The 115,343-nt window shown below is 36.1% G+C and carries 114 protein-coding genes, 3 tRNA genes and 3 pseudogenes (2 of these 120 only partly in view); 73 read left to right on the top strand and 47 right to left on the bottom strand.

Annotation, left to right across the window (positions count from 1 at the left end):
* From cofH to L1994_RS05740, 5 genes are all read right to left on the bottom strand, one after another.
* Nucleotides 1-150: the beginning of a 5-amino-6-(D-ribitylamino)uracil--L-tyrosine 4-hydroxyphenyl transferase CofH gene (gene cofH / locus L1994_RS05760; RefSeq protein ID WP_278100724.1), read on the bottom strand. 972 nt of this gene lie to the left of the window's left edge; 150 of the gene's 1,122 nt are visible here — the first part of the coding sequence; its start codon is at nt 148-150; the stop codon falls past the left edge of the window.
* Nucleotides 151-538: 388 nt separating this feature from the next.
* A complete protein-coding gene (locus L1994_RS05755; protein ID WP_278100723.1) occupies nt 539-2,026 on the bottom strand; it encodes an RNB domain-containing ribonuclease in 1,488 nt (495 codons plus the stop codon).
* A gap of 73 nt (nt 2,027-2,099) precedes the next feature.
* Nucleotides 2,100-2,171 (bottom strand) — tRNA-Gly (locus L1994_RS05750).
* 115 nt (nt 2,172-2,286) lie between these two features.
* Nucleotides 2,287-2,757, bottom strand: a complete 471-nt coding sequence (locus L1994_RS05745) for a tetratricopeptide repeat protein (protein WP_278100722.1) — start codon at nt 2,755-2,757, stop codon at nt 2,287-2,289.
* A gap of 135 nt (nt 2,758-2,892) precedes the next feature.
* The gene (locus tag L1994_RS05740; protein WP_278100721.1) at nt 2,893-3,513 is read right to left on the bottom strand and encodes a hypothetical protein; all 621 of its coding nucleotides are present in this window, start codon (nt 3,511-3,513) and stop codon (nt 2,893-2,895) included.
* 247 nt (nt 3,514-3,760) lie between these two features.
* Between L1994_RS05740 and L1994_RS05735 the strand changes: the two genes are divergently transcribed.
* Together L1994_RS05735 and L1994_RS05730 are read left to right on the top strand one after the other, a co-directional pair.
* The gene (locus L1994_RS05735; protein ID WP_278100720.1) at nt 3,761-4,222 is read left to right on the top strand and encodes a hypothetical protein; all 462 of its coding nucleotides are present in this window, start codon (nt 3,761-3,763) and stop codon (nt 4,220-4,222) included.
* A gap of 43 nt (nt 4,223-4,265) precedes the next feature.
* Nucleotides 4,266-4,991 (top strand): winged helix-turn-helix transcriptional regulator, encoded by a 726-nt coding sequence (locus L1994_RS05730; protein WP_278100719.1) that lies wholly within the window; start codon nt 4,266-4,268, stop codon nt 4,989-4,991.
* An 80-nt stretch (nt 4,992-5,071) separates the two neighbouring features.
* Here the strand turns inward: L1994_RS05730 and L1994_RS05725 are convergent, their stop codons facing one another.
* The gene (locus L1994_RS05725; protein ID WP_278100718.1) at nt 5,072-6,097 is read right to left on the bottom strand and encodes a CPBP family intramembrane glutamic endopeptidase; all 1,026 of its coding nucleotides are present in this window, start codon (nt 6,095-6,097) and stop codon (nt 5,072-5,074) included.
* 237 nt (nt 6,098-6,334) lie between these two features.
* On the opposite strand from L1994_RS05725, the gene L1994_RS05720 reads away from it, so the two are divergent.
* The 3 genes from L1994_RS05720 to L1994_RS05710 all read left to right on the top strand — a co-directional run bounded on the left by L1994_RS05720 (nt 6,335) and on the right by L1994_RS05710 (nt 9,351).
* Nucleotides 6,335-6,934 (top strand): HD domain-containing protein, encoded by a 600-nt coding sequence (locus L1994_RS05720; protein ID WP_278100717.1) that lies wholly within the window; start codon nt 6,335-6,337, stop codon nt 6,932-6,934.
* A gap of 542 nt (nt 6,935-7,476) precedes the next feature.
* Nucleotides 7,477-8,508: a hypothetical protein gene (locus L1994_RS05715; protein ID WP_278100716.1), complete on the top strand. Its 1,032-nt coding sequence runs from the start codon at nt 7,477-7,479 to the stop codon at nt 8,506-8,508.
* A complete protein-coding gene (locus L1994_RS05710) occupies nt 8,509-9,351 on the top strand; it encodes a mechanosensitive ion channel family protein (protein WP_278100715.1) in 843 nt (280 codons plus the stop codon).
* Between the two features lie 21 nt (nt 9,352-9,372).
* On the opposite strand, the gene L1994_RS05705 is transcribed toward L1994_RS05710, so the two are convergent.
* Nucleotides 9,373-10,059 carry a TetR/AcrR family transcriptional regulator gene (locus L1994_RS05705; protein WP_278100714.1) on the bottom strand — a complete coding sequence of 229 codons (687 nt, stop codon included), beginning with the start codon at nt 10,057-10,059 and terminating at the stop codon, nt 9,373-9,375.
* A 129-nt stretch (nt 10,060-10,188) separates the two neighbouring features.
* Nucleotides 10,189-10,989, bottom strand: a complete 801-nt coding sequence (locus L1994_RS05700; RefSeq protein WP_278100713.1) for an EFR1 family ferrodoxin — start codon at nt 10,987-10,989, stop codon at nt 10,189-10,191.
* 212 nt (nt 10,990-11,201) lie between these two features.
* On the opposite strand from L1994_RS05700, the gene L1994_RS05695 reads away from it, so the two are divergent.
* Complete coding sequence (locus L1994_RS05695) at nt 11,202-12,206, top strand: tetratricopeptide repeat protein (protein WP_278100712.1); 1,005 nt, start codon at nt 11,202-11,204, stop codon at nt 12,204-12,206.
* 152 nt (nt 12,207-12,358) lie between these two features.
* On the opposite strand, the gene L1994_RS05690 is transcribed toward L1994_RS05695, so the two are convergent.
* A tRNA-Leu gene (locus L1994_RS05690) sits at nt 12,359-12,443 on the bottom strand.
* Nucleotides 12,444-13,058: 615 nt separating this feature from the next.
* Here L1994_RS05690 and ehaB point away from each other — a divergent pair.
* The 16 genes from ehaB to L1994_RS05610 all read left to right on the top strand — a co-directional run bounded on the left by ehaB (nt 13,059) and on the right by L1994_RS05610 (nt 21,984).
* Nucleotides 13,059-13,547, top strand: coding sequence for a [NiFe]-hydrogenase-3-type subunit EhaB (gene ehaB, locus L1994_RS05685; protein ID WP_278100711.1), 489 nt, complete (start codon nt 13,059-13,061; stop codon nt 13,545-13,547).
* Nucleotides 13,544-13,792: a DUF2109 domain-containing protein gene (locus L1994_RS05680; RefSeq protein WP_278100710.1), complete on the top strand. Its 249-nt coding sequence runs from the start codon at nt 13,544-13,546 to the stop codon at nt 13,790-13,792. The genes ehaB and L1994_RS05680 overlap by 4 nt, the downstream gene beginning before the upstream one ends.
* Nucleotides 13,785-14,015, top strand: a complete 231-nt coding sequence (locus L1994_RS05675; RefSeq protein ID WP_278100709.1) for an EhaD family protein — start codon at nt 13,785-13,787, stop codon at nt 14,013-14,015. Before L1994_RS05680 ends, L1994_RS05675 begins: the two co-directional genes overlap by 8 nt.
* Nucleotides 14,012-14,248: an EhaE family protein gene (locus L1994_RS05670; RefSeq protein ID WP_278100708.1), complete on the top strand. Its 237-nt coding sequence runs from the start codon at nt 14,012-14,014 to the stop codon at nt 14,246-14,248. The genes L1994_RS05675 and L1994_RS05670 overlap by 4 nt, the downstream gene beginning before the upstream one ends.
* Nucleotides 14,245-14,703 carry an EhaF family protein gene (locus L1994_RS05665; protein ID WP_278100707.1) on the top strand — a complete coding sequence of 153 codons (459 nt, stop codon included), beginning with the start codon at nt 14,245-14,247 and terminating at the stop codon, nt 14,701-14,703. The genes L1994_RS05670 and L1994_RS05665 overlap by 4 nt, the downstream gene beginning before the upstream one ends.
* The gene (locus L1994_RS05660) at nt 14,700-15,311 is read left to right on the top strand and encodes an EhaG family protein (protein WP_278100706.1); all 612 of its coding nucleotides are present in this window, start codon (nt 14,700-14,702) and stop codon (nt 15,309-15,311) included. The genes L1994_RS05665 and L1994_RS05660 overlap by 4 nt, the downstream gene beginning before the upstream one ends.
* Nucleotides 15,304-15,972, top strand: a complete 669-nt coding sequence (locus tag L1994_RS05655) for a hypothetical protein (protein WP_278100705.1) — start codon at nt 15,304-15,306, stop codon at nt 15,970-15,972. The genes L1994_RS05660 and L1994_RS05655 overlap by 8 nt, the downstream gene beginning before the upstream one ends.
* 5 nt (nt 15,973-15,977) lie before the next feature.
* Entirely contained in the window at nt 15,978-16,181 is a 204-nt protein-coding gene (locus tag L1994_RS05650) for a hypothetical protein (RefSeq protein WP_278100704.1), read from the top strand.
* Nucleotide 16,182: 1 nt separating this feature from the next.
* Nucleotides 16,183-17,028, top strand: a complete 846-nt coding sequence (locus tag L1994_RS05645; protein ID WP_422656654.1) for a respiratory chain complex I subunit 1 family protein — start codon at nt 16,183-16,185, stop codon at nt 17,026-17,028.
* Nucleotides 17,025-17,273, top strand: a complete 249-nt coding sequence (locus L1994_RS05640) for a hypothetical protein (protein WP_278100703.1) — start codon at nt 17,025-17,027, stop codon at nt 17,271-17,273. The genes L1994_RS05645 and L1994_RS05640 overlap by 4 nt, the downstream gene beginning before the upstream one ends.
* A complete protein-coding gene (locus tag L1994_RS05635; protein WP_278100702.1) occupies nt 17,270-17,668 on the top strand; it encodes an EhaM family protein in 399 nt (132 codons plus the stop codon). Before L1994_RS05640 ends, L1994_RS05635 begins: the two co-directional genes overlap by 4 nt.
* Complete coding sequence (locus tag L1994_RS05630; RefSeq protein WP_278100701.1) at nt 17,659-18,120, top strand: NADH-quinone oxidoreductase subunit B family protein; 462 nt, start codon at nt 17,659-17,661, stop codon at nt 18,118-18,120. The genes L1994_RS05635 and L1994_RS05630 overlap by 10 nt, the downstream gene beginning before the upstream one ends.
* Nucleotides 18,117-19,202: a hydrogenase large subunit gene (locus tag L1994_RS05625; protein WP_278100700.1), complete on the top strand. Its 1,086-nt coding sequence runs from the start codon at nt 18,117-18,119 to the stop codon at nt 19,200-19,202. Before L1994_RS05630 ends, L1994_RS05625 begins: the two co-directional genes overlap by 4 nt.
* Before the next feature lie 10 nt (nt 19,203-19,212).
* Nucleotides 19,213-19,815 (top strand): 4Fe-4S dicluster domain-containing protein, encoded by a 603-nt coding sequence (locus tag L1994_RS05620; RefSeq protein ID WP_278100699.1) that lies wholly within the window; start codon nt 19,213-19,215, stop codon nt 19,813-19,815.
* Between the two features lie 333 nt (nt 19,816-20,148).
* Nucleotides 20,149-21,765, top strand: coding sequence for an IS1634 family transposase (locus L1994_RS05615; protein ID WP_278099807.1), 1,617 nt, complete (start codon nt 20,149-20,151; stop codon nt 21,763-21,765).
* A gap of 69 nt (nt 21,766-21,834) precedes the next feature.
* Nucleotides 21,835-21,984 carry a DNA helicase PriA gene (locus tag L1994_RS05610; RefSeq protein WP_278100698.1) on the top strand — a complete coding sequence of 50 codons (150 nt, stop codon included), beginning with the start codon at nt 21,835-21,837 and terminating at the stop codon, nt 21,982-21,984.
* 224 nt (nt 21,985-22,208) lie between these two features.
* Here the strand turns inward: L1994_RS05610 and L1994_RS05605 are convergent, their stop codons facing one another.
* Nucleotides 22,209-22,955 (bottom strand): DUF128 domain-containing protein, encoded by a 747-nt coding sequence (locus L1994_RS05605; protein ID WP_278100697.1) that lies wholly within the window; start codon nt 22,953-22,955, stop codon nt 22,209-22,211.
* 135 nt (nt 22,956-23,090) lie between these two features.
* Between L1994_RS05605 and L1994_RS05600 the strand changes: the two genes are divergently transcribed.
* Genes L1994_RS05600 through L1994_RS05590 form a run of 3 tightly spaced genes read left to right on the top strand, consistent with a single transcriptional unit; the run spans nt 23,091 to nt 24,952 of the window.
* On the top strand, nt 23,091-23,609 hold the full coding sequence (locus tag L1994_RS05600; RefSeq protein WP_278100696.1) for a YeeE/YedE thiosulfate transporter family protein: 519 nt from the start codon (nt 23,091-23,093) through the stop codon (nt 23,607-23,609).
* Nucleotides 23,610-24,167 (top strand): YeeE/YedE thiosulfate transporter family protein, encoded by a 558-nt coding sequence (locus tag L1994_RS05595; RefSeq protein WP_278100695.1) that lies wholly within the window; start codon nt 23,610-23,612, stop codon nt 24,165-24,167. It begins immediately after the preceding gene.
* A gap of 47 nt (nt 24,168-24,214) precedes the next feature.
* Nucleotides 24,215-24,952, top strand: a complete 738-nt coding sequence (locus L1994_RS05590; RefSeq protein WP_278100694.1) for a DUF169 domain-containing protein — start codon at nt 24,215-24,217, stop codon at nt 24,950-24,952.
* 592 nt (nt 24,953-25,544) lie between these two features.
* On the opposite strand, the gene L1994_RS05585 is transcribed toward L1994_RS05590, so the two are convergent.
* The 5 genes from L1994_RS05585 to L1994_RS05565 form a co-directional block, all read right to left on the bottom strand.
* Complete coding sequence (locus tag L1994_RS05585; protein ID WP_278100693.1) at nt 25,545-26,042, bottom strand: hypothetical protein; 498 nt, start codon at nt 26,040-26,042, stop codon at nt 25,545-25,547.
* 235 nt (nt 26,043-26,277) lie between these two features.
* Complete coding sequence (locus L1994_RS05580; RefSeq protein WP_278100692.1) at nt 26,278-27,306, bottom strand: Coenzyme F420 hydrogenase/dehydrogenase, beta subunit C-terminal domain; 1,029 nt, start codon at nt 27,304-27,306, stop codon at nt 26,278-26,280.
* Between the two features lie 17 nt (nt 27,307-27,323).
* Nucleotides 27,324-28,070 (bottom strand): GltB/FmdC/FwdC-like GXGXG domain-containing protein, encoded by a 747-nt coding sequence (locus L1994_RS05575; protein ID WP_278100691.1) that lies wholly within the window; start codon nt 28,068-28,070, stop codon nt 27,324-27,326.
* A 2-nt stretch (nt 28,071-28,072) separates the two neighbouring features.
* Entirely contained in the window at nt 28,073-29,584 is a 1,512-nt protein-coding gene (locus L1994_RS05570) for a glutamate synthase-related protein (protein ID WP_278100690.1), read from the bottom strand.
* Nucleotides 29,581-30,633, bottom strand: a complete 1,053-nt coding sequence (locus L1994_RS05565) for a class II glutamine amidotransferase (protein WP_278100689.1) — start codon at nt 30,631-30,633, stop codon at nt 29,581-29,583. The genes L1994_RS05570 and L1994_RS05565 overlap by 4 nt, the downstream gene beginning before the upstream one ends.
* A 517-nt stretch (nt 30,634-31,150) precedes the next feature.
* On the opposite strand from L1994_RS05565, the gene L1994_RS05560 reads away from it, so the two are divergent.
* The 6 genes from L1994_RS05560 to L1994_RS05535 all read left to right on the top strand — a co-directional run bounded on the left by L1994_RS05560 (nt 31,151) and on the right by L1994_RS05535 (nt 37,668).
* Complete coding sequence (locus tag L1994_RS05560; RefSeq protein WP_278100809.1) at nt 31,151-32,344, top strand: ammonium transporter; 1,194 nt, start codon at nt 31,151-31,153, stop codon at nt 32,342-32,344.
* A gap of 12 nt (nt 32,345-32,356) precedes the next feature.
* Complete coding sequence (locus L1994_RS05555; protein ID WP_278100688.1) at nt 32,357-32,674, top strand: P-II family nitrogen regulator; 318 nt, start codon at nt 32,357-32,359, stop codon at nt 32,672-32,674.
* A gap of 236 nt (nt 32,675-32,910) precedes the next feature.
* Entirely contained in the window at nt 32,911-33,393 is a 483-nt protein-coding gene (locus L1994_RS05550) for a HEAT repeat domain-containing protein (RefSeq protein ID WP_278100687.1), read from the top strand.
* A 50-nt stretch (nt 33,394-33,443) separates the two neighbouring features.
* Nucleotides 33,444-34,424, top strand: coding sequence for an HAD-IIA family hydrolase (locus L1994_RS05545; protein WP_278100686.1), 981 nt, complete (start codon nt 33,444-33,446; stop codon nt 34,422-34,424).
* Between the two features lie 363 nt (nt 34,425-34,787).
* The gene (locus tag L1994_RS05540) at nt 34,788-35,561 is read left to right on the top strand and encodes an FHA domain-containing protein (RefSeq protein ID WP_278100685.1); all 774 of its coding nucleotides are present in this window, start codon (nt 34,788-34,790) and stop codon (nt 35,559-35,561) included.
* A gap of 415 nt (nt 35,562-35,976) precedes the next feature.
* A complete protein-coding gene (locus L1994_RS05535) occupies nt 35,977-37,668 on the top strand; it encodes a serine/threonine-protein kinase (RefSeq protein WP_278100684.1) in 1,692 nt (563 codons plus the stop codon).
* Here the strand turns inward: L1994_RS05535 and L1994_RS05530 are convergent.
* The 3 genes from L1994_RS05530 to L1994_RS05520 all read right to left on the bottom strand — a co-directional run bounded on the left by L1994_RS05530 (nt 37,633) and on the right by L1994_RS05520 (nt 40,887).
* Entirely contained in the window at nt 37,633-38,256 is a 624-nt protein-coding gene (locus L1994_RS05530) for a glutamine amidotransferase-related protein (RefSeq protein WP_278100683.1), read from the bottom strand. The genes L1994_RS05535 and L1994_RS05530 overlap by 36 nt on opposite strands.
* Nucleotides 38,253-38,933, bottom strand: coding sequence for a diphthine--ammonia ligase (locus L1994_RS05525; RefSeq protein ID WP_278100682.1), 681 nt, complete (start codon nt 38,931-38,933; stop codon nt 38,253-38,255). The genes L1994_RS05530 and L1994_RS05525 overlap by 4 nt, the downstream gene beginning before the upstream one ends.
* 262 nt (nt 38,934-39,195) lie before the next feature.
* Nucleotides 39,196-40,887: a YgiQ family radical SAM protein gene (locus tag L1994_RS05520; protein WP_278100681.1), complete on the bottom strand. Its 1,692-nt coding sequence runs from the start codon at nt 40,885-40,887 to the stop codon at nt 39,196-39,198.
* Between the two features lie 240 nt (nt 40,888-41,127).
* On the opposite strand from L1994_RS05520, the gene npdG reads away from it, so the two are divergent.
* Both npdG and L1994_RS05510 read left to right on the top strand, forming a co-directional pair.
* Complete coding sequence (gene npdG, locus L1994_RS05515) at nt 41,128-41,787, top strand: NADPH-dependent F420 reductase (RefSeq protein ID WP_278100680.1); 660 nt, start codon at nt 41,128-41,130, stop codon at nt 41,785-41,787.
* Between the two features lie 301 nt (nt 41,788-42,088).
* Entirely contained in the window at nt 42,089-43,339 is a 1,251-nt protein-coding gene (locus tag L1994_RS05510) for a Glu/Leu/Phe/Val family dehydrogenase (protein WP_278100679.1), read from the top strand.
* Between the two features lie 204 nt (nt 43,340-43,543).
* Here the strand turns inward: L1994_RS05510 and L1994_RS05505 are convergent, their stop codons facing one another.
* Nucleotides 43,544-44,440 carry an Mrp/NBP35 family ATP-binding protein gene (locus L1994_RS05505; protein ID WP_278100678.1) on the bottom strand — a complete coding sequence of 299 codons (897 nt, stop codon included), beginning with the start codon at nt 44,438-44,440 and terminating at the stop codon, nt 43,544-43,546.
* Between the two features lie 186 nt (nt 44,441-44,626).
* On the bottom strand, nt 44,627-46,243 hold the full coding sequence (locus tag L1994_RS05500) for an IS1634 family transposase (RefSeq protein ID WP_278100677.1): 1,617 nt from the start codon (nt 46,241-46,243) through the stop codon (nt 44,627-44,629).
* A gap of 184 nt (nt 46,244-46,427) precedes the next feature.
* On the opposite strand from L1994_RS05500, the gene L1994_RS05495 reads away from it, so the two are divergent.
* The gene (locus tag L1994_RS05495; RefSeq protein WP_278100676.1) at nt 46,428-47,567 is read left to right on the top strand and encodes a deoxyguanosinetriphosphate triphosphohydrolase family protein; all 1,140 of its coding nucleotides are present in this window, start codon (nt 46,428-46,430) and stop codon (nt 47,565-47,567) included.
* 246 nt (nt 47,568-47,813) lie between these two features.
* Here L1994_RS05495 and L1994_RS05490 read toward each other — a convergent pair whose 3' ends face one another.
* The 6 genes from L1994_RS05490 to L1994_RS05465 form a co-directional block, all read right to left on the bottom strand.
* On the bottom strand, nt 47,814-48,170 hold the full coding sequence (locus L1994_RS05490) for a transcriptional regulator (RefSeq protein ID WP_278100675.1): 357 nt from the start codon (nt 48,168-48,170) through the stop codon (nt 47,814-47,816).
* Entirely contained in the window at nt 48,167-48,436 is a 270-nt protein-coding gene (locus L1994_RS05485; protein WP_278100674.1) for a MarR family transcriptional regulator, read from the bottom strand. The genes L1994_RS05490 and L1994_RS05485 overlap by 4 nt, the downstream gene beginning before the upstream one ends.
* 263 nt (nt 48,437-48,699) lie before the next feature.
* The gene (locus L1994_RS05480; protein WP_278100673.1) at nt 48,700-49,869 is read right to left on the bottom strand and encodes a M20/M25/M40 family metallo-hydrolase; all 1,170 of its coding nucleotides are present in this window, start codon (nt 49,867-49,869) and stop codon (nt 48,700-48,702) included.
* A gap of 108 nt (nt 49,870-49,977) precedes the next feature.
* Nucleotides 49,978-50,382, bottom strand: a complete 405-nt coding sequence (locus L1994_RS05475) for a hypothetical protein (protein WP_341275810.1) — start codon at nt 50,380-50,382, stop codon at nt 49,978-49,980.
* Between the two features lie 568 nt (nt 50,383-50,950).
* Nucleotides 50,951-51,829 (bottom strand): GTP 3',8-cyclase MoaA, encoded by an 879-nt coding sequence (moaA, locus tag L1994_RS05470; protein ID WP_278100671.1) that lies wholly within the window; start codon nt 51,827-51,829, stop codon nt 50,951-50,953.
* Complete coding sequence (locus L1994_RS05465) at nt 51,807-52,415, bottom strand: RlmE family RNA methyltransferase (RefSeq protein ID WP_278100670.1); 609 nt, start codon at nt 52,413-52,415, stop codon at nt 51,807-51,809. The genes moaA and L1994_RS05465 overlap by 23 nt, the downstream gene beginning before the upstream one ends.
* A gap of 809 nt (nt 52,416-53,224) precedes the next feature.
* On the opposite strand from L1994_RS05465, the gene L1994_RS05460 reads away from it, so the two are divergent.
* Together L1994_RS05460 and L1994_RS05455 are read left to right on the top strand one after the other, a co-directional pair.
* The gene (locus L1994_RS05460) at nt 53,225-53,968 is read left to right on the top strand and encodes a DNA polymerase sliding clamp (protein WP_278100669.1); all 744 of its coding nucleotides are present in this window, start codon (nt 53,225-53,227) and stop codon (nt 53,966-53,968) included.
* 16 nt (nt 53,969-53,984) lie between these two features.
* Nucleotides 53,985-55,070: a DNA primase large subunit PriL gene (locus L1994_RS05455; RefSeq protein ID WP_278100668.1), complete on the top strand. Its 1,086-nt coding sequence runs from the start codon at nt 53,985-53,987 to the stop codon at nt 55,068-55,070.
* A 189-nt stretch (nt 55,071-55,259) separates the two neighbouring features.
* Here L1994_RS05455 and L1994_RS05450 read toward each other — a convergent pair whose 3' ends face one another.
* Nucleotides 55,260-55,439, bottom strand: a complete 180-nt coding sequence (locus L1994_RS05450; protein WP_278100667.1) for a hypothetical protein — start codon at nt 55,437-55,439, stop codon at nt 55,260-55,262.
* Nucleotides 55,440-55,668: 229 nt separating this feature from the next.
* Here L1994_RS05450 and L1994_RS05445 point away from each other — a divergent pair, with 229 nt between their 5' ends.
* The 8 genes from L1994_RS05445 (at nt 55,669) to L1994_RS05410 (ending at nt 60,323) form a co-directional block, all read left to right on the top strand.
* The gene (locus L1994_RS05445; RefSeq protein ID WP_278100666.1) at nt 55,669-56,220 is read left to right on the top strand and encodes a thiamine-phosphate synthase family protein; all 552 of its coding nucleotides are present in this window, start codon (nt 55,669-55,671) and stop codon (nt 56,218-56,220) included.
* An 11-nt stretch (nt 56,221-56,231) separates the two neighbouring features.
* A complete protein-coding gene (locus tag L1994_RS05440; protein WP_278100665.1) occupies nt 56,232-56,423 on the top strand; it encodes a 30S ribosomal protein S17e in 192 nt (63 codons plus the stop codon).
* Nucleotides 56,424-56,430: 7 nt separating this feature from the next.
* Nucleotides 56,431-57,306 (top strand): 4-hydroxy-tetrahydrodipicolinate synthase, encoded by an 876-nt coding sequence (dapA, locus tag L1994_RS05435; protein WP_278100664.1) that lies wholly within the window; start codon nt 56,431-56,433, stop codon nt 57,304-57,306.
* Nucleotides 57,299-58,066: a 4-hydroxy-tetrahydrodipicolinate reductase gene (gene dapB, locus L1994_RS05430; protein WP_278100663.1), complete on the top strand. Its 768-nt coding sequence runs from the start codon at nt 57,299-57,301 to the stop codon at nt 58,064-58,066. The genes dapA and dapB overlap by 8 nt, the downstream gene beginning before the upstream one ends.
* 154 nt (nt 58,067-58,220) lie before the next feature.
* Nucleotides 58,221-58,394 (top strand): indolepyruvate ferredoxin oxidoreductase subunit alpha, encoded by a 174-nt coding sequence (locus tag L1994_RS05425; protein WP_278100662.1) that lies wholly within the window; start codon nt 58,221-58,223, stop codon nt 58,392-58,394.
* Nucleotides 58,395-58,456: 62 nt separating this feature from the next.
* Nucleotides 58,457-59,473, top strand: a complete 1,017-nt coding sequence (asd, locus tag L1994_RS05420) for an aspartate-semialdehyde dehydrogenase (protein ID WP_278100661.1) — start codon at nt 58,457-58,459, stop codon at nt 59,471-59,473.
* 18 nt (nt 59,474-59,491) lie between these two features.
* Nucleotides 59,492-59,761 carry a DNA-binding protein Alba gene (gene albA / locus L1994_RS05415; RefSeq protein ID WP_278100660.1) on the top strand — a complete coding sequence of 90 codons (270 nt, stop codon included), beginning with the start codon at nt 59,492-59,494 and terminating at the stop codon, nt 59,759-59,761.
* Nucleotides 59,762-59,849: 88 nt separating this feature from the next.
* Nucleotides 59,850-60,323 (top strand): hypothetical protein, encoded by a 474-nt coding sequence (locus L1994_RS05410; RefSeq protein ID WP_278100659.1) that lies wholly within the window; start codon nt 59,850-59,852, stop codon nt 60,321-60,323.
* A gap of 270 nt (nt 60,324-60,593) precedes the next feature.
* Here L1994_RS05410 and L1994_RS05405 read toward each other — a convergent pair whose 3' ends face one another.
* The 4 genes from L1994_RS05405 to L1994_RS05390 form a co-directional block, all read right to left on the bottom strand.
* Nucleotides 60,594-61,715: a DUF373 family protein gene (locus tag L1994_RS05405; RefSeq protein WP_278100658.1), complete on the bottom strand. Its 1,122-nt coding sequence runs from the start codon at nt 61,713-61,715 to the stop codon at nt 60,594-60,596.
* A gap of 58 nt (nt 61,716-61,773) precedes the next feature.
* Entirely contained in the window at nt 61,774-62,637 is an 864-nt protein-coding gene (locus tag L1994_RS05400) for a coiled-coil protein (RefSeq protein ID WP_278100657.1), read from the bottom strand.
* A gap of 636 nt (nt 62,638-63,273) precedes the next feature.
* The gene (ftsZ, locus tag L1994_RS05395) at nt 63,274-64,455 is read right to left on the bottom strand and encodes a cell division protein FtsZ (RefSeq protein WP_278100656.1); all 1,182 of its coding nucleotides are present in this window, start codon (nt 64,453-64,455) and stop codon (nt 63,274-63,276) included.
* A gap of 91 nt (nt 64,456-64,546) precedes the next feature.
* Nucleotides 64,547-64,726 (bottom strand): ribbon-helix-helix domain-containing protein, encoded by a 180-nt coding sequence (locus tag L1994_RS05390; protein WP_278100655.1) that lies wholly within the window; start codon nt 64,724-64,726, stop codon nt 64,547-64,549.
* A 198-nt stretch (nt 64,727-64,924) separates the two neighbouring features.
* Between L1994_RS05390 and L1994_RS05385 the strand changes: the two genes are divergently transcribed.
* On the top strand, nt 64,925-65,926 hold the full coding sequence (locus L1994_RS05385; protein WP_278100654.1) for a pyridoxal phosphate-dependent aminotransferase: 1,002 nt from the start codon (nt 64,925-64,927) through the stop codon (nt 65,924-65,926).
* A complete protein-coding gene (locus L1994_RS05380) occupies nt 65,914-66,507 on the top strand; it encodes an NTP transferase domain-containing protein (protein WP_278100653.1) in 594 nt (197 codons plus the stop codon). The genes L1994_RS05385 and L1994_RS05380 overlap by 13 nt, the downstream gene beginning before the upstream one ends.
* 96 nt (nt 66,508-66,603) lie before the next feature.
* Here L1994_RS05380 and L1994_RS05375 read toward each other — a convergent pair whose 3' ends face one another.
* The 4 genes from L1994_RS05375 to L1994_RS05360 form a co-directional block, all read right to left on the bottom strand.
* Complete coding sequence (locus L1994_RS05375) at nt 66,604-67,485, bottom strand: ArsR/SmtB family transcription factor (protein ID WP_278100652.1); 882 nt, start codon at nt 67,483-67,485, stop codon at nt 66,604-66,606.
* Between the two features lie 26 nt (nt 67,486-67,511).
* Nucleotides 67,512-70,247 carry an alanine--tRNA ligase gene (gene alaS / locus L1994_RS05370; protein WP_278100651.1) on the bottom strand — a complete coding sequence of 912 codons (2,736 nt, stop codon included), beginning with the start codon at nt 70,245-70,247 and terminating at the stop codon, nt 67,512-67,514.
* Nucleotides 70,248-70,320: 73 nt separating this feature from the next.
* Entirely contained in the window at nt 70,321-70,638 is a 318-nt protein-coding gene (locus L1994_RS05365) for an SWIM zinc finger family protein (protein ID WP_278100650.1), read from the bottom strand.
* A gap of 90 nt (nt 70,639-70,728) precedes the next feature.
* The gene (locus L1994_RS05360) at nt 70,729-71,436 is read right to left on the bottom strand and encodes a Nif3-like dinuclear metal center hexameric protein (RefSeq protein WP_278100649.1); all 708 of its coding nucleotides are present in this window, start codon (nt 71,434-71,436) and stop codon (nt 70,729-70,731) included.
* Between the two features lie 94 nt (nt 71,437-71,530).
* Between L1994_RS05360 and L1994_RS05355 the strand changes: the two genes are divergently transcribed.
* From L1994_RS05355 to L1994_RS05345, 3 genes are read left to right on the top strand one after another with little or no spacing between them, the layout of a single operon-like run.
* Nucleotides 71,531-73,039 (top strand): homocysteine biosynthesis protein, encoded by a 1,509-nt coding sequence (locus L1994_RS05355; protein ID WP_278100648.1) that lies wholly within the window; start codon nt 71,531-71,533, stop codon nt 73,037-73,039.
* Nucleotides 73,036-73,422: a DUF362 domain-containing protein gene (locus L1994_RS05350; protein WP_278100808.1), complete on the top strand. Its 387-nt coding sequence runs from the start codon at nt 73,036-73,038 to the stop codon at nt 73,420-73,422. Before L1994_RS05355 ends, L1994_RS05350 begins: the two co-directional genes overlap by 4 nt.
* Nucleotides 73,423-74,139, top strand: coding sequence for a UPF0280 family protein (locus tag L1994_RS05345; protein WP_278100647.1), 717 nt, complete (start codon nt 73,423-73,425; stop codon nt 74,137-74,139).
* A 77-nt stretch (nt 74,140-74,216) separates the two neighbouring features.
* On the opposite strand, the gene L1994_RS05340 is transcribed toward L1994_RS05345, so the two are convergent.
* The gene (locus L1994_RS05340) at nt 74,217-74,615 is read right to left on the bottom strand and encodes a hypothetical protein (RefSeq protein WP_278100646.1); all 399 of its coding nucleotides are present in this window, start codon (nt 74,613-74,615) and stop codon (nt 74,217-74,219) included.
* Between the two features lie 79 nt (nt 74,616-74,694).
* On the opposite strand from L1994_RS05340, the gene L1994_RS05335 reads away from it, so the two are divergent.
* From L1994_RS05335 to L1994_RS05315, 5 genes are read left to right on the top strand one after another with little or no spacing between them, the layout of a single operon-like run.
* Nucleotides 74,695-74,985, top strand: coding sequence for a hypothetical protein (locus L1994_RS05335; RefSeq protein ID WP_278100645.1), 291 nt, complete (start codon nt 74,695-74,697; stop codon nt 74,983-74,985).
* A 5-nt stretch (nt 74,986-74,990) separates the two neighbouring features.
* The gene (locus L1994_RS05330; RefSeq protein ID WP_278100644.1) at nt 74,991-75,512 is read left to right on the top strand and encodes a tRNA (cytidine(56)-2'-O)-methyltransferase; all 522 of its coding nucleotides are present in this window, start codon (nt 74,991-74,993) and stop codon (nt 75,510-75,512) included.
* Nucleotides 75,490-76,596: an ATP-grasp domain-containing protein gene (locus L1994_RS05325; RefSeq protein ID WP_278100643.1), complete on the top strand. Its 1,107-nt coding sequence runs from the start codon at nt 75,490-75,492 to the stop codon at nt 76,594-76,596. Before L1994_RS05330 ends, L1994_RS05325 begins: the two co-directional genes overlap by 23 nt.
* Entirely contained in the window at nt 76,590-77,111 is a 522-nt protein-coding gene (locus L1994_RS05320) for a transcription factor (protein WP_278100642.1), read from the top strand. The genes L1994_RS05325 and L1994_RS05320 overlap by 7 nt, the downstream gene beginning before the upstream one ends.
* Nucleotides 77,108-77,638, top strand: coding sequence for an HDIG domain-containing metalloprotein (locus tag L1994_RS05315; RefSeq protein WP_278100641.1), 531 nt, complete (start codon nt 77,108-77,110; stop codon nt 77,636-77,638). Before L1994_RS05320 ends, L1994_RS05315 begins: the two co-directional genes overlap by 4 nt.
* A 131-nt stretch (nt 77,639-77,769) precedes the next feature.
* Here L1994_RS05315 and L1994_RS05310 read toward each other — a convergent pair whose 3' ends face one another.
* Nucleotides 77,770-78,270, bottom strand: coding sequence for a TrpY family transcription regulator (locus L1994_RS05310; protein WP_278100640.1), 501 nt, complete (start codon nt 78,268-78,270; stop codon nt 77,770-77,772).
* 225 nt (nt 78,271-78,495) lie between these two features.
* On the opposite strand from L1994_RS05310, the gene L1994_RS05305 reads away from it, so the two are divergent.
* A tRNA-Leu gene (locus L1994_RS05305) sits at nt 78,496-78,580 on the top strand.
* Nucleotides 78,581-78,645: 65 nt separating this feature from the next.
* On the opposite strand, the gene L1994_RS05300 is transcribed toward L1994_RS05305, so the two are convergent.
* The 3 genes from L1994_RS05300 to L1994_RS05290 all read right to left on the bottom strand — a co-directional run bounded on the left by L1994_RS05300 (nt 78,646) and on the right by L1994_RS05290 (nt 80,988).
* On the bottom strand, nt 78,646-79,482 hold the full coding sequence (locus L1994_RS05300) for an IS5 family transposase (RefSeq protein WP_278100639.1): 837 nt from the start codon (nt 79,480-79,482) through the stop codon (nt 78,646-78,648).
* Between the two features lie 387 nt (nt 79,483-79,869).
* A complete protein-coding gene (gene bcp, locus L1994_RS05295; RefSeq protein WP_278100807.1) occupies nt 79,870-80,328 on the bottom strand; it encodes a thioredoxin-dependent thiol peroxidase in 459 nt (152 codons plus the stop codon).
* 147 nt (nt 80,329-80,475) lie between these two features.
* Nucleotides 80,476-80,988 (bottom strand): DNA-deoxyinosine glycosylase, encoded by a 513-nt coding sequence (locus L1994_RS05290; RefSeq protein ID WP_278100638.1) that lies wholly within the window; start codon nt 80,986-80,988, stop codon nt 80,476-80,478.
* A gap of 311 nt (nt 80,989-81,299) precedes the next feature.
* Here L1994_RS05290 and uvrA point away from each other — a divergent pair, with 311 nt between their 5' ends.
* From uvrA to uvrB, 3 genes are all read left to right on the top strand, one after another.
* Nucleotides 81,300-84,107 carry an excinuclease ABC subunit UvrA gene (gene uvrA, locus L1994_RS05285; protein ID WP_278100637.1) on the top strand — a complete coding sequence of 936 codons (2,808 nt, stop codon included), beginning with the start codon at nt 81,300-81,302 and terminating at the stop codon, nt 84,105-84,107.
* An 84-nt stretch (nt 84,108-84,191) separates the two neighbouring features.
* Nucleotides 84,192-85,757, top strand: coding sequence for an excinuclease ABC subunit UvrC (uvrC, locus tag L1994_RS05280; protein ID WP_278100636.1), 1,566 nt, complete (start codon nt 84,192-84,194; stop codon nt 85,755-85,757).
* A 115-nt stretch (nt 85,758-85,872) separates the two neighbouring features.
* The gene (uvrB, locus tag L1994_RS05275; protein WP_278100635.1) at nt 85,873-87,813 is read left to right on the top strand and encodes an excinuclease ABC subunit UvrB; all 1,941 of its coding nucleotides are present in this window, start codon (nt 85,873-85,875) and stop codon (nt 87,811-87,813) included.
* Nucleotides 87,814-87,936: 123 nt separating this feature from the next.
* On the opposite strand, the gene L1994_RS05270 is transcribed toward uvrB, so the two are convergent.
* From L1994_RS05270 to L1994_RS05250, 5 genes and pseudogenes are all read right to left on the bottom strand, one after another.
* The gene (locus tag L1994_RS05270; RefSeq protein WP_278100634.1) at nt 87,937-88,377 is read right to left on the bottom strand and encodes an FKBP-type peptidyl-prolyl cis-trans isomerase; all 441 of its coding nucleotides are present in this window, start codon (nt 88,375-88,377) and stop codon (nt 87,937-87,939) included.
* Between the two features lie 87 nt (nt 88,378-88,464).
* Entirely contained in the window at nt 88,465-88,875 is a 411-nt protein-coding gene (locus L1994_RS11905; protein WP_341275814.1) for a CBS domain-containing protein, read from the bottom strand.
* A gap of 120 nt (nt 88,876-88,995) precedes the next feature.
* Nucleotides 88,996-90,165 (bottom strand): annotated as a pseudogene (locus L1994_RS05260) (chloride channel protein); the annotation flags it as partial.
* Between the two features lie 256 nt (nt 90,166-90,421).
* Nucleotides 90,422-90,874 (bottom strand): chemotaxis protein CheW, encoded by a 453-nt coding sequence (locus tag L1994_RS05255; protein ID WP_278100633.1) that lies wholly within the window; start codon nt 90,872-90,874, stop codon nt 90,422-90,424.
* A gap of 21 nt (nt 90,875-90,895) precedes the next feature.
* Nucleotides 90,896-93,916, bottom strand: coding sequence for a methyl-accepting chemotaxis protein (locus L1994_RS05250; protein ID WP_278100632.1), 3,021 nt, complete (start codon nt 93,914-93,916; stop codon nt 90,896-90,898).
* A 1,153-nt stretch (nt 93,917-95,069) separates the two neighbouring features.
* Here L1994_RS05250 and L1994_RS05245 point away from each other — a divergent pair.
* The 6 genes and pseudogenes from L1994_RS05245 to L1994_RS05220 all read left to right on the top strand — a co-directional run bounded on the left by L1994_RS05245 (nt 95,070) and on the right by L1994_RS05220 (nt 98,675).
* A complete protein-coding gene (locus tag L1994_RS05245) occupies nt 95,070-95,939 on the top strand; it encodes a formate/nitrite transporter family protein (protein WP_278100631.1) in 870 nt (289 codons plus the stop codon).
* A gap of 25 nt (nt 95,940-95,964) precedes the next feature.
* Nucleotides 95,965-96,480, top strand: coding sequence for a nucleotide-binding protein (locus L1994_RS05240; RefSeq protein ID WP_278100630.1), 516 nt, complete (start codon nt 95,965-95,967; stop codon nt 96,478-96,480).
* A gap of 405 nt (nt 96,481-96,885) precedes the next feature.
* Complete coding sequence (locus L1994_RS05235) at nt 96,886-97,296, top strand: helix-turn-helix domain-containing protein (RefSeq protein WP_278100629.1); 411 nt, start codon at nt 96,886-96,888, stop codon at nt 97,294-97,296.
* A gap of 15 nt (nt 97,297-97,311) precedes the next feature.
* Nucleotides 97,312-97,827 (top strand): annotated as a pseudogene (locus L1994_RS05230) (DDE-type integrase/transposase/recombinase); the annotation flags it as partial.
* Nucleotides 97,808-98,377, top strand: a complete 570-nt coding sequence (locus L1994_RS05225; protein ID WP_278100628.1) for a Mu transposase domain-containing protein — start codon at nt 97,808-97,810, stop codon at nt 98,375-98,377. The pseudogene L1994_RS05230 and the gene L1994_RS05225, both read left to right, overlap by 20 nt.
* Complete coding sequence (locus L1994_RS05220; protein ID WP_278100627.1) at nt 98,370-98,675, top strand: hypothetical protein; 306 nt, start codon at nt 98,370-98,372, stop codon at nt 98,673-98,675. The genes L1994_RS05225 and L1994_RS05220 overlap by 8 nt, the downstream gene beginning before the upstream one ends.
* Before the next feature lie 18 nt (nt 98,676-98,693).
* Here the strand turns inward: L1994_RS05220 and L1994_RS05215 are convergent, their stop codons facing one another.
* Both L1994_RS05215 and L1994_RS05210 read right to left on the bottom strand, forming a co-directional pair.
* Nucleotides 98,694-98,834, bottom strand: a complete 141-nt coding sequence (locus L1994_RS05215; protein WP_278100626.1) for a hypothetical protein — start codon at nt 98,832-98,834, stop codon at nt 98,694-98,696.
* Nucleotides 98,835-99,076: 242 nt separating this feature from the next.
* Nucleotides 99,077-100,000 (bottom strand): annotated as a pseudogene (locus tag L1994_RS05210) (IS1634 family transposase); the annotation flags it as partial.
* A 484-nt stretch (nt 100,001-100,484) separates the two neighbouring features.
* Between L1994_RS05210 and fdhF the strand changes: the two are divergent.
* From fdhF to L1994_RS05165, 9 genes are all read left to right on the top strand, one after another.
* On the top strand, nt 100,485-102,551 hold the full coding sequence (fdhF, locus tag L1994_RS05205) for a formate dehydrogenase subunit alpha (protein WP_278100624.1): 2,067 nt from the start codon (nt 100,485-100,487) through the stop codon (nt 102,549-102,551).
* A gap of 2 nt (nt 102,552-102,553) precedes the next feature.
* Nucleotides 102,554-103,798, top strand: a complete 1,245-nt coding sequence (locus L1994_RS05200) for a Coenzyme F420 hydrogenase/dehydrogenase, beta subunit C-terminal domain (protein WP_278100623.1) — start codon at nt 102,554-102,556, stop codon at nt 103,796-103,798.
* A gap of 388 nt (nt 103,799-104,186) precedes the next feature.
* Nucleotides 104,187-105,431 carry a chemotaxis protein CheW gene (locus L1994_RS05195; protein WP_278100622.1) on the top strand — a complete coding sequence of 415 codons (1,245 nt, stop codon included), beginning with the start codon at nt 104,187-104,189 and terminating at the stop codon, nt 105,429-105,431.
* A gap of 125 nt (nt 105,432-105,556) precedes the next feature.
* Nucleotides 105,557-107,941, top strand: a complete 2,385-nt coding sequence (locus L1994_RS05190) for a methyl-accepting chemotaxis protein (protein WP_278100621.1) — start codon at nt 105,557-105,559, stop codon at nt 107,939-107,941.
* Nucleotides 107,942-107,950: 9 nt separating this feature from the next.
* On the top strand, nt 107,951-110,422 hold the full coding sequence (locus tag L1994_RS05185; protein WP_278100620.1) for a hybrid sensor histidine kinase/response regulator: 2,472 nt from the start codon (nt 107,951-107,953) through the stop codon (nt 110,420-110,422).
* Between the two features lie 224 nt (nt 110,423-110,646).
* Entirely contained in the window at nt 110,647-111,969 is a 1,323-nt protein-coding gene (locus L1994_RS05180) for a hybrid sensor histidine kinase/response regulator (RefSeq protein ID WP_278100619.1), read from the top strand.
* 245 nt (nt 111,970-112,214) lie between these two features.
* Nucleotides 112,215-113,405 (top strand): PAS domain S-box protein, encoded by a 1,191-nt coding sequence (locus L1994_RS05175; RefSeq protein WP_278100618.1) that lies wholly within the window; start codon nt 112,215-112,217, stop codon nt 113,403-113,405.
* Between the two features lie 12 nt (nt 113,406-113,417).
* On the top strand, nt 113,418-113,942 hold the full coding sequence (locus L1994_RS05170; protein WP_278100617.1) for a GNAT family N-acetyltransferase: 525 nt from the start codon (nt 113,418-113,420) through the stop codon (nt 113,940-113,942).
* Between the two features lie 143 nt (nt 113,943-114,085).
* Nucleotides 114,086-115,343 carry the 5' portion of a hydantoinase/oxoprolinase family protein gene (locus L1994_RS05165; protein ID WP_278100616.1) on the top strand. Its footprint extends 203 nt past the window's final position, so the window shows 1,258 of its 1,461 coding nt (coding positions 1-1,258); the start codon lies at nt 114,086-114,088; its stop codon lies beyond the right edge, outside the window.

The following is a 115,343-nucleotide window of genomic DNA, read 5'->3' as shown; positions in this document are numbered from 1 at the left end:
AGATGCAATAGCTAAGACATCCCTTCCTTTAGCATTTAATAAAAAAATTCCCTCTTCTTTTGTAAGCCGGTGACCTGCAAGTACATCTTTTAGAATTTTGCCGGTCTTTGGACTGCACCAACATAATTTATCTTCAGCATCAAAAGTCATCTTTTCTAAATTTATAGTCGTAAGATGATAAAGAGTATTGTTTACAAAAAAATTAATCCTAAATAAACCGGATTTTCTTTTTATGAAAGTTTGGGAAGCATAATTGATTAAAATTACATTTTGGGAAAATGTCTTTTGATATATTGTTGTTTTAAAGTGGAGATCAATTGGTGGTGCAGGTATATGTTTTAATTAGCTATCTTCTGGTGCGCATAAATCTCAATTTATCCTGTTGTGATGCAAAATTATGTGGGCAAATAAAATATGGTTCTCGAAAACAGAATGAAATTATATTATATGTTATTTTTTGTGAGATTATTCTGTGTAGTTTATCCGCAATTTTTGGAAATTTGAACCACTAAAATAAGTTCTTAGAAATTATTAAAAATTAATTTTGTGAATCATTTTCTCTTCCAATACATTCAAAATCAATATATCCATTATAAGGATCTACCAGAATTAATTTCAGCTTCACTTTTTCTCCAACAAAGAGATTTTTTTCACCTTCCATTACCCTGCCTTCAGCTGGAGGATTAATAAGCCTTGCATAAACACCTTTTACAGAAGAGCCTGTTACAAATCCGTCAAAAACATCATTTATTCTGTCCTGAAGAAGAACTGCGGCGGCCGCTTTTCTCATAAATCTCTCAACTTTCTTAGAAGCTCTTTCACGATCCGAAAGCCATTGTGCATGTTCATCCAGTTCTTCAAAGGTATATGGGCATTTTTTGCTTTTCAGTGCGGCTTTTACCAATCGCTGATTTATTAAATCAACATATCTTCTGTTTGGCGCTGTTGCATGAGTATAGTCAGTTACAGCAAGAGCAAAATGTCCTACTGGTGATTTTCCGGCTTTAAGCGGCATATATTCTCCCTGTCCGATTAGTTTTATAATAGTTACAGAAAGATCAGGGAATCTTTCGGGATCGTTTTTGAGTTGCCTGATCAAAAATTTTGTAAGTGCTCTTGAATTGGGCTTTGCCGGCAGTTTTTCACCATATCTTTTTGCCGTTGCAACAATACCTTCCCAGTCTTTTGGTTGTTTTACAACTCTTTGTATCATTGGCATCTTAGCGTTTGATATGAATGAAACAACTGTTTTATTCGCTGCGACCATGAACTCTTCAATTATGTTTCTTGCAGTGTTTTGCTCCTGAATGACAAGATCAATTACTTTTCCATCCTCAATCAGAGGTGAGGCTTCAATTGTCTGAAGAACAAGTGCGCCTTCTTTAATCCTTCTTTTTTTAAGGAGAAGGGCGGCTTCGTTTTGAATAAGAATCTGCTCATTCAGACCCTGAATCTTGTAAACAGATTCCGGAACCTCTGTTTTTCCTTCAAGCCAGTCGCCAATTGTTTCATAAACAAGTTTTGCTTTATTGCTCACAACAGCTCTGAATATATCGCCCCTGTTTATCTCTCCGTTTTCCAAAACAGTGTATGAAATAACGACTGCCATGCATTCATTACCGGGTAGAAGGGATGAAATATCTGCTGAAAGTCTGTCTGGAAGCATTGGGAATGTCTCAATTCCGGTATAGACTGAAGTTCCGTTGTGTGCGGCTCTTTTGTCAGTGTGTGATGCTTTTGGAACAAATACGTCAACATCTGCTATTGCTATATAAATCTCAATTGAACCATCGGGATTCTTACGTGCAAATTCTATCTGATCAAGGTCCATTGAATCAAAGTTATCAATAGATGACCATAGCAGATTTCTAAGATCCATTGTCTTTTTCTGCTTTTTTAAAAGAATTTCAGGATTTAAACTTCCTATTTCATCTATTATATCATCAGAGAAAAAAGGATCAAATCCATATTTTTGCATAGTACTCTTTGCAAGTTTTTTAAGATCAACATTGGAAAATTGAGACATAGTATGTTTTCAGGCATAATGGCTAAAATAAATTGCGCTAAGAAACCAAAAAAAAATTCTGAAAAATGTTTAATGCGCCGACCGAGATTCGAACTCGAGTTTAGGCGTTGGCAACGCCTAGTGATAACCACTACACTATCGGCGCACTTGTTGCTTTCGCGTGGTGCTCTACAATATACGCACTAAATTGTTATAAATATTTCGAAATACGTTCAAAATGTTTGTTTTTTTATTGTTTTCTGAAATAAATAAAGAGGGTTTTAGTCTAAAACCGAATAGAACAGACAGAAAGAATCAGAGCTTTCGGGACTGTAATCTTTTGCATCAGGGACATATTCTTTTAGTTCAGGGTTATAGGATGTCGCATTCTCAAACGATGACTCCGCTCTGCTGATATTGCCTGTGTTTAAAAGGATGTAACCTTTCAAAAGCCATGCGAGACCGTATTCAGGACTGAGTTCAATAGCTTTATCCGCACTTTTCAGCGCTTCTTTGTACCTGTTGAGGTTATTGTTGTAATACATCCCCCTTAGACACCACGCTGTCGCATTATCCGGTTCGGCCTCGACTACCCGGTCATAATAACTCTGTTCTTCAATCGTCTTTGGTGCAGATTCATTTAAATTTTCTTTGCCGTTTTCACCATAGTCTCCGGTGCACCCGCAACAGAACACAAGAAGGGCAAAAAGGACAATGAGAACAAAATATATTTTTATTGAATATTTCTTCACAATACCCTTTTTTTGTTTAGACAACTGAAAAATCTATCCCAACCGGGCGGGTTTTTTTGGTTTTTACAGGACTGCAATTTAAAGTATACAAAAAAACGGGGTCTGATAAAAAAAAGGATTTTAATCTCCTGTGATTCAGGAGTAATACAGAGTGTTAGAAGTGAGAGTGTCCATATAAGGATTTCCTCCGGGCGTATATCCCCAATGCGTGGATACAACTTTATAGTACGCTGTAGATGGTAAAAATTTATATTTTGAAATTTCTACATAGCTTGTCGCACTCCCGCTTTCAGATTCGCTTTCCTCCTCTTCCCATGAATCTTCGTCACTACTTGAAAACAGCTGGGCGGCAACATTTACCTCAGGAAATATTGCTGTCGTTTCAGAACTGGCTTTCCAGTCTATTCCCAAAAGTGCAGGGCTTACACTGTTATGGTTATGGACAAGATATACCGCCCGGCTTTGGGAAGACTCAGTTATCTCAATAACACTTGAGTTGCCCTTAGTGCTTTTGGATAGATCAGGAACAACGATTTTCATTGAATAAAACTGATTTTTTTGTTTTTCCGTGAGGTTTTTAAAGTTACTCGGATCGACAATTTCCAGATATTCTCCGGCATTTACTTCAGTTCCGCCCATCTCACTAAAAAAACTGGAAATGCTCATTTTTTCTGCACTTACCGGCATCATTGCTACACTAACCAGCAAAAATGCGGAAAGAAGAAATATCTGCAATGCTTTGATTTTTATTTTCATTTCTTTACACCTATAATATTTTTTGGCAAATTTTCTCATTTCTTTTCATAAATAGAATTTTATGATATCTTTCTCAAAAATTTCGTTTTTCTTAATTTTCACGAAATTTTCAAGTGAGATATTTACCAAAGTGCTAATTTTACCCCACAGTAAATACTTGCTCTGGCCAGATAATCGTGATAAAAAAAGTTTCTAACGACTATCTGGCCTGAACAGTTATTTATCATAATTTTATAAATACAAAATAATGTCAGAAAAAATATCAGCTTTATTAATTGCAACAATACTTGTGGCATTATTTACTGCACCAGTCATGGCTGGAAATGTCATAGATGAAATTGAAAAAAATGAAATAATTGTTTTACCTTCAATTGACAAATCCGGTTCCGAACTTTTGGGGACAAAGGCTCAAAACAGCATTTCACAGGGAGAGATGGTTTATCATTCCCGCTATATCTGGCCGTTTACCTCGAAGATCGATGTCACGTTAACATGGGATGAGCAGTATGGAGAACTTGAACTATACGTTTACCAACCGGATAATACATTTATCGGGCACTATACTGATCTTTACGACAGTTCCGAAAAAGACGGCATGATTGATATCGATATAAAAACAGCATCAGGTTACCTGCCTATTGGAGACTGGAAACTTAACGTTTATGGAAGAGAGGTTTCAGGGTCATCCGTCAGCTATTCACTTATTTAACAGAGAAATATATAACTTATTTTAATAGATACAGATATCTGTTATGAATCGCAGGGAGACACTAATTGCTATAATTATGATTTTTATTTTAGCATACATACATCAGGTTTCTGTAGAGTCGAATGTTATTGTAATACCCAGTGAAGGAACGTCTGATTTGATAAGAGAAGACAATGTTTCTGTCCTTGACTGGTGGGAAGTCTCTCCTGTGCACTATTTTTTAACAATGATTGGATTATATCTACCTTTTCTGATCCCGATAACGGGAATTATTGTAATACTTTCCTGTTTTTCATTTGGAATAAGGACTATACATCCAAAAAATGTTCTTGAAAATAAAAGAAGACAGGATATTTTTCAGACAATTATGGATAACCCCGGAATAAGTCATAATGAAATCGAAAATGTAACAGGAATAAACAGAAGTTCACTTAAGTATCATCTTAGAATTCTAATGCGGGAAGGCAAAATATCTTCAAGAAAATTTTTTAAAACACGCCACTATTTTGGTAATGGTAGCAGATATAACACGGAAGACCAAATTTTCAGGTTAGTTCTGAACTGTTCTACAACTGAAAATATTTACAGGTACATTAACAGACACCCGGGATGTACTCAGAAAGACCTTATAGAATATACAAAATTATCATACTCTACAGTATTATGGCACATTGAAAAACTTAGTTCTGGCAATCTTGTAAGTATAAACAAAGAAAAAAATTCAAACCATTATTACACTAAAAAGACGATTTTACAAAACTCTGACTAAATACATGATTTAGGGTTAAGAATTGTGTAAATGAAAAAGATAGACATAATAATATCAGTTTACATTTTAAAAAAGATTTTTTAATATTTGTAAACTGCCTCGTGGTCTCCGGGCAGTTTTTTCCACATCTTATCCTTAATTATTGCGACAATCGCGGCAATATTTACCAGAACACAGAATACCAGATAATATGGCCCCGTTATTGCCGCCGGGATTAAAAGCACCGTTGCGGTGGTGTTTACAGATGTATGGAAGAATGTGGTCATTAAAAGACTGCCTCTTGAATGATTGTAGATCCAGGTGAAGAGAAATGTGACTCCGATGTTGAAGTAGAATCTCTCGATAAACCCGTCCATCCCGTTTCCGTATACACCATTTAAGTGAAGCGGCAGGTGCCAGATTGTCCAGATTACTCCAAGGAGGAGAGTACCAACCAGTGGTGAATAAAGATACTGAAGTCTTGGGAGTGAAAAACCCCTCCATCCGATCTCTTCTCTTAAAGGTCCCCTGACAAGAGTTACGTATCCTAATGCAATGATTACCGATGATGCAACGCCTAAGGAAACCTCAGGGATTATCTCGCCTAAGGGATTTTCGGTGATAGCCGAGCAGATAATCATTGTTATGTACATTATGGCAGGAATTAGTGCGAGTGCCGCTACATACCATACCCATCCGACCTTCCATATATAGAGTTTATTTAAGAGATTCCTGATCCCTTCGCGGGAGGACAACCCACTGCTGATGATATAGGCCGCAATGGCGGAGTTGATGATTACAAGCATAAGTAGCGGGATGGAAGCGGCTGACAAACTTATCCCAAGGTATAGGATGATACAGGCGGCGGTTAAAGCAAATGCAGTTAAAAAGATTGCCAAATGCATCCGGGAGTCGGTATCGACTTTTTCCGGTTTTATTATGCGGGAGAGAATAATTGCGGCAAATGCTGGTCCTGTTCCTCCAATGCCCATAGTCAGAATGAAGGTTGATGGGTCGCTTATACTATAGAAGAACGGTGTGCTAAATACTGCCCATGTAATGGCAAATGCCAGTACAAAATATGATATCAGTTGATATTTTTTGATTAACTCACAAACAGAAGACAAAAAGACACCCCCATAAAAACAAGTTTATTGAATGATTAATTTATAATTATCTATTTTATAAAAAAGAGTGCTTTGATATTTATTGAGTGTTTTTTGTGATTGCCTTTTTTAGAGGGCAAAGGCTTTACTAATTTTTCTGCATCAGAGAATAATTTATTATAATTACTGTTCGTATATGTGAACAAATTTTCTCTGTGGCAAACATCTTATTTTTGCTCAGCGACAATCTATTTTAACATGGAAAATACTGAGATTAAGAATATACTGGCGTTTGTTGAAAACTTCCTTGGACAGTCAGGATCACATGGTCTTTCACACACACTTCGTGTCACCCGCCTCTGTGCAGAAATAGGAAAAGCAGAGGGTGCGGATATAAAAATTCTTATCCCCGCCGCTCTTTTTCATGATATTGCCCGTCCGCTGGAGAAGAAAACTAAAATACCGCATGAAGAGGAAGGAGCACGGATTGCAGAGGAGTATCTAAAATCCAGTGGCTGTGATGAAAACAGTATCTGTGCGATTGTTCATGCCATACGTTCTCATCGTTTCAGTACAGGCGAAAAACCTGAAACCTTAGAGGCAAAAGTTCTATCTGACGCTGACAAACTGGATGCAATGGGGGCAATAGGAATTGCAAGGACCTTTATGCAGGCAGGAGAACATGGGGATGGAATAAATGATGCAATTTCTCATCTCCATGAAAAACTGCTGAAACTAAATGAGCTGATGTACACAAACGCCGCGAAAGAGTTAGCAAAAGAAAGGCATGAACTACTAAAGAATTTTGCTGACGAACTCGAAGATGAGGCAATAAGCTGTGGGGATTTTAATTTTTAAGATTTTCTTTTTTGATTTAGAGAATTAATTCAAATATTACAGTAAATCTTAAATATATTCAAAAAAAATCCAAATCGCCATTTTTAACATCCGTACAGAAGCCTCAGAATAGATGGGTCAGGCTTCATCTAACATAAACATCCTCTAAAAAAACCGGGTAAATACGTGCCGTAATATCGATGATTTCCGGCGTTTAATTGGTATAAATATAGTGGATTGATATCTTTTAGATTCACTCTTCAAAAACAGGTGTGAAATCTTAAAAGAAGGCCAAATTGAAGGTTTTTGGATTGGTAATAATAATGGAAATCCTGCAATAAAGTCTCCAGATTAAAGCCTGGTCCTGAAGCTTCCGAATCTGAATCTGAAATTGGCAATAAAAACGTTCATGTAACTAATTTTTCATGTGGTGTTTCATGAACGTTTTTTTAAAATCTCGCCGAAATCAAATTCATCGTCATAATAATTTATCCAGATTAAGACACTGCACACCCAATTCACCCCCAAAAGAAATATCATCAACGACCAACACTTATAATAATATGGATGAGCCTGAGCCGGAGCGAAAGGTAAATGGGATGAAATCCATATTTGAAGAGGAAATAAAAAAAATTCAGGACGAAATTGACATATTTAAAAGCGGAAGTCCAAATCACATAGCAATAATCTCTGAGCCGTATTCACGTGTAGAACATATCTATAACAGGATACTTGGTGACAATTCTCAAAAAATAAATAATATTCAGATTTTTAACCCGGTTAAAGATACAGATTTCTTTTCAAATTTTTACTCAAACCAGGACATAATAATGATGCAAAACTGCCAGTACCTCTTCAGCAGAAAATGCTGTGGTTTTGCAATTTTAGAGGAATTTTTGGATATATTATTTTCATCAAATAAGATGTATATAACGGGCTGGAACAAATTTGCCTGGAATTACTTAAAAGAAATCTCAAATATTGAAAGTATGTTTCAGGAAATAATAACCGTTCCTGAACTTAACAGCAAAACCATTATGAATCTTATTATGTCTGATGTGAGTGACAAAGTAACATTCATTGATGACAGAGTCTCTGAGGATAAGAAATTCATCTGCTTTGAAGAATGCCTGATTCGTATGCCTCTCTCTAATAAGGAAGTCAACATATCAGAGATTAAATTCAATTTTAATGCACTAAAAAGAAAAAAAAATAATAAAACCATGGAAGACATCCAAAAAGAAGCATTTATGGATATAACCACTCTTGCAGGCGGAAAATATGATGTTGCAAGAAAAATATGGAAAAAAAGCTTAAAAGATGGAGAAGTAAGACTTTCCAGAATCCCTCAACCGTCTGAAGTAGAAATATCAGATATCGATGAGTTATTTATCCTGGGAAATATACTTGCAATGGATGGAATAGACTTTGATGAGCTTTCATCAATAGTAAAAAATGATTCTCTTCTGAAGCAAAAATTGTATAATCTTGTAAATAAAGGGCTTATTGAGGATTCAGACAGATTTTACAAAATTTATCCCGAGGCTGTAAATTCCGTCATAGATGAGCTTGAAAAGAACAGGATGGTGTGGTAAATGGCAGAAGATACAAACTCTCTGATGGAAATAATCAATTTTGATGTCGCAACTGCGCTTTACATAATCTATATTATCATACTTTCATATCTTCTGATACGTCTGGTATCATTTCTGATTAAAAAAATTGGAGATAAGGCAGGATACAGGCGTATAACTGCGAATATGATAATTCCGCTTTTTAAGATTATTGTTTATATTGCATCTTCATATCTTATCGTAACGGCTGTAATACAACCATCTCTTACTCAGCTGGTTGCATTTTCCGGTCTTTTTGGAGCGGCACTGGGTTTTGGTCTAAAGGACATTTTTTCTGATATTATTGGTGGAATAGTAATTGCTTTTGAAAGGCCGTATTTAATCGGGGATAAGATTACAATTGGAGATAAATACGGTGAGGTAACTGATATTGGACTTCGATCAACACGGATTGTAACACCGGATGATACGGTTGTATCAATTCCAAATTTTTCCATATTCAACAAGTCAGCGGCAAGTGCCAATGCCGGAAAGACCGAGATGATGGTTGTAACCGATCTTTTCATAGATAATAATTCAGATTTTGAAAAAGCTGTAAGACTTCTGAAAGAGTGCATTGTAACATCAAAATATGTCTACATCTCAAAATCAAATCGATATACTGTATTAGTTGACGAATTTCCGTTTTACAAAAGACTTCGGGCAAAAGCGTATGTTAATGATTTAAGATATGAGTTTGAATTTAAATCAGATATTACAAGAAGAGCATGGGTAGAGTTTAACAAAAACGAAATAATGCCCCCTTCTTTTTCAGGGGCAGTAATAGAGATGCCTAAGGATTTTAAGAATTCAGTGTCTGATTGATAATTTATCTCCTAAATAAATTCATTTGATAAAAAAATCCTCTGATGATAATATTTCCTGAATCTCTAATTTTTTGTTTTCTGTATTTGCTATTGCAGGAAAAATAAACTTAAAAAAATCACCTGCAAACTTTTCAAAGCTTATTCCTTCATTGGATATTACCTTCTTCCATTTATTCTCAAGTGAAAGAATGTTCATGAAAGATATCATTAGATACATTGATGCGGAAAAAGGATTGATATCGGAGCGGATTGTTTTGTCCTCAATACCCTGCCGTATCGCATCTTCTAAAATTTTTCTGCATATGCCATATCCTTTTCCTATATCCTCAGTATATGGATTTTCCTTTGAAAACCGCTCTGACCCGTAAAAGTGAATCAGTCTTAAATAGTCGGGGTGCTCCTGAGAAAATTCATAATAAGCCTGGCCCATTAAGGCAACTTTTACGATTCCGAAGGTTTTTTTCTCCATACAACGCTGGTATTTTTCTTTTAGGATTTCAACGCCCAAAAGAACCACAGCCGCAAAAAGAGCCTCTTTGTTTTTGTAATAAAGGTAAAGTGTTGCTTTGTTAAGTTCTACTGCATCTGCTATCTCATCCATTGAGACGTCATCATAGCTTTTTGAAAAAAACAAACGCTTTGCCGCATCCAGTATCTCTTTTTTTCGCTTTTCTTTTTCCCTTTGTCTTCTCTCAGCTGTTCCCATATCACTTCTCCGTTAAAAGTTGATTTTTTTACTAATATTTGCAATCTTTTTTTTCCAATTCCTGTTATCCTTCTTTTTCAAAAAAACGTTCATGAAAAAAAAAGTTTTCATGGCCGTTTTCATGGTGAATCAGAGGAAATACTCAGGCTCTTTTCTCTGACTATAAAGTGTAAACAGACGATTGGATGCATCACTAACCATTCCGGGCTTAATAGACCTTGCATGCTCCGGGCATTTTTTTATGCAGGCACAGCAGGTGATGCATTTTTCTATGTCAACAGAACTGCTTTTATCAGGGCTTACTGCACCACATGGGCAGACATCTGCACAGACTCCGCACTGAATGCAGGCATCGCTTACCTCAATGAAATCAGTTATCCAGAGCTTTGAATCACCGCGGTAGGGATGAGTTCCCGGAATAATAAGATTTGAATTTTTCTCGGGCGAAGAGATGGCCTTTAACTTTTCCTGTATTTTTTTTCCAAAGAACTCTGCTTTAGAGATGTCGTCTTTATCAGGGCGATCCTTTGCGATTGGTGTACTCTTTGTGGAAAAAGAGTGTTCACCGATAAATGCCGCACCGGCCACAGTTATGAAACCGCGTTCTGTAAGTATGTCAGAAAGCTCTAAAAGAGCATCTTCATACACGCGGTTTCCATATACAACAACACATACAACAGGAGTATTGTTTCCCTTTATTATGCCAAGCCATTCTGAAAGTAATGCCGGCACCCTTCCCATGTAAACCGGAACACCGATGATTAATAGGTGGTCATTTTTTAATTCCAGAGGTTTTTTTCTTTCATCAGGCTTTGTTATATCGGTGATTGTCATTCTTTCGGGATTAATTCCACGTGCAATTGCACTGATAACTGCCTTTGTAGTTCCTGTCGGTGAAAAATACACCAGATTTACTGATTCTGTTTTCATTTTATCTCCGTTTTATTCTTTAGATTTTGAGAACTTTTTTGTTTGAGTTTATTAGTAATAAATTGACTTTAAGTTATATAATAACTATCAGTTATAGTATAACTATAATTTTTTTATTGATTTCTGTTGCCTTTTTTTTCTATTATAATTTTGTGAATTCTGGTATTGCTAGTTATATCTTCTATAAATAGAATTGATACCTACCTAACCTCATGAAGTATAAAGTATTCCTGACTTTTTTTCTGCTGATGACTGCTCTTTTGCTGTTATTCACTCCGGCGGCAGCATCTCCTTCAACAGAAGATTTAATTGATGCAGGATTCATTGCGCTTGAAAGCGGCAACAACAAAATGGCAGAGGATTTATTCGCTAGAGCGGTTGCAACAGTCTCCGGAAAAAATTCACCGTCTGCATGGGCCGGTCTTGGAAGAGCAATCTGGAATGAGTCTTCATCTGAGAATACTGACTCTTATGCGGCCTTTAATAGATCTCTCGCCGTTGAAGATGCAGATGCAGAAGAATGGAAAACTGCTTGTGAAATACTTTTCAGCGAACCTGTTGAGGACTTCAAACTTTCATATTTTGCCGCATTAAAAGCAGTGGAGGCGGATAAAAACGATGATCAGGCCTGGAACTATTTAGGCTGTTCACTTGACAGGCTTGCCGTAAAAAACCTGGATGCAGATTTAAACGAGCCCTTTGATGCGTTTAAAAAAGCTAATTTTTTAAATCCGACATTGCTTTATTCATCCAATGAAGCTTATTATGCAATTGTTGTTGGGAATTACACTGATGCAATTGATGCAGCCAATAAAGCTTTTAAAAAATACAACCCGGATAAATGGTGGAAGGGACAGCTTTTATTCTTAAAAGCCTATGCACTTGCAAAGACGGGTGAATCAGAAGATGCATTAGAAACTCTTGTATTATCAGAAGATACCTATAACTCAGATGAATCCTATGAGATGACTGAATATGATAATGCCGCCGCCTCATTTGTCAGAGCAGTTGCATTAAACGACCTTGGACGTTTTTGTGAATCTGTTGAGATCTTAAAGTGTGTTGATTTTGAAAATTTAGATACTTTATTTTCTGGGCTTTTGATTACTCCTGAGATGTACATGGATTTGTATGGTGCTTCATTATCCGGCGTGGGGAAAATGGATGAGGCAGCAAATGCATTTGAAAAAGCATCTGAATATAACAGCAGCAAATAAACAATAATTTGATTAAAGGAATGATATTCTTTCATCAGAAAAACCGGAATTTTTGAAATTTGATAAATTCAATTTGTCTTTATGGCGGAATAGGATTCAAAGAAAAGTGAAAAAAAATTTAACGAAACTATTTTTTGAAAGTCCCAAAAAAATGCGAGAGGCAGGATTCGAACCTGCGAACTTCTACAAGACTGGACCCTAAATCCAGCGCCTTTGACCAAGCTCGGCAACTCTCGCAAAAACTAATTATGAATAGAAATTATGTTTTGCTTTGCATGAAATATTATCTGAAATCATTATTTGAAAAATATCTGAAATATACATTTCATGAGCTTTCTATGACTGTTTAAGTTTGTAGATTTTATTTAGCCTGTATTTCTTATTAATTGATTGTATTACACTTGACAACCGCTACTGTAAAGTTATAAATAAAGTCATAACATAGTCAGCTAAAAAATCAGAAAAAATGTCAGTAAAACTATCTATTTAAAAGTCTGATGAAGATATAAGTGCATAAAAGAAAAGAATTTACAAAGCATATATTTTTTTGAAAAAGTCTTAAAAATTCCGGCGCGGTTTATTCAGTTATAACAAAAAGAAGCTAAAAAAAGAATAAATGGAAAAAACAAATCATTACATTAAAAGTTAATTTTTAAAAAAATCAACAATATTTAATTAATTCTTATTTTTATTCAGGCAAATTCAGGTCTGCTGATATAAAATAAAATGATGAACCAGAATATAATATTCAAAAACAAAGGCTTAAAAAAACAATAAAAAATGGTGTATTAATCAAAACATTTATTGTTTAGCCAAAATTAAAGAATTTATACTGGAGATTAGGAATTGGATATGCTTACCGAAATAGCACACATAATTGTGGCTTTTGCGGTCGCCTGGATTCTCTTTGTTGCTATAGACATCATATTTCGGTTGCCGCAAACAGGAGGAGTCAGTGGTGCAGAGGCAATCGGCAAAGAGATAGAAAAGGCCGGCGGCGATATAAATGGCGGATATATGATGGGAAACATTGTCTGTTCGCCGGATGCCTCAGGAGGGTTTTTACTTGCGGCATGTGGAGTTTACATTGCAGGAATATGGGGAGGACTTTCTGCCGCAGTCCTGGTCTGGATAGGAAATCGCATATGCCATGATAAAGGTTATGCAGGCACAACAGGAGCTTTTATAGCAACACTTGTAATTTATGGATTTACAGCATATGGCGGTTTTGTTCCTGAGCAGTTTATTGCCGGAATGGTTCTTGCAATACTTACTATTCAGGGAATATCACACAAATATGCCAGCAGAATTTTAGGCAGAATCTGGAGGCTTCGGGTTTGATTGCCGAATTAATCTGTGCTTTTATTGCATTATATGCCGCAGTGAGAATTATTGCAGAGAAAAATACGTTGAGAAAATTAAATTTCTTAAATATTTTAAACTTTGCAATTGCAGGATTGCTGGCTCTTTTAATTCCACATCCTCTTGGAATTTTGCTTGCAGTGGCATACTTTGTCGGAGGAACGCTTGAGTCAAACGCAATTGCAAGTACAATTGCAAAAAGAAAGGAGAAGCCGGATGACTGATATTCTCTTTTTGATATTTTCAGTAATTGCAGTTCTTGGTGCATCAGCGACAGCTATTCAAAAAGATCCTTATGACAAGTTAATATCTCTTGGAGTTTTATTTGCAGGAATAATTCCTTTCGTTGCATTTGCCGGCTATCTGGACGTTTCCATTGCAATATCGCTTATAATTCCAATGACTACAATAATTCTTCTTCAGGCAGTGTGGAGGTGCGGAAAATGAATTCATTATTTCTGCTTGGTCTTGGAATTTTAATAATCGGCTGTGTTTCTGCGGCTTTTCCAAATCCAAAGACCTATCTCAATCGGCTGATAAATTTGGAGATTTCAGGTTTTGGACTCCTGCTTGTGATGCTTTATTATAATGAAACACTTGCTCTTCTAACATTTATCGCAGTTACAGCTATTGCAACATTTGTGCTTGTAAGAGTTCTTGAAAGGAGGGAGATTAATTGAGCATAATAAGAAAAGTTTCAAGGGTTCTTCAGAATCACAATAATCTTGTAAATGTCTATTCTCTCATAGTAATAATTGTTGTATTAATTGGAATTGCATCAATTCCAACAATAAACTATGAAAACAATCAGCTATATCCGAAGGTCATTGACATAAATAATCCTTTAAACCCATATGACAGAGGAGGAGAGCCTTTTGAAAGAGCAGATGTAAAAGCACAATATCCTGAAAATTCACCTTATCTTGGATATGTTACAGCATATTTAACTCCTCTTTCCCTTTTAATTGCGTATAATACCCTCTATGCCGGAACAACTATTGTTGCACATCCGGGCGGAATTATTGATGAGATTTTGTATAATACAAGGGGTCTTGACACAATAGCAGAGACGGCAATTTTGTTTGTTGCATTTTCAATTGCTATGTTTTTGTTCAGGAGGCGTGAGGAGGAATGATTCTCCCAATAATTGATGAATATTCATTAGGGCTTTTAATTGCGTTTTCCTGTGTCTTAATTGTCTTTTTCTCAATGATGAGAGAAACAGATGATTTACATCGTCTGCTTCTAACAGATCTTGTAGAGATTGTTGCACTTGTAATTATAGCACTTGTCGGAACAGATCTCTCTGAAGCACTGATTCTTCCAGGTCTGGTTGTAGGAATTGCAGAAATTCTTGCAATGGCAGAGATATACATAGAAAAAGAAAATCTTGTCAGAGCACCTGAGAGATTTCTGGATATTGAGATAATGCATTCAGCACCGGGGATACTTTCTGTAATTCTTCTTATATACGGAATAATTCTCTCAGGATTCACAGGCGGCGCTGTTGCAGGACTTGGTGTTTTGTTTTATTTCCTCTGTAAGAAAAGTCATGAGAAGACAGAGATTATTGAGACTGTCAGTGGTTATGCATGGGTCTGCTGGGTTGTTGCATTCATCACATTCATGGCAGCACCTCAATATTGGTTCTTTGCTGTGATGCTTGCAGGCACAGGTATATTTGCAAAGGTTGCGGCTAAAATGTCAATTGTTGGCACAATGAGAGGTAACAGAGATGTTTGAGTTTGAAAATACCGCTATTGAGGGTCAGGTATTGGCTTATATCCCCTTTGGCGACATTGTTGATTATATAACGCCATATACTGCAATTCTTTTAACATTTGCACTTGTATTTACAATAATTGCTCTAATCTCCAAACCTGAAAGGCAGGTTGATATTGCTTTTGGCGGCGATGCATATTACACAAAAGACATCTCTAACAAACAGATGAAATTTCAGCGATTCATGGCTGTAGCATGTGGTCTTGCAACAATGGGAGGTATCCTGAGCGGAGATGTATTCAACTTTGCATTGTTTACTGCAATGGTTGGTATTGCAAATATTGGTATAGTTGCGTCAATTAAAAACAAACATATTTTAGACAACGTCTTTGAGTATGGAATACTTGCAATGATTGGGACACTTCCGCTTTTTGGAGGTTCTGCAATTATTCTTGCATCAACCGGAACTTTAAGCATGTGGATACTTTTCACATCTGCTGTTTGTGTTCCTCTGGTTGCAAAATTACTGCTTGTAATTGGAGTGATTGCTGAAGGAATGGCCCCTGTCTACGTTGCTAAAGCAGAAATTACAAGAGCACCCGGTGCACCTTACATTTTAATGGTCCATGTAAGCTCACTTGTGCTGTTCTTAAGAGTAATAGAGATAGTAATTTCGATGTGATCTAAATGAAGAAAAACAGCATAAAAACAATACTGGCAATTTCTACACTCATATGTATTATTTCTGCAGTGCTTGGATTTGAAGGAATAATCGAAGACTGGATTTGTGCGGCTCTTATTGTTGTATTTTTTCCTGTATTTGTTATATCACTTGGATTGTACTGGAAAGCCTCTGATAAAGAGGGAGACTACCCGTTTGTAGGTTATTGAAATGATTTTGTTATACATTTTATTTGCAGTCCTTGCAGGTCTTTTGTTTCATGGCATTCACAGAAAAGTGATTGCACGAATACAGATAAGGCCCGGCCCTCCGATATGGCAGGAGATTTTGCATGTCCTTAAATTTTCCTTTAAACAGACCTGGATTCCAAAAACAGCATCGCATATCTTATATGTTTCAATTGTAATTGCAGTAATTGCTATCTGGTCCGGTGCTTTATATGTGCTTATAACCGGCGGAAGCCTTTTGATAATATTTGGAGTATATCTGCTTCACAAAATTACAGAGCATGGTCTTGGTCTTTCATCAGGTTCACCGTATGGAAAATTTGGTGCAATCCGTTCTGTAATTTCAGCGGCATCGGAGATTCCTTTACTTGCATCAATTGCTGTAATATACTTAATTACAGGTTCTTTGATGATTTCTGACATTCAGAGTTATCAAGCATCGAATGGAGTCCTTCTATTAACCGCATTTCCAATTGCAATTGCGATGTATGTAATTGTCCTATCAAAAGTTCCTTACAGTCCATTTGGAATAATAGAAGCAAAAGAATTAGTTAGTGGAAATAAGACTGAACATTTTGGAGTCTGGAGAGCCGGTCTTGAAGTAGGTTTTGCAATAAAGACATTTGTTCTTCTGGCAACATTTATCACGCTTTTCATAGGTGCAATGCCATTTTGGCTTTTGGTTTTGGCATCACTGATTCTTCTTCTTACAATGTCATTTATATGTGCAATAACGCCAATGCTTTCACCATATGATGCTGTAACAATACAGATTGGAGTCATAATACTGGTTATTATTTATGCAGTTATTTTGGGGGTTATTGGATGAATAAAATCGGAATTGCAGTATTTGCCGGAATAGTTGTATATATAATAATTGCATTGTGGCAGTACCTTCTAAACAACGGGCTTTTTATTCAGACAGTCTGCATAATTTTAGCTCTTTTAGTGCCGGCCGGGCTTATCTGGGCAAAAGAGACTGAAAAGATAAAAAGTATTGAGATGGCAGCAGTCTGGGGCTGTTTGTATCTTTTTGTTCTCTATGGATTACTTGTCGTCACGGGGGTTTTATGATCAATTATATATATGAAAAAGATCTGTTCGGCATGAAATATAAGATAGTTTCATCTCCGTTTCATGAAAAAACAATAGCACAGATTGCAGACTGCCTTGATATGAATGTTCAGGAATTTAGAAAAATCTTGATTGAAAGGCTTGACATGTCTTTTCTTGAAAATATTCCTGCACGCTATAATTCATGGAAAATTATGAGTTTGAAAGAGGAGGATCCTGTTACCTCCGGACTTTGCATTACTCTTTTTTCTGAGTATATTCCTGTTTTAGCACACGAAGATGTTTTGATTATAAAAGAGAAGGTAGATTCATTAATTAAATCAGGAATACCGGAGGATGAAGCAGTCTTAAAAGGAAAAATTTTGATAAGGGAGATTTTCTTAGCATGGGTATAATACAAAAAATCAAAAACACAGTAAGACAGCGTTCAATCCATGTTTGCTATGTCAATGTTGGATCCTGCAACGGTTGTGATATAGAAATTTTAGCCTGTCTTGCACCACGATACGATATTGAACAATATGGAATTTATGTCCACAACAATCCCCGTGATGCTGATATACTCCTGATTACAGGAGCATTTTGTGAACAGTGGGAAGACAAGCTGAAAAATATATGGGATATTATTCCTGAGCCAAAAGCAGCAATAACAATTGGAAACTGTCCTGTATCAGGATGTACTTTCAACAGAAGAGGAAGTTTTGTAGATCCGCCGGTATCAAAGCATATCCCTGTTGCGGCATCTATTCCGGGATGTCCCCCACGTCCGACAGAGATTATTGAAACTATACTAAAGCTTGCACCTGTTGTTTTTAAGGATTACGAAGAGAAGGAGATGAAAAAATGAAGAAGACTGTTGATGTATCACTCCCTGTTGGTCCTGTTCATCCATGCTTTAAAGAACCTGCAAGAATCAAATGCCAGACAACAGGCGAAAAAGTACTCTCTGCAGAGATAGAACTTGGATATGTCAAAAAAGGCATTGAGAGAATCATGGTTGGAAGACCCTGGCAGGAGGTCATGTTTCTTGCCGAACGAATATGTGGTATTTGCTCTGTAATCCATAACATGGTCTTTATAGAAACGGTAGAGAAATTAAGCGATATTAATGTTCCAAAAAGAGCTGCTTATCTTCGTGTAATTGTAAATGAACTTGACAGGATACAGTCGCATATGCTTGCAAATTATTCATACTGTTATACTATTGAGCATGAAACCCTTGCAATGTACCTGATTAATCTTCGTGAAACAGCCATTGATCAGCTTGAACTTATTACCGGTGCAAGAATTACATGTGCATATATGATTCCTGGTGGTGTCAGGTTTGATTTGAAAGAAAATGATGCTGAAAAATTAAGTTTTGCAATGGATAAAATGGAAAAAGATCTTATCAGGTTTACAAATATGTTTGAAAGCGGTCCTTTGATTGGGCTTCGAAGTAAAAATGTAGGAATATTAACACGTGAAGATGCAATTTTATCGCATGCAGTAGGCCCGACTGCGAGGGCAAGTGGTATAAACGCAGATCAAAGAACAAATCATCCGACCTACCAGGAGCTTGGGTTCAGTCCGATTGTAATGGATTCATGTGATAGTTATGCACGTGTAATGGTTCGCTTCAAAGAGGTTTTCCAAAGTATTGAATTAATCAGGAAATGTTTAGATAAACTTCCAAAAGGTCTTATCAGAGGCGGAGGAGTTGTAACAGAGGGTGAATATACCTGGATTGGTGAAGCACCACGTGGTGAACTGACATATCATGTTAAGACAGACAAATATGGAAGGGTTGCTGAAATTGCCATTCAGACTCCGTCAATTATGAATATTGAGGCCTGTGCACATCACATGCTAAAAAATGTTGACTCTGCCGCAGATGTAACATCGACTTTCATAAGTTCAGATCCATGTATTGCATGCAATGAGAGGTGAATTGGATAATATGCTATCAGTATTTTGTTATATAAAAGAATTTTTGCGTCCTGAGTGGTGGAAGAAATTCTTATTCGCTAAAACTCCTCCTCTTACATCTCCCTCATATTTCAGGGATTATCCGCATCTTACCGGAAATGAATGCACACATGAACTCAGGTGCATGATGATATGCCCGTCACCCGGTGCAATAGAGGTTTTAAAAACCGATGATGGGAGATGGGAACCTGTAATCTATAAGGGTCACTGTATACGCTGTGGTTTATGTGTTGAGGTGTGCCCTGATAATGTTCTTGCCTCAGGTCGTATTCTTGAGCAGAATGAAACTGACAGAACTTCATATCTTTCATCATATCGTTTAAATGTTGATGATTCTCTTTGTATGAGGTGCAGTAACTGTTCTGTTGCATGCCCGATTAACAAAGTGATAGATCCGAATCTTGCATATAATGCAACATCCTCAAGCGATGATGTAATAATGCGGGTTAAAAACTCAAAACTAACAATTCTTCACCCTGAAAAATGCACAGGATGTAAAACCTGTGAAAAAACATGTCCCAACGGTGCAATAACAGTAGCAAGAATTGTTGAGGGAGATCAGGACGAAGAGTAAGAAATTTTTCTATTCTCTATTTTCATGATCCTGTTATCCAATTATGCTGTTATTCAATACAAAAAAATAATTTGGTATGAAAGTCAAAATTCCTGATAAACTTATCATCACTTTTTGTGTGATTAAAAAAGCTCATCATGTGCGTTTTACATGAAAGTTACTTCGTAACTTACATGAAACCGTGCATGAAATATAATTTCATGGACGTTTTTAATATAATTTGGTTGAGAAATCCTGTATTAAAATTATATTCCGACCATCCGCACTAAAAATCCACACATTTCACAATATTCGACCGCAAGATCCTTGTACTTTGAGGGAATAACCTATAATATGCCCTTCATTGACGGTTTTGATGACGAATCAATCCTTTCCGTTGGCCATCTTGGCATCGTAGCCGGAGCCTACGACTCTCTTGGTATCGCGAATATAATCGACAATGCAATACCCAAGACCCGAAACCATAATCTCACCCATTCTCAGGCCGTGAAAGCTATGGTGATCAATGGTCTTGGATTCATCGAACGCCGTCTTTATCTTTTTCCGGAATTTTTTGATGATATTGCCGTTGAAAGACTATTTGGGGAGGGAATTTCCCGAGAACAGATAAATGATGATGTATTAGGCAGAACACTGGATGCTATTGCAGAATATGGTCCAACTGAGTTATTCAACGATATCGTAGCAAATTGCCTTATTCCAACAGAATATGGCTCGCATTGCATTCACGTCGATACCACTAACTTTAGTGTGACAGGCGAATACGAATCCGATTTCAACACAGAAGGAATTCAGATTACCTACGGTCATCCGAAGGATGGCCGATGGGATCTCAAGCGTTTTGTCCTTGGCATGGCATCAAATCAGCATGGTGTACCATTATTTCTCCAGACTTTTTCCGGGAATGAATCGGATAAAGAGACACTCCGAATCATTATTGAAAAACTTCAGAACAGTCTCAAATCAGGCGAAAAAGTCTATCATGTAGCTGATGCTGCATTTTATACCGAAAAAAATCTCCAGACTTTAGGTCAGCACACTTTCTGGATTAGTCGTGTACCGGTTATCATTAAAGAGGCTAAGGAACTGGTCAAATCAGATTGTCAGTTCATACCGTGCGATGATAATCGCTATTCATATAGTGAATCTTTCAGTGAATATGCAGGAATCAGACAGAAATGGGTGATGTACCATTCAAAACCAATGCATGAACAACAGAGTAAAACGTTTGATAAGAATCTGGTAAAAGAACTGGAAAAAGCCAAAACATCTCTTCGAAAAGTCTGTGCACAGGAATATGCATGTGAACCTGACGCACGCATTGCAGCAGAGAAATGGTTAGAAAAAAATCATAAGTATCAGTTTAGCGAGCTTGAAATTCTCATGATTCAAAGGAAAGAAGAGAAAAAACGAGGTAGACCAAAAGCCGGTGAACCATTAGTTAATTCATATAAGATTACTGCTGATATCGAATACAATGACAGCGTAGTCGAGCAGGAACGCCAAAATCTTGGACGTTTTGTTCTGGCAACGAATGACACTGAGATGTCTGCCGATGAATTGCTCAGGAATTATAAAGCTCAAGGAACAGTTGAGAGAGGATTTAGGTTCCTGAAAGACAAGTCGTTCCGGGTTGCTGAGGTCTATTTAAAGAAAAATTCGCGGATTCAGGCTTTGGCTATGATCATGGTATTGTGTCTTTTTATTTACTCTATGACTGAGTTTCGGCTGAGAAAGATGCTGGTACAGTCTGGTGAAACAGTCACCAGCCAGACAAAAAAGCAGACACAAAGACCGGCATTGAAATGGACATTTTTCCTGTTCAGGAGGGTGAGGGAGTTCTCATTTGTTGAGGGTGATAAAAGAATAAAACGAATTACAAATCTGAATGATGAATTGAAAAAGATATTGCGGTTATTGGGGGGAGAGTATGAAAAATACTATTGTTGAAGAAATACCTGCGGAAAGTCGGATATTGAGAGAAAATCTTTTTTATCTTAAAAGTATTATATCAAACTCATGCTTAAGCACAAATGCGGTTATGAAGAAGACATAAGATGCAGGAAATGCAAGACGTCACTTATTGAGAATAAATCTGGATTGTACTGCCCGCACTGTGGAAGACAGGTTGTAATGATTTGTCCCGGATGTGGAAAGCCATGGAAATAAAAAAGGATTGAACATCAGGGTTAATTTGCTATAAAATTTATTTCATAACTTACATGATACGTTGAATGAAATATAATTCTATGGACGCTTTTATAAAATTTTTAATTTTTGATTTTAAATTTTGCTGATATTTGATTTATTTTAATTATTTTAGTAATTATATAAAATTATTTTTTTCAGAATCCTGAAAGTTATATTTTTATTAATAGTTTCTATGTTAATTCTCAATAGTTTCCAAGATAGTCAAGTGCAGATATATCCATAAGACCTTTCATTGACTGAACCTCTGCCCATTTTCCGTTCTCCTTAAAAGCGGCGATATAGTTGGTTCCTCCGATCATAGCAATTCCCTGATAATTTGGAGTTACAGGAACTCCTAAAAGAGGAGAATTGGGAGCTCCTACATCCAGTACACCATTAAATCCTGCAGAGCTCAAGTCATCTATAACTTCTAAAACAGCGGATTCTGTCTCCATATGACATTCTCTGATATTAGCAGTTATAGTTCCGTTCCCTTTTTTTATAACATCCATAACTGATGTGTTTCTCTGTGATATCATAACAGTAATTGGGTCAATTGTAGTGTATTCATATTCAATAATTGCAGTAAATCTTCTTGGAGCAAGTTTTTCAACCTCTAACAGGCCACCGCCGATGGGATTTATAGGAATTCCTTTTCTGTATAATATAGAGTCAAAAATAAGACTGCACATTGTACATATTCCGGTGTACCCTCTTGGAACAATGTAATCTCCAAATTTTGTTTTTTCTTCGGCAAACAATACCCTGTCGCTTATGCAAAGTCCTGTTGAATAAGCTTCTTTTAATATTTTTATTGCAACTTCGATATCTTTTGATTTTATCAGGGAAAGATTGTATATGATATTCCCGCTGTTTTCGAGCGGATCATATGTAAGCTTTAGGGCATTCTCCTCTATTTTATGGTTGACGAATTTTAGTGGTTTTTGCATAAACATCCCTTATTTTATTGAAATAGCATTATCAGTATATACTTCATATATCTTGAGTTTATTTTTTTGCTACATATTGAATTGTTGAGATATCTTTAAATAATGTTATTGTCTATGGAAAATTCAGGTAATATTATGATGGAGTTTCTGACTCAGGTGACCTGGTCGCCATATATTGCAGGAGCCGGGATAGGAGTTTTGAGCTGGCTTTCTTTTTATCTTTCAAATAAACCTCTTGGATGTTCGACAACGTATTTCAGAACCTATGGAATGCTTAGAAAAGCAGTCAGTAAAAAAGGAATTGATGAAAACCCTTATTATCAAAAGTACAAACCGGAGATAGAATGGCAGTGGATGCTTGTTTTAGGAATTGTGTTCGGCGCTTTTATATCTTCATACCTTTCCGGTGTATTTGAATTAAAATGGATTCCTGACATGTTTTCAGGACGTTTTGGTGACAATCCGGTAGTAAGAATAATTGTTGCAATTGCAGGCGGAATTCTTATGGGATTTGGAGCCCGTTTTGCAGGAGGATGCACAAGCGGGCATGGCATATCCGGCACAACACAACTTTCCCTCACAAGCATAATTGCAGTCATTTTTATGTTTGTTGGCGGAATTGCTACTGCATTTTTAATATATGGAGTGATTTAAATGGCTGAAAATCTTCATAAGAACAAATCTGTTCAGCTTATAATCGGGTTATTGATAGGGATTGGATTTGGTTTTTTCCTCCAGAAAGGCGGGGTTACAGAATATGATGTAATCATCAGTCAGCTTTTACTCATCGATTTTACTGTTGTAAAAGTAATTGCGGCGGCAGTTCTTGTTGGAATGCCCGGAGTGTATCTTCTTCAGCGTTATGGATATGCAAAAAAGCATATTAACAAAGGCTCTTTTGGAACGGCTATAATAGGTGGTCTGATATTTGGAGTTGGATTTGCAATCTTAGGTCTTTGTCCGGGAACTGTTGCAGGAGCAGTTGGACAGGGATATATGGATGCTTTGTTTGGAGGAGTTGTTGGAATAATTCTTGGAACAGGAATATTTGCAGGACTTTATCCTAAACTGAGCAGTGGAATTTTGAATTACAAACCCATAAAGCACGAAACCCTTTATGAACTGCTTGGAGTGAAACAGGCATATCTGATTGTTTTCTGTTTAATTGCAGGAATAGTTATTTTGTATGCCTTAGAGTACTTTGGATTGTAAAGATGAATAAAGCTAAATGTAGTTAAAAAAAGAAAGAATTGATCGAAATGAATGATGAAATGCAGAATAAACCGGATTATGCAGAAATCTCAAAAAAACTTGTAGACACACTAAATCTTCCACAGTCGCCTGTTGCAGTAAAACTTGCCAAATCACCTGAAGGAATTCCTGAAGGAGTAAATGAGATTGAAAAGGCAGTAAGACACTGTCAGATGGTTGCAATGGCAGGAGTTGAAGGAAAAATATTCTATGCCAAAGGCGATAAGCATGCATGTGCCGGAGGGGGATGGGCTCTTGGTGTAAAAGAAATTACACCTTCACTTCAGACAGGAGAATTTTATTTTAAGCTGGGAAAATATGAATCCTGGGCATCATGTATGAGGACAATTAAGAGTGTTCCTTTTGTTCACAAGACGGCCTCTGTTGAGCCGGCGACTTATGCAACTGTTTATGCACCTCTTGAAAAGACACCTTTTGATCCGCATGTTGTGATTATTGTCGCACAACCGGTTCATATGCTAAAGTTTGCTCAGGCAATTCTTTACAAGATGGGCGGCAGAATTCACTCCGAATTTTCAGGAATTCAGTCAGTATGTGCAGATGCGTGTGCACAGCCATATCTTACAGGAAAACCCAATATCTCCTTAGGATGTGACGGCTCAAGAAAATTTTCAGGAATAAATGATGAACTTATGGTAATGGGCATTCCTGGAGAGATGATAGAAGAGATTGCAGAAGCAGTTTTAATTGTATCTGATGCTCCCGGCTCAAAGACTAAAAAATAATTTTTTTCTTTTTTAATTAAAAAAAGCCGAATTTTGGATATTTAGTTTTTGTTATGGTCACAATTAAAACTCTAAACTTCTTTTTAAATTCTTGCAATTTATTAAGGTTTAAAATTTGTAGTTGTTTACCCAGGTCCTAAAAAATTAATGCACAGTCCAAAAAATTATGGTTCTTCTCCATTTTTCTGAAAGTTAGGACTATCCAAAAAGAGAAACAACTTAGAGAATAACCTCCAAATATGATGATATGTCCAATAAACATTACAAATGGAGGGAATGCATTTCTGCATTCACATCTATGTTCTCATTTGTGGGCTTTTAAGATTATTGATATGGAAGATTTCATCAGTTTCTTAGGTTACTGGCCTTGACTGGAAGAAAATCAAAGATAATCGATTATTAGCAAGGGAGGGGACAGGCCCCTCCCTTAAACCCACCCCGCTTACGATAGGTCACCGGAGGGGGGCAAGCCCATCCGGTTCCCGGGGTTATTGTGTACATCGCGACAAATCAATTCCAAATTAGGGTGATCAGAAATATGGCGAAGAGTCAAAATTATAAGTAATCTCTAAGTTTTTATTTTAACAGGTTTTTATGTAACTTTTTTCTTTGAACGCATGATCTCAGTAAATAATGAGACAAGTGAAAGACTAACAAGATTCAGAGTTGTTGCAAAATACCACATATATGACTCATGGACACTTAATTGAACTATCCATCCTGACCAAAGCATAAAACAAATAATAAGAAAGGAAATCAGTGTATCAATAGCAAGAAAGACAGAAGGGAGATTAAAAATTCTTCCTATCTGCGCTAACGTACAGTAATCAAAAAAATCCGGTCTATCGGTAAGATTTAAAAGAATTCTGCCGGCATTCATAAAGATATCAATGATTGCCCAGATGATTATAATCTGACCAAATAAAAAAAGCCAGAAATCCATTGATATTTCGGCAGTCCGGTATGCGACCAGTCCAAAAAGCAATTTAAAGATACAAAAGGGAATGCCTATTGTAAGACTTAAAAAAAAAGGGCTTTTAAAAAATTTTTCCAGGTTTGAATATAAACTCATTTTTTTAACAACTGACATTTTTAACCCTGTTACAGGTAAAAATATGATGTGATTCTATAATAAAAAATGCTCTTTTAAAATGTGAAAAACAAAAAAATCGAGGTCTTGATTTATTTAATTATTATAAGAGGCTATTTTATCTTATTTTAATTATTTTTTTCAACTTAGTTTTCAGATTATTTCCTTTAATTTCAGACAATTTTCTTTAGATTCCTTCTCATTCATTATATTCTTCATATTGCCTTTTATATAATTACTCTTTATCCTCAGCTGTTTTTTTCTTTTTTTCAGCCAGTTTTATAATTGAAGTTATGTCTATTTCATTTGATACTTCAAGAAATCCTTCATTGACAGCACTTTCAAAAAATTCCAGCCCTTCTGAGTTTCTGATGATAAGGGTTGTATTGCCTTCAGGAGAACCAACAGAACCTGCCGAGATGTCAGAATCAACTGCTGTAAAATCCTTGCAGATTCTGCATCCTGTGCGAATTGTATTTTCAAGCTCTGAGAGAGGAACTGTAATTTTTGATTCATCACCAAGTGTTATTTCAAGCTTTCCTTTGATGTCCATTTTTTTTATTTTCCAGGAATCAATTCCTAAATCTGTTTTTATCTTATCATTCATCAGTTTTTGATAGTCAAATGTTTCAGTACAGAACAGGCCGATAATCAGTCGTATTGTTTTCCCAAACGGCATTACAAGATCATTTTCGCTGTTTTTCATCAGCCGCAGTGCAGATACAGCACAAGGTGTTCCAACAACTGCAATATTCCTGCATTTTTTTAATATAACTGCATCTGAGAGAGCCAGTAGTGTGGGTGTCCACCAATTATATATGCTACCTGCAGTTTTTTCGATTGTATCATCTGAAGTTATAAGAACAGACTTTGGCATATGAGTCCATCTGTCCTCAGAAACAGTTACAACAGCATCAATAATTCCTCTTTTAAGAGCATTTTTTAGAATTGCCGTAACCGCCCCGCCGCTTTGTCTGCCGGGAATATCCATTATAGCTTTTGCTGCTTTGATTTCAATATACTCTCCAAGCATATCCTTTTTATCTTCATTAGAATCTGTTCTTGGACAGACATTATAACAGGCGCCACATTTGACAAAGTCTGTTATATCTTTACAGTATCCTGTATTTACAGGATGAGAATTATCAGACTTTATAAAAACAAGGGCATCTGCCGGACACACTGTACAGCATGCACCACACCCTGAACACTTATTTAAGTCCCAGACCTCTTCCTTTAATTTTTTATAATTAATTTGCTGCATATTTTAAACCTCTTTTTTTATTCCCAGCAGTATTTGTTTGCAAACGGTCTTGAACCGGAAGGCACAATTTTAGAAAACTTTGAATTCATAATCTCCTTTGCATCATAATTAAAAAATTTTGAAAAATTTTCAATAAAGGGGCGGATAACTTCCAGATCTTCATCATTCATCTCTTCTATGTGTGCTCCTATTCCAAGATTTGATTCATCAATTTCTCCCCTGACAAATATTTTTCCTCCGTGAATCCCACTGGCTATTCCTCTGCCTTCAGCAGGTTTATCCTCACCAAGACCAAGCACAATCAAAAGACCTCCTGCCATATATTCTCCAAGAAATGCTCTTGCACTTTTACCTACCACAAGAACCGGACGCTTTGTCTGATACTCTTTCATATGAATTCCACCCCGGTATCCGATGTTGTCCCGAACATATACTTCTCCGCCTCTCATACTGTGAGCAGTTGCATCACCTGAACTTCCGTGAATTATAATTCTGCCCGAATCCATGGTATTTCCAGGTGCATGATCACAGTTTCCATGTACGATGAGTGTCGGGCCACTCATAAACATCGCAAGGTCCCCTCCGGGAACGCCGTTTATTTCGATTTCCACTCCTTCCCCACGAAGACCATCTCCTATGAAACGTTGTCCTCTTATGTTATCAATAACAATTTTTTTCCTGCCTTTTGCAACAGCATCACGAAGCATTTTGTTAAGAGGAGTGTAGTGAAGGCCTTTTGCATCAATTTCTAATATATCACTCATTTTTATGCTCCAACCATTTGTACATCCAAAATATTCATTATTTCTTCATCCAGAAGATATCCTCTTAATCTGTCACGGTTTCCACGCAGACTTTCAATAGAATTTATTCCGGCGGCGCCCATTAATTCTGACAACTCAAGTGTCCAGCCATTTATCAGGTTTGAAACATTTTTGTATGCCTCATCAGGATTTAATCTGTCAACAAGATCCTGCCTTTGTGTGGCAATTCCCCATGGGCAAAGTCCTTTATAACATGATCCGCATACACGACATCCCATGGAGATTAAGGCGGCTGTTCCAATGTATACAGCATCTGCGCCAAGTGCTATTATTTTTGTCAAATCTGCACTGTTTCTGATACCGCCGCTTGCGATAACAGATATTTCATTTCTCACACCCTGATCTCTTAATTTGGAATCGATTGCCGCAACTGCCGCTTCAATAGGAATCCCGACATTATCACGAAAAACTTTTGGTGTTGCACCCGAGCCTCCGCGAAAGCCGTCAACTACTACTGCATCTGCAGACGAACGTGCAATTCCGGCCGCAATTGCTGCGGCATTATGAACAGCGGCTATTTTTACAAAAACCGGTTTTTTCCATTCAGTTGCTTCTTTTAAGCTTCTTACAAGCTGTGCCAGATCCTCGATACTGTAAATGTCATGATGAGGTGCAGGGCTTATTGCATCGCTGTGAAGCGGAATCATCCTTGTTTTTGATACATCTTCTGAAACCTTCTCTCCCGGAAGATGACCCCCAATACCTGGTTTTGCTCCCTGTCCAATTTTAATTTCAATTGCGGCGCCCCTTTCAAGATAATTTATATCAACACCAAAGCGTCCGGATGCAATCTGAACAATCATATTATTCTGATACGGGTGGAGTGCTTCATGAAGACCTCCCTCACCAGTCCCCATGAATGTGCCTGTATCTGCCGCGGCCTTTGCCATTGCAAGTTGTGCATTAAGAGAAATTGCACCGTAACTCATGTGCCCGATCATAATGGGTGTTTCAAGTTTCAGATTTGGAGAAAGTTCTGTTTTTAAATCATAATCTCCGGATTTAGTTTTAGTAAGTTCAATTTGTTTTGGCTTTTTTCCGATATAGGTTCTAAGCTCCATTGGTTCACGCAGGGGATCGATGCTTGGATTTGTAACCTGGCATGCGTCAAGTAAGAGACTGTCAAATATTATCGGATATTCTGCGGCATTTCCCATCCCTGATAGAATGATCTGACCTGTTTTAGCCTGTTTATATATGTCTTCTCTTGCATCACGTGTCCAGACAGGATGATAGCGATAGTCATTTGGTTTTTTCTGAAGAGTTATTGCATCACGGGGACACATAGAAATGCATCTGTGGCAGGCAGTGCATTTCTTTGAATCCGGAACAATTCTCTGTTCTTCGCGTCTAAAAACACCGTATGAACAATTTTCAATACAGCGTTCGCATAGCATACAAAGAGAATTGTCAATACTTATTTTATATTTAGGAGGTATGCTTCCAATTGTCATTTTTTAACTCTCCCTATTACAGGCTCACCGGCACAGGGCATCCAGATATTATCTAAATTATTTTCCATTGTCCTGATTGCGGCCTCTTCACTTGATATATATAAACAATCGCCTGATTCTGCGGCTACCAGCGGTCTTAATTTAATTCTGTCTGTGAATCCTACAATCCCGTCTGGTTTTGCAATAACAATTGCAAACGGGCCGTTCATCATAGCAGAACCATATGCCATTCTAAAGGCTTTTTGTATTTTATGTTTATTCTCAGGCATTTTGTCGATTTCATCCCAGAATGGAGGAGCCAGTGCATTTACTGTAAATTCATCTGTAAGTCCGTGTCTTCTTCCTAAGAGATCAGATAAATATGCAACAACTTCTGTATCTGTCTTCATTGTGCATTTATATCCAAAACTTTCAATGTAACGCCGGTTTGTTCCATAAGAAGTGATTTCTCCGTTATGAATCACACTTATATCCAGAAGATTAAACGGATGAGCACCGCCCCACCATCCTGAAGTGTTTGTAGGATACCTGTTATGACCCATCCAGATGTAACCCTCATAATCTTCAATTTTATAGAAGTTTGCAACGTCTTCCGGCCATCCCGCGGCTTTAAAAACTCCTATGTTTTTTCCGGAAGAGTACAGTGTAGCGCCTTTTATCTCGATATTTACTTTATTTACAAGGTTTATTATGGCGTCATCTTCCGGGGAGAAGCTTCCTGCAAGAAGATTTTTGTCCGGCCTAAAGAAGTATCTCCATGGTATGTGTACACGCCTTAGTCTGTCCTGTTCATATGTCGGAATTTCTTCTGCATATTCTATTTCACCCCATTTGTTGAGAAGTGATTCAACCTCTTTTTTTGGTTCAACCAGGTTATCATAGAATACGTGGAGGGCATAATAATCCTTAAAGTCGGGATATGCTCCGTAAACAGCATATCCGGCACCTTCCCCACTGCCTCTTTCATTCATCAGGGCAAGAGCGTTTTTAATGGATTCACCGGTCATAAAATTTTTTGATTGGTCTATAACACTTATAATTCCACACATAATCATTCACATTTCCAATGTAATGTTGTTCTTTTTCTTTTCATTTTGCATATTATAAATGAATGTATAGCTTATATATATTACTATATGGAAGGTTATTTCTATCTAAAAACTTGAACTTTATTTTTTAATTGTAAAAAGAAGAAAAAATTAAAAATCTATAATATATTATCGGTGAATTTAAGCTTAATTTAATCTTTTTTTGCAATATTGTCTTTTAAATTCTTTAAGATAAAATTTTTTAATACGCGCTGATATAAAAAAATCTAATGTGTAAATTAAAAATTTTTTAAAATTAAATATTATTGAAAAGAATTTTAATTTTAGATTTAATTTCAATTCTATTGACTTTTTGTATTTATTACAGCTTTGTATTATATCATACCAATAAAAAGATTTATTAAAGGTGGAAGCTAACTTCCTTCTAACACATTAGATGCAAGACTCAGCCTCTGCTAATAATAAAGTCTGGCAGTGGTTTTGCACAATGTGGAGATTAAATGGAGCAGAGCTAAAAATGATTGACAGTGGAGATACGGCTTTTATCATAATATGTACAGCAATGGTTATGCTGATGACTCCTGGTGTCGGGCTTTTCTATGGTGGAATGGTCCGAAAAAAGAGTATCATCTCCATGATATCGCTTGCGTTTGTGGCATTTGCTGTGGTCAGCATCCAATGGGTGCTATTTGGGTATTCGTTGGCTTTCGGAACAGATATCGGGGGTTTTATCGGTGGACTTGATTATGTTTTATTAAACGGAGTAAGTCTTGATGGAGATGGAATACCTGATATGTTGTTCATGGTTTTCCAGCTGGTCTTTGCAGGATTAACTCTTGCAATTTTAACATCCGGATTTGCAGAAAGGATTAAACTTGGATCATTTATCCTGTTTGGTCTTTTGTGGACAACTCTTGTATATGATCCTCTTGCCCACTGGGCATGGGGAGGCGGCTGGGCATCACAGCTTGGCGCACTTGATTTTGCAGGAGGAACAGTTGTTCACATAAGTTCCGGGTTTGGAGCACTTGCAGCCGCACTTGTGATAGGAAAACGTCTCGGTTTTGGCCAGGAATCAATGAAGCCTTCAAATATTCCTTTGACCCTCCTTGGAGGAGCTCTGCTTTGGTTTGGCTGGTTTGGATTCAACGCCGGCAGTGAACTTGCAGCTGACGGGATTGCTGCAAATGCATTTGTGGTAACAAACATAGCTGCATCAGCAGGAGCACTGGCATGGATGGGAGCATCATCAATAAACGGAAAACCAAGTTCACTTGGCATGATTTCAGGAGCAGTTGCAGGACTTGTTGCAATTACACCTGCCGCAGGTTTTGTAAATGCAACATCTGCAATAATAATCGGGCTAATTGCCGGATTACTCTGTTATGCCGCACTGTTATTCCGTTCTAAAAAAGGCCTTGATGAATCACTCGACGCATGGGCAATTCATGGTGTGGGAGGATTTTTTGGCGCAATTGCGACAGGAATCTTCTGTACAGCTGCAATTGGAGGAGTTGACGGACTCTTATACGGCAATGCAGGACAGTTTTTCATTCAGGTGATTGATGCAGTTGCAGCAATGGCATACGCATTTGTTGTAACTTATGTCCTGGCATTAATTGTTGATAAGACAATTGGCCTTCGTGTAGATGAGGATGAGGAATATGTCGGACTTGATATCTCACAACATGGTGAGTCTACACAGATCTGAGGTGGATTTAAAATGAAGAAGATTGAGGCAATAATCCGTCCGGAAAAACTTGAGAAGGTTTCAGATGCTCTCATAGAAAAAGGGTATCATGCTATGACCGTCAGTGATGTTCGCGGAAGAGGAGCACAGCGTGGAGTCGCACTTCAGTTTCGTGGAAAGGAGATTATGGTAAATCTTATCCCAAAAGTTAAGATTGAGATTGTTATATCAGAGGAGGCTACTGAAGAAATAATTGAAATAATCAGTCAGAATGCCTATACAGGTAAAAATGGAGACGGGAAAATTTTCCTGTATGAAGTTGAAAAAACCATTAATGTAAGGAGTGAATAAACCGGAAAAATCTCTAAAAATGTTGAGAAAAATTCAGGAAAAATGAAGAATGAATCAGAAAAAAAATTTCTGATTCATTCTTAAATTTTTAAGAGTCAGCCTGTGATTTATAATAAATCAGGGATTTGGTTTTATATGTGAGATTCGCATGAAAAATCTGACTTTAAAGCCTTTTTCCAGGTCTTATTAAAAGAATCTAAAATATGATTTACATATTGTGAAGGGGGATTTTATAAATGACTAATTGTGAAGAAATTATCGGGAAATTAAAGAATGAAAACTGGAAGGAAAGATGCAGGGCAGTTTCTGAAATTGGAATCTCGCTAAAGCCCAACGATGTTGAAGAACTGATGTCACTTTTGGAAAATGAGAAGTGGTATATCCGCGAGTCTGTTGGAGAAGGCCTTTCATCAGTCCATGACGAAAATGTGTTAAAAGCAATTGAAGAGTCTTTAAAGACTCACAAGTGGTTCATACCATATGGATTCCGTGCTTTGATGAGAGCAGGCTACAATCCGGACATTCATACCGCTATTGAAGCATTATATGACGATAATCCATATGTCCGCTGTTGTGCTGCAGAAACTCTCGGTACAATCAAAGATGAAAGAGCACTTCCGGCTTTAAGGGATGTATTACTGGATGAAAGCAATCCGGTTAGAAAAAAGGCCGCGATTGCAATAAATAAAATCTCTGATAATTCGGGACAGCCTTTTTAAACCGATATTAAACATTATATTTTAAAATTTTATGAAAAAAATAACCTTTTATGAAAAAAATTACCGGAATAATATTTGATATAGACGGAGTTTTATACTCCGGCGAAGAAGCAGTTGATGGTGCATGTTATGCACTAAATCTTATAGCTGATGCAAAAATTCAATTCCGGTGCCTTTCGAACACAACAAGAAAATCCTCTGATTCGATCTCTGAAAAATTAAAAGATTTTGGATTTATAATTCCAAAAGAGAATATTATAACGCCTGCAGTTGTTGTATCTAAAATACTTAATCTCATGGATATAAAGAAATGCTTTTTCTTAGTAACGGAAGATGTTTGTGATGATTTTTACTCATCAGGTCTTATTTCCGATGAAATAAATCCTGAGGCAGTTGTTATCGGTGATGCAGGTCAGAATTTTAATTATGAAAGACTTAACCGTGTTTTTAGAATTTTAATTGAAAACAACAGATATAACAAAAACAAATCTATCGAAAACAACGAGGTTTTTTTCCGGAAGAAAATCATCGTAGATAAAAGTACAAACAAAAATGGATACAGTAATAAAAACAATATGGCAAAATCTGAAAAAAAGGATGAAAATATGACAGAGATTAGGACTGAACACATAAATTCTGTTCCTGCAAACAAGGTTCAATGTAAGCAAATTTCTTTTTTTGCTCTTGAAATGGATAAATACTGGATGGATAAGGACGGTCTTTCTCTTTCAGCCGGACCCTTCATAAAAGGACTTGAATATGCGACCGAAACAAATGCTTATCTTATCGGAAAACCTTCTCTTCTTTTTTTCAACTCATCACTTTCATCACTTGGAAAAGATCCTCATGAAACTCTGGTGGTTGGTGATGACATTATAACAGATATCGGCGGAGCAAAAAATGCCGGTATCTCCGGTGCACTTGTTAGAACTGGTAAATTCCGTGAGGATAAACTGATATCATCCGGCATCAAACCTGATTTTATCTTAAATTCCGTATCAAACCTTCCTGAAATACTAGGTCTGAAATGATTTTTTTAATCCTTTTGTCCTGATGACTATTTTTTAACAGTTATCTCTTTAACCATTCGGTTAAACAGGGGTATCTAAATAGTATGATACATTTTTATCTGAGTCACTACTCTAATAATTAATAGATTTACATAAAAGTTGCTTCGTGACTTAAATGAAAATGTTGCCCAAAATTAAATTTCATGCACGGCTTTATGTAAGTTACGAAGTAAATTTCATAAAAAAGCCTCATGATGAATGCGTTTTTCATCACACAAAAATCCTGATAAGTTTATCCGGAATCTTAACTTTCATAACAAAAGCATCCGGGCAAATCTCTATAAAATTCGGGTTTGAGAAAAAAGGACAGGGGAATATCAGAAGATGTCTCAGGAAGAAGCCAAAGGAACAATATTTATTGAAAATGATGATGATTTTCTCGAAGAATTATCCGATTATCTTGATGTTTTGTCCAATCCGGCAAGACTTAAGATATTGAAATGTATTGAAAAAAATCAAAAAGATGTTCGTGAAATCTCCTATGAGATTGGCATAAGCTATGAAAATACAAAAAAACATATTCAAAAGCTTCACCTTGCCGGAGTTATTAAAAAAGAAACCGGAATAAGCAGCAGAAAAACAAAAGGTGTCCATCCTGTCTGGAAATATTCAATAATGCCTGGAGGACTTGAAGCAGTCTTTAAAAATCTTCAGATATTCAATGATGTTAATCTGACTCCTGACAATGAAATCCTTGCAGACAGAATAAAAAATCTCAAAGCTCAGATCTCTGATGAGATAAAAGGAGATATTCCTGTTGTGTTTATTGTCGGCGGACCACATGACGAAACCGCTTACCTTTTAAATCACAAAAAAATTCGTGTTGGAAGAAATGACAATGACCATACCTATGTTCCTGAAGAGGGAGATATTGTTTTCCCGGAATTTTATGGAGCTGTATCAAGGATTACAAAACCTCACTGCTATTTTTACGATGAAGGAAACGACTGGTATATTGAAGACATAAAAAGTACTGGCGGGACTTTTCTAAACGGGGTACTTCTTGAGAAGGGAATAAGGTACAAAATAACAGACGGAGATGTAATTGAACTTTCACGCGGAACAAGGGCAGGAAAACTTCTTGTTTCATTTCCCTAAAGGATTAAAGGAACTTTAAAAAAAAGTTGGAACAGGATAGTGAATATCAGACTTTTTTTCATTTACCATGAAAATCACTTTTTGATTTACATGAAACTGGTGCATGAAACCTTAGTTTCATGAATGTTTTTTTAAAAAATCTCTTCAATTCTTTTCAATTTTCTTTTTAATTAACGTCCAGTTTTTAATCTGTTCTGTTTTATTTCAATTTTTTCTTTTTTTTCATTTTTATCATGTTTAATTTTTATTTTCATTTTTTATTTTTTGTTTTTATCAATTTCCTGAATTTTTTTCAACAGGTATTGATTTTAAAAAATTAATTAAAAAATAAACATCAAAATTTAATTTGAAATCATTATTAATTATCCAGTACATAAAAATAATGGAATAAATAATCTACCGGAGATGCAGGCTGTTGGTCAGAAAATATCTAATTTATCTTTTTATTATAGCTGTTTTAGCACCTGCTCTGGTTATACCTGCAAATGCCGCAAATATATCTGTTTATGAATCTTTACATATTCCTGACTCACAGGCAGATAATTTAAAAGATTTTTCACAAAATTCAAAAGACATTTTAGAAAATTCAGAGAATTCAGCTATAATAAGTGCTTCTAATGATATATTGCCTGATTTGGCATCTCCTGATGAATATAAAGATTATATGAGGAACTTCAGCTCGAATATCATTCTTCTCTTTATATTATGTGTGTCTGGTTTGGTACTCATATCTTTAAGCATTACAGGAAGAAAATATTCCGGTCTTTATTATTACCTTGAAAGGTTTTATTTGCGTGTAATTTTGATTCCGACTTACTCAGTGATGGGAATTTTGCTTGTGCTGGTCTCTCTTTTTTCAATTGCAGTTATTGGAAATGCCAGTGATATATCATCCCAGGATACCTTGTCATCACTTTTATTTGCGACAATTCTTTTTATATACGCAATGTCATCACTCTGGCTTGCATATTCTATTGTAATAAAAAGAGCGTTTATTTTTATACTTGGATTTGAGATTGCCGCACCTTTTATTCTTTTTCTTTTTTCAATATCAGATTTAGGCAGATATTCTTCATCTTCTGATATGCTGACAGGAATTTTAATATCGGCAGTATTTTCATCCATCTTAATTTCCATTCCGCTGATGCACCTGATGATGCTTAAAAGAAGAAAAACATATACAAGAATCAAATCTGGAACAGAAAATTTATATGAAGATTCAGAGACAGATTCCGGGAAAAACACTTTGCCTTTTAGTGATGACGGTAAAGCTCTAATTATGCAGGCAAAAAAAATCAACTGCCTGCATCCTGATCTGTCTGAACGCTATATGGATTCAGAATATATTGGAAAAGGGGGCACTGCAAGAATTTTTAAGGCTAAAAGACGTGAAGACGGTAAAGTTGTGGCTGTAAAAGTCCCAATCAGCTTTGATGAAAGGACTGGCAGAAGTTTTCTAAAGGAAATGAATCTTTGGAAAGAACTTGAACACAAAAACATTGTAAAGGTATATTCTGTGAATATCCTCCCCGTTCCTTATGTTGAGATGGAATATTGTGAAAAATCTCTTGCAGATATAAATAAGCCGGTATCACCTGAGCTTTCTGCATATTATATAAAAGAGATATCAAATGGACTTTTGTATGCTCACTGCAGAGGAGTAATCCATCGCGACATAAAACCTCAGAACATTCTAATTTGTAAAGATAAAACTCCCAAACTCTCAGACTGGGGTCTTGGAAAGATAATAAGCGATACCAACGAGACAAAGACGCTTGCGTTTTCTCTAAACTATGCCTCTCCGGAACAGGTAGCACCGGGAATTTTTGGAAGAAGCGATCAACGAACTGATATTTTTCAGATAGGAATTGTCTTTTATGAGCTTTTAACTGGTCATCTTCCATTCTCAGGCGATGGTATTGGTGAGTTTTCAACATCAATAATTCACAATGATCCAAAGTTGCCTTCTACAGTTAATTCTGATGCAAAAAAATTTGACAAACTGATAATGAGATGTCTTAAAAAAGATCCTGATGAAAGATACAGGTGCCTTGAAGAGTTTCTTGATGACTTAAACAGACTTACAGGTTCCTCTGATTATTCCTAAAAAATTTTCAACAACTCTTTCGTTTCGAACTTCCGGGTGGAAAATTACGCCAAATATCAGTTTGTATCTGTGTTTTATCACCTGTATATCTGTATCGGACTCTGCAAGAATTAAAAAATCAGCAGGCAGTTCAAAGGAATTTTTATGAAGTTCATATGCCTCAAATTTATCCATACCCCTTAAAACAGGAGAGTCTGAAATTGTTTTTACAGTTGTCATACCAATTTTTTTGTTCTCTATAATATTTCCGCCAAATAATTTTGCAATAACCTGAAAACCTGCGCAGATTCCAAGAACAGGGATTTCAGTATATTTTAAAAATTGGAAAATTTCTGTTTTTTTCAAAAATTCATTATCTTTGAGAGCAGTACCGCAGAGGATTATTCCTGTGGCTTTTTTAAGAAGAAAATTTTGCAAACCACTATATTCTTCACTATTATTACTTGATTCAGATTTTTTTTCAAGTTCACTGTAGTGAACTGTTTTAAAGGACATTTCGGTTTTTTTTATAATCTCTTCAATCGGCTTTACATATTCAAAGAATGATAAAGACTCAGATTTATATGAAAGATCACAGATTATTATCATTTATCCTCCAGATGGGCGGCTTTTATTGAGAATAAACCATTATAGTTTTTGTAATTTGTATCAAAATCATCGATAATGATTTTTTTCTTAAAAAAAGGAGCGTCAAGAACAAATGTCTCAAATTCTCCACCCTCACCTGTCAGGGTAATTTTGTATTTTTCAGAGAAAGTTGAAAGTTCGTCAAGCATTTTTTCATCAATTCTTCTACCAAGCCATGATTCATCAAAAGGATATGAAAATACGCCTGAAATTATAACTTCAAACCCCAAATCTAATATATTATTCATGTAATCATTTTGATTTATGTACCATAACGGATTGAAGCACCACAAATCAAGTGAATCACAAATTTTCTGGATTCTTGATGCCTGATAAACTGACATTATTGCGCCTGTTACAATCCCTTCAATGCAATATTTATCTTTTGCACATATTATAGCAGATTTTAAATCTTCAAGCTCATCTTCTTTTTCTCCGTCAGTTTCAAATTCAAGGAGAGGAATATCAGCGGCTTTAGACTGAAGTGATGTTAAACTTATATTGGGAGTATGAAACATGTAACTTTCTGTGTTTTTTGAAGCAAGTGTAATTAAACACTCAACCTCCTCTCTCTGCATTGCCATATAACAGACAAAAACTGAATCTTTCCCTCCTGAAAATAAAACTCCAAGCTTCATCTCTTCTCCGGATAAATAGTTTATTTAAAGTTAATTTAAAGTTAATTTAAAGTTAATTTAAATCTATTCAGATTTTTTTTGTCTTCAGGACATTATTTTGTTGATTTTAATTTTACTGGTTTTAATATTGTCTTCCTTTCAAAAACACTATTTTTAAGTAACTAAATCCTGAATAACTTGAATTTTAACAATTCAATTCTTAATAAAATTCTTAATAATACAGATTGTATTCTATTGAAAAAATTCCATAGAAATTTAATATTTAATACTGCATTGATTCTTTTCTTCTCATCAAAGTTTTCCTGTCTTTTTCAACAGCCAGTTTTTTCTTAGTATAAGGGTCATATCCAAGATAATACATTGCAGTCGAACGTGTCATTGGTGTTGGTGTAAATATCTGAAACTGCCTTCCGGAAAGATGGTTTTTAGAGAGAAGATTTTCTGTCTCCTTTGCTTCATTATCACCTTCGCCAGGGTGTCCTGCGATAATATAGGGTATGATATATTTTTTTAGTTTTTCTTCTTTTTTTATCCGTTCAAATCTTTTAATAAATTCCAAAAAGATCTCTGATTTTGGTTTATTCATACATTCCAGTACGAAATCAGAACCTGACTCGGGTGCGACTTTCATCTGTCCGGAGATGTAATTTTTTAAAATTTCCCTTAAAAATTTATCATCAAGAATGCATGGATCAAACCTCACTCCTGAATTAATCTGAATGTTTTTAACCCCCTGAATTTGACCTGCGCTTCTTAAAAGCTCAAGATAGGCATCTGTTCCTGAAATTAAATTTTTACATCCCTTCCCGTCTTTTAGGCAGTTATTTTCACTGCATCCAAAAATTCTGCAGGATGTGGCATACATATTTGCAGAAGGTCCTCCAATATCAGTAATTGTTCCTGAAAAACCTTTTTTCGAGGCAATTTTTTTTATTTCATTAACAACAGACGTTTTACTTCTGGAAACAACTCTTTTTCCCTGATGCATTGATAATGCGCAAAACGAGCAGTCACCAAAACATCCCCTGTGAGATGTTACTGAATTTTTAATCATATCAAATGCAGGTACATTTTTGAATGAGGGATGAATTTTCCGCTCAAAATCAATATCATATATCGCATCCAGTTCGGATTGAGATATTATATGCGCAGGGTACTGAACAATGTACCTGGTATCCTGTTTTTGGAGAACTATTTTTTCATCACAATTTTCTTCAAAAAGTGTATGAGCTTTTGAAAAAGAGTCCTTATTATTTACAATCTCCTCAAAAGATGGAAGATTTACATAATCATTATTGCTTAATAAATCTTTAATTTCATTTTCCTTTTTTAAAATAACCGAATTTTCGATCTGCAGATTTTCAGGAGATATACCTCTCTTTAATGCATCTAATGTCCTTAATAAGGAATATTCCCCCATTCCGTAAAGAAGGATCTGTGCTTTTGAATCAACCAAAACACTTTTTTTAATCTTATCTGACCAATAGTCATAGTGAGCAATTCTTCTAAGTGATGCTTCAATTCCGCCAATTATTATTGGTTTTTCTTTACATACTGATCGAATCTGACTACAGTAAACGCTTATGCATCTGTCAGGACGTATTCTGTATTTATTTTCGCCCGGTTTTGAAAAATACGGATTTTTATCTTCACAAAAAAAATCTTCTTTTCGTGGTAATTTTGTTGCGGTGTAATTAAGCACCATTGAATCCATCTGACCGCCGGAGACTGCAAAAGCAATATTTGGAATACCCAGTTTTAAAAAATTTTCAGGCTCCTTCCATTTTGGCTGGGATATAATACCTGCCTTTAAACCATTTCTTTCAAGAAATCGTCCTAATATAGCCATGGCAAAAGATGGATGATCAACATATGCATCAGGTGTTATTATAACAACATCGCATGAATCCCATCCTCTTTTTTTCAAATCTTCTTTTGTTGTCGGCAGAAACATAATTGTTGTAATAATCTATGTTTTTCAGAAATATATTATAGCGGTATACATACACAATGCATAAAATAAGATATCCAATATGTTATTATCAATCATTTTTAAACTCATTTGCCCGATATTTTTTCATATTTTTAAAATTTAATTGAAATTTGCTGATTTTTTTATTCCTTTTATCCATTCACAATATTTATTACATGTTTCATGGAAACTAATTACTAGGAAATAATGGGTGTTTTATAAATGAAAATTGGAATTATTGGTGGTACCGGAGATATAGGCGAAGGAATTGCACTTCGCGTATCTGACAGGCATGAAATAATACTTGGTTCACGCGATCCTGCAAAAGCAGTAGAGACGGCAGAAAAAATTATAGATATTTTAAAAGAACGCGGAATTACAGGAAACTGCCGCGGAACTACAAATGAAGATGCTGTAAAAGAGGCTGAACTGGTTGTAATCTCACTTCCATTTCAACATGTAGCTTCAACTCTTGCAGGAATAAATCCGGAATATTTCGAGAACAAAATTGTAATCTCTCCTGTCAATCCTATGGAAAGAAAAGACGGATGTTTCATGTACTGCCCGCCGGATGAAGGATCTGCGGCACTTGCGATTAAGAAAATGCTTCCTGAATCTGCAAGACTTGTAACCGCATTTAATAATATCGCGGCACGAAAATGGGCTAAACTAGATGTAATTTTGGATTACACTGTTGCAGTTACAAGTGATGATGCTGAGGCAAAAAAGAAGGTAATGGAATTTGTATCTGAAATCTCAAAGCTTCAGCCGGTTGATGCCGGAAAACTGGATGTTGCATGTATTGTCGAGAGTCTTACGCCTCTTACAATAAATATTGCCCAAAACAGCAAATTGAAAGATTTGAGTATCTATATGAAATAAATATTTTATAGTAAGTATATTACACAAATTAAATTAACCTTTTTTTCGCGCATTTGAAAAATGTTTTTTATTTTTGATTGATGCTGTATTTTTAGAACCATCTGAAAAAACTAAAAATCTTAATTTTATTGAAATTTAAATCTCATTTTGTGTTTTTTAAAAGATCAGTTAATTTATCTCCCAGAATATGTATCAGAAATCTGATTCCTATATAATTTATATATGTGAAGACAAATATTTTCTGTCAAACGTAGTCTATAAATATTGATTATAACGGACTACTGTGACAGGAAGCAAAAATATGTCAAAGGTTAACCCATTCGAAATGGCTCAGCAACAGCTTTTAGACTGTGCTAAAATTCTTAATCTTGAGGAGAGCGTTGTTGAACTCCTGATGCAGCCGCAGAGACAGATTCAGGTATCTATTCCTGTAAAAATGGATAACGGTACAACACGTGTGTTTCAGGGATTCCGTGTGCAGTACAACAATGCACTTGGTCCATACAAAGGTGGTATCCGCTACCATCCTGAAGAGACAATCGACACAGTACGTGCACTTGCGGCATGGATGACCTGGAAAGCATCAGTTTTAGGTCTTCCTCTTGGAGGCGGAAAGGGTGGCATCATATGCAATCCAAAAGAGATGTCAAAAGGCGAGCTTGAACGTTTAAGCCGCGGGTATATTAGAGCAATCTGGAAAAACCTCGGTCCTGATACAGATGTTCCTGCACCTGATGTCTACACCGATGGCCAGATTATGGCATGGATGATGGATGAATACTCAACTATTCAGGGGAAAAACCAGTTTGGCCTTCTTACCGGAAAGCCATTATTAGTCGGTGGTTCACTTGGAAGAAGTGATGCAACTGCAAAGGGTGGTATGTACACACTCCGTGAGGCAGCAAAGGAATTAAACATTGATCTCTCAAAGGCAACCATTGCAATTCTTGGATTTGGAAATGCAGGAACATTTGCTGCAACACTTGCAGAAGAGATGTTTGGATCAAAGATTGTTGCAGTAACTGATTCAAAAGGCGGTGTCTATGACGCAAACGGACTAGACATTGCGGCATTAGCTGAACACAAGAAGAATACACGCTCAGTTATCAAATACAAAGGACTTGATGTTCTTACAAACGATGATGTTTTAGCCCTTCCGGTTGACATCATTGTTGCTGCAGCACCTGATGAAGGAGCAATCAATGCAAAAGTTGCAGAAACAATAAAAGCTAAAATCATCTGTGAACTAGCAAATGGTCCGACAACACCAGGGGGAGATGAAATTCTTGCTAAGAATGGTGTTCATGTAATTCCGGATTTCCTTTGCAATGCAGGAGGAGTAACAGTTTCATATTATGAGATGGTTCAGAATATGTACATGCATTACTGGACTCTTGATGACGTTTATGCAAAACTCGACAAAGCAATGACCAAATCCTACCATGAAGTACTTGCAGCATCAAAAGAATTCAGGATCAACATGCGACAGGCTGCATATGTTGTTGCAGTAAAGCGTGTTGTTGAAGCAATGAAAATTCGCGGCTGGGTATAATTTGCCAAAAAAGTGCATGAAATACATGTTTTCATGCTAAAGTATCATTTAAATCACAATGTGATTTTATGAAAAGATCATATATTTTTTAAAAATTTGTTCTTTTTTACACTAATTTTAGTTTTTATGGTTTACCCTGAAAACGTTCATGAAATTATTTACATGAAATATACATTCATGGATGTTTTCATGGAAAAAAAGAATTTAATCTTCTTTTATTTCTTTAAGAATATTTTCCATAACATCATCAACATGCTGCCATGTAACTTTGTTCTGTTCTGTTCCGTCACGGCGGACAATGAATGGTTTTCCTTCATCCCCTGCTTTTCTCATATCAGGATCTAATGGAATTGCTCCAAGATATGGGACATTCAATTCCTTTGCAGCTTTTTCTCCACCGCCTGAACCAAAGAGATCTACTTTTTCTCCACAGTGAGGGCATATTAAACCACTCATGTTCTCAATGATTCCAAGAACTTTGACATCAAGTTTTTCTATGAATTTAACAGATTTGGAAGAATCAAGAACTGCAACATCCTGTGGTGTTGTAACAATAACCGCGCCGGAGATATTAGGGGCCATCTGAACAACAGATAATGCCTCATCACCGGTTCCTGGTGGGAGATCTACTACTAAAAAGTCAAGCGATCCCCAGTTTACATCTTCAAGGAACTGTTTAATTGCTGTATTTTTCATAGCTCCCCTCCAGATTACAGGACTGGAAGTATCAGGAAGCAGAAACGCCATTGAAACAACACCGAGGTTGCCCATAACCATTACAGGATCTATCTTCTTTCCGTCCATAGACGTAAGTTTTTCATCTTCTATTCCAAGCATCTTTGGGATGTTCGGGCCATGAATATCGACATCGGCAATACCTGTTTTATATCCTTTGTTTGCAAGTGACATTGCAAGATTTGTTGCAACAGTACTTTTGCCTACTCCTCCTTTGCCGCTTAAGACTAAAATCACATGTTTTACATCCATCTCGACTTTTGGAGGGAGTCCTGATCCAGTCTTTTTTGGATCTGTACAACTGTTTGCAGATGCACATCCTTTGCAGTTTCCATCACATTCTGACGCTGGTTTATTCTCACTCATTTAATAACTCCTATATTTGTAAAAATACAAAATTTATGATTAAATATTCAAAATTAATTAAGATAAAGGTATCAATTTTGTCATGAGATAATAGAGACTTAAAGCAGGGATTTACAGGAATGAAATCTGCTGAAAGAAAAATAATATGTTAAAATTGCCATTAACCGACTTTCCGCAGGTATTTCTTCAACAATAGTATTTTTCATACTCTCCCCCCAATAACCGCAATATCTTTTTCAATTCATCATTCAGATTTGTAATTCGTTTTATTCTTTTATCACCCTCAACAAATGAGAACTCCCTCACCCTCCTGAACAGGAAAAATGTCCATTTCAATGCCGGTCTTTGTGTCTGCTTTTTTGTCTGGCTGGTGACTGTTTCACCAGACTGTACCAGCATCTTTCTCAGCCGAAACTCAGTCATAGAGTAAATAAAAAGACACAATACCATGATCATAGCCAAAGCCTGAATCCGCGAATTTTTCTTTAAATAGACCTCAGCAACCCGGAACGACTTGTCTTTCAGGAACCTAAATCCTCTCTCAACTGTTCCTTGAGCTTTATAATTCCTGAGCAATTCATCGGCAGACATCTCAGTGTCATTCGTTGCCAGAACAAAACGTCCAAGATTTTGGCGTTCCTGCTCGACTACGCTGTCATTGTATTCGATATCAGCAGTAATCTTATATGAATTAACTAATGGTTCACCGGCTTTTGGTCTACCTCGTTTTTTCTCTTCTTTCCTTTGAATCATGAGAATTTCAAGCTCGCTAAACTGATACTTATGATTTTTTTCTAACCATTTCTCTGCTGCAATGCGTGCGTCAGGTTCACATGCATATTCCTGTGCACAGACTTTTCGAAGAGATGTTTTGGCTTTTTCCAGTTCTTTTACCAGATTCTTATCAAACGTTTTACTCTGTTGTTCATGCATTGGTTTTGAATGGTACATCACCCATTTCTGTCTGATTCCTGCATATTCACTGAAAGATTCACTATATGAATAGCGATTATCATCGCACGGTATGAACTGACAATCTGATTTGACCAGTTCCTTAGCCTCTTTAATGATAACCGGTACACGACTAATCCAGAAAGTGTGCTGACCTAAAGTCTGGAGATTTTTTTCGGTATAAAATGCAGCATCAGCTACATGATAGATTTTTTCGCCTGATTTGAGACTGTTCTGAAGTTTTTCAATAATGATTCGGAGTGTCTCTTTATCCGATTCATTCCCGGAAAAAGTCTGGAGAAATAATGGTACACCATGCTGATTTGATGCCATGCCAAGGACAAAACGCTTGAGATCCCATCGGCCATCCTTCGGATGACCGTAGGTAATCTGAATTCCTTCTGTGTTGAAATCGGATTCGTATTCGCCTGTCACACTAAAGTTAGTGGTATCGACGTGAATGCAATGCGAGCCATATTCTGTTGGAATAAGGCAATTTGCTACGATATCGTTGAATAACTCAGTTGGACCATATTCTGCAATAGCATCCAGTGTTCTGCCTAATACATCATCATTTATCTGTTCTCGGGAAATTCCCTCCCCAAATAGTCTTTCAACGGCAATATCATCAAAAAATTCCGGAAAAAGATAAAGACGGCGTTCGATGAATCCAAGACCATTGATCACCATAGCTTTCACGGCCTGAGAATGGGTGAGATTATGGTTTCGGGTCTTGGGTATTGCATTGTCGATTATATTCGCGATACCAAGAGAGTCGTAGGCTCCGGCTACGATGCCAAGATGGCCAACGGAAAGGATTGATTCGTCATCAAAACCGTCAATGAAGGGCATATTATAAGTTATTCCCTCAAAGTACAAGGATCTTGCGGTCGAATATTGTGAAATGTGTGGATTTTTAGTGCGGATGGTCGGCATTAATTAAAAGATTTAGGTTTATAGCCTGTTTTAAGAGTTAATAGACATCTTCATATTACTAAAGAGCAATTATTTTCATACGGGATTTTTGATGTCAGAAATGTACAGAGACTATATTAAGAGTCTTGAAACGCTTTATTCGTCTTATGCAACACCAGATAAGAATGCAAAAAGGCGCAAAAATACATATCAGTCAAATATTAGATCAGAATTTTCCCGTGATTCTGACAGAATAATTCATTCTCACGCATTTGCACGATATATTGATAAAACTCAGGTATTTTATTTTGTTAAAAACGATCACATAACTCACCGTTCTCTTCATGTCCAGATTGTTTCTAAAATTGCAAGGACAATAGGAAGAGCGCTTCATTTAAACGAAGATTTAATCGAGGCAATTTCATTGGGTCATGACATCGGGCATCCCCCATATGGACATACAGGCGAAAAAGAACTTTCTTTATTATGTCCAAAGCACAATATCGGAAATTTTATGCATAATGTCCAAAGTGTGAGGCTTTTGGATAATATTGAGGATACTGATCTTACAATACAGGTTCTTGATGGAATACTTTCTCACAATGGTGAGGTAAACGATCGTTATTTAAAACCCCTGGTATATGACAACTGGGATGAATTTGACAAAAAAATAAGACAGGCAGAAAGAAACTGTCACATTTATCCAATGACTGCAGAGGGCTGTATTGTAAGACTTGCTGACACCATTGCATACATAGGCAGAGATATACAAGATGCAAAAGAAGTTGGACTAATTGATAATAATATAGAATATCCTCTAAATTCATTAGAAGTTCTTGGAAACAGTAATCGAGATATTGTAAACAGTCTGATAATGAATTTATTACAAAACAGTGATCCCAAAAAAGGAGTTTTTTCATATAGCAAAGATGCATTTGAAGCTTTATCAGCTTTAAAAGAATTTAACTACAAAAATATTTATGAAAATCCCAAACTTACCTGTCAGAAAGGAAAAATTGCAAATATGTATTCTGTTCTTTTTGAACAGTATCTTGATGATCTGAATAATAACAATCAAAATTCTCCTGTATATCAGCATTTTCTTAAGGCTGAATATCTTAAAAGAAAACATTCATATCTAAAAGAAGAATCTCCGGAAAAAATAGTCTGTGATTTTATCTCAGGGATGACTGACAATTATTTTGAGAAAAGATTTTATGATCTGGTGCTTCCAACTCAGACCGACGGGAAATTCATCTAAATATCATCTGAATTTCATTAGAATTAACTCTCAAAATTTTCTCTAAATAAAGAATTAAAATTAAGATAAATACGATTAAATAAAATAAATAAAAACAATTTAATATGACTAAAAATATAATAAATTATTAAATTAGTTAATCTTATAAATCTTACATGAAAGTTACTTCGTAACTTACATGAAACCATTGCATGAAATATAATTTCATGGACGTTTTCATAGAAAAGAATTTCTTTAGATTATTTTTTAGATTGTATTTGTCATATTATCGTTATTTTTGAGATTATTATCCAGATTGTTTGTATTATTAATACAATTGCAAAGATCACAGATAGTTACAGAGCCTTCTCCGGTTATAATGCCCTCTGCCCAGGCCTCAATAATATCATCTAAATCCTGTGAAATATTAATATCTCCAAAACCTCTTTTTCTGCTTATGTACTGTGATACTGCGGCTCTTGTTATTCCCATCCATCTGGCAACTCTTGCCTGTGGAATTCCTCTGGTTGTAACAAGCCTGTAGACTAATTCAGCTCTAACCTGGGGAAGGTAAAGTCGCGCTATTTCATCACATCTTGTAATATCGCATAAATGAGATCTCATGTTGATGCCATTTCCGGAGTTTTATCAGATTTTGTAATTGTATTCTTCTGATATAATACCTGTCTGGCATCTCTGAAATTGAACTTTTCGATTATGAGTCCGCTCTCCTTCAGGCGCTTTAGTGCATATCTGATTGTTCTTGGTGCTATCTCCGCTTCATCAGTCATATCCTTAAACGTCTTTGCTTTTCCATCTTCAAGAATGCTAAGTACTACTTTAGCTGAAGGCGGAAGTCTGATCTTGTTAACGCTGTTAACTGTTGACATACTACCTAATTAACACTGTTAACATAAATACTTTTCGATGATTTTCCAAAAAACGTTAATGAAACAAATTTTTCCATGCAGTGTTTAATGAAAATCATGATTTTGTGTGCTATGAAAGTCAAAATTCCTGATAGATTTTCATCGCTTTTTGTGTGATAAAAAAAGCTCATCATGCGGGTTTTACATGAAAGTTACTTCGTAACTTACATGAAACAGTTAGCATGAAATATAATTTCATGGACGTTTTTTTAGGAACTGAACTTTTATGAGTCATAATCCTTCAAGATTCCTGCATAAATTTCAACAGATTTATTCAGGTTTTTTATCGACACTTTTTCATTTATTCCATGAATTGTTTTTAAATCTCCAGGACCGTATTCAATAACTCTAAAACTTTTCTCTCTTAAATATCTGGCATCACTTGCCGCCCATTGAAGAATTGGAAATGAATCTTTTTTATATACTTTTTTGATATTTCTACAGGCCGTTTTTACAATTTTTTCATTTGGCTCCGTCAGACCTGGATTACATATCTCCAGAGGTTTAATTTCAGCAGAAGATTCTTTCTTAGATATTTCATCAAATATATCATATGCACTGCATCCCCAGGGGATCCTCATTTCAAGATTAACCCTGCATTTTTGAGCAACAATATTAATCTCTTCGCCACCGCATATTTTTCCCGGATTGAAGGTAATTCTTCTTAAAACCTTCTCAGGATTTTGGATATTAAAAATTTCTGCTAAAACAGAAGATGATTTTTTTATAATTTCATCCAGTTTTTTATCATTTACATATTCTCGTTCATGCATTCTCTGAATGAAATGTAAAAGATCGACTGATTTCATAACAGCACTTACACCGACTGCCGGATAAAGCGAGCCATGAGCAGGTTCACCTTTTACTTCGATATCTGCTCTTAAAAGACCTTTTTGTCCGATTGCAGGATTCAGATACGGCGTTGGCTCGGCAATTATGCAGTCACAGGGCTTATAAACATTCTTAGAAAGAAGATGTTTTATCCCGGCATTACCCCCATTTTCTTCATCACATACAAAACAGAGGTTGCATGGCAATTCATAACTGTTTTTTAAATGTTGGTAAACTGCGGAAATTAATGCCGCACATCCACCTTTCATATCAGTTGATCCTCTTCCATAGACATAACCTGATGAAATCTCACCAGAAAAAGGATCTTTATCCCATCCGTCATTTAATACAGGAACAACATCCAGATGGCCCATTAAAAGAAGAGGTTTATCAGGATAATCTGTATAAATATTGCATCTGCCGTTTCCGTCATCTGTAAATTTAAAAGAGATATCAAGTGATTTTAAAATATCTCCGATATATTGTGCAGTACCCTTAGTAATTCCCGGAGGATTTTCACTTTTCAGCCTGACAAGTTCTGAGCATATTTTAGAGACATTCATCTGTATGAATCATTTTTTTTGATTTTATCTGTGAAATTCAATTGTTTGAAACTCAATTTCTGAATTATATGATAAAAATGCATGAAACTGTTGTTTCATGATTTTTTTTTATCCATTTCTGTTTGCCAGAAATTCTGTATATAATATATCTAATGATCCGCCTTTATAGATACTTTTTATAAATTTTTGGTCAAAGAATTCCTCAATCCATTGATTAAATGATGAAACCGGTGTTGGCTGATTGCTGTCAGGATTAATAGCAATTCTAAAACTTCTGTATCCCGCTGGGTTTGACTTGTCATAAATTGCTCTCCATAAATATGGAAGTGAATTGAATTTTTCAGGGTTATTTTCTTTGAGCCAGTTAATAAATTCCGGGAAAAGTGTTCTTTCGCCTTTTTGCTCTTCATCAATTCTCCAACGCATATATTCCATATTCATTTTATTTCTAATGTTGTGGAAATTATATGCAAGAATTGATACCGAATAATCTATATGAGCCAAAGTGTCCATAAAATAAAAGTAAAAAACGGGGTTAAAATCTCCGACCGATTCAAGAACAAGTGATTTTGAATATAATCTGTCAATAACTGGATAGTATTCATTTTTTTCATGTAGCATGATAAGGTATTAAACCAGTATACAAAAAAATATTTGCAAATTAGCATTAAAGAATTCTGACATGAAAATTAAATGATTACATTTTTCTATAAATATTTACATGAAAATTATTTCGTAACTTACATGAAACCTGACTTTGCCACTTGCTCTTTTGAAGTGCATTATTCCCAAAAATGTCAAAAATAATCGTTATTGAATTTGACAGTTGGGACATATTTGCATGCAAAACATCAATTTTATTTTTATAATGCCAAAGTCATTTAGAATTTAAGCCCAGAATGATGCTATTTTTGGTAACATTTTCAAAAATTCCTGGAACTGTCAAATTTAATTCTTGCACAATATAATGAATTTGAGAGATGTGGCAAATTTAGGATGAAACCGTACCTAAAATGATAATTTCATGAATGTTTTTTATAAAGAAAATCTTAGAAGAACAAAAATTACATTTTTTTGAAATTTATTTAAAAAAAGGTTCTCTTTTACTTACTGCGAGCTCAAAAAGAGATTCAAGTTCAGCACCTCTTTTTCCTTTAATGTTTATGTGATTGTCATGCCTTAACAGACATGGCTTTAACTCACCGTCAGATGTCACTCTTAATCTGTTGCAGAAAGCACAAAATTCATTATTATGCATAGGGCGAACTATTTCCACCTCAGCTCCTTCAATACAGTATTTCTTTCTGTGGTGCATTCTTCTTGTAATAATTGTTTTGGCTCTTTTTTCAAGATCTTCCTCAAGAGAGTGAATTTGAGATTTTTTTTCATCAGAATTAAGATCCATCAGTTCAATAAACTGCAGAATAACATCTTTTTTCTTACCTGCATAGGAGATAAAATCCTCAATTTCATTCTCATTAAAGTCCTTGAGAAGTACAACGTTTAGTTTAACAGGAGTAAGATTGGCATCAATCGCAGCATCGATTCCATCTAAAACACGAGGAAGATAATCAAGACCTGAAATTTCTTTATACTTTTCCCTGTTTAAGCTGTCAATGCTGATATTAACTCTTGAAAGTCCTGCATCCTTTAAATCCTGTGCAATTGGTGCAAGAAGAGTTCCATTTGTTGTCATGGATGCCTCCATTGACTTTGGGACACTGTGGATTATGTCAACAATGTCTTTTCGCATTGTAGGCTCTCCACCGGTAAGTTTTACGCTATTCATATTGAATTTTGCCGCAGTTTTAAGAATCTCAGAAATATCATCAAGACTCATCTCATCTTTTGGAGATACTTCGCCTTCCCTGTGGCAGTATTTACATTTAAGGTTGCATCTTGCTGTTAAACTGATTCGAAGATTAGTTACCGGTCGGTTATAACTGTCTGTCAGAAACATTTGAAAATCCCTTAAAATTTCTAGCAACTATATATGCTTCAGTACTCCCTCTTCTGGTAGCCTTTGATCTGTAAACTTTTACTGCATAAAAATTCTCTCTTGCCTCGTCCAAAAGCTCCTTAAACATTTCACCCTGGAAAGATTTAATAACAAAATTCCCTCCGGGTTTCAAAATAAGGCATGCAAAATGAAGGGCCTGTTCACAAAGCCCTATTGCTCTTGCCTGATCATATGCTTTTTGACCTGACAGTTTTGGAGATGCATCGCATACAACAACATTTACTAAATCAACATGTGACAGAATTTGTGACTGAACCTTTTCAGTTGTAAAATCACCTTTTATTGTTATGACATTTTCAATTGGCACAATTGGATTTAGATCAACTGCAATTACCTGCCCGTCAGTCATATCACGAAGTGCCTGTGACCAGCTTCCGGGAGCCGCTCCCAAATCAACAATATTATCATCAGACCTGATAATGTTGAATTTGTTTTGAATATCAAGAATTTTATAAGCCGCACGTGACCTGTACCCTTCACGTCTGGATTTTTGGTAATACCTGTCTGCGCCCCACTGAGATCCCATTTTTTCCCTAACCTTTAATTAAAACTTTTTTTTGCTGTATCTTTATATCCTTATCTAAATCCGGATATTTATTCATGCAATTCGAATCATTAGTATCTTTTATTATCCAATCCACAATTTTCAAATTCTAAGAAAGAAATTTGAATTAAATAAATTTTGAATGTACTAACAATTAAATGTCCTGTACATAATTTTGGACAGGATATTTCAATGCTAACTAAATTATCTGTTTTTCATCTGATATATGTTATGAGTTTAACGCATCTTAAAAAAACAAAATTAAAAAAGGCAAAAATTATCCTTATATACTTTATAATATAGTTTATAATAAGCATATAACCGGCAGAAAATTCTGTTAACAACGAAAAAATCAGATATAATGATTAATAATGATCAAATGGGCGATGTAATTCAGGATAAAGCTGAATAAGAAAACCGCTTATGAAGCCTTTGCACATTAATTGATAATTAATTATGTTGATAATTGGTTTTCTTATTATCTGGTATGTGTGAATTTCTAAATTACATATAAATTCAAAAAAATAAGATTAATCAGAAAATGGGATTAAATTTAATATTTAACAACAGTTCTCATTAGATTACATCAGTCAGTTACGGACTCATTGTATTGTTTCATTGTATTTGCAGTGACTTTCTACAAATCAGAAATTTTCTGTATGCCAGAGAAATACTTCTGAAACCGGATGCTTTCTAAGAAACCAATATTAATCCAGCGGATAAAAAAATAACAACGGTTTCTTATATTTATGACTATAATCTATTTATAGAAAGAATAACGGGGTAAACAAATGTTAAAGGCAACAATTGATGCAGAGATTTTTAAAGAAACAGTTGATGTTATTGCGGCGATAGTCACTGAATGCCGCCTGAATGTAAGTGAAGCCGGATTCATGACACGCGCAGTTGATACTGCAAATGTAGCGATGATATCAATTGAGCTTAGTCCTGAAGCATTCTCATCTTATACCGCAGATGAAAATGTCGTAGGACTGGATATAAACAAGATGAAAAACATCGTCAGCATGATGGGAAAAGTTGACGTTTTATCTTTAGAGCTTCCAGAAGGTGGCTACAAAATGGAGCTTGCCTTTGGCGGATACAAATATTCGCTGGCACTTTTGGATGTAGCAACTGTTCGAAAAGATCCAAATATGCCCACCATTCAGCTCCCTGGAAAAGTAGTAATATCCGGAACAGAGTTGAACAATGCGATAAAAGCCGCGGCACTTGTATCTGACAAGATTGCTTTTGGCATAAATCCTGAGAAGGGCACATTTTACATGGAAGCTGATGGCGATACAGATCACATAAACCTTGAGATAAAAGGTAGTGATTTGAAGTCATTCACGCCTGCTGAGGCGCGCTCACTGTTTTCACTTGATTATTTAAAGGACATGGGGCGCGTTATGAGCAGAGCCGAAGAAGTTGAAATTCAGATAGGGCTTGATCATCCTGTAAAATTTGGATTCAGCATTGCCGGAGGCAATGGCAAAGTCGAGTATCTCTTAGCTCCGCGTATTGAAGCAGACTGAATTAAAGCAGACTTATATGCCGGTTGAACTTGAGAATAAAGATCTTGCAAAATATCCTTTTTTAAAAGAAGCCCATAATTTTGTTAGTCAGCGGGCATATTCTATTGAAAATTTTTTAAAAAGCCGTTTTGGAGAAAGAATTTGTATATCTGCACAAAATCGAATAAAAGCGGCACTAGAAAGCAAATTTGTATTCGATGAAATTAGGCTTGAAAAACCTGATGATGAAATTTTGTCTTATGCAGTCTCAAGACTGATTGTCTCTTGCATGAAAGAGAGACAGATGATTGATAAACTTTGCAGATATGAGTCTGAAAGAGCCTTTTATTTTCTTCAGACAGAAGATTCTCAAAAAAAAGATTATGTCGCGCGAAATGTTGGAATTAAACTTGATGTTGAAAAAATAAGTGTTCCGGAATATGTTGAACTTGTTCCAAACCTTAGGGATTCAAGATGGCAGCTTGTCAATCGTGATGTGTCAGAAGGCAGTGTTTCTATAAAAAAAGAGGAACTTGAAGAACTTTTAAAAGAAAGAATCAGAGTTGTTCTACACGGGCAACTGCCTCTGCCGGTAACAGATGGTATATGCAGTCTTCTAGATTCTTTTGCAGGTGAAATTTCTGCAGTTTATCAGGAAAAACTTCTTGAACAGTTTGGAGAAGTCGATGAAGGATCATTTCCGCCCTGTATGAAAGCGATAATAAACGCAGTTTCGGCAGGAACAAACATCCCACACACAGCAAGATTCTCATTAACAGCTTTTATGCATACAATTGGCATGGATACAACAGGCATAGTTGAGGTATACACAAGGGCACCGGATTTTGATGTTGAAAAGACATTATATCAGGTAGAGCATATATCCGGCAGAAGCGGTACTGAATATACACCCCCTGGTTGTGCCACAATGAAAACATATGGTCTGTGTGTAGGTCCGGACAGTATCTGCAGAAATAAAAATATAATTCATCCGTTGAGTTACTACAAATATAAAAAAAAGTATTCAAAGGTTAATGAAAAAAATAAGGATGCAAAAGAAAAAGATTCAGAAAAAGAAAATAATTCCAAAGACTCCAATATCCAGAAAGAAGAGATGATATGAAATTACAATTTTTTGAACTGAACTCATAGATAAAAAAAATGAAAAAATCACTGAAAATTTTAACGAAAGAGGTTGGCGCTAAATAATGATAAAAAATTAGAGAAACAAAATTATTAAAAAATTATATTTTTTACATATCTATTTTATTTATTTTTACATCTGTTTTTTTTAAACGATATAACAAATGGTTTATTTTACATAATTTTTGCTGATGTAATATCCGCCACCGCTCATAAATATTATAAATAAGACGATTGCAACAAGTGTTGCATAGCCTGCAGGCAAAAATACAGGGAGAATTGCTATACATAAAATAAGAATTATTATACTGCTTATTGCAGTTGCACAGTCTAAAACGACAGAATTCATATGATAATCTCTAATTTTTATCATGTATATTACTTCTTCTTTTTATCCTTCAGGCCTGTATGTTTATTAACAAGTCCAGGCTTTACAGGACAGCGGATATTTTACCTGAAACTGATTATAATAAAATAGTAAACCCCGAAATATGATACAATACCAAATTACGATACAATAATTGAAGTTATAGAATTAAGAATATCTAATTAAAATTTTTCAGGTGTACTGCATAAAAATGTCTGAAATAGAAAAGAAACTGATAATTGACAAACTTGAAAATGCTGTTTCAAAGCTTACAGAACACATACCTGTATCGTTCATACCTGATGCCGGCACAAACCTTGCATATGCCACTTATCATGCGCGTATGCTGTCTGATTTAGCAGTAACAGATGGCGGAATAATAGTTTTGAATGGCAGTGTCTTTTACAAAGGCAGTGTTAAATTTGGTGTTCAAAGTAATATTTCCAAAACAGTTCTTACTGCAATGAAATTTGATCAGGACATACGCTCTGCCGGAATCATTCATTTTTCAGACGATATTATTCAAAAAGCAGATGAACTACTCCTTGAAGTTCGATCATTTAACCGTGAAAAAGAACCTGCTGGTATCAGTACAATAGACTGGGGCACTGCTTTTTGCTGTGAAGAAGACAACGTTCCGGATTTAATATATGATCGCGGAACAAATATTAAAGAGCCTCTCATAAGGATTTTTGGAGAAGATCCTATGACAGTTGTCAATAATATTATTATGATAGCCGAGCGCATAAATAATAAAAACTAATAGGTGTTACTATGGGAATTAAACCAACATACATTAAGGCACTCAGCCAGGAACTGCTCTCCAAGCACGGAGATAAATTCACAAACGATTTCGACCACAACAAACATGCAGTTGATGAGGTTGCAGTAATCGGATCAAAGTGTGTCCGCAACAGAGTTGCAGGCTCAATTACCAGAAAAGTAAATAGAAGGAAAATCATATAAACTCCTCATGTTTGAGGGAGTTTACCCAGCATTAATAACTCCATTTAAGGAGAATCAACAAAGGGATCTGGACCTTGATGGTCTTAAATCCAATATCGACTTTCTTATATCCCATGGAGTTCATGGGATTGTTCCATGCGGTTCTACCGGAGAATCAGCTACACTCACTTTTGAAGAGCATGAAGAGGTAATTGGAAAGGCCATAGAAGTATCAGATGGTCGTGTTCCGGTTCTTGCAGGTACAGGTTCAAACAACACTGCAGAAGCAGTGCGCTTTACAAAGGCTGCAAAAGATCTTAACGCGGACGGGGCTTTGGTTTTAAGCCCTTATTACAACAAACCAAATCGTTCAGGACTTGTAAAACATTATACCAGACTTGCAGACCTTGATCTGCCAATTGTGATTTACAATGTTCCGGGAAGGACCGGCCAGAATCTCCCACCTGATCTTATCATTGAACTGGCAAAGCATCCAAACATTGTTGGAGTAAAAGAGGCAAGTGGTGATATTGTTCAGATTTCTGAGATAATAGAAGGAACACGGGATGAAGATTTCAATGTCATATCCGGAGATGACGCAATGACACTTCCAGTTCTTGCATTAGGCGGAGGAGGAGTTATAAGCGTTTCTGCAAATGTTGCGCCTGATATGATGGTTAAGATGTATGAGATGTTTAAAAAAGGCAATCTAAAAGAGGCACAGAATTTGCACTATTTAATTTCACCACTTATTCGAGCATTGTTTATTGACACAAATCCAATTCCGGTAAAAACAGCGCTTGACATCAGGGGACTTGCATCAGGGCCTTTAAGACTTCCTCTTGATGAGATGGGTGAAGATAAGACTAATAGATTAAAAGAGGTTTTAAGAAATTATGATTAAAGTTGGAATCTGCGGTGCGCTTGGAAGAATGGGAACAAAAATAGGAGGTCTTGTAACCGAATCCCCTGATCTTGAACTTGTAGGTGGAATTGATTTAAAGACCGGTTCTTTTTACGGTACAGAAGTATATGAATCATCGAGGATTGATGAATTCTTAAAAGAAAAAAAGCCTGATGTTTTGATTGATTTCACAATTGCACATGCCTCTGTTGAAAATGTGAAAGCCGCTTCAAGAAACGGCGTTGCAGTGCTTGTTGGAACAACCGGTCTTTCTGATGAACAAAGAAAAGAGATGGAAGAGGCAATAAACGGTAAAATTCCTGCAGTTATATCAAGCAACTTCAGCCTTGGCGTAAATATTTTCTGGCATCTTATAAGAGAGGCGGCAAAACAGCTCAAAGATTATGATATCGAAGTAATCGAAGCTCATCATCATTTTAAGAAAGATGCACCAAGCGGTACTGCAAAAACAATAATTAACATCATAAAAGAAGAAGCAGGCGATAGAGAAGAGATATACGGACGCGAAGGTATGGTTGGTGAGCGCGGCAATGAAATTGGTGTTCATGTTGTTCGCGGCGGAGATATAATCGGAGATCACACTGTTATGTTTGCAGGAAATGATGAGGTTATTGAACTTACTCATCGCGCATATGACAGACTTGTTTTTGCGCACGGCGTCATTCGCTCTGTTTCATGGATACATCAAAAACCTCCGGGCATATACAATATGGATGACGTTTTGGGATTTAACAACTAAAATTCCATATTTCTCCTTTTAATCTGATTATATCTTATTAATCCAGTATGATTTTTGTAAAAAAATGCATGAAAAGATTAATTGATAACTGTTTTTTGAAAAAAACGAAATCTATTTTAAGATATCTGCTGATTTATTTTCGAGGATTATAACTATGGTAGCTGTAGTCGATGCAGATAAGTGCACAGGGTGTGAAACCTGTGTAGATACATGTCCTTCAGAAGCTATTTCAATGGAAGACGGTATTGCAGTTGTAGATGCTGATATGTGCGTAGATTGTGAGGCCTGCGTGGACGAATGTCCTGCTGAAGCCATTCACATGGAATAAACAGTATAAAATAATCAAAAACAAATATTTTATACTTACTTCAACGTATTCTCTTTTAATCCATGATCAATGTAGGAGTTTTAGGTGCAACCGGTGCAGTCGGCCAGCGGTTTGTACAACTGCTTGCCAGCCATCCCTGGTTCAATCTTCAGACGTTAACAGCATCTGAGCGCAGTGCAGGAAAAAATTACCGTGATGCTGTCAACTGGCGTCTTGATGAACCTTTCCCTGATTCTGTCGGGGATATTGTTGTGAGCAAGACAGATGTTGACAGTGTAAAGGGTTTGGATATTGTTTTCTCAGCTCTTCCGGCTGATCTTGCAACAAATCTTGAAACAGATATCTCACGCGCCGGAGTTGCAGTATGCAGTAATGCATCATCTCACAGGATGGACAAAAATGTTCCACTTGTGGTGCCAGAGGTAAATCCGGATCATCTCGGGCTGATAGATCTACAGCGTGACAGTGGTAATGACGGGTTTATTGTTACAAATCCAAACTGCTCTACAATCACAATGGTATCAGCATTAAATCCTATTCAGCATCGTGGTCTGTCTGATATTCGGGTAGCCACCATGCAGGCCATATCAGGAGCTGGTTTTGAGGGGATTTCTGCAATGTCAATTTATGACAATGTCATACCATACATTGGTTCGGAAGAGAAGAAGATGGAAGCTGAGACCTTGAAAATTATGGGCAGTTTTGACGGTTCAGTGATAACTAATGCGCCATTTAGTATCAGTGCAAGCTGTCACAGAGTGCCTGTAATTGACGGCCATACAATGGCAATCTGGGTTGATACAAAAGCTTCTGTTGAAGAGTTAAAAAACGACTTTAGAAATTACAAAGCACCTTTCACTGGTCTTCCGACACAGCCGGAAAAATCCGTGCTTTTGTTTGAACAGGAGGACAGGCCGCAGCCAAGACTGGATCGCAATCGTGGACGTGGAATGACTGTTTCTGTTGGAAGAATTCGTGAAGGCGTGCGTTTTATTGCAATGGGACATAACACCATACGTGGTGCGGCAGGTGCTTCTGTCCTTAATGCAGAGTTAATTGTGAGCAAAAAGTATCTTTAAAAAAAGGAGGGGAACTAATTGTCAGACAATACAGTATTCGTAGGAAACAAACCTGTAATGAACTATGTTCTTGCAGTAGTAACACAATTCAATCAGGGAGCTGAAGAGGTTTCAGTAAAGGCGCGCGGCAAAGCTATTTCACGTGCGGTTGATACAACAGAGATTGCATTAAACCGTTTTCTGGAGGATGTACAAAAATCAGTAATTGAAACATCCACAGAAATTGTTGATACTGAAAGCGGAAAAACAAATGTTTCCAGTATTGAGATTAAACTAACAAAAATCTAAGATAACCTGGATTTTTAATTTTTTTTTGTATTTTTCTAAATTTTAACCATAAAAGATTTAATCAATTCATATTAAACTATAATGTACAATGAAAAAATATTCTGTACTTTCTGTACTGATTATCTCTGTTATTTTCGTAATCAGCACAATACCAATTGCATCAGCAGGAGATGATTCAAAGTACAGTTATATTGAAGTGGAAAATATTACTCTTGAATTAACAAAGAATACTGCTGAATACAATATTAATTACAAAATAGACGATGGTATTCAGATTTTAGTAGTTTTCCTTGGAAAATCTGATCTAAAAAATAAACTTTGCAAAATTATGAATTCTGATAACTGCAGATTCGAAAATGTTGAGATGGACAACGCAATTATTATTTTTGACAATCCTTCTATTGACAACGGTGATGGATCATTGTGGTTTCCAAGAAAAGACCTGGAGGTTACTGTTCCGGAAATTACTGTAAAGACTCCACGTTCAACTCGTAATTTCATAGATGCCAGTGAAATACCCGGAATGGGTTACTTCGCTGATGCTTTACCACAACAAAATTAATTCAAAAAAATTAATTCATAACTTAATTCATAACTTAATTCATGAATTAATTTTTCTCATCCATTCTATGTGATGTCTGTTAGATTTAACTCAGGGATTTCACATTATAAAAATCCTGATTCAGGAACATCTAAGGGTATTAACCATTTGACCTGTTAAAAGTTCATCGATTGGATAATTTTAAACATCAATGTGTAAATCTTCAATGTGTAAATATGGTACCAGATTATTTCAGGATATACAATCAACAAAAAAAAATAAAAGAAAAAATTATAATTCAGGATTATTACCGTTTTTTATCCTTGTCCATTTTGCTACATATTTTTGCAGATACATCCCCGTACCTGCAATTAAAAGGCCGATAATTGTTGCATAAATAATTGTCCTTACTCCTTCTATTCCCAGAAATGGAAACTCAAGACTACTGCTTATTGCAAGAATATATATGCTTGCGCCATATGCTATTACTCCAACTGATCCAATAAAGAAGGGAATTGCAATATATCTGCCGAGCGCTGCAATATCATTTAGATAAATATCAATTAATTTTCCAATGGACGCAATCAAAGCTGCAGCTGTGAAGTACCCGACAGATCCATAGATAAATGAAAGCATATAGAAAAGTATTCCCTGATCTGCAGAATACCACTCAAGAAGACTTGTAAGGCCCAAAATAAATCCGATAATTCCCATAAGGAGAGCTGAAATATAGGCAATAAACGTGAACCGTCCCCCTACAAATGAGGTCTGAAGTGCATTTATCGTATAATTGAAGTATTCATCAATACCAAGTCCTTTGAAGAGCAGAAATATTCCTAAAACTCCCACCACAATAACTATTGCAATCTCCGGATTTCCAAAAAGATTGGCAATCGCATAAATAAGCATTGCAACTCCTACAGGAACCAGAAATGTCCTTGAAATCTCAGGATCGTCTAAAAATTTCTTTATGATGTAATAAGTTCCTTCCAGATTTGGCATCTGTTTTACAATAACTCTTTTAATGCTTTTTACATCTACAACGGACTGAATTATTGGAAGAACAAATTCATCTTCAGCACCGTCTGTTACAAGAATACATTCATTTATTTCATTATCCCAGACAATTTTTCCAAGCTCAAATGAAATTCTTCTGTCGCCTTCAATTTCATTTGTGTGACTGCCGCCAATGACTGCAATATAAACATCTTCTCCTTTTTCTTTTAATTCATCAAAGGTTTTTAAACCCTGAAATATTGCATTAACATCCGAATCTTCAGGATCAGCAAGAGCCAGCCTGTTGGCTGCATCAAGACAGTTATCTCTTCCGAAAACCGGCTCTTTTATATTTGCCTTAAATCCGATATCGTCATCACGATCGACACATAATATAAGTGTCTTCATATCCGGCATCTAAATAAAATTCATTCTGTATGTATAAAAAATTGCCTAAAAATAAAAGATAAAGAAATTAGATAAGTTTTGCACGCTGAAGAAGAAGAATGTCGTCAGTGGTGAGTTTTTCACCGCTTCTGAACTGCTGGAATACCTGTTCAGCTTCTTTGCGTACAGCTTTTTGCTCTTTTGTAACCTTTGACTTTTTGGTTTTCTTGCGAAGGCCGCCGATTACTTTGTCATAATCACGGATTTCTTTTTGGCATGCGATGAACTGATTGTGTTCGGCATCTGCAGATTCCTGTGCCTCAACAAATTTCTTGTGTGCCTCATCAGCCGCCTCACGGGACTTATCTGCTTTTCTGTAACATTCAACCATCAGATCATGATATTTTTGAGCAAGTTCTGCTGCTTCTGTTACAGTTGCATGAAGATCAGATGCCTTTTTGCGAAGATCACGAGCTTCCTGGAGTTTTGTGTGTACTTCCTTGTTCTGCTCAAGTTCTTCTTCCTGCTCTTTAATTGAATTTCTGAGCTGTTTTATCTTCTCTATTAACTCGCGTTCCTTTTCTGTATTCATAACGCGGGTCTGCTGTTCCATCTCAAGATGTTCAATCTGCTTTTGAAGTTCTTTTATGCCGCGATTGCTGTTTATTGCGCCATGTTCTTTTTTATGAGCGTCAATTTCTTCAAAAAGAGCGTTAGCCTGATCATTGTAGACATTTCTCTCGTCTTTTATACGGTGAACATCATTATTTGCCTGATCGCGCAGTTCCTTGTTTTTTTGTGCTTCGTCAACGAACTCGCGTGTCTGTGCATTAAGCTGGTTACGCTCGCGTGCCTGTGCACTTGCAAGAGCATTAAGTTCATTTCTTTTTTCTTTATGTTCCTCCGACTGCTGGAGAACAACTTTTCTTTTTTCTATCAATTCGTTCAACATGCTCAACACATACCTGTAATTATAACACGGCAGTTCTGAAACGAGAGAATATTACAAATAACTGTTAAGGAAACATTAGGATAAATAAAATTTACAAACAAAAGATCTTTTTTCCGAATATTAACCAATTTTGAAATATCCGTGTTCTTCTTGCTGTTCGTCTTTTGTTCTACTTCCTATTCCATCACAGAGCCGATTTATGATTTTGCTAAATGGCCTGTTTAAGTTATCTGTGCATTCTTTTCAGTTCTGCACAATGATTTCTATAAATTTGCTATCATATGTATATAAAAATATCGTAAGAATTCTGAAAGATTCAATGTTGAATTTAAAAAAGCTGATAGAAACTGAAAAGGATTAAAATCAATTTGAATTTGACCGCATAAAAAATAAATTATTGGTAAATTTATTTTAGGCGGAGTTATGGAATTTTTAAAGGCAAATTTAATTGTTTTAGTCTGATATCTATGCATTAATTTTTTTATGATTTAAGATTTTAACCGTACCTCTTGATAGAAAGTTGAATTCTTTGATTAAACAGAATAATACAGAATTCCATGATAATTATTCAAATGAATATCTATCCCGAATCTGAATATTCTTTTTTTAACCAAAGTTTTTCATTTAACTTCATACTTAACGGATAAAATCAATCAGACCGCCACTGGTCTGCTCTGTTGCAGCTCTTCTTCCTGACGAGCTCATTGCCGGGCTGCTGTTTCTGGAGTAACTTCTCTCAAAAGGACCCTGTGCAATTTCATTTCTTGAAATAGCGGGCTGTTTGCAGTGTCCGATAACCTGTGCGCTTTTTACACCGGTCATGATTGCCATGACGCGAACCTTTCCTTCAAAGTCACTATTAATACGTGCGCCCCAGATAACATCTGCATGAGCATCAAGTTCGTATGTGAGTGTACTTGCAATTTCTTCTGCATCTGCAAGTGTTAAATCACTGCCACCTGTGATGTGAATAAGACTTCCTGTAGCGCCCCTGTAATCTATGTCAAGAAGCGGATGGTTAAGACATTCATGAACAACACTTTCTGCTTTGTTCTGTTGCTTGCTTTCTCCAACAAGCATAACTGCAACTCCGCCCTTGCTCATTATGGCACGAACATCTGCATAATCGATGTTGATAAGTGAAGGCTCTGTAATTGTCTCAGAGATTCCTTTTACAGTTTCTGCGATTAACTGGTCCATTACAGAGAAGGCCTGGCCAAGTGGCAGATTTGGAACAAATGTCATCAGACGGTTGTTATCAAGAACAATTACGGAGTCTGCCGCGTTTGATAATGCTTCAAGACCCTCTTCTGCACGGATAAGTCTTGCTTTCTCAACCTGGAAGGGGTAGCTTACCATACCTACAACGATTGCCCCCTGTTCTTTTGCTATCTGTGCAACAACCGGTGCAACACCAGTACCTGTTCCACCACCCATACCTGCAGTGATGAACACAAGATCTGCATCCTGTAAGAGTCCTTCAAGTGTTGTTCTTGCCATCTCAGCGGCACGCTTTCCAACATCAGGGAAACCTCCTGCTCCAAGACCTTTTGTAAGTGATTTTCCAACGAGAACTCTCTTATCAGCCTGAATCATCTCAAGGTGCTGTTTATCAGTATTAACTGCAATTGTCTCGGCACCTTTTACTTTCATATGATACAACCGGTTGATTGTGTTATTACCTGCTCCACCACAACCGACGATAACAATTCTGGGCTGACCTATAAAATCTTCTTCACCAATTACTCCGGATGTTTTCTTTGCTCCCTGTTGTTCATATTCTGCATGTTTTAATGCTTCGTTAATTATTGATTGCATCCAATATTCCTCCTTACCTTTTGAATTAAACTGACATTTTCGAATTTCTTAACCAGAGATGTTTTGTAAAGCTCCACTTGCCCCACAAAATTTACATCTCAAAAGAAATCTGTTCACTGTCTCTAATTACCCTGTTTGCGTGTTTTCCGATGAGTTCTCTAACTGAGTATCTGATTGCCTCAGATACTGTTGGAAATTCGCCTGCCTCCACCAGTTTTTCAAGTGTTGCAACCTGCTGAGAAGGTAATCTGATTGTAACTCGCTCCATCATAGAAACCACGTGTCCGACATTTAGCAGACATTTGTCTGCTTATTGTCTGACATATGTTTACTTTTTGTCAGACATTTAGTTTTCAGACAATCATTGATACAATCCCTAACTATATAAACATTATCATTCAATGGCGAAATTCTGACAAAATTGTTTTATTCATCTAAATTCAACTAAAATGAAGAAGGAGAGATTTTTTTGGAATCAGGTTTTCCCCGGAAAGTGAGCCATGGAGGTGCATCACAGCTTCGTCTTGATAAAGATAAAAACAGCATAATGGACTTTAGTGCAAATTTAAACCCATTCCCTCCTGTTTTTGACTGGAAACCTAACCCTGCTCTTATATCAGCATATCCTGACGACTCATATCATGAGCTAAAAACAAAGGTTGCGCGTAGATTTGGCTGTCATGAAGATGAGATTTGTGTTGGAAACGGATCAATTGAAGTAATAAGATCATTTTTTTACGCCACTGTGAAAAAAGGCGATTATGTAAAGACCGATTTGCATACATTTGGAGAATATGCTCTTTCAATAAAACTTGCAGGAGGAATCCACACAACAACGGAAGATAAGGCAATTCGTATTCGTGTCGTCTGCAATCCCAACAATCCAACAGGTTATGTATATCCAAAAGATGAACTTTTAAAAATGGCAGATGCCTGCAATGAAAAGGATTCATTTCTTTTTGTAGATGAAGCATTCAATGATCTTTCAGATAAGGCGGAAACTCTTATTGGAGAAGGCATTTCAAATGTGTTTGTGAGCAGATCTCTTACCAAATCATTTTCAGTCCCGGGTCTTAGAATAGGGTTTGGTTTTGGGAGTCCTGAAATCATAGAAAAAATTGAAGTTATAAGACCGCCCTGGACCCTGAATGGTTTTGCAGAAGATTTCGCATCAAAAGCTATTGAGATTTATGATGAACTTGAAAAGTCAAGAAATCTAATCAATATCGAAAGAGAATGGCTCTATAAAAAATTAGACGAAATAGGCATAGAGTATCTGCCTTCCGGCGCAAATTTTATTCTTCTAAATATAAATCGTGATTCCAAAGATTTTATAAAAGAAATGTTAAAAGAAGGAATTTTTATCAGAGATTGTGCTTCTTTTGGACTCTTACAATCTGTCAGGGTTGCAGTAAGGACAAGACGCGAAAATATCTGTCTTGTGGAGGCTTTACAGAAGTGCTGGCGCTGATAATGGCAGGAGGTCTTGGCACAAGAATGAACCTGGGTGAAAAGCCTCTTGTGAAAGTCGCCGACCGTCCAATGATTTCGTATGTAATCTCGGCATTTGAAAATGCAGGATATGATGTTCTTGTTGTTGTAACCAGAAAAGTTCCAATGACAAAAAACTGGTGCAGGGCAAACAGTATTGATTTTTATCAAAGTGACGGGGCAGGCTATGTTGATGACATGGTAAGCTGTATAAAAGAGATTGAAGAAACAAATCCTTTCTTTTCATGCGTGTCAGATATACCGGGGATTACTCCGGAAATCATTCATGAAGTTTATGCAGAATATAAAAAACAGGACATACAGGCATGCTCAGTCTGGGTTCCCCGTGACCTATTTGATGAGAATAACTGCAAATGTAGTTATCATGAAACAATAAACGGGTCTATTTCCTGTCCTGTTGGTCTAAATATACTTAATGGAGCTGAAATTGAAAATGAACAAAAGGAATTTAAAATTCTATTAAACCGCCCAGAACTTACTTTTAATATCAATACTCAGGATGAACTTAAAAGAGCTGAAATTTTTTTTAACAAAAATTAAATTTAAACAGATTCTAAGAGAAATCTCCTGTCAAATCTAAATAAAAAACTAAATGAAATAAATATTCTGATTTTAAAACTCACTAATTCTTTTAATTTAGTCTTTTTCATTATCATTTTCTGTATTTTCTTTTTCCTCAATTATTTTCCAGTATTTTTTTTCTTTTCTCCAGATTAAAGCCTCATATAACATTAGAAGGACGATTATTACACAACCTCCTGCAAAGAATGATAATACGGCGATATGCATCACATATTCAGGTTTTTTCTCATCCAAAGTTGTATCATACCTGATTCCGCTTCCAAAATTTCCGGATAAATCTTTTGTTAATAACGGCTTTGATTGAGGTTCCGGATCATATATTTTAGCATTAGCAGAGGTATGATTTTCATCATCTTCTAAAGCATCCTCTGAAGGCTGTAATGTCCTTAATGTTAACCCTTTGACAGATGAATCATCTGTCGTATTATCATATACAGCTTCTGAATACAATTCAGACTCTGATATATAGTCAGCAGAGACGAAATCCCCAGAAGGACTAATGCCGGCACTTTGAGCCTGCGTATTCCCCAAACCTCCAATACCTGAAAAAATAGTACTGGTAATTATTCCAAGCGCTATCACAGATAAAATAAAGAAGCTGAATACAGACGCATATTTCATTAAAACCTGTCGGATGTCATTGTTTCCGGCAGATACAATAACAATCTGTTCACAAACCCCGTAAACCTTTACTTCTCTTCCCTTTTCGCTGTATTTTATTTTTTTAACTTCTATAAGCCCGGCGTCAAGAAGATTTTCAATATGATATTTTATTGTTGTAAGCGGCTGGTTTAGATTTTCTGCTATCTCTGAAAGTGTCTGATTACCTTTTTTTAGATTCGACAGAATGTCGTTTGCTGTCTGACTTGCCATGGCCTTGCCTATTTTTTTGGCTCTGTCATCGCCTGGTTCAAGCAGAACAACACTATCTGTCATGGATAAGAATAAATTAGTTATTTAATTTAGATAAATTTGGTTATCAGTTCTTTTCCTGCATCAAGCGCATTTTTTATTTGTGTTTTGTCTTTTCCAACACCCTGCGCAAGTCCGGCTTTTCCTCCCCCTTTTCCACCCAGGATATTGCATACAGTCTTTACTATTTCCCCGGCGTCAACATTTTCAATGCCTGATGCTGCAACAACATGAATTTTCTCATCGCCTCCGACAATAAGACCAACACCGCCTTTATTTGCGAAACCGGTTGCAATTGAAACTAATTCTTTTGGAGATGCATTCACTTCATATACTGCAACCAAAACTCCGTTTATTTCTTCTCCAGGAAGTGACTGGATTTTTAACTCAACAAGTTCTTTTTGCAGATTTTCAATGGTTTTCTTCTGCTCTTTCCATTCAGAAAAGAATCTCTCAACTGATGAGGGCAAAACTTCACGCTGAACACTTAAGATTTCAGATGATTTGTCAACAATGTCGTCAGTCTTTTGCATGTAGCTGATAGCTGAAAGGCCGGCTGCAAACTCAACCCTTTCAATTCCGTCCTGAACATGTTCAACCCTTATTATTTTAACTGGTCCAACCTCGCCTGTACTGCGACAGTGTGTACCTGCACATGCCTGAATATCACCTGCAACCTTTACAATCCTAATCTCCTTTCCGGGAGGGACACCACCCTGATACAGACAGAACCCATATTTTTGCTCAGCCTTTGTCCTGTCCTCCCATTCTGTATATACATGAACATTTGAAAGAACCAGTCTGTTGGCGGCAATCTCAATTTTTTTCAGTTCATCAGGAGTTATGTGCCTGAAATGGCGCAAATCAAGTCTTGATGAATCAAATCCTTTCTGGGCACCGGCCTGGTGGATATGTGCGCCTAAAACCTCCTTTGCGGCATGAAGAAGAATATGTGTTCCTGTATGGTGGCGCATCATTGTCCAGCGGAAATTTTCATCAACGAGTCCTTTTATCGGAGTTCCCCTCTTTATACTGTCACCTTTTATTTTATGGAGAATAACCTCCCCGATTTTAACAGTGCTGATTACTTTAACCATAGAATCCTTTGATACAAGGCATCCGATATCAGCAGGCTGTCCTCCGCCTTCCGGATAAAAGAGAGTCTGATCCAAAACAATGTAATCATTAAACTGATCAATTACCATAGCCTCAAATTCAGTATCAGACGTCTGTTCATAATATAAGCGATGGGTCGGTGGAAGAGCACTTATTCTCTGCCGGATTTCTGTATATGGATCTTCTTTTACTTCATCTTCTGATTCTGAATGAAGATCTGCAACAAGCGAGTAGAAGTTGTCAGGAAGTTCAACTCCTGTTCCCTCATCCCGGGCAATATCCCTTACAATCTCCGGAGGAATACCATGAGAATCATAAAGTGTCATAAGTTCCTTTAAGGGTATGTTCTTATTCTCTTTTTTGTAGGTTTCTGCAAGCTTTTGAACGATTCTTGCTCCGCGACTCATTGTCTGGTTGTATTTTTCCGTTTCATTTGCGATAATTTCGCGTATTACATCCAGTTTTTGTTCAAAAGAATCTAAACCAATGAATCGCATCTGTGCTTCTATAAGATCAAATAACTGATTGTCCATCCTGATTTCATTCATCATACGAAGTGTTCTTCTGATGACAAGACGCGCAAGGTATCCTTCCTGCGCATTTGAAGGCACAATGCAGTCCCCAAGCATGTAAGCAAGGCACCTTGTGTGATCTGCTATTGCATATATGCGCTCAACAGGCTCCATTATAGACTGGAGTTTTTCATAAGAGACATTGATATTTTTAGCAACCTGCTTTCTCATTGTTACAAGGTTTGAGCCGGAAATATCCATCATACCTGCATATTTGGCATTCATACCCAGGATTTTTGTAAATTCCGGTTCGTCAAGAAGATGTTCAATTCCGGCAGAAACCATCAGATCATTGACCATCTCAGGAAAGACTGCATCGTAAATTGTCGGAGAACCTTTTGAAGCCCAGACAAGGCGTTCCAGACCATATCCGGTATCAACAATTCTAAGATCAATTGGATAATAAGGAACACCATCAAGTTCAACAGGAGTTTTATCATTTTTGGTCTTTCCAAGACTCATGAAAACAAGCGTTGCAACTTCCAGTCCGCCAATCATTATCTCTACACTTGGGCCGGCATTCCCCCCGCCAATCCAGGGATGCTCTTTATATGTAACATCCATTAAGTTGCCGCCGATAGATTCAAGGAACTGATCGCACAATTCAACTGTTCTGTCTTTCCAGTATATTTCTTCATCATCCGAATTGAAGGCATGATGTGCCATCATCTCAAATGTGGTAAGATGTCTTCCGGAGCGTCCGACAGAATCCAGATCATTTAGCCTGATACAAGGCTGGGATATTGTAAGAGGATTTGCCGGAGGAGGTACGACTCCGCTGGTAACAAAGGGCTGAAAATCTGCAATTGAAGCAATTGTCAGATATATATCATCCCTCCATCGGGCAGCAACAGGGTATCTGTTTATTCTTGTATGGCCATTGCTTTCAAAGAAAGAAAGATAGGCTTCACGCATCTCATCAAGTGAGTGCGGTTTGAAGACCGGATTGCCTATAAAACTATAAGGCACACAGGGTGCATCACCGCAAAGTTCACGATCAGGATCTCTTGTCCAGAAAGCAGCACCACATTTGGTGCATATTTTCCTTATAAGGCCCTGGGATTTGAAATAATTAAGATGATACTCTTCCTCGAGCATAAAAAACCACGCTATATCTCAACAATTTATAATGTTTAAGTAGTATTAGTGTTTGCAATTATTCATGATTATCCTATTTGGCCCATCTGTCCTGATACCACTCAGGCATTTCAGTATAAACACCTGTATATTCGGCGATTTTGACTGCAAGGATATGCCAGCATTTATTTTGTCTGTATGAAAAATCATGGCATGTACAGAAATCATCTGCTATAACATACTCCCCTGAGTTTCCAATAACAACAAAAAAATCAAGATATTTTAAAACTCTTTTATTATCGACAGCTATTAACGCATTCACTCCTTTTTTGCCGTATCTGGCGATAATTTTATCTCTTAGGGATTTTGTAAGGTCGCCTTTGTATTTCTTATCTGTGATTTTTTTATCCATTGATGTATTTTTTTGCCGGTTTGGTTTGCTATAAAATTACTTCGTAATTTACATGAAACTGTTGCATGAAATATAATTTCATGAACTTTTTTATAAAACTGTTTTTAAATGGGGTTTTTCTTCAATAAATATCCATCCTTCTCTTTTTGCTAGAGCTTTCATCCCCGGTGATTCAAGTGCATAGTGTGTTGATTCAATAAGGGGAATACCTGCCGATAATAATACACTATGCTTAAGTTCAGATGAGAGATAGGCATCTGCACCTTTTAATTCAGCTTCTTTTATTAATTCTGTGTCAAAACCACTTCCACCGGCAACCGCAAGTTTTTCGATTTTTCCGGGATTTTTATAAATTCTAATATTTCCACCAAGTATTTTTGAAAGCTCATCCACATTCAGACAACATCTTCCAAGTATCCCTAAAGAAAGCTTTTCTCTATTTTCAAGATTTAAAATCTCTGCAAGAGCGTGATTTATACCCTCATCAGCGTGATCAAAATTTGTGTGCATAACAAAGATGTTAAGATCTGCTTTTAACGAAGTTTTTAAAATTGATTTTAAATTCCCTGAGATCTTTGTTACAGGATTCCATATAGGTGTATGATGAACAATCAGTATATCGGCTTTAGCTTTTACTGCTTCAGACACAGTATATTCAGTTGCATCAAGAGCGCATGCAATTTTTTCAATATTTTTCCTGCCTTCCACAATTAATCCTATTCTTCCTTCATCAAAATCTTCAGACAGTTCTGGTGGAGCAATTATATTGAGATAATCAATTAAATCTTCAATATCCATGTGTATTCATTAATTCTTTTGAAGTGATATATTTTCATATTACTGTTGGTAATAAACAATATATCTAAATATTCAGAAAATCAGAAATATAATTATGGATAAGTCCATTGAAGAAATAAACAGCAGAATAAGAAACGGCAATGCAAGAGTTGTCACAGCAGAGGAGATGCCTGACATTGTTGCCGAACTTGGTGAAGAAGGTGCGCTAAAGGAAGTAGATGTTGTAACAACTGGTACCTTTGGCGCTATGTGTTCATCAGGAGTATTCTTCAATTTTGGACATGCAGATCCTCCAATACGAATGGAAAGAGCATGGCTTAATGATGTGGAAGCATATTCCGGAATAGCCGCAGTTGATGCTTATCTTGGAGCAACACAGGAATCCGAAACACGCGGAATTGAATACGGTGGTGCAAATGTATTTGAGGATTTCATATCAGGGAAATCGGTTGAGCTTCGTGCCTCATCCAAAGGCACGGACTGCTACCCCAGAAAAACAATCACAACCGAACTTCTTCTTGAAGATCTAAATCAGGCAATAATGTGCAATCCCAGAAATTCGTACCAAAGATATGCTGCCGCTACAAATTCAACCGAAAATACACTTCATACATATATGGGTACACTACTCCCCGGTTTTGGAAATGTCAGCTACTCTGGTGCAGGATGTTTATCTCCGCTTATAAACGATCCAAAATTAAAAATGATTGGAAGCGGTGTTCCAATTTTCCTGTGCGGTGCCAGGGGAATGGTAATAGGGCAGGGAACACAGACTTCGCCTTCAAGTCTTTTTGCAACCCTGATGACAACAGGAAATCTGAAAGATATGTCGCCTGATTTTCTTCGTGCGGCCTCCTTTACCGGCTATGGTGTTTCATTGTATTTAGGTCTTGGAGTCCCGATACCTGTTACAGATATAGAAGTTGTCAGAAACACTGCCATACGTGATGAAGACATTAAAACATCGGTTGTTGATTATGGTGTACCAAGCAGAAACAGGCCTGATATTATAGAAGTGAGTTATGCAGAATTAAAGAGCGGAACTGTTGAAATAAAAGATGAAATTGTTAGAACCTCTTCTCTTTCAAGTTTCAAAAAAGCAAGAGAGGTTGCAAACGAACTGAGAGCCTGGATAGAAAAGGGAGATTTCACTCTGTCACTACCAACAATAAAATCAGATTTGAGACTTTCAGTAAACCCAATGAGAGAATCAAAACGTGCACCTTCAGTTCGTGAAATAATGAACACAAAAGTGACGTGCATCAAAGAGGAGGAAGAGATAAAAACAGCCGCTAAAAAACTTCTTCGTGATGAGACAAACCATCTTCCGGTAATCAATAATGAAGGAAAAGTGGTTGGAATAGTTACAACCTATGACATTTCAAAAGCGGTTGTACGCGAGAATAAACAAAACATAGTTGCCGATATCATGTCTAAGAATGTTATTACAACATCTCCTGATGAGGCAGTTGATATTGCTGCAATGAAGCTTGAGAGAAATAACATCAGTGCTCTTCCGGTTGTCGATAAGGAGGGAAAACTTGCAGGACTATTGAGTGCAATAGATCTTGGAAAACTCTTTGGCAGGAGATGGATGAAATGAAACTCCTTGTAAGTTTTTCCAGAAAGCGCGGATTCGAGCCGCTTATTGCAAAGACTGTAATGGAAACCGGCGTTTTGATCAATGTAGAAAGAGCCTATATAGAGTCAATGTCTGGTGAGGTCTTAATAGATGTACCTGATTCTGATGCATCAAAAGTATGCAATAAATTAAGAGAGTATGGTGCAAATGTTGAAAAACTTGATGAATCTGTAAGCCGCGATGAAAAAGAATGCATAGACTGTGGGGAGTGTATAAGTATCTGCCCTCAGGAGGTATTTTCTTTTGATGAGGACTGGTCAATTCAAATGGATACTGACAAATGTGTTCTTTGTGGCAAGTGCACAACTGCATGCCCGCATGGTGCCTTAAAACTACTCTCATAGATGATTAGAGAACATTTCAGGTATAAAACCACAATAACTACTATTTTGGCCGAATCTGAAATTCATATTGGAGCGGCAAAAGAGGCCATGATCTCTGCAAGGCAGGAGATTGAACGAACTATTCTTGATTATCCTCTTTTTGGATCATCTTTAGAACCTCTTTTCCCAGATGAATTAAGAACAGAGTCTACTGTAATTAACAGGATGCTTAATGCTTCAATATCTGCCGGAACAGGTCCAATGTCTGCAGTTGCCGGAACCATTGCATGGTCAGGGGTTGAGGCTATGATAGATGCCGGTGCAAAATATGCAGTGATTGATAATGGAGGAGACATAGCATTTGTTTCAGACAGACCTTTAAAGATTGGACTTTACTCCGGCAATTCAGCTATTAGTAAAAAAATGGCTTTTGTATTGCCGCCCACAGATAAAATTTACGGGGTCTGCACTTCATCTGCCTCAGTTGGTCCTTCAATCTCTTTTGGTACTGCTGATTCAACAACTGTTTTTTCTTCCGATGTTTCACTGGCAGATGCGTGGGCTACATATACATGCAATATACTAACACCAAATAAAAATGAATCCCTGATTGAAAAAATTGAAACTTCAGGAGTTGACGGCCTTTTTGGAGTGATAGACGATATTATTATAAAATGGGGATTAATTCCCAAAATCACATCCGCAGATGTTGATGAGCGGCTGATTACATCGGGTTAATCCTGTAAATGATTAATTGTTTGAGTTAAAAATATTAAATTGTTAAAATTTCCAGATAATACAGATATTCATATGTATCAATAATCAAATCCTTCTTTTAAATATAGCATTGCGTCAATATATGCATTTTTTCCAGAAAACCTTTTTAATTCATTATCTCCGTCTGATATAATAATCTCAGGAATATTTTTGTTATGTGAAAAATAGATTTCCAGAATATCAAAATCATTGATGTGAATTCCATTTTTAACTGAAGTTGCAGGCTCAAGCATCAATCTGTCTTTTTCAATCTCCTCCGGTTCAGTTCTGAAGTAATAATAAAATACCTGATATGCATTTAAAAAGTCAGAATCAATAAGTTCCTCGCGCACAGGAGGTTCAAGCTCCTGTAGTATTTCAGATAATTTCTCATTGTCCTCATCTGCAATTCCAAGAAGCTGGTCAGCCAGTTCGGCCAGTTCATAATAATCAGTCAATTATAAAATCATCTCCTGTTCAGATTTATGGTCTGTCATGTAAAAAAATATATTGTACATTCGATGAAATGTTTAAGCCATGCGTGAAGAAGACCTTGACTGGAAAATATATCATATAATCGTAGAAAAAAAGAAATGCCCGATATCCTTACTTGTAGATTTGAGCGGTACTGACAGCAACAAGGTTTTGCTATCTTTAAAAAGGCTTGAGAAAAATTGCCTTGTTAAATTTAATGATGAAAATGCTGAGATATTATCCCTTCAGGAGACAATAATGAAAAACTGCTTAAAAAATGCTCTCACTGATACAAACAGCCCTGTTATAATTCAAAATGGAATTATAAAAGAAAATCCAAATTATAAAGGATAGTTTTAATGAAAGAAGTCTGTGTTTTAAGAATAGGTCACAGGCCTGAGCGGGATCAGCGTGTGACTACACATGTTGGTCTTACAGCAAGGGCACTTGGTGCAAAGGGAATGTATCTGGCCTCCGATGATTCAGGTGTAAAAAATTCAGTAGAAGATGTTGCCAAACGCTGGGGCGGCAGTTTCTTTGTTGAAAATAACGTCTCATGGAAAAAGTGCATCAGCGAATGGAAAAAATCAGGCGGAATTGTAGTTCACCTTACAATGTACGGGTTAAAGCTTACTGACGTTGAAGAAAATATACGTGAACATGATAAAATTTTAATTGTCGTTGGCGCAGAGAAAGTTCCGGGAGATCTTTACGAACTTGCCGACTATAACATTTCAGTCACATCCCAGCCCCATTCTGAAATATCCAGTCTTGCCCTTGTTATGGATCATTTATTTGAAGGCACAACACTGAACCTCGATTTTCCTGATTCTGAAATAAAAATCATACCCTGTGAACATGGCAAAAGATTTGAGAGTTAAAAAAAAAGTTCTTGTTGTAGGTTTTACTACACGCCATGTTGCCTGTTCGGCCCATAATGCAGGATACAGTGTCTATGCGGTAGATAACTTTTGTGATAAGGATTTAAAAGATATTGTAGTCGCCTGCAGAACCTTTGATGATTTATCAGAGCTTGTTGGAATAATTGATGAATTTGACAGGGAAGAAAATTTTGACATCATTGTTGCAACATCGGGCGCTGAAGATTTAACCTTAAAAAAGAAAATATCGGGGACTGACTCCAAAACTGCCTCTTTTTATCTGGATAAAAAAAATATACAGAACTTTTTTGAATCAAACAATATTCCTGCTCCAAAAATTAGACAGCCGGGAATATACCCTGCCTTCATCAAGCCCTGTGTTGGTGCAGGCGGATGGAGAAATAAAAAGGTAGATAATTTTTTGGAAGAGAAGGAATGGACTGATTTGTGGCCGGATGTACCTTATGTCAGACAGGAGGTTGCCGAGGGTATTCCATGCAGTGTTTCATGTATAAGTAACGGTAAGAGAGCAGTTGCAGTATCTTTTAATGAACAGTTCCTAAGAGGGGGCAATAAAGACAAATCTTACGGTTTTTCAGGTGCTATTACACCATTTACACATCCAATGGAAAAAGAAATTGTAAAGACAGCTGAGAAAATTGTGTCATTAAGCGGATGCATAGGTTCTGTTGGCGTGGATTTTATTGCCGGAGAGGATTATTTTTATGCAATTGAAATAAATCCCCGTTTTCAGGCGACAATGGATATTGTTGAAAAATCTTATGGGATAAATCTTTTTAATGCGCATATGTCTGCCTGCACAGGGTTACTGCCGCATCCTGATATCAGAAGAGCAAAACAGTATACTGCAAGAAAAGTTCTTTTTGCACCAAAAGATATTGTTGTAAAAGATGATTTGAGTGTTTTTTCACCATATATCGCTGATATTCCATTAATCTGGACTGAAATTGAAGAAGGCTGTGCTGTTGTCAGCATATACGGTTTTGGAAGTACAAGAAGTGATGCACTTGAATCACTGGATAAAACTATAAAAGACATTGGCAGATATATAAGCAGATGGTAGCACAGGAAGACATACTAAAAAATGATGCAATCCGGGCTTATCTTCTTCGAATGATAGGAGAAGAAGGGATGGAACTGCTTGAAAAGTTTCCGCCGGAGGGTGAATACAGTGATGAGGATCTTGCTGAAAAAACACAGATAAATCTCAATACAGTCAGGCATACTCTATATACTCTTTATGGGAAAAGACTTGCAGAATACAGGAGAATTAAAAATTCCGAGACAGGATGGCTGACATATTTATGGGTATTAAAGCTTGGAAATATTGACAGCTGTCTTGATGAGGATATAGACGCAGTTTTGGAAATTCTTGAGACAAGAGAGCAGTATGAAACTATGAATGATTTCTACATGTGCCCGGGATGTGGCCTTAGATATACTTTTGATGAGGCTCTGAACCGTGATTTTGTCTGCCAGAATTGTGATTTAAAAATGGAACACTTTGACAATGAACTTATCGCAGAGGCACTGAAACGCCGTGTTGACAAAATTAAAGAAAATCTGGGCAGGGTTTGAAAACACAAGATGAATATATCCTTCTTTTAAAGAAAGCAGGATGTGATGAAAAGGTAATTCAGCACTGCATTGCCGTAAGGGACTTAAGTTTAATTTATGCAAAGAATGCAGGTGCTGATATTGAACTTGTCAATGCAGGCGCGCTGTTACACGACATCGGGCGTTCTCAGACACATTCAGTTGCACATGGACAAATTGGAGCAGATATTTCCCGCAGGTTTGGCATTTCAGAGGAGATCTGTCTTATTATTGAAAGGCATGTCGGCGCAGGGCTTTCAGCAGAAGAATGCAGAGAATATGGCCTTGTTCCAAAGGACTGCATCCCTCTTTCTCCTGAAGAAAAAATAGTTGCGCACTGTGATAATCTGATTAAAGGAACAAAGGTAATATCTGTTGAAGAAAGACTTTCTCTCTCATCAAAACTGAATCCCGATGCAATAAAAAGACTGAAAAAGCTTTCAGAAGAGATTGAGAAATTTTCCGGTAAAAATACAAAAGGTACAAAAAGAATAAACAGAGAAAAATAAACAGGAAGCAGAAAAAATTAACTTAAGAATTATTTATACCCTTTTTAAAAAAAAAATCTACTTCATAAATAATAATAATTTCAGTCTTTAATCTTATATTATTATTTTAGCTTTAATTTTAATTCACAGGTTTAAATTATAATTTTTCTTATCTGTGGAAGTTGTCTTAGCTCTTCATATACTATTGCAGGCGGATTTTTTTCAACGATTATTACAAGTTTTGGATCTTCTGACAACTGAGAATCAGTAACAAAGATTTGCCTTATTGACAGATCAAATCTGCTAAGAACTTCAACGGCGGCGCCAACAATTCCTTTCTGACCAGCATCTTTCGGATAGATAGTTATAACTGAAAGCCCCATATGCTCGGCGACATTTGAAAGATCGGGAGTTGCGCGCAGATTCATGAAAATCTCTTTGATCTGAGGAATAGCTAAAATTCTTTTTGCGGTTGCGTCAACTACCCTTCTGTCAGTTTTGGTAACTTTTCCGATATGTGTTGCAGGAATCTCAATTCCGTTGCATACTATCCTTCCCTCCTCATTTACGCCAAAACCATTTTCCAGCAGAAATCTGATGATTATTGTCTGCGAAGGTGAGTCTGAAAATTTTTCTAATATAGCAGCCCACATGTTAGATTGTTTACATTTATGCACATATATATACATTTATTTTGCAGTAGGTTTTACTGTTCTTTTTGCCCGATGTTATTTATTAGATATATTATAAGAAATAAAACTCGATAATTTCAACTCTGATTTGAAATTTAAAACTTAATATTTTTATAAATCTCTTTTTGCCAGCAATAAATCGGAAGCTATTTTAGTTAAAAGATCATTGTTATTAGGGTAACACAGGCGAGGGTTGCCGAGCCAGGTCAAAGGCGCAAGGTTGAGGGCCTTGTTACGTAGGTATTCGAGGGTTCGAATCCCTTCCCTCGCATTTAATTGCGAACTTTTTTGATGAATTTCTGATGTTTTTTGTATAATTTCGGCTCTGTAGAAAACCTATTCACATTTTTCAAGCAACATGTTGTGAAGAACTATCCTGATTTTGATTTCCTTAAGCTGATTATAGTATTTTCTTGAACGTAGAGTATCCCCATATTTCCTTTTAATCATTGAAAAGGCGCATTCTACAAGATTCCTTTGCCCATATTTTTCTCGATCAAGGTTATCAAACATCTCAAATCTGTATTTTCCAGAGTGAATCATTCCACCCCATTTTCTTACAGGAATTTGTGAATCGGCCCCGATAGAATCTCTAATATATTCATGCAGCCATTCTGCATCGTATCCTTTATCCATCGTAAAACACTGGCTTTTTGTAACTCTTTGTGTCTGATTAATCAATGATTTTGCATGTCTTCGATCATTCACAGGATTTTTTGAGAACTTCCATCCCAAGATCAGCAAACTCTTGGAATCAACCGCTATTGACGTTTTTACAAAAGTTTTACGCGTTTTACCAATCCTGTTTGAATAGTAATGACTAGCATAAGCACTAGTAAATCCGGTGGCATCAATTGATGTAACCGGGATTTGGGTTCCCTTCTGCAACAATTTTCTAATTGTTTTCGCAAGAATTCTGTTAAATAGAAGTCCGGAAAACCGTGTGAAAAATTTATGAAGAGTAGTGAAATGAGGTATTTCTTTTAAATCCAATAATTCTCTTATTGGTGTTAAAATCTCTAAAATATCGCAGAAATCACGATAATCAATTCCAATTTCTTCTTTTAGAATGATTAGTGAAAGAAGCTGATGCTGATTAAATTTCTTTTTAGAAAAAATAGATGAACGAAGAGGTACTCTTGATTCTTTTATGATCTCCTGAGAGATTTTCACAAGATTGATGTACCTGTTCTGCGACATTTAATTGGGAACTCCTCGTTTATTTGTGGTTAAATAATGTTGGAGTTCCTGTACGATCGATCTTTCGGTCGCTATTCTACAAGAGGATTTCTACAAGGCCATAATTTCGATTTAAATTGTTTTAGTATCTAAATTCAGACATTTGGGAACCGGATAAAAATAGAAAGATGATTGTTATATTTGCTATGAAAGTCAAAATTCCTGATAAACTTTCATCACTTTTTGTGTGATGAAAAACGCTCATCATGTGCGTTTTACATGAAAGTTACTTCGTAACTTACATGAAACCGGTGCATGAAATATAATTTCATGGATGTTTTCATTAAAAAGTCCATGAAAAATTTGTTTCATGAACGTTTTTTAAGAAATTAATTTTTCCAGAACTTCTTCAACATGTCCTTTAACCCGGACTTTTCTCCAGATGAATTCAATTTTTCCGGTTTCAGATATAAGAAAAGTAGTTCTCTCAACACCCATATATTCACGGCCATACATTTTCTTCAGCTTCCAGACGCCATACGAATCAAGTACTTTATGTTCAGGGTCTGAAAGAAGTATAACTGACAGGTTATGCTTCTCTGAAAATTTTTTGTGACTTTCGCAGGAATCTGGACTTATTCCAATTATGACGGCGTTATGCTCTCCAAATTTATTATCCTTTTCTGTGAAGGAAACAGCCTCTTTTGTGCAGGCAGATGTATTATCTTTAGGATAAAAATATAAGACAATTCTTTTCCCTTTAAAAACAGAAAGACAAATTTCACTGTTATTCATATCATAAAGACAAAAGTCAGGTGCATTGTCTCCTGGTTTGAGTATAGACAGGTCTGTAATTTAAATTCCTCCTTATAAAAAAATAATGTGTTCCAATTCCATTTAAACTGACTTGGAATTTAATCAGGAATAAAAAAAGGCCGGTATAGTCCTAAAAATCGAAAAAGATAATTCTCATTATTCTAATTCTTTTTATTCTAATAGATAATTATTCAGCACTTTCCATTGCTGAATCTTTTGTTCAGGGCTGATCTTTGCATTTGCAGCACTTGAAGATGGAAGAATAATTACAGTCACATACGGAAATAAATCAGAAAAATCAGGATTGTGCTTTTTGAATATTTTTCCTGCACCTGTTATTCCATTTAAAGCAACAACTCTTATTGTCCTGTTATTTTTAAGAAAAGAGGTAATATCATTTGGGATTATATCAGTCATTGTGCTGTCGTTACTTCCTTTTCTTCTACACTCTGAAGCAGAATCCCAAAGAGAAATCCCCTTTGATTTCAGATTTAGTATTTTTTTATCATAAGATAAATTCCGGTTTATTCCAAAAACAGCTTCAATAATTTTCCAGAAATGATTGTTTGGATTTCCATAGTACTCATTTTTTTCTAAAGACATAATTCCGGGAAAACTCCCTAAAATCAGAATTACAGGTTCAATGCCTGCTACCGGTAAAAGTCCACATTTAAATTCATTCATTGAATAACATATATGATTAAAAGATTTTGTAGATAATTGTTTTGGGCATTAAATATTCAGTATTAAAATGTTGGGTTATAAACTGTGATGTGCTAAATCTTCAGTGCTAAATTATCAATTGTTAAAATTATTCAGCATCAATATAACTGCTTAAAATTTCGTAATGCTTAATTTTGGAGAACAAATCACTTTAAGGTATTAGAAATTGTCAAGAGGGATTTAAAATTTGCAAAATACCGGTTATCACTTTCACCCCGCATGCCTGTATACTCATTTATATGAAGAATCAGATAGATTTCTGATAGCAGAAAATGGACACAATAAAAATACGGGGTGCAAGGGAGCACAATTTAAAGAATATTTCCCTTGAACTTCCAAGAGACAGACTAATTGTTATTACGGGCGTATCAGGATCAGGCAAGTCAACACTTGCTTTTGATACAATCTATGCAGAAGGTCAGAGAAGGTATGTAGAATCATTATCAGCATACGCAAGGCAGTTTCTCGGCCTTATGAATAAACCGGATGTTGACTCTATAGACGGACTATCTCCTGCAATATCAATAGAGCAGAAAACAACATCTAAAAATCCGCGAAGTACAGTTGGGACCGTAACAGAAATTTATGACTATCTGCGCCTTCTCTATGCACGCATAGGTCTGCCATTCTGTCCTAAGCATAATATTGTAATCGAATCAAGATCACCCGAAAAAATATCTGATAGTATAGAATCTGATTTTTCAGAATCAGTTACAATCTTATCTCCTGTAATACGTCAGAAAAAAGGAACATATCAGCATGTACTGAGAAGTCTGAACAATCAGGGTTATACAAGGGCCAGGGTTGATGGAAATATTGTCAGAACAGATGAGGAGATTGATTTGAAACGCTATGTAAAGCACGACATTGACATCGTAATCGACAGGTTAAATCCATCTGAAGATCGTTTTAGACTTGTTGAAGCAGTAGAATCTGCTGTTAATAATTCCGAAGGCCTTGTAATCGCTTTATCTGAGAGCGGCTTTGAAAAGAGTTACTCCTCAAAAATGGCATGCCCTGTTTGTGGTTTTTCCTATGATGAGCTACAGCCGAGAATGTTTTCGTTTAACAGTCCTTTTGGGGCATGTCCTGAATGCAACGGACTAGGGATAAAAATGGAGTTTGATCCGGATTTAATAATCCCTGACAAAACCAAATCATTATCAGAAGGTGCTGTCGCAACTTACAGAAATTTCTTAGACGGCTATCGTGTTCAGTATCTGGCGGCAGTAGCGAAACATTATGGATTTGATATCTTTACTCCTGTTAAAAATCTTACAAAAAACCAGTACAAAGCCCTGATGTATGGCTCAGATGATACAATAAAATTCAATATGAGTATGAAAGGTGGCGAAACTTCCTGGTCTCACAACGGAAAATGGGAGGGGCTTTTGCCACAGGCCTCAAGGCTTTACTGCCAGACAAAATCTGAATACCGTAAAAAAGAGCTTGAAAAATTTATGAGAGTCTCTCCCTGTCAAAAATGTAGTGGGAAAAGGCTTAGCGACAAGGCACTTTCTGTTAAAATTGCAGATAAATCAATAATTGATATTACTGACTTATCAATATCTTCATGTTTGAGTTTCTTTCAAAATATTGAACTGAATGAAAAAGATGCAGAAATAGCAAAACAGGTTTTAAAAGAGATAAAATCACGGCTGAAATTTCTTGAGGAGGTAGGACTTGGCTACCTTACACTTTCAAGAAATTCCGGAACTCTTTCCGGAGGCGAGGCACAGAGAATTCGTCTTGCAACACAAATTGGTTCTAATTTAATGGGCGTTTTGTATGTCCTTGATGAACCCTCAATCGGCCTTCATCAGCGCGATAACCATAAACTTATTGAAACTCTGCAAAAACTTCGTGATCTTGGAAACACGCTTGTTGTCGTGGAACATGACGAAGATACAATAAGAAAAGCAGACTATGTTGTTGATATAGGCCCTGGTGCAGGAGTCCATGGCGGATATATCGTATCAATAGGAACACCTGATGAAATAGAAAAAGACCCGTCTTCAATCACAGGAATGTATATGTCAGGGAAAGAGAAAATAAACGTTCCTACAAAAAGACGGATTTCTGAGTCTTTTATTCATATCAAAGGCTGTTCCGAAAACAACTTAAAATCAATTGACGCAGACATTCCACTCGGTGTATTCACGGCTGTTACAGGAGTTTCCGGAAGCGGAAAATCCACACTTATTTATGACACGCTATATCGTGCTCTTATGAAAGAGGTCAACAAATCACAAACAGAGTCTGGAAAATTTGAAGAACTCAGCTTTGATAATCCTGTTGACAAGGTAATTGTAATTGATCAAAGCCCAATTGGAAGGACACCCCGATCAAATCCGGCAACTTACACGAAAGTTTTTGATGATATCAGAAACATCTTTGCAGAGACAAAAGAGGCTAAAATTAGAGGATATAAACCCGGGAGGTTTTCTTTCAATGTTAAAGGAGGACGATGCGAAGCCTGTAGTGGAGACGGCCTAATAAAGATAGAGATGAACTTCCTCCCTGATGTTTATGTAGAATGTGAAGAGTGTAAAGGAAAAAGATATAATGCCGAAACACTTGAAGTCAAATATAAGGGAAAATCCATAGCTGATGTTCTGGATATGACAGTTGAAGAAGCCTATGAGATTTTTCAGAATATTCCGTCTGTTAAAAACAAACTTGAAACATTATGTAAAGTCGGACTTGGTTATTTAAAACTTGGACAGAGTTCAACCACTCTTTCGGGCGGAGAGGCTCAACGAATTAAAATAACACGTGAACTTTCAAAAAGATCAACCGGACAGACCATATATCTTCTTGATGAGCCAACAACAGGTCTTCATTTTCACGATGTGAAAAAATTGATAGGTGTTTTAAACTCTTTAGTTGAAAAGGGAAATACTGTCGTAGTGATAGAGCATAACCTAGATGTTATTAAATCGGCTGATCATATAATCGATCTCGGTCCTGAAGGAGGAGATAAGGGAGGAGAAATCATCGCAGCAGGAACGCCTGAAGAAGTAGCCGGAAATAAAAAAAGTTTTACAGGACAATTCCTTTCACCACTCTTAATAAAATAAATTATAGAATCAAAAATAAATAATCTATAATTTGAAAATTGGAAAATAAAATATTTGAAGACTAAAATCCAAACAATGTTATTTATGCCTGACCTTTCGCTTATACCTGATAATCCCGGCTGTTATCTCTATAAAGATAACAAAGGCAATGTAATCTATGTAGGTAAAGCAAAAAATCTGAAAAAAAGGGTTTCAAGCTACTTTAACAGAACCATTACTGATTTAAAGACAAAAGCACTTTTAAAATCAATAGATTCAATCGACTACATTATAACCGATACTGAAGTGGAGGCACTGATTCTTGAGAATAATCTTATCAAGAGATATCAGCCAAAATATAATATTGATTTAAAAGATTCAAAAAATTACGCTTATATCAAAATTTCTGATGAAAAATATCCGGCAATTCGTATAGCAAGAAAAAAAGAGGCTTCGGGTGAATATTTTGGGCCTTTCGTCTCAGCCAGAGAGCGTGATTATCTTCTTTCAGTAGTTAAAAAAATATTTCGACTCCGATCCTGCAAAAAAATAAAAAAAAAGGGTTGTCTCAGAGCACACATTGACACCTGCAGTGCTCCATGCATTGGGAAAATTTCAGAAGAGGAATATAAAAATCAGGTTAGAAAGGCTGAATCTGTTCTAAATGGGAATACTAAAGAGATTATACATTCTCTTGAGCTGGAAATGAAGGAAAAATCAGAATCACTTGATTTTGAAGCGGCAATGGTTCTTCGCGAACAGATTGAAGCCTTAAAAAATCTTGCAACCAGACAACATGTGGACAGGAATAAATTTACTGATGAAGACATTATAAATTACTCAGTAAGGGACGGTGTTTTTTACCTCATCCTTTTTTCTGTTTACAATGGCTGTCTGGCAGATAAACAGGAGTTTGTCTTTGATGCAGGCGAAGATTCACTTGAAGAGTTTATTATTCAGTATTATTCAGAAAATGAACCGCCATCAGAGCTTATTTTGCCTGTTGAAACAGACTCTGCATTAAATGAGTTTTTAACAGAGAGAAAAGAACGAAAAGTAACCATAACTGTTCCCAAAAAAGGTGATAAAAAAGTTCTTCTGGATTTAGTTTACCAGAACGTTGAATCTGTCTTTTTTGGAGGTGAAATAAAAGTAAAAGAACTAAAAAAGCGTCTTCATCTTTCTGAAAATCCTGATATTATAGAATGCTTTGATATTTCACATCTTTCGGGAACTAATATGGTAGGTTCAATGGTTCAGTTTCGATATGGAAAACCTGACAAAAGAAACTACAGGAGATTTAAAATTAAGACAGTTGACAAAATTGATGATTTTGCATCAATAGCAGAAGTTGTCAAAAGACGATATTTTAGACTTAAAAACGATGGTCTAAATTTTCCTGATCTCATTATTATTGATGGCGGAAAAGGTCAGTTATCAGCCGCAAAAAAATCTCTTGATGAGTTAAATGTAAAAATTCCAATAATTTCAGTTGCTAAAAGAGAAGAAGAAATTTTTGTTCCAGGATTCTCCTCCCCTCTGCCTCTTAAAAAAAATGAAAAGGCTTCTTTATTTATTCAGGAGATACGGGATGAGGCGCACAGATTTGCTATAAGTTACAACCGGCTTTTAAAATCAAAAGAGATTAAAGATAACTACAGGATAAAATAAAACAAAAATCCAAAAACAGGAATTTACAAGAAAAGTAATTATAAATGTTTCATATAGTTAATAAAATTTAATCGAAAAGGCCTTAAAAGAAAAAAAAATAAAACGGGATTTAGATATGCAAAATATTACCGGATTTGATCTTGTAAGTGACTTTAAACCTAAAGGTTCACAACCGGATGCAATAAAAAAATTAACCGATGGCTTTAATAAAGGCTATAAATCTCAGACTCTTTTGGGAGTTACAGGCTCGGGAAAGACTTTTACAATCGCAAATGTAATTCAGAACACTCAAAAACCCACACTTGTTCTCGCGCATAATAAAACACTTGCCGCACAGCTTTATAATGAATTTAAAGACTTTTTTCCAAATAACCGGGTTGAATATTTTGTATCATACTATGATTACTATCAGCCTGAATCATATATTCCTTCAAAAGATCAGTATATTGAAAAAGATGCCCAGATTAATCCTAAAATTGAACAGATGCGACTTTCTGCAACAGCCTCTCTTCTCTCAAGAGAAGATGTTATTGTTGTGGCGTCTGTTTCAGCAATATATGGTCTTGGAAACCCTGAAAATTTTGAAAATATGGGCTTTGAGATTAATGTCGGCGAGAAAATCAAAAGAACCGATATTTTGAAAAATCTTGTGGATATTTTATTCGAGAGAAATGATCTTGAACTAATGCCTGGAAGATTCCGGGTAAAAGGAGATACTATTGATTTCATCCCGGGATATTTTAACAACATAATCCGCATTGAAACTTTTGGTGATGAAATAGAAAAAATTCTGGAGATTGATAAGCTTACAGGAGAAAAAATCGAATCTAAGGATTATTTCTTTGTTTATCCGGCAAGACATTATGTAATTCCAGATGATGACAAAACAGATGCAATAGCAAAGATAAAAACAGAGCTTGAGGAAAGATTAAAAGAACTTGGACCATTTGAGGCACACAGACTTCGTCAAAGGACTCTTTTTGATATTGAAATGATAGAGGAGACAGGTTCATGCAAGGGAATTGAAAACTATTCACGTTTTTTTGATCACCGGAAAAAAGGTGAAAAGCCCTTTTGTCTTCTGGATTATTTCCCTGATGATTTTTTGCTTGTCGTTGATGAAAGTCATCAGACTCTTCCTCAGGTCAGAGGCATGTATAATGGTGATCGTTCAAGAAAAGAGCCGCTTGTCAATTTTGGATTCAGATTGCCTTCTGCATTTGATAACCGCCCCCTTGTCTTTGAGGAATTTGAAGAATATATGCATAATGTAATATTTGTCTCTGCAACACCTGGCATTTATGAAAAAGAACATTCAGAAAGCTTTGTTGAGCAAATAATTCGTCCCACAGGCCTTGTAGATCCAGAAGTTTTCGTACGTCCTGTTGAAGGGCAGACTCAGGATGTTTTAAATGAGATAAAAAAGACAATCAAAAATAAAAACCGTGTTTTAATTACTACTCTGACAAAGAAACTTGCTGAGGAGTTAACGGAATTTTTAGCTGAAAAAAATATCAAAACAAGATACCTCCATTCAGATATTGAAACAATAGAAAGGACAGAGATTATAAGACAACTTCGCCTAGGCAAATTTGACTGTCTTGTCGGAATCAATCTTTTAAGAGAAGGTCTTGATATTCCTGAAGTTGGTTTTATTGGGATACTTGATGCAGACAAGGAAGGATTTTTGCGGGATGCAAAAAGTCTCATTCAGATTATCGGCAGGGCAGCAAGAAATGCAGAATCCTATGTGGTTTTATATGCCGATAATATGACTGATTCGATGAAATCAGCCATTGCTGAGACAAAAAGACGACGTGAGATACAAATAGAATTCAATAAAAAACACGGAATACATCCAAAAACAATTATTAAACCAATAAAAGAAAAAGAGGCAGATCTTACAGACATAAAACACCTGCCAAAAAAAGAGATCCCAAATCTTTTAATTGAACTTGAATCAGAGATGCAGATGGCAGCTAATTCACTTGAATTTGAAAGGGCGATTAAATTAAGAGACCAGATAAAAAAGATAAGGGCTGGTAGTAGTCTCTGATTAATTTCCTTGAATTGATTTTAATTTTATCATATGAAAATGTCTTATCAGGCATTCTATTCTGATTTTAACATTTTTATGCTGAAATTTACAACTATATGTTTTTTATATACATGAAATTTGTTATTCCTGAATCTCCAAAAGCTCAAGTTCATATTTCAAGTCTTTTCCTGCCATTGGATGATTTGCATCAACCTTTATTGATTTTTTAGTAATTTCTACTACACTGACAAGAGATTTTTGTCCTGTTGGAAGTTTTATTGACACAATGTCTCCGGGATTTGGATCACACAAGAGATTCAGTCCGGATTTTCTCATCTTAAATATAAGACGCTTTTTGTATTCACCATATGCTTTTTCAGCAGGAAGAATTATTTCTGTTTTTTCACCAACAGTCATTCCTGTGAGAGCCTCTTCAAATGCCGGATTAATTTTTCCGTCTCCGATCTTAATTTTTAGTGGCTCTTCGTTTTTTGATGTCTCAAATAATTCTCCTTCCAGAGTCCTGCTTGTAAAATGAATTGATACAATATCTCCTTTTTTAACTCCGGCTGTCTTTACCATATATCTATATAACTAGTCATTATCCGCATAAAAAATCTGTACAATTAGAAATTATGCAATATATCAAAAAAGTCTAAAAAATAATGCTTAAAATTTCAAATTTTCTTTTAAATATTTATTACTAACAGATTTATAATCAAGTGTCATTTTCTTTGTATATGAACGCATGATGTCTGTAGATGTTATAAATCCTAATAGAATTTTTGGATCATTGTTATCAACAACAGGTATATGGTGAATCTCGTTTTCTATCATAATAGAGAGCGCTTCTTCAAGATTTGAGTCTGTATTTAATGTATAAACCGAGGTATTCATTATATCACTGATTAAAAGATTATCCTCTTTATGTGGTTGTATGTCCCTGTGTGTTACTATGCCTACAAGCTGACCATTATCAATCACAGGAAAACCGGTGTGTCTTGTTCTGTCAATTGTAGAAAATACAATTTGACAGGGATCTTTTGGACTTAAATAAATTAAGTCACTGAATTTTTTCATCGCACTTCCTGCGGTTATTTCCTCAAGTATCTCAATCTGATATTCTCCTCTGTGGGCAGAAGACTGAGCTTTTGTTTTAACCTGTTTTCTAAAGATAGTGTTTTCTCCGGTGATAAGACAGGATACTGCAACTGCACCCATTGCCGGGACCAGAAGTGAAAAATCGCTCGTCATCTCCACTACCATTATCATAACAGATATTGGAGCATTTGCAATTCCTCCAAACAGGGCAATCATCCCAACTATAACAAATGCAGGAACAGATGCCAAAGGAACAAAATTTGGAATCAGATTATGCAAAATCATCCCTAATGCACCTCCGGCGGCTCCTCCTATTGCAAGTCCGGGTGCAAAAACACCACCGCTTCCTCCAGAACCTATTGTAAGAGATGTAGTGAGAATTTTGGCAAAAGGAAGTATTATAAGAACTGTTAGTGGAAGCATATTATATATGGCAAGTTGAATAAAACCATAACCTGTTCCAAGACTTCCAAGCGCTGCTAACATTGTATAAGGAGACAGGTGAGCTAAAATCAAAACAAAGATTGCTATAAAAAATGCTCCTGAAACAGGCTTTAGGTATTTAGGTAAATTATTTTTCTCAAAAAAGTCTGAAAAAATTTTTCTTGCTCCATAAAATGATTTAATATACAAAAGACCAACAAATGCAGAAGAAACGCCCAATAATAAAAATAATGGTATCTGAACAATTTCCCATGTAATATCTGCTGTTCCAAATATTGGATTATAACCCTCAAAAAATCCAAATATTGAATATCCTATTATTGATGCCAAAAAAGATGGCATAACGACATCTGCTTCAAAATCTCAGGTATATAATATTTCTGCCGCAAGAATAGCTCCTCCAAGAGGTGCTTTGAATATTGTTCCAATACCTGCTCCTATACCTGTAGCAAGAGCTATCCTTCTTTCTCTGGGGGATAATTTTAAAGCATCCGCAGCTATAGACCCAAATCCGGCTGATATTTGTGCAGTCGGTCCTTCTCTTCCGGCACTTCCTCCTGTTGAAATTGTAAGAATTGAAGCTATTGCCTTTATTACAGGAACTCTCCATCTGATTTTGCCATCGCCATGAAATGCTTCTATTGCCGCATCTGTACCATGCCCTTCTGCTTCCGGTGCAAATTTATAAACCAGAAGACCTGATAAAAAAGCTCCTGTACATATTACCGGAAGAATAAGCCAGATAAAAGGAGGAGGAGACCAATTTGAAATGCTCTCTATTGATTGTCCCTCAACAGGATAATTATAGCCTATTAGAATATCCATCACAAAACGGGTGCCATATTCCAGTCCCCAAAAGAAGAGAAGTGCTCCAACACCGGATATTATTCCAACAACTATACCGAGAAGCATCATCTTTTTAAAAGAAGAAGCTTTTTCATCCTGTGGCAACATTTTAAAAAATTAAACTTTCAATACTAATTATTTATCGGTATTCTTCTAAGTTTTTTTTGAAAATATGTAATTTTTAAAATTTTTTTTACTTTTCATTATAAAATTAAAAAAAATGATATTTTTTTTGTTATTCTGAGAGGTTTTCAGAAATTATTTTTCCGATATCGATCCAGATTACCAGATTTTCTTCATCATTGGAATCTTCTTTTTTAATTTTGATAATGCCTTTTACATAGGCCTCTTTTGAGAGAGCTTCATCTATCTGATCAATATCTTCTTCCGAGATTCGTAATACGCTGTGGACATCATCAACAATTAAACCAACATTAGAGCCTTGTGCAGCATCAGGCGCAAGAACAATTATCTTTTTGTTTTCTACACTATTGTCTGTTGGAAGACCCATCAGGTAGTTTAAATTTAAAATATTTGTAATCTCTCCCCTAAGATTTATAATTCCTGCAATGTGAGCAGGTGCTCTCGGGACAGGCGTGATGGGCATCATCTCAACAATTTCTCTTGCAATCTGGATATCAAGGGCATAATGAACCCCTGATATATCAAACTGAACAACATCAATCATAAGTCATACATCCTTTGCTGTTCAGTATTTGAACCTGGAATTTGCATCCTCCAGCTTCTTTACAAGTTCGCCAACTTCGTGAATTGCACTTCCAATCTCCTCAACAGATGCACTGGCTTCTTCTGCAAGTGCCGCAAGCTCCTCTGTTTCTTTCTGAACATCCCTGGTTTTTTGCGTTCCATTCTCTGCAGAGCGTACAACGTTGTTTGAGATATTAGCCTGGTCCTCAATTGCCTTTGTAATTTCGCCAATATCGTTTGAGACCTGTCCTGCATTCGTAATGATGGTATTTAATGCATCAATTGTCTTGTTTACACTTTCGACACCATCAACTATTTCATTGCTGGCTGATGTTATGGCAGCGGCTGTCTTTTCACTGCTTACCTGAACCATTGACACAACGTTGTCTATTGACTCTGTTGCAGATCTTGCTTCTGCGGCTAAGTTTTTAACTTCTCCTGCAACAACTGCAAATCCTCTTCCATGCTCACCTGCACGTGCGGCTTCTATTGCGGCATTGAGTGCTAAGAGATTAATCTGGCCGGCAATTGCGTTGATCATTCTGACAACATTACTAACTTCTTTTATCTTTTCAGTCAGCTCATTAATGCTGACAACACTTTCACTTGCAATCTTTTCTACGTTGTTCATCTTCTTGTTTGCATCATTTCCTAAGACCTGAGCATTCTTTCCGATATCAACAACATGATTTGCCGCATTATAAACTTCTTGTGAAGTACTTGCAATCTCTTCATTGGATGCAGAGAGATCTGATATCTGATGATTTATCTCATCAATGCTTTCAAACAGTTCTTTGGTTAAATCAGCCGCTTTCTGGCTTGTAAATGCAACACTCTCAGCCGCTTTTGCGACCTCATCTGTTCCACGGGTGACTTCGGATGAATTAACAGCAACCTGTTTTGTTACTTCATTTGCTACTTTAAGATTTTCAGATACACTTATTCCGATATTATTAAGCTCATTTCTGAACTTATCAAAGTCTCCTTTCACTATGATATCATTTGAGAATCTCGCAGTAAAGTTGCCTTCTGCATACTGATTGGACAATTTCATTGCTTCATTCAGAGGTGTTGCAACTGCATTCATAAGATTGTTGAGGTTATCAACAAGTTCTGTGTAAACACCCTGATACTTTATACTTTCAGCTTTTACACCGAGATCACCGTTTTGTCCTGCCTGAACAAGTGTATCGATATCAGTTATTAAATCCTGAAGTGTATTGCCTACAGATCCTATTGAGGATGTAATTTCCACAAATTTCTCACGTATTTCTTTTGTGTATTTATCTGCTTCGCCCACATCAAGCTTTATGTCCTGTGGCCTTCCTGCCGCAATTGCTTCAAGATCAGATGCAACTTTCTCTACTTCTTTGTCCATATAGAGGCTTTGTGTTACTTCAGGGGTCCTGTCCTGATAGATATAATAATTAACATCAATTTCTCCGTTTTCATCAAGAATCGGCGTCTGGAAAAGTCTCAGGTATGACTTTGTTTTATCAGGCCATCTGATCTCCATATCTGAAACTGCTCTCTTCTTGGTTTCATATGATGCATAGAAATCATCACCTGTGACGTCAATATCGAAGTCATAGAGCTTTTTGGCCATCAATTCTTCATAACTGCCACGCCAGATATTTTCATATTCCTTATTCAAATCCAGTCTGTGCTTGTCTGGCGCCAAAACAGTAATTCCCTGAGGATTGTCCTGTAAGAAAGTATCAGCACGTTTTTGAAGTTTCTTAATTTCTTTTAGTTCCTTTGTCTGTTCAGTAAGATCCTGATAGATATAGTAGTTGACATCAATTTCTCCGTTTTCATCAAGAATCGGTGTCTGGAAAAGTCTCAGATAACTTACATCGCCGTCTTCCCATCTGATCTCCATATCTGAAACTGCTCTCTTCCTGGTTTCATATGATGCATAGAAATCATCTCCGCCGGTGATGGTTATGTCAAAGTCATAGAGCTTTTTGGCCATCAATTCTTCATAACTGCCACGCCAGATGCGTTCATACTCTTTGTTTAAATCAAGCCTGTGCTTGTCAGGCGCTAAAACAGTAATTCCCTGAGGATTGTCTTTTAAGAATGCTTCGGCACGCTTCTGAAGTTTTTCAGAATTATTAATTTCTTCCCTTAATTTGGTTATGTCATTATAAACAGTTAAAATACAGTCTAATTCCCCATTAACGTCAAACAAGGGGATATTATATCTTTCAAGAGTTTTAATTCCTGATGGGAATTCAATTGTTGCCTCTCCATGGCTTGCGGCTTTTGCTTCAATCGTCTGGCCAAGAGACCGCCCGGATTGTGCCAGATAATTAAAGTCATTTGCAGTTAGACTCTGTGTTTCATTTTCAGAATATCCTGAGAGATCAAAGAAGGCTTTGTTAGATTTTCTGATTGAAAGATCCAGATTCCAAAGGACAATAGGCATTGGATTTTCCTGGACTATGGAATCAGACTGCTGTTCTAATTTCTGAATCTCTTTTAGTTTTACAGTATCCTCGGTTAAGTCCTGATAGATGTAGTAATTAACATCAATTTCTCCGTTATCATCAAGAATTGGCGTCTGGAAAAGTCTCAGGTAACTAACATCACCATCAGGCCAGCGAATCTCCATATCCGAAACTGCTTTTTTCTTGGTTTCATATGATGCATAGAAATCGTCTCCGCCGGTGATTGTTATATCAAAGTCATAGAGCTTTTTGGCCATTAATTCATCATAACTGCCACGCCAGATGCGTTCATACTCCTTGTTTAAATCCAGCCTGTGCTTATCAGCCGCTAAAACAGTAATTCCCTGAGGATTGTCTTTTAAGAATGCTTCGGCACGTTTCTGAAGTCTTTGTGCCTCTTTAATGTCATTTTCTCTTTCAGAGTCAATCTTTTGAATCTCCGTCATCAGGAGTCTGATTAATTCTGCATATTCTCTTTCTTCATCATTATAAGCCTGTGGATTAATTATGGGCTTTTTTTTGTCAGCAATAAAATTTCTGACTGTTTCACCAAATTCATTGTTTATCATTTTAATACGTCCTTTTTCCAAAGAGATCTAATTTAAATTATAAAAATTTTTACAAGGATCTAAAATCAATAATTTTTATAATCAGATAGATCTGTTTTTAGGTGAATCATGTTAATTTAATGAGTTAAAGCATATACTATTTTCTCTAACAAATCTGTTTTTCCAAAAAAAAATTACCTCAGATTTACGTATTGATATAGCTAATTATTGTATCTATGAAAAAAGGTTTAACTACCGGGCAGAGATCTTTTTTTAAAAAACTGATCTCTCACAGAAATTTTTATTTAGATTATTTTAAAATTTATTCTGATTCTAATTAGATAAATCAGAATTTTTTTAACCGGATTCAAATTTTACTGTTTAAAGAATTTTAGATAGTCTTAAAAATAAATCTTTAAAGATCTTTTTCTTTTTTGTGAGTGAACAAATGATTTTAAATTTAAAAAATTAGAAAGTAATCTAAACAAATTCGTTATGCGCGTCATCCAATCTCAATAGATGATCAAAAGAGACTAACTAATTTGCAAAACCATTAATTTGATCAAAAAAATAAAAAATGACTATTTTAGCCGAATTTAATTAATATATCTAATATAATTCTTTTTTTTAAAAAAAATTAACCAAAAGAGTTATGAAGCAATCATTTGGCAATTATTTTTCAAATAAATAATTGAGTTGACAAAAGAGATATATGATATTTTTTTATGCCCTTAATTTAGTTTAATTTTTAAAATCAGACCATCAGGCTTTTTTCTTAAAAGTGCGTGTCTAAAAAAATATATTTCAAATCAAATTAATTTTGGATGTTTGTTAATATATACTCTCTAAAAAAAAGATTTATAAAATTTTCATCATCTCTCAAATATCTGTTATATCAGATATCAATAGAATAACCTTAAATAGTGTTTTATCGCAATTTGAATTGCTGATAATAACTTAAATCCATAAAGTGGTCAGATGGATTAAGTGACCTGGATTTAAATTTTCAGAATGTGCCTGAATTTTAAAAATTGAAAGAAGGTGCAGTCTGCGGGATTATATATCCTGAATTTAAATCCGGTTTAATACAGTTTGTCAGTGTAAATTAGACGTATGTATTTGTTTAATCAGACAAATCAACATAGTATTTGTCTTAATTAATTAGGAGGTAAAAATGGTATTTCATCCCCCAGCAGTTATAATTGCAAAGGTAGGACTTGCCGGTAAGGGCAAATGTGGACTTCCGGCATGGAACATGCTTCTCAGAGGATTTATGGCAGGAGCATATATTGCTATGGGTGCCGCACTTGCAACTGTTTGTTCAACAGGAGTTGCGGATGCCCTCGGAGGCGGTATGGCAAAACTTGTTCTGGGAGCAGTGTTCCCTGTCGGACTTATTATCATTGTATTAACTGGTGCAGAATTATTCACCGGTGATGCAATGTTTGCCCCGATGGCGGCAATGATTCACAAAACGAGTTGGGCATCTGTATTGAATTTGTGGCTATGGGTATACATAGGGAACCTTATTGGTTCGATTGTATTTGCATACTTTGTTGCATACGGACCTTATCTTTCATGGTCTGCAACAGGTGCAGCAACAGTTACATCATTTGGTATGACAGCAGTAAGTATAGCAGCCGGAAAAACAAGTTATGTAGGACTTATGGCAACCTGGTCATGTTTCCTCAAAGCAATTTGTTGTAACTGGTTAGTTAACCTTGCAATTCTTCTTGGTATTTGTGCAGATGATGCAATAGGAAAGATTGTTGGAATATGGTTCCCAATCATGGCTTTCGTTGCATCAGGATTTGAGCACTGTGTTGCAAACATGTTCTTTATTCCTGCAGGTTTATTTACAGCCCCATTCCTGTCAGCGGATCAGCTGGCAGTTCTTGGAACAAAAGTTGCAAATCTTACCTGGGTTACAATGTGGACACAAAACATCATTGTCGTCACTATTGGTAACATAGTAGGTGGAATGATCTTTGTTGGTGTTCTTTATTACTATTCATTCAGGCAGGAAATTATAGAGAACAAATAAACATCTATTTTTTGTGATTTTTAAAATGAAAATTAAAGGTAAAAATGTCAGAATTTCAATAATTAACATTATAGTTGTTGGAATGATTGCATTATCAATGGTCTTCTATCTTTTGTTAAGTGGAGACTGGGGCTTTTTTTTAATGGGAATGGTCTTTGTAGCGTTAATGTTCGTAATTCCACTCATTCTTAATTATATGAGCCAGGATCAATACACTGTACTGGCACCGATTTATGAAGCCGAAGCAAATGACACAAAAATAAGAAACATCAATCCTTCAATGGTCGGCAAAATCGTTAGAATTGAAGGAGTTGTTGAAAGAGTTCTGTTCAAGTCATTAAACAGACCTCAGTATCTTATTGCAGATAAAACAGGAGAAATCTCAGTGAAGATGTTTACCACTCCAACAGAAGATGCATCTGTTAATGATGTTGTCGAAATTTATGGACAAGTTATTAAAAGATATTTTGTTGTAGGCGATCCTGTAGTAAATGCAGTTTTAATCAGAGTATTAAAAAGAAAAAATTCATCACAAAAGTAATTTTCCGGTAATTTTAAAAAAATAATTTCTAATTGTATTAATTTTAGCTTTTTTAATTCTGACTTTAATCATACCAAAAATAATAGTTTGAATTTTTTTAACCTGACTTTGCCACTTGGTCTTTTGAAGTGCATTATTCCCAAAAATATCAAAAATAATCGTTATTGAATTTGACAGTTGAGGCATATTTGCATGCAAAACATCAATTTTATTTTTATAATGCCAAAGTCATTTAGAATTTAAGCCCAGAATGATGCTATTTTTGGTAACATTTTCAAAAATTGTAAACGCTCATTAAAAATTGATCCACTTTTCACGAAAACGCTCACTAAGAATTGATCCACCTCAGTAACACCGGCAGTAACTGAAACTGCCTTTAACAACATACTCACGGAGGTGAAAACAATGGAAGATGTTGACCGTATTCGTCAGCTGTATCAGGAAACAGGATCTTACAGAAAAGTAGCAGATATCATGGGCATTTCTCGAAATACCGTTACAAAATATCTGAACAGAATAGAAGATTGCCAGAACGGCAATGCCGAAGAGATCCTTCCTACAACTCGAAATCTACAAAGAACCAAATCAGCTCTTTCAGATGATGTCGTCAATAAAATACATACATATCTTGAAGAAAATCAGAAAAGGCCTAAAAAACAGCGACTGAATGCACACCAGATATATCTGATACTCAGGTACAATGGCACAGAGATCAGCTACTCAACGGTAAAGCGCGAAGTACGAAAATGGAAACAGAATAACGTCTTCAAGGACATCTGTATTGGCCAGGATTATGAATCCGGATATCGTGCGTAATGTGACTGGGGCAAAGTCCATCTGAGAATTAAAGAGAAGAAATCAAAGTACAGCCTCATCGTTGTCGTCCTCAACAATTCTCTTTACCGTTTTGCCAGAGTGTACTCAAATGAATCACAGACGAATTTCTTTAATGCGTTAATCGCATGTTTTCATGAAATAGGAGGTGTCCCGGAGGCACTCTTCTTCGACAACATGAAAACAGTGGTGACGGATGCTTCAGACAAAGTCTTCAATGAGCGATTTCTGCAGTTTGCAAGCCATTATGGATTTCAAACCAATGCCTGTAATCCTGCTTCTCCACAGGAAAAAGGGACTGTTGAAAAAAGCGTGTCTGTCATCCGGACCACTGCATTTGGATACCATGACTCTTTCTCTTCGTTGAAAGAGGCAAATAAACATCTCAGATCTGTTCTCTCTGCGATCAACAATTCTCCTGTCTCACACCGGGATCTTGTGCCCGTTGAAGGGCTGAAAAAAAGAAAAAAAGGCATTTCTTCCGCTTCCTTCAATGGATTTCTGTCCGTATGATCTAAAGTACCGAAAAGTCGATTGTTATTCCACTGTCACATTTGAACGCAATGCATACTCCGTTCCTGAATACTGCAAATCTGAGATGTTGGCACTGAAGATCTATGAGGACTACATTGAGATATTAGAAAATGAAGCAGTAATTGCCACACATGTTCGTCTATTCGGCAGAAATGAAAGTTCGCTGAAGATCGAGCATTATCTCAGCACCCTTCGAAACAAACCCGGCGCTCTGAGATCTTCAAAGGTACTGAAGAAGACAAATCCCTGTTTTAAGCTACTGTATTTGAGCCATTATCAGGATAAACCTAAGGAATTCATTCGAATCCTTGGTCTGATGAAAGAGAATCCACAGAAAGATGTCGTAAGTGCAATAGAATCGCTTTTGGAAGATGGCATTATTCCGGATTATGATTCAATTCGGCTCACGCTGGATTTCCGGGAGAAACCGGAAACAGAATCATTTAGTTATCCGTTGGATATCGAAATGCCGGAACCAAATCTTGCCATATATGATGAGATCACATCAGGAGAGAGCAGAAATGGATGAAGAAATAAAAGATCTTTGCAGGCGGTTACGACTGCCTGGAATATACCAGTCATATCACACCATAGCAGAGGACTTCACAAATCCTGAAGAATTCCTTGTCAGAATTCTCAATGCAGAAGTACAGTCCAGAGAGACCAGCAGAAGAGAACGTGTAATACAACAGGCTGGATTTCCGGCATACAAACGGTTTGAAGAGATCAATTTGGTGTATTGGGAACTGAATACGACAGGTAGAAATGGAAACAGGAAAATCAATGACGGATCTGATATAGACATCATCCTATTATCGATGACATAATTCACCGCACTTGGGACATCATGGTAATTCTGTTGCATCCAGAGTGACAGTAAGTATTTCTTTTGACTCTTCCAGATCAATAATCTTAAAGCCCACAAATGAGAACATAGATGTGAATGCAGAAATGCATTCCCTCCATTTGTAATGTTTATTGGACATATCATCACATTTGGAGGTTATTCTCTAAGTTGTTTCTCTTTTTGGATAGTCCTAACTTTCAGAAAAATGGAGAAGAACCTCCATATTTTGTGTAATCTGCTATATATTTTGCAGTGTTTTGATGTCAGAATTTCCCTGAACCAATCAAAATTGTATGATGAATGAAATTATTTACCTTTTCCTACCTATTGAGATAATTCTAACTTGAATTTAGAAGTTTTGGCAATATTATACTTTACTTAAACCAATGACATATGAAGAATTATCTCATATTTTTTAAGCTTCTGCTTTTGCATTTCATTTGAGCTGTACAGAACCCATTTTTGTTTTATACCTGCATAATATGAGATCTTTTCTGCATATGAATATCTATTATCTTCACATTCCTGTAAAGTTTCATCCAAGCTCAGGAATTCTTTCGCCTCTCCAATCGAGTTTGTAACTCTGCTTATCCAGAAAGTGTGATCGCCCATCTCCTGAAGATTTGCCTTAGTGTAAAAGGCATTATCGGCAATATGGTAGACTTTATGAGATAAAATAAGATTTTTCCTCAGTTTATCTATCATCTCAATAATTGCTTTTTTATCTGATTCATTACCTGAAAATGTCTGGAGAAAGACCGGGACTCCCCGATTATCTGAAGCCATTCCGAGTACAAATCGTTTGAGATCGTTTCTGCCGTCTTTAGGATGACCAAATGTTATCTCCATATTCCGTGAATCGCAATCACTATCATAGTCTCCGTAAACGCTAAAATTTGTAGTATCCACATGAATACAGTGGATTCCATAATCATCCTTCAGCAGTCTTTTTATCACAATTTGATTGAATAATTCAGTAGGTCCATATTCATAGATTCTATCGAGAGTCCGTCCCAGTGTATCATCATTGAAATGCCCGGGTTCAATCCCTTTACCAAAGAAACGCTCTGTTGGAACGTCTTTGAAGAACACAGGATGAAGATAAAGCCGCCTGTCAATGAATGCCAGACCGTTAATAACAAGTGATTTTACAATCTGACTATGAGTGACAATGTGTGATTTTGTTTTAGGAATAAGTTCGTCGATGAGCTCACCGATTTCAAGCTTGTCATAAGCACCGGCAACAAGACCATAATGAGCAAGTGATGTGTTTGAACCCTCTATGAATCCATCTATTGAAGGCATATTATACGTTATTTCCTCAAAGTACAAAGATCTTGCGGTCGAAATTTAAAAATATGGTTTGAAATGGTGCGGATGGTGAGATAAAGATAAAATTAAAAAATATTTTTGATTATTACATATTTCAAATCAAAAATTTTTGACCTTTCTTTTGCCTTACATTTAATAAATGCATCCCTAATATAGATCAATGATTATCAGTATAAATATGCTAATTAATTAAGAAGCAGTTTCTATTTTTTTTTAAATTATAACAAAGAATATAGCGCGTATTTAATATTCTCCAAAATTAAAAGAAAATCATTACACCAAATACAAGAGAATTAATTGAATATAATTAACTTTTCAAAAATATAAATTAATTTTAATTATGTTTTTTAAACTTCTTTTTAATTAAAAGCATCAAATAAATGGTTTTTTTAGAAAGACAAATAGTATGATTTAAATATTCACCTTTTATAGATTTACTCGTAGAGGTATAGTTAATATGGAATTAAAGTACGTTCCAACAACCTGTCCATATTGTGGAACAGGTTGCACCTTTTATCTTACAGTTGTTGATGGAAAAGTAGTAGGTAATGCTCCTTTTCAAAGATCACCTGTTAATGAAGGTAAAACATGTCCCAAGGGTACATATGCTTATGAATTTATAAACAGTCTTAACAGACTGACAGTCCCACTTATTAAAAAAGACGGGAAATTCGTAGAATCCTCATGGGATGAAGCATACAAACTTATTGCAGAGAAATTTAAAAGCTACAATTCATCTGAAATAGCATGTCTTTCATCAGCTCGTACTTCAAATGAAGATAATTACGCACTCATGAAATTTGCACGTGGTGCATTAAAGACAAAACACATTGATCACTGTGCACGTCTTTGCCACTCTTCAACAGTAGCAGGACTTGCAGCAGTATTTGGATCAGGTGCAATGACCAATTCAATACCCGATATTGAAGAGGCAAAATGCGTCTTTATCATTGGAAGCAACACTTTTGAACAGCACCCGCTTATTGGTCGTAGAGTAATGCGTGCAAAGAAAAAGGGCGCAAAAGTCATCTACGCAGATCCAAGATACACTCCTACTGCAAAACAGGCTGACATTTACATGCAGTTTAAATCAGGCAGTGATGTAGCAATTATAAACTGCTTTATGCATGAAATCATCAAGAATGGCTGGGAAGACAAAGAATTCATTGCAAACAGAACAACGGGCTTTGAAGAGCTTAAAGCACTTGTAATGAAAGATGAATATTCTCCTGAAAATGTTGAGAAGATATCCGGAATTCCGGCAGCCCAACTTAGAGAAGCCGCAGAAGTATATGCCAAAGCAGAAAGTGCAGCACTTCTTTACTCAATGGGTATCACTCAGCATACAGTTGGTGTAGACAATGTAAAGTCAACAGCAAACCTTCAGATGGTAACCGGAAACCTTGGAAGACCAGGAACCGGAGTAAATGCACTTCGTGGACAGAACAATGTTCAGGGTGCCTGTGATATGGGAGCACTCCCTGTAGTTTTCACAGGATATCAAAAGGTAATCGATCCTGTTGCATACAAAAAATTTGAAGATGCATGGGGATTCCCTGACGGAATTGCTCCTGGAGAAAATGGATACGAAGTCACCACAATGGTCAACGTAATGTCCGATAACCCAGGAGAACTTAAAGCAATGTATATCATGGGTGAAAACCCGCTTTTATCTGATCCAAACATTGACCATGCAAAGCATGCATTTGAATCACTTGAATTCCTCGTAGTTCAGGACATTTTCTTGACCGAAACAGCACAGATTGCAGATGTAGTTTTGCCAGCAACCTGCTATGCAGAAAAAGACGGAACACAGACATCAACTGAACGCCGTGTCCAGAGATGGAGGAAGGCTCAGGATCCATCTGGTGAAGCAAAACTTGACTGGAAAATTATTGCCGAAATAGGAGCAGCAATGGGATATGCTGACCAGTTCTCATGGGAGACATCAGAAGATGTTTTCAATGAAATTGCAGAACTTACACCATCATATCACGGTATGAATTATGAAAGGCTTGAAAAACCAGAAGGACTTCACTGGCCATGTCCTGAAGTAGACCACCCCGGAACACCTATTCTGCATACTCAGAAATTTGCAACCGCTGACGGTCTTGGAATTCTCACACCACTTGAATGGAAAGCACCTGCAGAAGTTCCCGATGCTGAATATCCATATATATTCACAACCGGAAGAACAATCTGGCACTGGCATACAGGTACAATGACCAGAAACTCCCCGACACTTGACCATGAGGTTCCAACCGGATGGATTGAAATCAACCCTGAAGATGCAAAGGAACTTGAAATTGTAAACGGCGAGAAGGTTCGTGCAATAACAAGACGTGGTGAAGTAGAGGTTAATGCAAAGGTTACAAAAGATATCATGAAAGGTGTTATGTTCATGCCATTCCACTTTGCAGAATGTCCTGCAAACAGACTTACAAATGATGCACTGGATCCTGTATCCAAGATTCCTGAGTACAAGGCCTGTGCTATAAAGGTAGAAAAAATTCAGGAGGCCTGAAAATGACAGCAAAAGGTGATATGTTACTGGCATGGGCAAAAGATCCCGCATGTCTTGAAAGAGGAGAATGTGGCGGTGCAGTAACTGCAATTCTTAAAAACGCCCTTGAAACCGGCCTTGTTGATGCAGTATTTGCAGTTGAAAAAGGTTATGATATCTATACTGCAAAACCTGCATTTATCACAAAACCTGAAGATATGGACAGACTTGGCGGTTCACTCCACTGCGGCACTCTTCTACTGCCAAAACATATAAAAAAGTTCCTCAATGGTGCAAAAGATATGAAAATTGCTGTAACCCTGAAGGGTTGCGATGCAAAAGCACTTTATGAACTTGCAAAAAGACAGCAAATCAACCTTGACAACATATACTCAATTGGTCTTAACTGCGGTGGTTCAATAAGCCCTGTTGCAGGAAGAAGAATGATTGAGGAAAAGTTTGGAATTAACCCAGACAATGTTGTAAAAGAAGAAATAGATAAAGGTCAGTTCATTATCATCACAAAAGATGGTGAGCACAAAGGTATAAAAATCGATGACCTTGAAGAAGAAGGATTCGGACGTCGTGCCAATTGCCAACGCTGTAAAACAAAAGTTCCAAGACAGTGTGACATTGCATGTGGTAACTGGGGTGTTATTGGAGATAAAGCCGGAAAAGCAACATTTGTGGAAGTATGCTCTGACAAAGGTGCAGAACTGGTCTCTAAAGCATCTTCATCCGGTGCAATTGAAACTACTGACGCAGATCCACAGGGTATTGCAATCAGGGCAAAGATCGAAAACTCAATGTTCAAACTTGCCGACAAGGCACGTGCAGAACAGTTTGCAAAACTCGGCGAAGGCAAGGACCGTCTGAAGTTTATAATGGACGAGACCTCAAGATGCATAAAATGTTATGCATGTATTGAAAACTGTCCTATCTGCTATTGTGTCGAGTGTTCTACAAAGAAACCCTATCTTGTTACTCCGGGACAGATCCCTCCACCATTTATGTTCCATTTAATCAGATACTCACATATATCAGATTCCTGTATAAATTGTGGTCAGTGTGAAGAACTTTGTGCAATGGATATTCCAAATGCTCTTTACATGCATGCAATTCAGGTTGAAATGGAGAATATGTTCGGTTACGTTCCTGGTGTTAATATGGATCTTCCACTGCTTTCACTTGTAGAAGAGCCGGTTGAGAGAAAACGTCTAAATGACACTGGTGATGACCAGATTTTTAACATATTTAGTAAAAACTAAGTTGTACACAATATCCTGAACCCAAATCAAAAACTGTCAGATTTTTATCTGGCAACCATAATTTATCACTGATGGGTTTGTTTGTTGTTCAAACAAATTTCAGACGGATAAATCCTCTAATAAATTTAATCAAAAACTGCAATTTAAATTGCAGTAATTTTTTTAAAACACTTCTAAAAAAATGAATCATAAAAGTCCATCATAAAAATCTAAGTTGATTTACAGGATAAATTTTAATTTTAAAAGTTATATATGTTGTATTTTTTAATCAGAGAATTTAATGGGATTTTTCTTTTTTTTTACATTCACTAAAATTTATTAAATGAAAAGTCAATAACTCAATTAGAATATGCCTTACTCACAATCTCTAAAAAATCTTAAGCAAATAATGCCGGAAGATTTAACAGATCACGTACTATTGTTCATAGCCGGAGATCTGCTCTGCGCAATTCCTCTTTCAAAGATTACATTTGTTCTAAGAATGCTGGATATAACTCAAAAATCTAAAACTAACGATGAATCCTCATCAAAATCAAATGATGATATTTCAAGAGAGATTGAAGGCTTTTTTTCATATCATGGTGAAGAAATCCCGGTATATTCAATCATTAATTTTTTTGGAGAACAGGTAGCAAAGCCTTCAACAACTGACAACCTGATAATAATTGACAGTGGTTCAAATGAACAATTCAGGCATTCCTCATTATGGGTCAGAAGTATAATCGGAGTATATGGAAGAGAAGATTTACTAACAGAAAAAAATCATAAAAAAAGCGAAGAACACATAAAGTATGATAATAATGGTCTAAAAATATACATAGGAGATTTGGCCACAGGCGTTATACTGTTAATAGAAGAACCCGGGAGATTCATCAGATATGGAAGTATGGGAATGTTTAAAAATCTTTTAAATATGCCTGAATATGAAATGATTAAAAATAGAAATAATATCAAATATATTAAAAATAACCAATCTTCTATGAACTATAAAGAGATAGTTGATTCTGACACTTATAACGACTCTTTGCAGTCAAAAAACAGTAATGAATTAATTATCCCAAAAAAAGAAAATCTCAAACAGAATCTGGCACAGTTCTACACATCGGATGAAAAATCTATAACGCCTAAAGAGATAAAAAAAATCCTGGATAATAGAAGCAAACAGATTGCAAAAAGTCAGACAGAATCATGGGAGGATGAAACAATTGATCTTCTTCGTTTCAGAATAATGTATAAAGAATATGCATTTGAAATGAAATATATTCGGGAAGTTTTAATTTATGACAGATTAACACCTGTTCCTGGTGTTCCGGAATACATATCAGGCATTTACGCTCTAAGAGGCGAAATAATCTCTCTTGTTGATTTAAGGAAATTTTTTTCTCTTCCAAGCACAGGAATTACAGATTTAAATATTGTAATTGTTTTAACAAATGGACAAATCACTTTTGGAATACTCGCAGATTATATTACAGATGTTGGAACAATTCCTGCTAAAAAAATAAAGGAAAGTGATGATATCAGATACAACGCCGATATTAGAAAATACATAAAAGGGATAGTTGATGATTCTTTAATTGTCTTTGATGCAGAAGCTCTTCTTTTATCACATGATATGATTATTGATGATTAAAAATAAAATCTTTTTTTTTATGAAGATTTTAATGTAAAAAGAAAGAATTATTAATCCTATGAATAGATTGGAATAATAATCTATAAAAAATTCAGATTTTTATAATGTAGCGGAGGTCTGGTTAAATGGCTGATTTTTTTTCAAATATGAAAGTAGGAACAAAGATTTTAGTAATCTGTCTGTTTTTATCTATTCTGCCCTCACTTTCAATAGGAATTGTTGCATACTCCAGTTCAAGCGGTGTTATCAACGAGGAAACTGAAACTCTTCTGACAACCCAGGTCAATGATATGAAAGGGTGGACCAATGATGTTTACAAACTGACAATCAATAAAGTAAATAGTGATCTAAACGTTCTAAGACAGAATTTTTATGAAAAAGGAAAACCTGAGATTATTGACGGCAAGATGGTCTTAACTACAGATACAGGTGAAAAATATGTTGCCAATGATAATTTTCAGATAGTAGATCAGGTGCAGGATCTTGTCGGGGGAGCGGCCACAATATTCCAGGTTTTCAATGACAGTTATGCAATACGAATATCAACAAATGTCAAAGATACAGATGGTTCGAGGGCTGTAGGAACACGTCTTACAGAAAATGTTTATGATGTTACTGTAAATAATGGTGAAACATATTATGGCAAAAGAGAGCTTTTTGGCGTCAACTATGTAACAGCCTATGAGCCAATTCGCGACATAAACGGAGATATAATTGGGATTTTATTTGTTGGAACAGAAGAAGGAGAAACCCTGGCAGTTGTTAAAGATAGTATAAAAAATACTGTTGTTGGAACAAACGGTTTTATGTATGTTGTTGACAGTGCCGGAAATGTTTTGGTGCACCCGACAATGGAAGGCCAGAATATCTCTGATCAAATATATTTCCATGATATGCTTGACAACAGGGAAGGAGGCTTTGTTCGTGAGGATGAAGAAAACAATTATTTTGATGCTTATGTCTATTATGAACCTCTTGACTGGTTTATAATTTCAAGAGCAGATTTAAATGATTTTACAGGGCCTATTGAAACTATTCGAAATAGTATTGTTATTGTTTGTGCAATTTTTATCTGCATAGGAGTTTTTATTGCAGTTACCTTTGGACGCTCTATTTCAGAGCCTCTTCAACAGGTTGTCGAGATGATTAAGGACTTAAGAAACGGACATTTATCCACCAGACTTAATACCCGCAGAAAGGATGAAATAGGTGTTATGGCAAGGACAATGGATGAATTTGCCGATGACCTTCAGGTGAATATTGTAGGAAATATCAAAAGCATTGCCAGGGGAGAATATATTAAAGATTTTCCTGTTACTGATGAAAATGATGAAATCCGCCCTGCACTAAAGATGATGATGCAGTCTCTTGATCACCTTCACAAAGAAACAATAAAAATGACAGATGCTGCAAGGGCAGGAGATTTATCTGTAAGAGGCAATGAAAAAGAGTTCAGAGGCGGATATAAGATGATTATTGCGGGTTTTAACAAAACTCTTGAGTCAATAACAGAACCTGTAAATGAAGCGATGCGTCTTGCAAGATATTATGCATCCGGAGATTTCACAGCAAGATTTGATGAAAAAATCCCTGTTGCCGGAGATTTTATTGCATACCGTGATGCCTTAAACACAATTGGTATTGAATTGTCACGTCTCATGAAACTTATATCAGAAGAGATTTATGAAGGTGTATCAGTCCTTTCATCTGCATCAAGTGATATTTTGGAAGTCACAAATCAGCTTTCATCTGCCAGTATGCAGACTGCAACTACTGTTAATTCAACATCAGATACAGTAGAGCTTGTAAGGAAAAAAACGGATCTGGTCAGTTTGAAAACGCAATCTGTTTCAGAAAAGGCAATGAAAGCAATAGAAGTTTCTATTGACGGCCAGAAGTCAGTAAAAGAAATCCTTGACGGAATGAATCAGATTCAAAGACAGATGAATCAGGTGGGACTCAATGTTATCAAACTCTCTGAACAGAGCCAGGCTATAGGTGAGATTATTGCAACGGTTACAGATATCTCTGAGAGATCAAATCTGCTTGCTGTGAACGCATCCATTGAAGCCGCAAAAGCTGGCGAACTTGGAAGAGGTTTTGCAGTTGTTGCTCATGAGATTCATGATCTTGCAGAACAGTCCAAACAGGCTACATCAAAGATAAGAACAATTCTTACTGATATTCAAAGAGGCGTTTCATCAACAGTTGTATCAACAGAGCAGGGCAACAAATCGGTATCTGATGCTGTATCTCTCGCCCGTGAAGCTTCCGAGGCAATCGAGGTTCTTGCAGGATCTATTGCAGATTCATCAAAAGCTTCAATTGAAAGTGCATCTTCAATACAAGAGCAGGTTTCCGGAATGGATCAAATATCTACTGCTATGGTAAATATTCGGGATGCTGCACAGAAAAATCTTGAAATCACACGTCAGGCTGAAAAAACCGCAGAAGACCTTCATGAACTTGGTACAAGACTTAAGAATATTACAGAAAAATTCCGCGTATAGAATAGTTCTATGACTAAAGAAACTGATGATATCTTCCGAAAACAACTGCTTGAGACTTTCAGGGAAGAGGCTTTTGAGTACCTTGAGGATATATCTCAGGGACTCATTGTCCTTGAAAAATCTGATATAAAAAAACATATGGATATTGTTGAAAATATCTATCGAAAGACTCACAGTTTAAAAGGTGCGGCTCGTGCTGTAAATATACCACAGATTGTATCAATATGCCAAAATCTGGAAAATATATTTTCTGCAATGTTAAAAGATGAATTTGAAGCTGATGATAAGGCCTTTGATACTTTTTATCAGTCGATAAAATATGTAAGATCAAAACTGTCAGAAAATGATGATGAAGGTTCTTTTTCAGGGATAATTGTAGAACTGAAGGATTTGTCTGCCAAAAAAAAAGATAAAACTGAAAATTATGATATTTTTACTGGAAAAAACGATGTATCTGATAATATTGAAACAGATAAAATTTATGACAAATCTTTGAAAAATAATTTTTCAGATACAGCCTCTAAAGCCTCAGTCTTTGAAGATAATGAGAAAAATTCCTATAAAAACATTTCAGATAACAAAGACTCTTTCTCTTACCGTACCTTCGACAGGAATATAGATACATATTCTGGAAAAACAAAAAGCCCGGATATAACAGATTCCAAAAAAAGTACTGTTCGTATTGCATCAGAAAAACTGGACAGGCTGATTTTAGGATCAGATGACCTTTTAACAGTAAGACTTTCTTTTACCCAGAGAATTAAAGAACTTGAAAATTTAATCTCCGGATTTGAGAAATGGCACTGGAATGACGGTCAGATATTTGATGAAATGTACAAAATACGTGAATTGTCAAATTCATCTGAATTTTCAGGTCTGCCTCCCTTATTTGAAAAAAGTTTTTTAAATGTAATAAAATTTCTGGATTTTAACAGGGAATTTGTAACTGATCTGGAACATCATTTATCAAGACATATAAGGGCTTCTGAACTTGACAGATCTGAACTTGAAACAACAACATCCGAGATTTCTGATCTAATTCATGATGCTGTTCTATTACCCTTCAATTCAATGATTAAATCATTTCCTGAATATATTCGAGATATTTCAAAGAGTCTTGGAAAAGAAGTAAATTTAAAAGTTGAAGGTGGAAAAATTGAGATTGACAGGCGTATTCTTGAATCATTAAAAGATCCCATGATGCATCTTATAAGAAACAGCATAGATCATGGAATTGAAGACCCACAGGAAAGAATTAAGGCAGGGAAACCCCCATCAGGTGAGATAAAAATAAAAATATACACTCTTTCAGGAAGCAAGGTCGGAATAAAAATATCTGATGATGGAAGGGGTATCCACAGCAATATGATTAAATTAAAAGCTGTTGAAACAGGAATCATAACTGACAAAAAAGCCTCTCAAATTTCTGAGGAAGAAGTAAATGATCTGATTTTCAGATCAGGGCTTACAACAAGTAATATAATTACAGAAATATCCGGAAGAGGAATTGGTCTTGCAATAGTTGCAGATACTATCTCCCATTTAAACGGAGACATTAAATTAAATACATTATTGGGCAAAGGGACAGAATTTACAATTAATCTGCCCTTAAAACTTGCAACTTTCAGAGGTCTTGTTGTTTCAGCATGTGAACAGAAATTTGTTTTTCCCAAACAACATGTTAAAAAAGTAACAAATATTGATGCAGACCTGCTTGACTACAATCTAATCCATCAGACAATAAAATTAGAAGATAATAAGATAGGAGTCATCAGACTCTCTGATGCTCTTGGAATTAAAGATTACAGAGGATCTGTTCAAAAAAGTAAAAAAAGAGTTTCCGTAGTAATTCTTGCGTATGGAGTCGGAGAAATAGGCTTTATTGTTGATGAGGTTATGAAAGTCCAGGAGATTGTTGTAAGAAGTCTTGGTACTCAGCTCCGTCATGTTAAAAAGATTTCAGGTGCTGCTATATTAGGAGACGGTATTCCTGCTCTTGTATTAGATCCCCTTGAATTAATAGAATATGTCTTAAAACATGTTATGGGAGCAGAGAAAGTAAATAAATCTAAAAATTATAATAGCAATCCAAAACATTATGCTAAAATTCTGGTTGTGGAGGATTCTGTAACATCAAGACAATACATCTTAAATATGCTAAAAAAAAGAGGACATAATGTTGAAACTGCCTCTGATGGAACAGAAGCATTTTTAAGATTAAAAGAAAACTGGGATTTTGACCTTGTCGTATCTGATGTGGATATGCCCAGAATGAGCGGCTTTACACTTACCGAGAAAATTAGAAGTGAAAGCCGAATCTCCAAAATTCCCGTTATTCTTATAACGTCACTTAACAGCCCTGAAGATAAAAAACAGGGATTAATCTCCGGTGCAAATGCATACATTACAAAAGATGGCTTTTCTGAAGATAATTTTATAAGCATTGTTAAAAATCTTCTCGAATCAAATTTGAAAAATTAAATTTGATTTTGATCTCTCTCTTTAAAAAATCATGAAATTTTTTGTTAACAATCTTGAAAAAATAAACTCAGAATGAATCAGACCAGAAAAATATTTTGTAAAAAAAAGATATATTTATAAAATATTACTTCTCATCTCTCATTCAGATAATCATTTTATGATACCCCTCTCACCGATTTATATAATCTCTGTCTTTGGGCATTTTAAATAATCTGGAGTAATCTATGACCGACAATAGTTCAAATAAATCTCTGAAAATACTTGTTGTTGAAGACAGCAGGACTCAGGCAAAGTTTCTTCGGTTTATTCTTGAAGAAGAAGGATGCAGGGTGCTTATCACCGACAATGGTTCAGAAGCTTTAATGGAAGTTGGCAGTTTCATGCCAGATGCGATATTGACAGATATAGTAATGCCGGAGATGAATGGCTATGAATTATGCAGTAAAATAAAAACCTCTGAGGAGACAGCACACATACCTGTAATACTTGTAACACAGCTTTTTGATGCAGAGGATTTGATAAAAGGGCTTGAAGCCGGTGCTGACTATTTCATAATCAAACCTTATCAAAAAGAGGATATTCAAAAGTTAATAATTGATATATTACCGGATATTATCAGCAATAACGAAAATAAAACTATAAATCCATTTAATTTCAGCTATCTGGGAAAAAATTACAAGATAAATTCAGGAAAGAATGAGATCTTAAATATCCTTCTCACTACATACAGTGTTGCCGTAAAAAAGAATTCTGAGATAGAAGAAGCTCATGACAGGCTAAATTCATTGAATGAAGAACTTAAAAAAGCATTTTCAGATCAAATTTCTTTAAATGAGAATTTATCGGCTGAAAACAAAGAAAGAAAGCGGGTTGAAAATGCCCTTGCAGAAGCAAATAAAAAACTCCAGCTGATGGCAAGCATTACCCGTCATGATTTATTAAATCAGCTTACAGCTCTTCAGGGGTATCTTGAAATTACAAATATGCTGTGGGACGAAGAGCCCGAAACTGCACGTAAAAATCTTGAAAAAGCTTTTGGCATGATAACAAAAACAAAAAATACAATTGAATTTACAAAAGATTATCAGGAAATTGGCCAGTATTCACCCAAATGGCATTCACTTCACACTCTTGTTGGAAATTCTCTAAATCACATAAATGTCGGGGACATTAGATTTGAAAACGATATCTCACACGATATTGATATTTATGCAGATTCACTAATTGAGAAAGTCTTTTCAAATCTTGTAGATAATGCAGTCAGGTATGGCGATAAAATAACCTATATACGATTCAGATCAGAGAAAAGAGACGGAAATTGTTGTATATATTGTGAGGATGACGGAGTTGGAATTAAGGACAATGACAAAGAAAAAATTTTTTCATATGAATATGGTATGAATACAGGTTTTGGACTTTTCCTATCAAGAGAAATTTTAGGAATTACCGGAATTAAAATAAGTGAAACCGGTAAAAGAGGAGAAGGAGCAAGATTTGAATTACTTGTGCCGGAAAATTCTATTCGAAATTCGGATAATTCTCAATAATCCTTTATCATTTAAAAAACGGAGTTCTCATGGATATTAAATCAATTGTTGAAAAAATGTACCCTGCAACTAAAAAACAATTAATGTTAGTATTTATTACAACAATTATAGCAATTTTTATAAATTTATCAGGGATTTTTCCTGAATTTAAATTTTTGCTATCAGGAATTTTTTTCTTTCCTTTGATAATTTCAGCTAGTTTTTTCCCGCGAAAATGTTATCCTTTTTTGGTATTTCTCTCTTTAATGTACTTTATATCAGTACCTGATTTTGCCCAGGGGACAGATATTTCTAAAAACTTTTTGAAAATTTCAGGAGCATTTTCATTTTTATTTGTCGGATTTTTGGTTTCATACCTGTCCTCAAATCTTAGGCATTCGGAAAACCTGTTAAATGACATCATTGAATCACTTCCTGATGCAACTTTCATAATAGACAAAAGCGGAACAGTTACTGCATGGAACAAAGCCGCTGAGAAGCTTACAAATGTAAAAAAATCAGAGATTATCGGGAAAAATAACTATGAGCACTCTTTGGTAATTTACGGTGATAGAATTCCAATGCTTGTTGATTATATTGTTTCAGAAGAAAAAGGAATTGAAAAGCAGTATCCTGACTATAAAAATGAAGACGGCAGATACTCAGCAGAAGTCAGAATTCCACATTTTAGAGACCAGAGCGGTATATACCTTAATCTTTCTTCTGTGGCTGTAAAAGATGAATCGGGAAAAAAAATTGCCGGCATTGAATCTATGCGTGATATCACTGATATTATAATGACTGAATCTGCTCTAAGCAATACTTCTAAAAAGCTCAATACATTATCAGGTATTATAAGAACTGATCTTTCCAAAAAGCTTGCTGTATTATATGGCACTTTAAGGCTTGGAACTTTAAGATTTAATGATCCGGATGTTATCTCATTTATTGAGGAAGTAAAAAAATCGGCAGACGGAATTGAAAGACAACTTGGAATCTCACGCGGTTTTCGTGCTATCGGTACAAAACCTCCAACATGGATTTCAGTTCAGAATGCAGCAAATGAAGCCGCTGAGAAAGTGGATCTCAAAAAGATTTATTTCAAACCATGGACTGAAAGGCTTGAGGTTTTTGCAGACCCAAATTTTTCAAAAGCACTTTATCATTTAATTGATAACTCTGCAAACCTTGCAGGAGATGTTACAAAAATTATTATCACCTATCAGTTAAGTCCTGATGGATGTACACTTATTTATGAAGATAACGGACCAGGTATTCCTGAAACTGACAAAGAAGAACTTTTAAAGAGAGATTCTGATGAGAGTTATGGAAGAGGTCTTTTCCTGATGCAGGACATAATTTCAATTACAAAAATCTCAATTAAAGAGACAGGTATTCCGGGTAAAGGTGCCAGATTTGAACTTTCAATTCCATCTGAAGGTTATAGAATAATTTAAATGGAGTTTTTTATGAAAGAAAGCAATGCAAGAATGAACCTGACTGATACAGGAAAACCTCAGACATCTGGTAAAAAAGGAATTATCCCTGATATTAGGGAATTAAAAAGTTCTGAATTTATAAAGGCAAATACAATCTGGACTGACTATCATGAAACAACCGGAGATCCAAAAACAGATCGTATTTTTGGAGTTTTTCTTGGCAGTCAGCTAGTATCTGTTGCAAGATGCAGAAAACATCCTGACAAACCATCCATAAGCTACGAGGTTGACGGGGTATTCACTCCCGAGGAGTTTAGAAAAAGAGGCTATGCTCATCTGGCTGTCAGTGCTCTTGTGGAGGCATGCCATAATGATACCCTTTACATGTACTCAGTAAAACATCTTACTGATTTTTATAGTGTTTATGGATTTAAGGAGTTGCCTGAGAAGGATTTACCCGAAGGTGTTCGCAAGAGATACTCGTGGGCGCTTGGAAATATGGAAGGAGCAAATGTTGTACCGATGAAGAGAGAAGCTACACCGTATATTGAATGAGTATGTTGTTATAAAAATAAATATCTGATTTTTATGATAACCGTGTCTGAAACATCTGAAATTCTTATTCAAAAATAACTTCATAAAATTTGTTTTTACAATTATAAGCCGCTTTTTCAGGCCTAATCCGGAGATAACTGATAATGTTTACAGGAATTGATGTTGGGGGAACAAACACTGATATTGCATTTATCAAAAACGATGCAATAGAGACATTAAAGTTGTCTAACAAAACGGGAATTTCATCAGTTCTTTCAAAGACAGGAATAAAAGGCAAACTTGCAATAAGCACATCTCAGCCTTTAAACAAACTTTTTTTAAAACCTGAAAATGATATCTGCACAATTAATATTTCAGGTCCGGGTCTTTTTCACCCGTTTTCAGTTAAAGGTGCAATATCTATCAGAGGAGATATACTAGAAGATATTGATTCTGAAGAGATAAAGACTATTTTAAAAAAATCAAACTCTGATTATCTGGCAGTTTCATGTAAATTTTCTGTCAGAAACCCAGTTCTTGAAAAAAAGGTTTCAGAAATATCAAAAGATTATTTCAAAGAGAGAAATAAAGCTCTGAGCCATCATATAGGAACAATTGGTTATCCCTCAAGAATTGCGGCAACGCGAATGAATGCACAGATAAAAGGTGTTGTTTTGGATATAGGAGATACAATAAATAATCATTTTCCAAACCGTGATTTTTTTTTCATGAAGGGAGACGGCGGCCTTTATTCTCCTGATATGACATATAACAATCCTTCTGTTCTTTATAATTCAAGCAATGCCGCAGTTGTTATAGGTTCAGGCTATCTTTCCAAAATTAAGGATGCACTTGTAATTGATATTGGCGGAACGACAACTGATTTTGTTCCAATGGAAGATGGAATGCCAAAGGAAGGGCCTGTTGAATTTGAAGGAAAAGATACCGGTATCGGCGGAATACGTTCTATATCAATTCCATATGGCGGAGATAGTATTGTAGAAGCAGGGGGTCTTTTACCTTTTAGAGAAGGTCCTGCACGTGCATTTGGAGGCTATTCTTATACACTAACTGATGCCTTAAACGTCTGCGGTCAGGAAATTGGTGATTTTTCTTCATCAAAAAATCTTAACAGGAATTATGCAGATAGGGCAGTTGAGGATTTCTATAAAAGAGTTGAGTATGCCCTATCTGTTTATTCTCCTAAACTCATTATAGCCGCCGGATATTTATCACCAATATTGGGTCCAAAAATCTCTGAAATGTCCAAAATTAAAGTGATTATTCCGGAACATGCAGAATCAGCCAGCGCAGTTGGAGTTGCAGTTTCAAAATTAAGTCTTTCATTGTCCGTACATTATGACAGTGGAAAATCCAGAATGTCTGTAAATGGTTTAGTATTAGACAAATTCAAAAAATATC

Source organism: Methanomicrobium antiquum (assembly GCF_029633915.1).
Lineage (GTDB): Archaea > Halobacteriota > Methanomicrobia > Methanomicrobiales > Methanomicrobiaceae > Methanomicrobium > Methanomicrobium antiquum.
The sequence above is the reverse complement of the archived record's forward strand: the minus strand, read 5'-3'. Positions and strand labels throughout refer to the sequence as shown.

Excerpts from the sequence above, each read along its gene's own strand:
- L1994_RS05755 (WP_278100723.1), bottom strand. The coding sequence starts at position 2,026 with ATGTCTCAATTTTCCAATGTTGATCTTAAAAAACTTGCAAAGAGTACT.
- L1994_RS05740 (WP_278100721.1), bottom strand. The coding sequence starts at position 3,513 with ATGAAAATAAAAATCAAAGCATTGCAGATATTTCTTCTTTCCGCATTT.
- L1994_RS05735 (WP_278100720.1), top strand. The coding sequence starts at position 3,761 with ATGTCAGAAAAAATATCAGCTTTATTAATTGCAACAATACTTGTGGCA.
- L1994_RS05730 (WP_278100719.1), top strand. The coding sequence starts at position 4,266 with ATGAATCGCAGGGAGACACTAATTGCTATAATTATGATTTTTATTTTA.
- L1994_RS05720 (WP_278100717.1), top strand. The coding sequence starts at position 6,335 with ATGGAAAATACTGAGATTAAGAATATACTGGCGTTTGTTGAAAACTTC.
- L1994_RS05715 (WP_278100716.1), top strand. The coding sequence starts at position 7,477 with ATGGATGAGCCTGAGCCGGAGCGAAAGGTAAATGGGATGAAATCCATA.
- L1994_RS05710 (WP_278100715.1), top strand. The coding sequence starts at position 8,509 with ATGGCAGAAGATACAAACTCTCTGATGGAAATAATCAATTTTGATGTC.
- L1994_RS05705 (WP_278100714.1), bottom strand. The coding sequence starts at position 10,059 with ATGGGAACAGCTGAGAGAAGACAAAGGGAAAAAGAAAAGCGAAAAAAA.
- L1994_RS05700 (WP_278100713.1), bottom strand. The coding sequence starts at position 10,989 with ATGAAAACAGAATCAGTAAATCTGGTGTATTTTTCACCGACAGGAACT.
- L1994_RS05695 (WP_278100712.1), top strand. The coding sequence starts at position 11,202 with ATGAAGTATAAAGTATTCCTGACTTTTTTTCTGCTGATGACTGCTCTT.
- ehaB (WP_278100711.1), top strand. The coding sequence starts at position 13,059 with ATGCTTACCGAAATAGCACACATAATTGTGGCTTTTGCGGTCGCCTGG.
- L1994_RS05675 (WP_278100709.1), top strand. The coding sequence starts at position 13,785 with ATGACTGATATTCTCTTTTTGATATTTTCAGTAATTGCAGTTCTTGGT.
- L1994_RS05670 (WP_278100708.1), top strand. The coding sequence starts at position 14,012 with ATGAATTCATTATTTCTGCTTGGTCTTGGAATTTTAATAATCGGCTGT.
- L1994_RS05660 (WP_278100706.1), top strand. The coding sequence starts at position 14,700 with ATGATTCTCCCAATAATTGATGAATATTCATTAGGGCTTTTAATTGCG.
- L1994_RS05655 (WP_278100705.1), top strand. The coding sequence starts at position 15,304 with ATGTTTGAGTTTGAAAATACCGCTATTGAGGGTCAGGTATTGGCTTAT.
- L1994_RS05650 (WP_278100704.1), top strand. The coding sequence starts at position 15,978 with ATGAAGAAAAACAGCATAAAAACAATACTGGCAATTTCTACACTCATA.
- L1994_RS05645 (WP_422656654.1), top strand. The coding sequence starts at position 16,183 with ATGATTTTGTTATACATTTTATTTGCAGTCCTTGCAGGTCTTTTGTTT.
- L1994_RS05640 (WP_278100703.1), top strand. The coding sequence starts at position 17,025 with ATGAATAAAATCGGAATTGCAGTATTTGCCGGAATAGTTGTATATATA.
- L1994_RS05635 (WP_278100702.1), top strand. The coding sequence starts at position 17,270 with ATGATCAATTATATATATGAAAAAGATCTGTTCGGCATGAAATATAAG.
- L1994_RS05630 (WP_278100701.1), top strand. The coding sequence starts at position 17,659 with ATGGGTATAATACAAAAAATCAAAAACACAGTAAGACAGCGTTCAATC.
- L1994_RS05625 (WP_278100700.1), top strand. The coding sequence starts at position 18,117 with ATGAAGAAGACTGTTGATGTATCACTCCCTGTTGGTCCTGTTCATCCA.
- L1994_RS05620 (WP_278100699.1), top strand. The coding sequence starts at position 19,213 with ATGCTATCAGTATTTTGTTATATAAAAGAATTTTTGCGTCCTGAGTGG.
- L1994_RS05615 (WP_278099807.1), top strand. The coding sequence starts at position 20,149 with ATGCCCTTCATTGACGGTTTTGATGACGAATCAATCCTTTCCGTTGGC.
- L1994_RS05610 (WP_278100698.1), top strand. The coding sequence starts at position 21,835 with ATGCTTAAGCACAAATGCGGTTATGAAGAAGACATAAGATGCAGGAAA.
- L1994_RS05605 (WP_278100697.1), bottom strand. The coding sequence starts at position 22,955 with ATGCAAAAACCACTAAAATTCGTCAACCATAAAATAGAGGAGAATGCC.
- L1994_RS05600 (WP_278100696.1), top strand. The coding sequence starts at position 23,091 with ATGATGGAGTTTCTGACTCAGGTGACCTGGTCGCCATATATTGCAGGA.
- L1994_RS05595 (WP_278100695.1), top strand. The coding sequence starts at position 23,610 with ATGGCTGAAAATCTTCATAAGAACAAATCTGTTCAGCTTATAATCGGG.
- L1994_RS05590 (WP_278100694.1), top strand. The coding sequence starts at position 24,215 with ATGAATGATGAAATGCAGAATAAACCGGATTATGCAGAAATCTCAAAA.
- L1994_RS05585 (WP_278100693.1), bottom strand. The coding sequence starts at position 26,042 with ATGTCAGTTGTTAAAAAAATGAGTTTATATTCAAACCTGGAAAAATTT.
- L1994_RS05580 (WP_278100692.1), bottom strand. The coding sequence starts at position 27,306 with ATGCAGCAAATTAATTATAAAAAATTAAAGGAAGAGGTCTGGGACTTA.
- L1994_RS05575 (WP_278100691.1), bottom strand. The coding sequence starts at position 28,070 with ATGAGTGATATATTAGAAATTGATGCAAAAGGCCTTCACTACACTCCT.
- L1994_RS05570 (WP_278100690.1), bottom strand. The coding sequence starts at position 29,584 with ATGACAATTGGAAGCATACCTCCTAAATATAAAATAAGTATTGACAAT.
- L1994_RS05565 (WP_278100689.1), bottom strand. The coding sequence starts at position 30,633 with ATGTGTGGAATTATAAGTGTTATAGACCAATCAAAAAATTTTATGACC.
- L1994_RS05560 (WP_278100809.1), top strand. The coding sequence starts at position 31,151 with ATGATTGACAGTGGAGATACGGCTTTTATCATAATATGTACAGCAATG.
- L1994_RS05555 (WP_278100688.1), top strand. The coding sequence starts at position 32,357 with ATGAAGAAGATTGAGGCAATAATCCGTCCGGAAAAACTTGAGAAGGTT.
- L1994_RS05550 (WP_278100687.1), top strand. The coding sequence starts at position 32,911 with ATGACTAATTGTGAAGAAATTATCGGGAAATTAAAGAATGAAAACTGG.
- L1994_RS05545 (WP_278100686.1), top strand. The coding sequence starts at position 33,444 with ATGAAAAAAATTACCGGAATAATATTTGATATAGACGGAGTTTTATAC.
- L1994_RS05540 (WP_278100685.1), top strand. The coding sequence starts at position 34,788 with ATGTCTCAGGAAGAAGCCAAAGGAACAATATTTATTGAAAATGATGAT.
- L1994_RS05530 (WP_278100683.1), bottom strand. The coding sequence starts at position 38,256 with ATGATAATAATCTGTGATCTTTCATATAAATCTGAGTCTTTATCATTC.
- L1994_RS05525 (WP_278100682.1), bottom strand. The coding sequence starts at position 38,933 with ATGAAGCTTGGAGTTTTATTTTCAGGAGGGAAAGATTCAGTTTTTGTC.
- L1994_RS05520 (WP_278100681.1), bottom strand. The coding sequence starts at position 40,887 with ATGTTTCTGCCGACAACAAAAGAAGATTTGAAAAAAAGAGGATGGGAT.
- npdG (WP_278100680.1), top strand. The coding sequence starts at position 41,128 with ATGAAAATTGGAATTATTGGTGGTACCGGAGATATAGGCGAAGGAATT.
- L1994_RS05510 (WP_278100679.1), top strand. The coding sequence starts at position 42,089 with ATGTCAAAGGTTAACCCATTCGAAATGGCTCAGCAACAGCTTTTAGAC.
- L1994_RS05505 (WP_278100678.1), bottom strand. The coding sequence starts at position 44,440 with ATGAGTGAGAATAAACCAGCGTCAGAATGTGATGGAAACTGCAAAGGA.
- L1994_RS05500 (WP_278100677.1), bottom strand. The coding sequence starts at position 46,243 with ATGCCCTTCATTGACGGTTTTGATGACGAATCAATCCTTTCCGTTGGC.
- L1994_RS05495 (WP_278100676.1), top strand. The coding sequence starts at position 46,428 with ATGTACAGAGACTATATTAAGAGTCTTGAAACGCTTTATTCGTCTTAT.
- L1994_RS05490 (WP_278100675.1), bottom strand. The coding sequence starts at position 48,170 with ATGAGATCTCATTTATGCGATATTACAAGATGTGATGAAATAGCGCGA.
- L1994_RS05485 (WP_278100674.1), bottom strand. The coding sequence starts at position 48,436 with ATGTCAACAGTTAACAGCGTTAACAAGATCAGACTTCCGCCTTCAGCT.
- L1994_RS05480 (WP_278100673.1), bottom strand. The coding sequence starts at position 49,869 with ATGAATGTCTCTAAAATATGCTCAGAACTTGTCAGGCTGAAAAGTGAA.
- L1994_RS05475 (WP_341275810.1), bottom strand. The coding sequence starts at position 50,382 with ATGGACACTTTGGCTCATATAGATTATTCGGTATCAATTCTTGCATAT.
- moaA (WP_278100671.1), bottom strand. The coding sequence starts at position 51,829 with ATGTTTCTGACAGACAGTTATAACCGACCGGTAACTAATCTTCGAATC.
- L1994_RS05465 (WP_278100670.1), bottom strand. The coding sequence starts at position 52,415 with ATGGGATCTCAGTGGGGCGCAGACAGGTATTACCAAAAATCCAGACGT.
- L1994_RS05460 (WP_278100669.1), top strand. The coding sequence starts at position 53,225 with ATGTTAAAGGCAACAATTGATGCAGAGATTTTTAAAGAAACAGTTGAT.
- L1994_RS05455 (WP_278100668.1), top strand. The coding sequence starts at position 53,985 with ATGCCGGTTGAACTTGAGAATAAAGATCTTGCAAAATATCCTTTTTTA.
- L1994_RS05450 (WP_278100667.1), bottom strand. The coding sequence starts at position 55,439 with ATGAATTCTGTCGTTTTAGACTGTGCAACTGCAATAAGCAGTATAATA.
- L1994_RS05445 (WP_278100666.1), top strand. The coding sequence starts at position 55,669 with ATGTCTGAAATAGAAAAGAAACTGATAATTGACAAACTTGAAAATGCT.
- L1994_RS05440 (WP_278100665.1), top strand. The coding sequence starts at position 56,232 with ATGGGAATTAAACCAACATACATTAAGGCACTCAGCCAGGAACTGCTC.
- dapA (WP_278100664.1), top strand. The coding sequence starts at position 56,431 with ATGTTTGAGGGAGTTTACCCAGCATTAATAACTCCATTTAAGGAGAAT.
- dapB (WP_278100663.1), top strand. The coding sequence starts at position 57,299 with ATGATTAAAGTTGGAATCTGCGGTGCGCTTGGAAGAATGGGAACAAAA.
- L1994_RS05425 (WP_278100662.1), top strand. The coding sequence starts at position 58,221 with ATGGTAGCTGTAGTCGATGCAGATAAGTGCACAGGGTGTGAAACCTGT.
- asd (WP_278100661.1), top strand. The coding sequence starts at position 58,457 with ATGATCAATGTAGGAGTTTTAGGTGCAACCGGTGCAGTCGGCCAGCGG.
- L1994_RS05410 (WP_278100659.1), top strand. The coding sequence starts at position 59,850 with ATGAAAAAATATTCTGTACTTTCTGTACTGATTATCTCTGTTATTTTC.
- L1994_RS05405 (WP_278100658.1), bottom strand. The coding sequence starts at position 61,715 with ATGCCGGATATGAAGACACTTATATTATGTGTCGATCGTGATGACGAT.
- L1994_RS05400 (WP_278100657.1), bottom strand. The coding sequence starts at position 62,637 with ATGTTGAACGAATTGATAGAAAAAAGAAAAGTTGTTCTCCAGCAGTCG.
- ftsZ (WP_278100656.1), bottom strand. The coding sequence starts at position 64,455 with ATGCAATCAATAATTAACGAAGCATTAAAACATGCAGAATATGAACAA.
- L1994_RS05390 (WP_278100655.1), bottom strand. The coding sequence starts at position 64,726 with ATGATGGAGCGAGTTACAATCAGATTACCTTCTCAGCAGGTTGCAACA.
- L1994_RS05375 (WP_278100652.1), bottom strand. The coding sequence starts at position 67,485 with ATGACAGATAGTGTTGTTCTGCTTGAACCAGGCGATGACAGAGCCAAA.
- alaS (WP_278100651.1), bottom strand. The coding sequence starts at position 70,247 with ATGCTCGAGGAAGAGTATCATCTTAATTATTTCAAATCCCAGGGCCTT.
- L1994_RS05365 (WP_278100650.1), bottom strand. The coding sequence starts at position 70,638 with ATGGATAAAAAAATCACAGATAAGAAATACAAAGGCGACCTTACAAAA.
- L1994_RS05360 (WP_278100649.1), bottom strand. The coding sequence starts at position 71,436 with ATGGATATTGAAGATTTAATTGATTATCTCAATATAATTGCTCCACCA.
- L1994_RS05355 (WP_278100648.1), top strand. The coding sequence starts at position 71,531 with ATGGATAAGTCCATTGAAGAAATAAACAGCAGAATAAGAAACGGCAAT.
- L1994_RS05350 (WP_278100808.1), top strand. The coding sequence starts at position 73,036 with ATGAAACTCCTTGTAAGTTTTTCCAGAAAGCGCGGATTCGAGCCGCTT.
- L1994_RS05345 (WP_278100647.1), top strand. The coding sequence starts at position 73,423 with ATGATTAGAGAACATTTCAGGTATAAAACCACAATAACTACTATTTTG.
- L1994_RS05335 (WP_278100645.1), top strand. The coding sequence starts at position 74,695 with ATGCGTGAAGAAGACCTTGACTGGAAAATATATCATATAATCGTAGAA.
- L1994_RS05330 (WP_278100644.1), top strand. The coding sequence starts at position 74,991 with ATGAAAGAAGTCTGTGTTTTAAGAATAGGTCACAGGCCTGAGCGGGAT.
- L1994_RS05325 (WP_278100643.1), top strand. The coding sequence starts at position 75,490 with ATGGCAAAAGATTTGAGAGTTAAAAAAAAAGTTCTTGTTGTAGGTTTT.
- L1994_RS05320 (WP_278100642.1), top strand. The coding sequence starts at position 76,590 with ATGGTAGCACAGGAAGACATACTAAAAAATGATGCAATCCGGGCTTAT.
- L1994_RS05310 (WP_278100640.1), bottom strand. The coding sequence starts at position 78,270 with ATGTGGGCTGCTATATTAGAAAAATTTTCAGACTCACCTTCGCAGACA.
- L1994_RS05290 (WP_278100638.1), bottom strand. The coding sequence starts at position 80,988 with ATGAATGAATTTAAATGTGGACTTTTACCGGTAGCAGGCATTGAACCT.
- uvrA (WP_278100637.1), top strand. The coding sequence starts at position 81,300 with ATGGACACAATAAAAATACGGGGTGCAAGGGAGCACAATTTAAAGAAT.
- uvrC (WP_278100636.1), top strand. The coding sequence starts at position 84,192 with ATGCCTGACCTTTCGCTTATACCTGATAATCCCGGCTGTTATCTCTAT.
- uvrB (WP_278100635.1), top strand. The coding sequence starts at position 85,873 with ATGCAAAATATTACCGGATTTGATCTTGTAAGTGACTTTAAACCTAAA.
- L1994_RS05270 (WP_278100634.1), bottom strand. The coding sequence starts at position 88,377 with ATGGTAAAGACAGCCGGAGTTAAAAAAGGAGATATTGTATCAATTCAT.
- L1994_RS11905 (WP_341275814.1), bottom strand. The coding sequence starts at position 88,875 with ATGAAAAAATTCAGTGACTTAATTTATTTAAGTCCAAAAGATCCCTGT.
- L1994_RS05255 (WP_278100633.1), bottom strand. The coding sequence starts at position 90,874 with ATGATTGATGTTGTTCAGTTTGATATATCAGGGGTTCATTATGCCCTT.
- L1994_RS05250 (WP_278100632.1), bottom strand. The coding sequence starts at position 93,916 with ATGATAAACAATGAATTTGGTGAAACAGTCAGAAATTTTATTGCTGAC.
- L1994_RS05245 (WP_278100631.1), top strand. The coding sequence starts at position 95,070 with ATGGTATTTCATCCCCCAGCAGTTATAATTGCAAAGGTAGGACTTGCC.
- L1994_RS05240 (WP_278100630.1), top strand. The coding sequence starts at position 95,965 with ATGAAAATTAAAGGTAAAAATGTCAGAATTTCAATAATTAACATTATA.
- L1994_RS05235 (WP_278100629.1), top strand. The coding sequence starts at position 96,886 with ATGGAAGATGTTGACCGTATTCGTCAGCTGTATCAGGAAACAGGATCT.
- L1994_RS05225 (WP_278100628.1), top strand. The coding sequence starts at position 97,808 with ATGGATTTCTGTCCGTATGATCTAAAGTACCGAAAAGTCGATTGTTAT.
- L1994_RS05220 (WP_278100627.1), top strand. The coding sequence starts at position 98,370 with ATGGATGAAGAAATAAAAGATCTTTGCAGGCGGTTACGACTGCCTGGA.
- L1994_RS05215 (WP_278100626.1), bottom strand. The coding sequence starts at position 98,834 with ATGTCCAATAAACATTACAAATGGAGGGAATGCATTTCTGCATTCACA.
- fdhF (WP_278100624.1), top strand. The coding sequence starts at position 100,485 with ATGGAATTAAAGTACGTTCCAACAACCTGTCCATATTGTGGAACAGGT.
- L1994_RS05200 (WP_278100623.1), top strand. The coding sequence starts at position 102,554 with ATGACAGCAAAAGGTGATATGTTACTGGCATGGGCAAAAGATCCCGCA.
- L1994_RS05195 (WP_278100622.1), top strand. The coding sequence starts at position 104,187 with ATGCCGGAAGATTTAACAGATCACGTACTATTGTTCATAGCCGGAGAT.
- L1994_RS05190 (WP_278100621.1), top strand. The coding sequence starts at position 105,557 with ATGGCTGATTTTTTTTCAAATATGAAAGTAGGAACAAAGATTTTAGTA.
- L1994_RS05185 (WP_278100620.1), top strand. The coding sequence starts at position 107,951 with ATGACTAAAGAAACTGATGATATCTTCCGAAAACAACTGCTTGAGACT.
- L1994_RS05180 (WP_278100619.1), top strand. The coding sequence starts at position 110,647 with ATGACCGACAATAGTTCAAATAAATCTCTGAAAATACTTGTTGTTGAA.
- L1994_RS05175 (WP_278100618.1), top strand. The coding sequence starts at position 112,215 with ATGTACTTTATATCAGTACCTGATTTTGCCCAGGGGACAGATATTTCT.
- L1994_RS05170 (WP_278100617.1), top strand. The coding sequence starts at position 113,418 with ATGAAAGAAAGCAATGCAAGAATGAACCTGACTGATACAGGAAAACCT.